Source organism: Ilumatobacter sp. (assembly GCF_046290335.1).
GTDB lineage: Bacteria > Actinomycetota > Acidimicrobiia > Acidimicrobiales > Ilumatobacteraceae > Ilumatobacter_A.
In genome coordinates this window covers 631394-746736 of record NZ_JBKAGH010000003.1, presented here as the reverse complement: position 1 = coordinate 746736, position 115343 = coordinate 631394, and the positions used below count along the sequence as shown (strand labels likewise).

Genomic DNA, 115343 nt, shown 5'->3' with positions numbered 1-115343 from the left:
TGCTGGCCTGACCTCCACCGATGACTACGTGCAGCAGTGGCGAACCTCGTCGCAGCCGATCGGAGACGGCGACGTCGCGGCCCAACTCGATCGCTGGTGCGCCGAGATCGAGCACGAGTACCCGCGAGATCGCCTCGAAGCACTCGTCGCCAACGGCGGACTCGAACCATCCTCAGGTGACGGCCGCGCCGTCACCACATCGGAACCGAACTCCGACCCGAACCCCGGACCGAACGTCGACCCGAACTCCGATCCGAACTCTGGCTCGTCGACGCCCAACGGTGCCGGCGACGCCAGCATCACCGCTCCAGTATCCGAAAGCGACACCCCATGACCGACACCGTCATCAGCAGCGCCACCCGCGAGGTCGTGATCGGCTTCGACCGACCCTTCGTCATGATCGGCGAGCGCATCAACCCCACCGGCCGCAAGTTGCTGGCGGCCGAGATGATCGAGGGCAACTTCGATCGAGTCGTCGCCGATGCGATCGCCCAGGTCGAGGCCGGGGCCCAGATGCTCGACGTCAACGCTGGCATCCCCCTCGCCGACGAACCGGCGCTGCTCGCGCAGGCGATCCAACTCGTGCAGGCGGTCACCGACGTCCCGTTGTCGATCGACTCCTCGATCGTCGAGGCGCTCGAAGCCGGATGCGCGGTCTATCAGGGCAAGCCGCTGATCAACTCCGTGACCGGCGAAGACGAACAGATGGAGCGCGTCCTCCCGTTGGTGAAGAAGTACGGCGCGGCGGTCGTCGCCATCTCCAACGACGAGACCGGCATCTCGGAGGACCCCGACGTCCGTTTCGAGGTTGCCCGCAAGATCGTCAACCGCGCCGCCGACCACGGCATCCCCTCCTCCGACATCGTCGTCGACCCGCTCGTCATGCCGATCGGCGCCGTCGGCCAGGCCGGCCAGCAGGTGTTCCGACTCCTTCGTCGCCTCCAGACCGAACTCGGGGTGAACACCACCTGCGGCGCGTCGAACGTGAGCTTCGGGCTCCCGAATCGACACGTCATCACCGGCACGTTCCTGGCGATGGCGATCTCCAACGGCATGACCTCCGCGATCATGAGCCCGCTGCATCCCGAGGTGAAAGCTGCGGTGAAGGCCGCTGACGTGCTCGCCGGACACGACCGCGATTGCGGCGCCTGGATCGGCGAGTACCGCGAGGGCGGCACCGCTGCCTCCGGCTCGTCCGGCGGCGACGGCGGCGCCCCGCGTCGCCGCGGTGGCCGTCGAGCCCGCGTCGAAGGCTCCTGATTCATGCTCCGCCTGCGCTCACCCCGGCGCTCCCACCGCACGTGCTGCCCCACCGACCCGCCGACACGGTCGCAGACGGGGGGTCGGCGATGACGTCCGGGTCGACGCATCGGGTGGTGTTCGCGCCGTCGGGGTTGAGCGTGACGGTCGACGACGGAACCACGTTGCTCGATGCCGCCCGCACGGCCGGAGCGGATCTCGACTCGACGTGCGGCGGACGCGGCCTGTGCGGACGCTGCCAGATCGTGCCGTCGGTCGGAGCGTTCTCGAAGTGGCAGATCGAGTCCACGCCCGACTCGATCACGTCGTGGACTTCGACCGAGGACGCCTACACCGGCCGGCGGCCGATCGCCGAGGGGCAACGGCTCGGGTGCGCTGCCCACGTGCTCGGCGACCTCGTCGTCGAGATTCCGGCCGCCAGTCAGGTGCATCGCCAGATCGTGCGCAAGTCGGTCGATGTCGGTGACATCTCCATCGACCCGATCGTCAAGCTCCACTACGTCGAACTCCCGACGACCGATCTCGACAGCGAACGAGGCGGGCTCCACCAGCAGATCGCCGAGGCACTCCAGCGCGACTTCGAGGTCTCGGCCACCTCGATCGACGCCAACGTGCTTCCCCAACTGGCGCCCGCCGCCAAACGCGGGAGCGGCGCCGTCACGGTCGCCGTTCGCGACGGGGCGCGGATCGTGGCCGTCTTCCCCGGCTACACCGACCGAGCGGTGGGGATCGCCGTCGACGTCGGGTCGACGACCATCGCCGCGCACCTCGTCGACCTCGCGACCGGCGAGGTGCTGGCGACGAACGGGGTGATGAACCCGCAGATCCGCTTCGGCGACGACCTGATGTCGCGCGTCTCGTACGTGATGATGAATCCCGGCGGGGAGGTCGAGCTGACGCGGACGGTTCGCCAGGCGCTCGACACGATGATCGGCGAACTCGTCGGCGACGCCGAGCTCACTCGCCGCGACGTGCTCGACATCACGCTGGTCGGCAATCCGATCATGCACCACGTGCTCCTCGGCATCGACCCGACGCCGCTCGGTCAAGCCCCGTTCCTGCTCGCCACCGATGCCGCCGTCGAGGCCCGCGCGACCGACCTCGACCTCGACGCTCCGAACGCGTCGGTGTATCTCCTCCCCTGCATCGCCGGTCATGTCGGTGCCGACACCGCTGCTGCGATCCTCGCCGAAGGGCCTCATCGCAGCGACGAGTTGCAGTTGCTCGTCGACGTCGGCACCAACGCCGAGATCGTGTTCGGCAACGCCGGGCATCTGCTCGCTGCCTCATCGCCGACCGGCCCGGCATTCGAAGGAGCGCAGATCTCCGCCGGGATGCGTGCGACCGCGGGCGCGATCGAACGGGTCCGCATCGACCGCGACACGCTCGAACCACGCGTCAAGGTCATCGGCGCCGACGTGTGGTCGGACGACCCGCTGTTCGACATGCAGACGCGCACGCTCGACATCGCCGGCATCTGCGGCTCCGGGATCATCGAGGTGATGGGCGAGCTGTTCCTCGCCGGGTTGATCGACACCGACGGCACGATTCGACCCGACGGCCCGACGAAGACCGACCGCGTGTTCGCCGACGGTCGGACGTTCTCCTACCGCCTGTTCGGCGACTCCGACGACCCGGCCGACAACGTCAACGTCACCCAGGACGACGTGCGCGCCATCCAACTCGCGAAGGCTGCGTTGCGTGCCGGCATCGACCTGCTGTGCGAACACGCCAGGATCGACGACCCGAGCCTGATCGGGTCGATCCGCCTCGCCGGAGCGTTCGGCGCCCACATCGACCCGCTCTACGCCAAGGTGCTCGGGCTCGTCCCCGACACCCCGGTCGACCGGGTCCGCTCGGTCGGCAACGCCGCCGGCGCCGGCGCGGTGAGAGCACTCGTGTCAGCGAGCCAGCGCGCCGAGATCGAAGCGGCCGTGCGACGCGTCGAGAAGATCGAGACGGCGATCGAACCGCGGTTCCAAGAGCTGTTCGTGGCCGCGATGGGGTTCCCGCACTCGGCCGTGCCGACGCCGCACCTGGCGGTCGAGACGACGCTGCCGGCTCCCCAGGAGAAGTCGAACGTCGCCGGCACGCGCCAGCGCACCGGTCGCCGTCGACGCCCCTGAACCGACGCGAGCTCACGCAACGCCCCGAGCGGCCAGCATCGCACCACCCCGGCCGGACCGTGTTCGAACCGGGCCGGCGGCGCTGCGTCGCGCACAATTCGGAGCCGACGCCGAGACGATCGCGCGACACTCTTCCCATGAGGGACGCCAGAACCGCCCGCCTCATCCTGTCGACCGTCGCACTGGTCGCCTCGCTCCTCACGGTCACGTCGGCACCCGCACCTCGTGCTGTCGCCGTGCTCGCTCCCGACGCGTCGGCCACGCTCGCCGGCGGGATCTTCCACCAGTGTGCGGTGCGCTCCGACCAGACGGTCGCGTGCTGGGGAGGCAACGAGGTCGGCCAACTCGGCGACACGACGCTGAACGACTCGAGCGTGCCCGTCGCCGTCGACGGTCTCACCGACGTGGTCGCGCTCGACGCTGCGACCGCCACCACCTGCGCGCTGCGCTCGAACGGAACGGTCGGGTGCTGGGGAAGCAACTCGAGCGGCCAGATCGGCGACGGCGCCGCCGTGCCGTTTCGCTCGGCACCCAGCTCCGGCAACGGCCTCATCGACGTCGTCGACATCGCCGTGGGAGACGGGCATGCCTGCGCGGTCATCGCCGACGGCACCGTCTCGTGCTGGGGGCGCAACAACGCCGGCCAGCTCGGCAACGGCTCGACCGTCGACTCGAACACCCCGGTGACCGTGACCGGTCTGACCGATGCGGTCGCCGTCAGCGCCGGCGGCAGCACGACCTGTGCGAGGAGCAACGACGGTGCACTGACCTGCTGGGGCAGCAACGCGAACGGCACCTTCGGCAACGGGACCACGACCGGTTCGACCACGCCCCTCGCGATCACCCCGACCGGCACCTCGACCGGCACCTCGCTCGGTGCGATCACCGACGTGTCCGTCGGTCTGGGCGCCACCTGCGTCATCACGATCGACGGACAGGGCTGGTGCACCGGTGCCGGGCCGTTGGGAGACGGCACGGACGAGTCGAGTTCGTCGTTCGTTCCGATCACGCTCCGCTCCGTGCTCGACATCGACGTGTCGAGTCGGGCCTGTGCGATCGCTCCCGATTCGACGACGTGGTGTTGGGGTGCAGGAGAGACACTGATTCCCTTTGCTGCGCTCGAATCCGAGAGCCTCGTTCCGACGTTGGTCCAGGGCAGCAGCGGCACCGTCGCGCTCGACACCAACGACGCTCACACGTGCATCGGGGTCGCGGGTGGATCGGTGCGGTGCTGGGGCACTGACATCGATGGACAGCTTCAACTCCCGGTCGGGGCCAGGACCGCCGACCCCGTGCCGGTCGACGGGATCCAAGCGAGCGCCGTCTCGACGGGGTATCGGACCTGCCTGGTGACGCTGACCAACTCGGTGTCGTGTGCCGGCGTCGACCTGACGTTCGAGAGTGTCGCATCGCCCGTCCCGTCTCCGTCGTTCCAGTCGGTGCCCGAACTCGACGGCACGAGCTCGCTGAGCGCCCGCTTCTTCCATTCGTGCGCCGTGCGTGTCGGCGGCACCGTGACCTGCTGGGGCGTCAACCTGGCGGGCGAGATCGGCGTCCCCCCGTCGAGCGAACTCGAAACGGTCTCGTTCACCGACGTAGCCGGCCTCAGCGGCGTCGTCGAGGTCGCGGCCGGAGGCAGCTTCTCGTGTGCGACGACCGGCGCAGGCGCTCGATGCTGGGGCATCGACGACAACGGCCAGCTCGGCAACGACGCCGCCCTCGTCGACTCGGCCTCGCCGGTCGCCGTCCAGGTCCCCGGCAGCACGACCGGTGTCGACCTCATCGGCGCCGGAGCGGGGCACGCGTGCGCGCGCATCACGAGTGGGATCGGCAGCTTCGTCGGCTGTTGGGGCCGCAACAGCGACGGCCAACTCGGCGATGGGACCACGAACGACCGCCCGACCCCCGCCTCGGCGGGTGTCATCTTTCCGAAGGCGCTGGCCGTCGGCAACCAGCACTCGTGTGCGATCGACAGCGTCGACGGCCTCTACTGCTGGGGGTACAACGACGACGGCCAGCTCGGGATCGGGTCGACCGTCGACCAGACGACGAAGCAGCAGGTGACCGGCTTGCCAGCGCTCCCGATCGACGTCGCTGCCGGAGCATCACACACCTGCGCGTTGCTCGCCGACGCCACGGTTGCCTGTTGGGGCGACAACTCGAGCCGACAGCTGGGCCAGGCTGGCGGTGACATGTCCACGAGCCCGCTGGTCGTCCCGGGGCTGTCCGGGGTCGCCCAGATCGAAGCTTCCGGCGCGACGACCTGCGCGATCCTGATCGACACCTCGGTTCGATGTTGGGGCGACAACCTGGTCGGGCAGCTGGGCTCGAACCCGCAACGGTTGGCTCCCGCCACCATGGCCTTGGGCGGCACGCTGCTGGCGCCGGCCACCGCAGCCACCGAAGCCACCGTGGTCCCGGTCGAGCCAGCACGGCTCCTGGAGACCCGCGACGGGCTCGACACGGTCGACGGCGCCTTCGAGGGCGGTGGGGCCATCCGACGCAACACGCAGATCGAGGTCGACGTCGTCGGCCGCGGCGGTGTCCCGGCCGATGCCGACGTCGTCGTCGTCAACATCACGGCAGTCCGACCCGAGACGAACGGGTTCATCACGGCGCATGGCTGCCTGCAACCACGACCCGTCGTCGCCCAACTCAACTTCACGAGTCGACCCGACGTCGGCTCGATCACGCTCGGCAACGAATCGATCGTCGAGTTGTCCGAGAGCGGATCACTGTGCATCTACACCTCGGCGACCACCGACATCACGGTCGACGTCACGGCCTACGGCACCACGGCCGGCGGCTATCGCCCCACCACCCCCGCTCGCATCCTCGAGACCCGAGACGCGGCGTCGACCGTCGACGGCGAGGCGCAACTCGGCGCGCCGATCACCGGGGGCACGGAAGTGACCCTCCCCGTGGCGGGCCGCGCCGGAGTGCCATCGACCGCCAGCGCCGCCGTGCTCTACATCGCCGCCGTGCAGCCGACCGGCGTCGGTTTCCTCACCGCGCATCCCTGCCTCGGCACGCCCCCGCAGGCCAGCAGCTTGAACTACGGGACGTTGCCGGGTGGTCAACGAATCAACCGAGGCAACGAGATCATCGCCCCGCTCGACGACGACGGCAACGTCTGTCTCTTCGTGTCGACCACGACCGACCTCACCGTCGACGTGATGGGCTCGATCGATGCATCCACCACCTACGAGGTGAAGACGCCAGCCCGCATCCTCGAGTCGCGCGTCGGGCTCGAGACCGTCGACGGCGAGTTCGAACTGGGTAGGCCGATCGATGGCGGCACCGAGGTCGCCGTGCAGGTCACGGGTCGGGCCGGGGTCGGGAGCGACGCGCGCGCCGCGGTGCTGAACATCACCGCCGTCCGGCCGTCCGGCGTCGGCTTCGTCACGGCGTACCCGTGCTCCCAGCAGCGTCCGACGGCGAGCAGCCTCAACTTCACCAGCTCGCCGTCGACCGGAGCGATCAACGGTGGCAACGAGGTGCTGGCACCACTCTCCTCGTCGGGATCGGTGTGCCTGTTCGTGTCGACGACGACGCACCTGACGGTCGATGTCGTCGGCTCGGCCTGAGCGACGTCTCACACACCCGATCCGCAACGGACCCGCACGCGGCTTCCCGGATCCGCAAGCGACTGGCCGCCACCGCCGGGATCCGACCCGCACGCGACTCGTCGGGAGCCGCACGGATCCGACCGCCGAGGCAGAGCGTGAGGCGACGACGGCACGCGGTTCGCTAGGTTCATGCAATGGCAGCGAACAATGACACCATCGTTCTCGGCGGCGGCCCGTTGGTCGACGCCGCCGCGCTGACGGACGCGCTGGGCTGGACGCTCAAACCCGAGGGTCTCTGCAAGGACGACACCTGCGTCATCGTCCCCGACCCGGCAGCGATCCGCAGCGGTGAGCACATCGATCTGCTCGCGGTCGCCGACCTGCTCGACCGCCCGGCGGTACACGACGAAGCGTCCGGTCTCGTCGCGATCGGGGCGCCTCGGGCGCAGCGGCGCGCCGCACTCGACGATCTGCAGGCGCCCGACTTCACGTTGCCCGACCTCGACGGCACGTCGCATTCGCTGTCCGACCATCGCTCGAAGAAGAAACTCCTCGTCGCCTTCTCCAGTTGGTGAGGGTGCATCTTCGACCTGCCAGGTTGGCAGGTACTCCAAGACGAACTGGCCGATCACGACTTCCAGGTCATCGCGGTCGCGATCGACGAAGCAACCGACAAGGTGCGTGAGTTCATGGCCGGCATCACCTACCCGGTCCTGATGGACGCCGACCACGTGCTCACCGAGCTGTACGCGATCTCGAACGTGCCGACGGTGCTGATGATCGACGAGGACGATCGGATCGTGCAGCCGAACTGGAACGCCTACTCGACCGACACGTTCAAGGAGTTCACCGGCGTCGATTCTGCCGAGCAGGTCGACGCGGTCCGGCGGTGGGTGCTGCACGGCGAGACGATGATGTCGCCCGAGGAAGCAAAGACCGCCGTCGGCGATCTCAGCCCGGACGAGGAACAGGCTCGGCTCCATTTCCGCATCGCCACGCGGTTGTTGCACGACGGCGACGTCGATGGTGCCGAACGCAACTTCGAACGGGCCGGGGCGCTCGCACCGAACGACTGGACGATCCGCCGAGCGGCGATGCCGCTTCGCGGGGACGACCCCTTCGGTGCCGGATTCATGACGTTGTACGAGGAGTTCTCCGCTGCCGGGCGCCCGTATCACGGCGTCCCCGCCAAGCGCTCCTGACCACCCGTAACGCCCAGGGTCAGGCACCCGCCGTTCGCGGCCGCCACCGAGCTCCGTCGCGTCGATTCGCGCTGGCCGAACGGCGTCCTCGGGACTGTCGAGACTCAGGCGGGTTCGACGAAACAGGTGAGCTCGTCGCCGAAGACGAGTTCGGTGCCGATCGGGATCACCATCGGGATGCCTGGCGCGAGCGCGCCCGACTCGCCGCCGGGCAGCATCACCTCGGTGCCGTTCGTCGAGTGCAGGTCTTCGACGACGAGGGAATCGCCGTCGATGCGGAACTCCGCGTGCGTTCGCGACAGTCCCTGGCCGGGTCCTTCGTAGCGCATGATTCGTGGCATGGGTCCGTCCACGACCTCGGTGACCTTCGGACGCCGCCCGATCAGGACCGAACGGTCGACCGGCACCCGCTCGCCGTTCCCGAACACGAGCACCGCGACGACCGGGCCGACCGACGGTTCCTCGACGAAGAGCGATTCCTCGTCGGCAAAGATCAACGTCGGCACGGCGTCGGGCTCCGCGACGAGCGGCGGCTCGCTGTCCGACATCGCATCGAACTCGACCGTCGACCCCGGCTCCGGCTCGGGCTCCGGCTCCGGCTCCGGCTCCGGCTCGGGCTCGGGTTCGGGCTCAGGTTCGGGTTCCAGCTCCGGTTCGGGTTCGGGTTCCGGCTCGGGTTCCGGCTCCGGCTCCGGCTCGGGTTCCGGCTCGGGCTCGGGCTCCGGCTCCAGCTCCGGCTCGGGTTCCGGGTCCGGTTCGGGTTCGGGCTCCGGCTCCGGTTCGGGTTCGGGTTCGGGTTCGGGCGGGGCCGAGCCGGTGAGGGGACTCTCGACGTCGAATCGGCGGATCAACGAAGCTGCGGGCACGGACCCCGCGAGCACGAAGAATCCGTCGCGGTCGCCGAGGGTCGCGACCTCGGCCCCGTCCATCGTCATCGCGAGCGACGCGACATCGGGCATGGCCTCTTCGATCCAGGTCCGGACCTCGGCAGGGTCGATGGTCCGGACCTCACCCGACGCCGCATGGGCATGGACGACGACACGTCCGCGTACGACCACCCGCACCAGCGACCCTTCGACCTGCGCCAGGCCGAAATCCGGCAGCGCCTTGATGCCATCACGAGCCAACTCGTCCAAGATGTCGTCGAGCGAGGCATCGGTCGCGACCAGCGCCCACAGTCGTTCGCGAGTCGACGCGTTGTCGCGTGCGACGAGACCGATCGTGTGGCGTGCCACGAGTCCGACGTCCGATCCGGGCACGAAGGACGTGGCACCCCATGCAAGCTCCGCTGTTCCCGTGGTCGACTCCGTTGTCATGGCCAGAACTCCTCGATGATGTCGATGATGTCGATACGCACGCTGCGCCCATGATGGCGCATCGACGGCGTCCGACACGGGAACCCGGTGGGATCTGCATGCCATGATGATCGTGATGCAACGGTCGCCTTGACCACACCGTGACCACACCGGGACCACACCGGGACCACACCAGCGGCTACGCCGAGACCACACCGGGACCACACCAGCGGCTGCGCCGACCACGAATGCGGGAGAACCACCTTGCACTGCCCACACTGCGAGACGTACAACGTCGACTCCGCCCGCTTCTGCGCCAACTGTGGACGCCCGCTGGTTCCGGCACCAAGTGACGGGTCTCCCCTCGACCGAACAGCGCTCGAGTCCACCATCGACCGATCCACGCTCGACCCCGCCGCACCCGACCCCGCCGCGCTCGAGTCCACGATCGACCGATCGACGCTCGGCGCGGCGTCGTCGCCGAGTTTCACCGGTCCGAGTTTCAGCGACCCGAGCTTCGAGAATCCGGCGCCGCCCAGCGATCCGACGCCCGGAGGTACGTCGAGGTCGGCCGCAACGGGCGGCGCGTCGTCATCGACCGGCAACGCCCTGTTCGATCAAGACGCCGTCTCGACGACGAATCGAGGCGCCCTCATCGCTGTGGCGATCGTCGTGGTCGCCGTCTTGACGGTCGCGGGCATCTTCATCACGACCTCGCGATCCGATTCCGACACGACCACGCCGTCCCTGCCCACCGTCAGCTCGGTCGGCGACGATGCCGCCGCGACCTCGAACCCGGTGACCCTTCCACCCGCGACCCTTCCGCCCGCGACCACCACACCCACAACCACCACACCCGCCACCACGACACCCCCAACCACCGCACCGGCCACCACGACGCCCGCCACGACGACGCCCCCGACGACCTCGCCTGCGACCACGACACCCGCCACCACCGCCGCACCGGCGCCGCCGACCACCGCGCCACCGCTCTGGGCGGTTCCGACCATCCCGCCACCGCCCCTTCCGACCAGCGGTCCCGGTAGCCCGCTGATCGCGGCCGAGGTGTTCCCCGGCGGTGTTCGTGCCGTCGACGCGCAACCGTTCTTCCTGCGCGTCCAGGCACTCGCCGACGCGCTCGCCGCCGGCAACTACGGCGAAGCTCGCTCCATCCAACTCGAGTCGCTCGGCGACGACTCGGCCTACGCGGCCCGCTATGGCCAACTCGATCGGTCGTCGCTGCTCCTCGTCGACGCAGGCGTCGCTGGCGGCAGCTACGAGTTGTTGACGATCGAGATGAATCTCGAGGAAAGCGCGTCGTTCACCCGGGTGCTCTGCACGCAGTTCGTCGCCGACGGTGCGCAAGGTCGCGTGACTCGGCGGGGCGGCTTCGAACTCGAGCGCTGGCCCGAGAACATCACGTCAGAACAACTCCGCAACAACGCCGCGCTGTTCGACGGCTTGCGCACGCGATGCACGTTCGGTTCGGTCCGTCCGTCGCTGGAGTCCTGAATGCCGAGTCCGGGCGCACGCCGAGGCGGGCTGTGCTGGACACTCGCCGCCCTCACATTCGCAACCGTCGCGTGCAGCACCGACGAGGCGACCACGACGGAACCGGCCGCGACCGGCCGCGCACCCGAACCGGCCACCGGCTCGATCGCCGACATCGACCCGCCGGCGGCCGCGACTCGACCCACCAGCACGACCACCAACGCCGTCAGCACCACGACGGCGACGAGCGCCACCACGAACTCCCCGACCAGCACGTCGAGCACGATGGCGCCATCCACAGCTCCGACCATCGACGCGACGGGATCGACGCCTGCAACGCCCGGCCGTTGCGTCGAGTCGTTGACACTTCGCGAGCAGATCGCGTTGACGGTCTGGCCGGCGGTGTATCCAGCGGACTGGGCGACGGCGATCGAGGTCGTGGGGACCACCGGTGTCGGCGGCGTGCTGTTGATGCGTCCGGCGTCATGGACGGCCGACCAACTCCGCGATGCTCTGCGCGACCTCGAAGACGTCAGCCGCCACGGCCTCATCGTCGCGACCGACGAAGAAGGCGGAGACGTGCAGCGACTGGCCCTCCTCGGACGGCTGCCATCCCAACGGGAGGTGTCGACGACGATGACTGCCGGCGAGGCCGCCGACCTGATCGCCGCCCACGGCGCCGCCGTGCGCGCCGCCGGCGTCGACATGGTGCTCGGTCCGGTCGTCGACGTGGAACCGAACGTGGGCGACGTGCCACTGCAGCCGTCGCGCTTCTTCTCCGGGCCTCCCGACACGGTGGCCGAGTTCGCGGCGGCGTATCTCGAGGGTTGGCAGCGGGCTGATCTGTTCGCGGTCCTCAAGCACTACCCCGGCCACGGTGCGGCATCGGGAGACACCCACATCACGGCCGGCGTCACCCCGTCGTTCGACGACATCGCGGAGTGGGATCTCGCGCCGTATCGCTCGCTCGCCGAGCGCTACGCCGCGTCGAACACGGCCGACGCAGACGCCGACCCCGCGGACGCGGCGCTGTCCGTGATGATCGGACACCTCACCGTTCCCGGGCTCACCGACGGCGTCCCGGCGACTCGGAGTGCCGCGGCCGTCGATCACCTCCGCGACGACCTCGGCTACGGCGACGCACTCCTGATCACGGACGCGCTCGGCATGGCAGCCGTCGGCCTCCCCGAGCCGGAAGCATCCGTCGCGGCGATGGCAGCAGGCATCGACGTCGTGCTCTTCACCCAGACGTCACAGACCGAGGCGGTCATCGACGCGCTCGTCGACGCCGTGGAGCGCGGCGAGGTCGCTCGGGAGCACGTCGACTCGGCCGCGAGCAAGGTGATGTCGAAGCTCGGACGCGACGGCCACACCTGCCATCCGCAACGGTGAGCATCATCCGGCCTCCGACGGATCTCGCTCATCGCGACGCGGGTGGCGACCCCAGCGGTGAGCATCATCCTGTCCCCGACGGATCTCGCTCATCGCGACGCGGGTGGGGTCTCAGTCGAGGAGGTCGGCGATGAGGTCGAGGTGGTCCAGATCGGCGAGATCGAGCACCTGGAGATGGAGCCGTTGCGCGCCGCCTTCTCGCCAGCGCTCGATCGTGGCCCGGAACTCGTCCGGCGTTCCGGCCGCGCCGTTCTCGCGCAGTTCGTCCGGCTCGCGTCCGATCGCGGCCGCACGCGCCTCGAACTCGGCCGCGTCGCTGCCGACACACGCCACGAGCGCAGCGGAGAACGTCATCGAGGCGGGATCGCGATCGATCGCACGGCACGCGCCGCGCACGCGCTCGGCCTGCTCCTGGAAGAACGACAGCGGGACGAAGGGAGTGTTGAACTCGGTCGCGTGCTTCGCCGCGAGGCGAGGTGTGCGCTTCGGGCCGCCACCGCCAACGACGATCGGCATCGGGTGCTGCACCGGCTTCGTCAGCGCCGGCGAGTCGGTGACCGTGTAGTTCGCGCCGTCGTAGCTGAACGTCTCGCCATCGGGCGTCGCCCACAGCCCGGTGATGATGTCGAACTGCTCCTCGAGGCGATCGAAGCGGTGACCCAACTCCGGGAACGGAATGCCGTACGCCTGATGCTCCTGCTCGAACCAGCCAGCCCCGAGACCGAGTTCGACGCGCCCGCCCGACATCTGATCGACCTGGGCGACGCTGATCGCGAACGGGCCGGGATGGCGGAACGTCGCGGACGAGACCAGGGTTCCGAGGCGGATCGTCGACGTGTCGCGAGCGAGTCCGGCGAGCGTGATCCACGCGTCGGTCGGACCCGGGCGGCCGTCGGCGTCGCCCATCGAGAGGTAGTGGTCGGAGCGGAAGAACGCCCCGAAGCCGAGCGCCTCGGCACGCAGCGCGACGGTGAGCAACTCGTCGTAGGTCGCCCCCTGCTGCGGTTCGGTGAAGATCGTGGTGTCGCTCGTGCTCATCTCGCAAAGCGTACGGACGGCGGCCGGGCGATCCCGCAACCTCGGCGAGATCGCTCGGCCGCCCATGCAAGACTCGATCCGTGCCGGCGTTCGAGACGATCACCACCGAGCGACTCGTGATCCGGCCGACGACGTTCGCCGACGCCGAAGCGCTCTGGGAGCGGCGCAACGACCCCGAGGCCGCCCGCTACCAGAACTGGACCCTGCCGTTTCCACGCGAGCGCGCCGACGCGATGTGTCGAGCCGCGGAATCCGTCGACGGCCCGGAGAACGACACGTGGTGGATGGCGGCGGTCTGCGATCGAGCGACCGGCGACGTGATCGGCGATCTCGCGCTGCAGCTCACCTTCGACGAGCGCTCGGCCGAGATCGGCTACACCTTCGCTCGGCGCGTCTGGGGCCGCGGCTCTGCCACCGAGGCCGCCGATGCCCTGGTGGGCTGGTTGTTCGACTCGGTCGGGGTGTCACGGGTCCATGCCCAGACCCATCCGGAGAACCTCGCGTCGGTCGTGGTGCTCGAGCGGATCGGTCTGCGCTTCGAAGGCCACACCCGCAACTCGTACTGGGTCGGCGACGAGATGTCCGACGATTGGATCTTCGGCATGACGGCCCACGATCGGTCGGTCTGGACGAGTCGGCCGCGGACTCCGCCAGCGAGGGTCGAACTCGTCGAGATCACGTCACAGATCAGCCGTGAGGTCGAACGGCTCGAGACCCACAAGTCACAGGAACGGCTGGTCGCGCCCATGTCCGGGTCGTTCGCGGACGCGTTGTTCCCCGGCCAGCACCACGGCGCCCAGGTGGTGCCGTGGCTACGAGCCGTCGTCGCCGACGATGCCGTCGTCGGTTTCGTGATGGTCGCGCGGACCGACGACACACACCACGCTCCGTACCTGTGGCGGCTGCTGATCGATCGGCTCCACCAGCGGCGCGGCATCGGGTCTCGAGTCCTCGACCTCGTCGCCGAGCAGGCTCGCGCCTGGGGCGCCGACCGCGTGGAGGTCAGCTGGGTGCCGGGTCCGGGCTCGCCCGCGCCGCTGTACCTGCGGCACGGTTTCGTGCCGACCGGCGAGGTGGAGGACGGTGAGGTGGTCGCGTCACTCGCCGTGTGACGTGTCGACCTCACATCTCGCCGAAGCCGCCGCCCGACGCCACTCGCACGTCGAGTCGCACGTCGAGTCGCACGGCGAGCAGCGTGCGCGCCGGGTCAGGAACCGACGATCGTCACGACCTTGCCGTGCGTCTTGCGGTCGGCGAGATCTTGCAGTGCGGTCGCGGCGTCCTCGAACCGGTACGGCGGATACAGGGGAGGGTCGACCGTGCCCGCGGCCGCCATGTCGAGCAGGGTTCGCATCTGCTCCCCCAGCGACTCGGGGAACTTGGCGAGCGACGCTCCCCAATGCACGCCGACGATGGAGTAGCTCTTGAGCAACGCATGGTTGGTCTTCACCTCGGGGATGCCGGCGACGAACCCGATCACCAACAGCCGTGAATCCCATCCCATGCATCGACGCACCTGGTGGAACGTGTCGCCGCCGACCGGGTCGTACGCGACGTCGACGCCCCCACCGCTGGCCTCGCGGACGGCGTCGACCCAGTCCGGGGTCGCCTGGTGATCGATCACCACGTCGGCACCGATCTCCTTCAGCAACTCGACCTTCGTGGAGCCGCCGGCGATCGCGATCGTGGTCGCTCCCATCGCCTTGGCGAGCTGGATGCACGCGGTGCCCGTGCCACCGGCCGCCCCGGTGATCAACACCGACTCGCCGGGCTGGAGCCGAGCGCGGTCGCGCAGGGCGTACAGCGTGGTGCAGTAGTTGATGGGGATCGCCGCAGCGGTCTCGGCCGACACGCCGTCGGGAACCGGGAACACCCCGGCCGCCGGATGCACGACCTGCTCGGCGAGTCCGCCGTTGCCCAAGAACGCGACGCGTTGGCCGACCTCCAGCCCCTCGACGCCGTCGCCGAGTTGGGCGACCCGACCGCAGCACTCGCCGCCGGGCGTGAAGCCCGGCCCGGTCTTGACCTGGTACATCCCGCGGCACTGGAGCACGTCGGGGAAGGCGAGGCCGACCGCCTCGACGTCGATCAGCACCTGTCCGGGCCCCGGCGACGGAGCGTCCTCCTCCACCAGCCGAAGCTGGTCAGCCGGGTCACCGAGTTCCTGCAAACGCCAGATACGCATCCCCCGAATCTAGAACGTGGCCCGCTCCCCCGATCAAGCGACAGAGTGGGTCAGACCCACTCTGTCGCTCTGCGAGGACGCGTTCGGGGAAACCATCGAGACGACGAAGTCGCCCCGGCCGTCAGGCCGGATGGTGGCAGGCGACCCAGTGGCCGGGCTCGGTCTCGACGAGGACCGGTTCTTCGACCGCGCAACGTTCGCTCGCCCGCGGGCAGCGCGTTCGGAACCGGCACCCCGACGGCGGGTCGAGCGGGGACGGGAGCTCACCGCTGATCAACTCGCTCGCCAGCGGGAGGTCGAGCGTGTGCCCCGGGATCGACGCCAACAGCGCCCGCGTGTACGGATGCGTCGGGCGGTCGTAGAGCTGATCCGTCTCGGCGATCTCACAGACCTTCCCGAGGTACATGACCATCACGCGGTCGCTGATGTTCTTCACCACGGCCAGGTCGTGGCTGATGAAGAGCATCGTCAGTCCGAACTTCGACTTCAGGTGTTCGAGCAGGTTGAGGATCTGGGCCTGCACCGAGACGTCGAGCGCCGACACCGGTTCGTCGAGGATGAGCACGTCAGGATCCATCACGAGCGCCCGGGCGATACAGATCCGCTGGCACTGCCCACCGGAGAACTCGTGCGGACGTCGGGCCCCGACCCCCGGGTCGCCGAGGCCGACCGACTCCATGATGTCGTCGACCCACCCCTCTCGGAACGCCCCCTGCGTGGTCCCCCAGATCTCGAGGCCTTCGCGCACGATGTCGCGGACGCGCCGGCTCGGGTTGAGCGACGACACCGGATCCTGGAAGATCATCTGCATCGCCCGACGGGCCTGTCGCAACTTCTCACCCTTGAGGTTCGCGAGGTCGGTGCCGTTCAGCTCGATCGATCCGGAGGTGACGTGTTCGAGTTGCATCACGGCGCGCCCCGTGGTGGTCTTGCCGCACCCCGACTCACCGACGATCCCGAGCGTTTCGCCGCGGTCGAGATCGAAGCTCACGCCCGACACGGCGTGAACGACCCGACGACGCGGTGCGGGGAACTCGACGACGAGATCGACCACACGCAACACCGCCTCGTCACGCAGGTGCCCGGTCCCCGTGCCTGCCATCAGTGCTCACTTCCCGTCTCGTTCTCCGACCGGACCGGCGCGGACACCGGCGTGGCGTCGGCCGGATGATGACACCGGAACCAATGCGTCTCGCCACCCGACCGTTCGGGCGACTCCGTTCGGCAGCGGTCGTCGGCGGCAGGACACCTCGGCGCGAAACGACAACCCAGGGGCGGGTCGATCAGCGACGGCGGAGACCCTTCGATCGTGGTCAACTCCGAATGGCTCGGCAGATCGAGGTTCGGCATCGACTGCGTCAACGCCACGGTGTAGCGATGACGAGGCGTCGCGAAGATGTCGACGGTCGGACCCGACTCGATGACCTCGCCGCCGTACACGATCGCCACGCGGTCGGTGAAGCCCTTCACCACGGCGAGGTCGTGCGTGACCAAGACCATCGCCATCTGACGGTCCCGTTGCAGTCCGGAGAGCAGGCGCAGGATCTGATCTTGCACGGTGACGTCGAGCGCGGTGGTCGGTTCGTCCGCGAGTAACACGTCGGGTTCGTTCGCCAACGCGATCGCAATGGTGACGCGTTGGCGCATTCCACCCGACAGCTGATGCGGATACTCGCGGAGACGTCGCTCGGGCGCCGGGATCCCGACCTGGCGCATCAGCTCCAGCGCTCGTGATCGAGCATCGGCTTTCGACATCTGTCGATGCACTCGCATCGGCTCCATGATCTGAGCGTCGATCCGCCGCACCGGGTTGAGCGCCGTCAGGGGATTCTGCGACACCATGCCGACCTTCGTACCGAGCGCCCGACGAACGACCTCGGGGTCGGAGCGCAACATGTCGATACCAGAGACGTCGACCGTGCCCGACCGCGTCACATCGGCGAGCGCGAACGCACCGACGATCGACCGCAGGATCATCGTCTTGCCCGACCCCGACTCGCCGACCACGCCGAGCGCTTCACCGGGAGCGACCGACAGCGAGACGCCATCGACGGCACGAACATCGCCCATCGGCGTGTGCAGCGTCGTGTGCAGATCCTCCACATGCAGTGCCGCACCCGACGGGCTCGGTGAGTGCTCCCCCTCCGTCTGCACCCGACGCTGCGTGGCGACTTCGCGCGGCGAGTAGAGCGACCGGATCCCGTCGCCGACGAGGTTGAACGCGAGGATCGTCAAGAACATGACCGTCGCCGGGATCAACGCCACGTGCGCATGCCGACTGATGTCTCCGGTACCTTCGGCGATCAGCTTGCCCCAGGTGATCTCGTCGAGCGACAGTTCGATGAACGCCAGACCTCCTTCGGCGACGATCACGACGGCGAAGCCGATGAAGGCGAACGACAGCACGGGAACCGCGATGTTCGGTGCGAGCTCTCGCCACAGTACGCGCCGCTTCGTCGCTCCCATCGCCGCGGCGGCATCGACGAATTCGCGTTCGGAGAGCGCAAACGACGCGCCACGCACGATGCGGGCGTACGCCGGAATGCTGGTCACGGAGAACAGCACGATGAAGACGAGCATCGAGTTGCCGTACGTCGCCCGTACCGCGATCAACAGCACGAGCCCGGGAAAGGCGAGGAAGATGTCGATCACGATCGTCGTGACCGTGTCGATGCGTCCCCGCAGGTACCCGGCCGTCACGCCGACGAGGCTGCCGAGGAACCCGCCCAGCAACGTGACACTGATGCCGAGGAGCAACGCCGGCCGTGCGCCCTGGATGACACGAGCGAAGATGTCACGACCTTGGCCGTCGGCTCCGAACCAGGCGTTGAAGCCGGGGCCTTCGAACTTTTCGACCTCGCGAGTTCGGATGCCGAGTGCCGCGGGGTCGCGCAGCGGCAGGAGGTCTCGGAAGATCGCTGCGAACACGAGCGCGGCGATCCACGCAACGGAGAGCCAGAACACGAGGCCGAGCCGACGCGACGACGCGTTGAGCGCAGCTCGGCCGATCGCGCGCTCGGCGTCCGACCCGCCGCCGCCTTCACCGAGTCCACCCGACGAGGCCGCCGAGGTGGCTTCCGATGCGGTCTTGATGCCGGTCGGGCCGGGTTCAGCGAGCGCCATGGCGGATCCTCGGGTCGAGCACGGAGTAGAGCAGGTCGACGACGAAGTTCAACGACACGTACGCCACCGTGAGGATGGCGACCGCTGCCGCGACGACGTTGAAGTCCTCGAGGATCACCGACTGGATGATCAAGCGACCCATCCCGTTGATCGCGAACAACACCTCGATGATCAGGGTGCCGCCGATGAGGCCGGCGATGTTCAAGCCGACCGCCGTCGTGAAGTTCACTGACGATGGCCGCAGCACATGACGCCACATCACCCGACGCTCGCTCAGCCCGCGCGCTTGCGCGAGCATCACGTAGTCCTCCTGCAACGTGTCGATCAGGTCGCTGCGCAGCAACCGGAGGTAGACGGCGACCAGGTTCAGCGCCAACGTCAACGAGGGCAGGAACATCTGACGGAGGTTCTCGATCGGGTCGTCGTTGAAGCCGGGCAGGTTGTCGACGATCGTCGGGAACCATCCGAGCTGCACGCCGAAGATGAACGACATGTAGATGCCGAGCACGAACGACGGCAACGCGAGCAGACCGAACGCCGTCGTCGAACTGAGCTTGTCGATCACGCCGCCCGGATGACGAGCGGATGCGATCGCCAGTGGCACGGCGATCGCGATGGCGATGATCTCGGCGAGCACCATGATCTCGAGCGTCTTGGGCAGCGACTCGCGAATGAGGTCCCATGCGCTGAACCCATCGATCACGATCGAGTCACCGAAGTCGAAGCGCAGCGCGTCACCGAGCCAGCGCAGGTACCTCTCGACGAGGCTGGCATCGAGCCCCAACTCGATGCGTTTCGCTTCGATCGTCTCCGGCGTCGCATTCAAGCCGGCGGCGCGCACCGCCGGATCCCCCGGCGACTGGTCGAGCAGGAAGAACGTGAAGAACGTGACGACGAAGAACACGAACACCAAGCGCCCGAACCGCTTGAGGTACACCATCGCCGAATGCTCGCCGGTTCCCGTTGTTCAGTCGCCCGTCGGGCGGGTCACTGCTCGAGCCAGACCAGCGGCCAGGCGAAGAAGCTGCCGTCGGTCATCGCCAGCGACGGCGAACCGTCGCGCAAACGGCCGGGCGTCCCGATGCCGTTCAGTTCGGGAATCGTCACCGCTGCCTCGACGCCGTTGAGGTGATCGATCCACAGCATCGGCACCTCCTCGCCGAGCGCTTCGAGGAACATCGCATAGCCCGCGCGACGAGTTTCCTCGTCGGCGTTCTGCCGCCCCAACGCGAGCCCCTCGTCGATCTTCTCGCTGACCAGGTTCGACCAGTTCAGCAGGCCACCGGTCGAGTGGAAGAACGTGTAGCTGCCATCGGGATCGGGCGAGCCGAACTGGAACCAGGAGAAGGCCTGGAAGTCGTCTTGGATCGCGGTGATCGCCGACTGACCCTGACCGATCTGCTTGATCGTGCCGTCGATGCCGACATCGGCGAGGAAGGACATCATCACCTCGGCAACCTCGATCACCGACGCGTTGGGTTCGATCGAGAGCTCGAACTCGATCGGTCCGACCTCGGCCTCGTACTCGTCGACGAGCGCCTGTGCGGCGGCCGGATCGAACTGCGGATAGTCGTTGGGTGAGTACCACTTGTCGGACGGGTTGAGCGGTCCGTTGGCCGGAACGGTGAGGCCCGATCGGAAGTTCTCGATGATGAACTCCTTGTCGAGCGCGTGGGCCATCGCTCGGCGCACCCGGATGTCGTCGAACGGCGCACGCGTCGTGTTGAGCAGCCAGAGATACTCGTTGGCTCCGGCGGTACCGATCCACACGTCGACGGCGTCGTCTTCGAGGAAGTCGACGATGTCCTCGTCGTCGGGGCTGACGTACCCCTCGACGTCGCCGGCCTCGAACGCCTGGCGCTTCACCGTCGCGTCGACGAGGAACTTGAAGTTGATGGCGTCGAGGTAGGGCAGCCCTTCGTCGGCACGCCAGTAGTTCGGATTGCGAACGACGCGGGCGCCGTCACCGGGCGTCCAGCTCTCGAGCATGAACGGGCCGGTCGACACGAACGTCTCGTTGGTGCCGATCGTCGACGGTGACACCATCCAGCCGAACTGCCCGACGAGTGAGAACGGGAACGTCGCCCACGGGCTGAGCATCTTCACCTCGACGGAGAGGTCGTCGATCGGCGTGATCGACTCGACGTTGGCCAAGCCGAACCCGACCGTCGGGCTCGCCTTCTGCGCTTCGATGTTGGCGGCGACGGCCGCCGCGTCGACCGGTTCGCCGTCGTGGAAGACGAGACCCGGTCGCATCGTGATCGTCCACGAGGTGAAGTCCTCGTTGGGCGTGAGGCTCTCGGCGAGGTTCGGTGCCCAATCTGCGTTGACGTCGAGTCCGACGAGTCCGTCGACCATGGCCGTGATCACGCGGATCGAGCCCGGAGCGATCGCGTTGGTCGTGTCGAAGCCGGTTCCGTCGTTGGTGAGGCCCCAGGTGATCTCACCGCCGGCGACGGGGTCGCCGAGCGCCGCGAGGTCGCCGCCTTCGCCGACGCTCGTCAACTGCTCGTCGTCTTCGAGCGGCGCAGCGGTCGTCTCCGGCGCCTCGTCGCCGGATGCGTCACCAGTGTCTCCGGTGTCGCCCGCATCTCCGGCGTCACCGTCGGTGCTCTCGGGCTCGTTGCCGGTGTCGTCCGGGGCTTCGGTGGCCGCCGGCTCGTCGGCCGGTTCGGTGTCGCCGTCGCCACCGCCGCATGCTGCGGCGATCAGCGAACCGGTGACCAAGATGGCGAGCAAGCCTCGACGGCGCTGGATCATGACGTTCCCCCGAATCGGTTGTTCGCCCGGAAACCCCCTTCCAAGCGATGTGACAAAACTTACACGAGCCGCGCCCGTCGGCCGATTCGTACGACGCGTCACGACGGTCGATCGACGGCTCAGCTCACGCCGTCGGCGACGGCCTCGCGCCGAAACGCACCGGTGCCGTCATACACCGGGCCACGGTCGGCGACGGCGTAGAGCCGGTTGTCCGACGCGACGAAGCCGCCAGAGGTACGCAGCACGTCGACCATCTGCGCGTAGTTGCGATGGTCGAAGTGCGCGGCGAGCCGGTCGGCGTCGTCCCAGAGTTCGTAGACCTGGACGTGCGTGGGCTCGACCGGGTCGGCGGCGAAGCAGTACGCCAGGCACCCGGGCTCCTCGTCACGCGTCGCCCGCTGGACGTCGGCGGTGGCCGCCACCGCACGGTCACGATCGGCTTGGGTCTCGAACGACAGCGTGGCGGTGATGATGATCATCGACGATTCCTACACCGACCACCCGACGAGCTTCGTGTCGAGGTACTCGTCGAGGCCGACGTGGCCGCCTTCGCGTCCGATCCCCGACTCCTTCACACCACCGAAGGGAGCGGCCGCCGAGGTCGGGTTGATGTCGTTGATGCCGATGATGCCGAACCGCAGCCCTTCGGCGACTCGCCAGGCTCGCGACACGTCGTTGGTGTACACGTACGCAGCGAGACCGTAGGTCGTGTCGTTGGCGAGTTCGACGATGTCGTCCTCGTCGTCGAACACGATCACCGGTGCGACGGGACCGAACGTCTCCTCGCAGTGGATCGCCATCTCGGGCGTCACGTCGGCGAGCACGGTCGGTGCGTAGAAGTGGCCGGCGTCGAGACCGTCGGCCGTCAACCGTTGCCCGCCGGTCAGCACCCTCGCTCCCTTGTCGCGGGCGTCGCTGACGTGACGGTCGACCTTGGCGACACTGGCTTCGTCGACGAGCGGACCGATCGACACGCCGTCGACGAACCCCGACCCGGCGCGCATCTTCGACACGCGATCGGCAAGGGTGGCGAGGAACTCGTCGGCGATCGCTCGCTGCACATAGATCCGATTCGGCGAGATGCAGGCTTGGCCGGTGTTCAAGAACTTCACCATCGCCGCGCCCTTGGCCGCATGGACCGGATCGGCGTCGTCGAACACGATGAAGGGAGCGTGACCACCGAGTTCCATCGACACGCGCTTGACGCTCGCGGCAGCGCCAGCCGCGAGGTGCTTGCCGACGTCGGTCGAACCCGTGAACGACAGCTTGCGGACGCGCTCGTCGGCGAGCCAGGCCGTGCCGACGGGTACCGGGTCGGCGGCGTTGACCAGATTGACGACCCCGGCTGGGAGTCCGACGTCATGGAAGATCTCGAACACGGCCCGTGCGCACAGCGGCGTCTGCTCGGCCGGTTTGAGCACAACGGTGCAGCCTGCAGCGAGCGCGGGCCCGAGCTTGCGGGTGAGCATCGAGATCGGGTAGTTCCACGGCGTGATCGCGGCGCACACCCCGACGGCTTGACGCATCACGACGAAGCGCTGATCGGAGCGCGCCGACGGGATCGTCTCGCCGTAGATGCGCTTGGCCTCCTCGGCGTACCAGAGCAGAAAATCGGAGGCGTACTTGACCTCGTTGCGGGCGGCGCGGATCGGCTTGCCCTGCTCGGTCGTCATCAGGTCGGCGAGATCGGAGGCGCGTTCGGTCATCGACCGCCAGGCCGTATAGAGCGCGTCGGCGCGTTCATAGGCGGTGGTGCTCGACCACGCCGCGAACGCCGCGTCGGCCGCATCGACGGCGGCTTCGGCTTCGGCGGCACCTCCGTCGGCGACCCGACCGATCTCGTCGCCCGTCGCCGGGTTCGTGACCGCGAACGTCCCAGCCCCGTCGAGCCACTCTCCGTTGATGTACTGCATCGTCGAAGTCTGCCCGGCCGACCCCGACTCATCGGAATCGTCGAAAGGCCACCCGACCGCGAGCAGCGTCGAGTCAGGCTCGGATGGGGTTCTTGTACTGGTCGAGGTAGGTGATCTTCGCGACGTCGTCGCGCCGGGCCGGCTTGAAGTCGGTGCCCTTCGTGTACGCCACCGGGATGAGGCCGGCCTGGGTCATGTGATCGGGGATGCCGAGCAGATCGGCAGCTTCTTGCTCCTTCGCGAGATGCAGGGTGGTCAGACAGCTCCCGAGTCCCCGACTGCGCAGGGCGAGCTGGAAGCTCCACATCGCCGGCATGATCGAGCCCATCAGGCCGGCCGCCGCATTGGCGCTGTTGTCGGGGAGCCGCCCGATGATCAGCGGGATGACGAGGACCGGGACCTCGCCGAGCTTCTGTGCCAGGAAGTTCGCCGAGTCGAGCACGCGGCCTTGCTGGCTCGCCTCGTCGACGCTTTCTGCTGCGGCGGCGAGGTAGTCGCCACCCGCCTCGCGGTACAACTCGGCCAACGCCTCCTTCTTCTCCGCGTCACGGATCACCATCCACCGCCACCCCTGCTGGTTCGATCCCGTCGGAGCTTGAACAGCGAGCTGGAGACACTCGAGCAGGACGCCGTCCGGCACGTCGCGATCGAAGTCGAGTCGCTTGCGCACGGCGCGCGTGGTCGAGAGAAGTGCGTCGGTCTGTTCGAGGTCGAAGTCCATCACCGCATCCTTGCCGATCCGGTTCGCGATCAACTCAGCCGTCGACTCGGGGGCCCGTGCTGCGGACCGTTCCATCGGGGAATCGCACGGTGAGTTCACGCCGGCTGCCGAGCTCGACCTTCCAATCGTCGTGGTGGATTCGAGCGTGATGCTCGACGCACACCGGCACCAGATTGTCGAGGTCGGTGAGACCGCCGTGTCGCCACCAGTCGATGTGATGCACCTTGCAGCGATCGAAACGAACGCCGCAACCCGGGATGGCGCACGAGCGATACATCGCGCGAAGCGCTCGCCGTTGGTCGCGGCTGGCCAGTCGGGTCGAACGACCGAGGTCGAGCATGCCGGGGGCGTACAGGACCACCCCGTTGCGAACGACCACGGCGTTGATCTCGGCCTCGACGGCCAGGTGAGCGAGCACCGAGGCAGGGACCTCGACCGGAATCGGCCATTCGGCGACCGGCCCCGGCTGATCGGCTGCGTCGGCGTCGATCACCACGACATACTCCGGGGAACCGACGCCACACCTTGCTGATGACCCGGCTGATGACCCCGCTGGCGAGTCGGCTGATGACCCGGCTGGCGAGTCGGCTGATGATCCGGTCGACGAGACGCTGGCTGCGCCACGGACGAGGCGGGCCAACGCGTGGCCGGCGAGGAATCGCTGCTTCTCGATCGCATCGCTGGGGCAGAGCTCGGGCGTCGTCTCGGAGAACAGTCGCTGCACGGTTCGATCGAGCGCCGCAGCCAGTTCGACACCGGTGATCGGATCGAATCGCCCGCGCAGGTTCCACATCCCCTCGGCGTCGGTCCAGCTGGAGGCTCGAACGCTGCGACGCTGTCGGGTGAGTCGGGCGTCGCCGTCGTCGGACTGCAGTTGTCGGATCTCCAACTTCACGCGCCGCTCGAACTGCTCGGCCGTGGCCGCAGCCGCCACGTCGACCAGATCGTCGAGCCGCTCGAACAACTCCTCGCGACGACGCTCATCATCGAGTTGCTTGGCGCCGCGGGTCACCGCGTCGACGTGCCGAGCCGTGATGTCACCATCGTCGAGCGCTCCGGCGAGCCCCGGCGTTCGCGACAGCGTCTCAGCTCGCTCCTTCGTGCGGTTCGCATCGTGCAACGAGCACTTGCCGGCATCGGCGATGGCACCAGCGGGGAACGACGACAGCTCCGTCAACCGGCACACCAGGGCAGCCTCCTGCGCATCGGCCCACGCCCGAACCCTGCGCACGGCGACCAACGCCGACTCGATCATCGGAGCCGCCGCCGACGCATCGCCGCGTATGGCGGTGATGTGCGCCACCTGCTGCGAGACGACCGGCGAAGTCATACGAACAAGTGTACGATTCCCCTGTCACAGAGTTGGGTGACGACCCCGCTCACCTCACCCCGACCGAGCTCGCCATCACTCGCGCCATCACCGCGCCATCACCCGCGCCTTCACCCGCGCCTTTGCGGTTGCGACCGGACTCTGGCAACCTCGCGCCCCCAGGGGGAATCATGCACAAACTTGCCGTCATCGTCGTTGTCGGGCTCGTCGTCGCTTCATGCAGCAGCGACGACGCCTCCACCGACACCACCGCCGCACCGGCCGCGTCGGACGTCGCCACGCCCACCGAACCAGCGCTGACCGAGCCGGCCACCACCGAGCCAGCCACCACCGAGCCCGACGACACCGAGCCCGACGACACCGAACCGGCACCGACCGAACCCGCCGAGTTCGAGTTCGCCGGCAGCATCGACCTGGCCGTCGACGACGCGGATCGGTGCGAGGTCGTGGGCGTGGAGTGCCTGCTCCCGTTTCCGTCCGACGCGCTGACCGTCGAGGATCCAGCTGCCGCAACCGGACGGCGCGTCGCGTTCGCGGTCGAGTCGATGCCGGTCAACGCCGACGGCGTCCCGATCGATCCGTCCCGCCAGAACCGCAACGACGGCTTCAGCCCCGGTAGCGCGGCGCTCGTGCTCGTGCCGGGCGTCGACATCGAGGCGTCCGCGCTCGCGCCGATCACCGACATCGCCCGGTCGCTCGACGACGCCTCGGGCAGCATCGTGCTCGACGCCACGACCGGCGAACGGTGGCCGCACTGGGCCGAACTCGACGCGAACGCCACCGACCCCGACCGCCAGGGACTCTTCATCCGGCCGGCGACGAACTACGCCGAAGGGCACCGAATCGTCGTCGCGCTCCGCAACCTGGTCGACGCCACCGGCGCCCCGATCGAACCCACCGATGCGTTCCGAGCCTTCCGCGATCGTCTCGAGACCGACGTTCCCGAAATCGAAGCGCGACGCCCAGCGATGGAACAGGTCTTCGCCGACCTCGAAGTGGCTGGCGTCGATCGTGACGACCTCACCATTGCGTGGGACTTCACCGTCATCTCGACCGAGAGCCTCACCGGTCCGCTGCTCCACATGCGCGACGACGCGTTCTCACGACTCGGCGACGCGGCCCCCACCTTCACGGTCGACACCGTGGAGGTCGAACCGGGCGACGGCGACAGTGCCAGCCGCACGGTCATCGACGGCACCTACGACATCCCGCTCTACCTCGAAGGTGACGGCTCCCCCGGCACGGGCCTGTCGCTCACCGACGACCCGGACCTCCCGAGCGTCAACGGTACGTTCACCGCGAGGTACCGCTGCCAGGTCACCGATGCGTCGAGCGGCGCCGATCCCGGCGCCGGGCTCGTGTACGGCCACGGCTTGCTCGGCAGCGAGCGACAGGTCACCTCCGCCGGCCCGACACTGCTCGCGCAGAACCACAACTACGTCGTGTGTGGCACCTCGCTGATCGGGATGTCGGAGGACGACACCGGCAACGCCGTCGACTCACTCGTCGACCCCGGCAACTTCTCGACCCTCGCCGACCGACTCCTGCAGGGCCACCTGAACACCCTGTTCCTCGGTCGGCTGATGAAGCATCCCGAAGGTCTCGTTTCGGACCCGAACTTCCAATCGGAAGCGGGCGAGCCGTTGATCGCCCTCGACGAGCTCTACTACTACGGCATCTCGCAGGGCGGGATCATGGGTCCGGTGTCGACGGCGATCTCGACCGATTGGGACCGCGGCGTGTTCGGCGTGCCGGGCGTCAACTACTCGACACTGCTGAACCGCAGCGTCGACTTCGACACGTTCCAGCTCATCCTCGACCCGGCGTTCCCCGACAAGCTCGACCAGGCGGTCACGTTGCTCCTGATCCAGATGTTGTGGGATCGCGGCGAAGGCAACGGCTACGTCAATCACTACGGCGACGATCCGCTCCCGGGGGTCGACCGCAAGGTCGGGCTGATCCAGGGCGCGCTCGGTGATTTCCAGGTCGCCAACGTGGCGATGGACGTCATGGCTCGTTCGATGGGCGCCTCGGTCGGTGGCGCCGCGGACGAGGTGCGTTCGACCGACGTCGAGCCGTTCTGGGGGATCCCACGGATCGAGTCGTACCCGTTCGACGGTTCGGCGACGATCACGTTCGACTCCGGCACCGCGTTGCCGCCGATCACGAACACGCCACCCCGAGACGGCATCGACCCGCATGAGGACGTGCGGCGGGCGGCGGCGGCCTACGACCAGATCGCCGCCTTCCTGGCACCCGACGGCATGGTGATCGACACCTGCGACGGCGGGCCCTGCATCATCGAACCGCGCGAGTGACGGCGAGTGACGGCGACCGCGTGGGTCTGCCCCACGCAGCCGTTCAGGCGGCGATCGACGGGTGGAGGAGTTCCTGCAAGGTGCGCAGCGTGCCGTTCAGGATGCATTCCGACTCCACCGAGTAGTGGTTGCCCACGATCCATCTCCCCAGCCAACCGAGCGACACGTCGTCGATCGCGGTCATCGCTCGAAGCGCGGTGATCCGGCTGGTCCACTCCGGAGTTCTCGCCTGCTCACTGCGATGGGAGTCATCGACGAGCAGCACCTGGACCACGAAGTCGCGCGACCCGGCGAGACCGGTGACCCGAACGACTTCGTCGAGCAACTCGATCGGTGACCAACCGGCGACCCAGAGCCGCAGGCTGCAGTCACGCAACGCCGCCTCGACCTCGAACAACTCGACCAGCATCCGACACCCCGGACACTCGAGATCGATGTCATGGTCCACGCGATCGATCTCATGACGGTGATGAACGCCAGGGCCGTCATGGCCGTCGGATGGCTCGGAAAGGTGATGTGGCATGTGATGCTCCGTCCTGGCGGTGCTGACGCAGGTTGCCGAAGCAACGATCCCGAACGACGCGTGCGTTCGTCTGATCAGTGGGTGCCGCCGAGCGAACGAGGAAACGCTCAGCCCACGGCGAATGCAGCGGTCTGTTCGGGGAGACACGAACGACTCGGTGGCGTCGAGGCCAGTTCGAGCAGCCAGGTATCGCGCGCCGACAGCGGGCCCGGCAGCAGCGAGCCGGACAGCTCGACGGTCCCTCGGTCGGTGAGTCGCACGATCCCATCGGCGACCGCGAACGTGCCATCGGGATGGTGCAACTCCCCGACGAAGCGATCGCTGTCCGACGTCGTGCGCCGCGTCAGCGTCACACCGTCGTGCAGCGTGAAGATCTCCGCGAGGGTCGAGGCCGGCTCGTCTGGGGCACGGCACGCGTCGACCAGACCGTAGGTTCGGAACTCGGCGGTCGAATCGACGACCAGCGCCGAACACAGCGTCGACGGCTCGGCCAACTCCCCGAGTTCGACTCGACGAACGAGCGCGCCGTTCGGGACGGTATAGATCCCGTCGCTCGGGGCCACCGAGAATTCGACCAACTCCGTGCGCCGCGGTCCGACGTCACCGCTCAGTTCGGCGACACCGATGGCGCCACCGACGTCGTAGCGCCATCGTTCGAGAGAGAGGCGGGCACCCGTCGCCGACTGCATCTGGTGCAGCGCCACGCGAATCCCGGCGTCACCGCTCCCGGTCACCGGGTTCGACACGGCAAACGCGAGGCACTGGTACGTCTCGATGAACGTCTCCCCGTCAACGCGAATCGAACCGGGCGCCAGTGGCTCGAGCACCGGTGGCACGGAGACAGCAGTAACCGAAACCGCAGCCACGGTGGTCGCCACCGCCGGCTCGTTCGAAGTGCTCGCGTCGCCCGACGGACTCGCGGTGGTGGTCACGACGGGGAGCACCGTGCCGGAGATCGACGTCTCCGTCGGGTCGGCGATCGAAGATGCATCGCCCTGCTGCATGATCCCCACCGCGAGCCCTGCTCCGACGAGAAGTGCGGCGAGTCCGACGACGAGCGGCGCCAACCAGGCGGGACGCCGACGGCGTGGTTCAGGAGGGGACATGCGTACCTTTCATCATGGCCGGTCGATCATGGCCGGTCGATCATGGCCGGTCGATCATGGCCGGTCGATCACGCGGGACGATCAACCGCCGACGGTGGCCATCGTGAGACATCGCAGCAACGACCGCAATGGGGAGGTTTCCCCCGCATCGCGTGCAGCCAGAACGGGCGGTCGCGTGCAGCAGGACCGAGCGAGCCGGATGGAATACGGTGAGCGGCGATGACCTTGAGTCTGGACTACTGCGGCGAGGCGATCGACATCGACCGGCTGCCCTTCACGATCGGGCGAGACGCCGACTTCGTCATCGACGACAACCCGTACCTGCATCGCCGATTCCTCGAACTGCTCACCGACGGCCACGGCGAGCCGATGCTCCGCAACGTCGGTTCGCAACTCGTGGCCACCATCGCCGATCCGGAGGGTCGCATGGAGGCGATGCTCGGCCCCGGCGCCGTGATGCCACTCGTGTACGGCGAAACGCTCGTGCGGTTCCAGGCCGGATCGACCACCTACGAGTTCATGATCGAGCGAGCATCGGCCGCGCCCGTTCCCGATCTCACCGCGCCCGACGACGACGGCACCGCAACGATGGGACGAATCGAACTGACCCGAGATCAGAAGCTGCTCGTCTTGTCGATCTCGGAGTCGGCGCTGCGCGTCGGCGGCAACGCAGCCGCCCACATTCCGACGACTGCCGAGGCTGCTCGGCGGATCGGTTGGAAGACCACCAAGTACAACCGCAAGCTCGACAACGTCTGCGAGAAACTCGCCAACCTCGGCATCCGCGGCCTGCACGGCGACGCCGGATCGCATGCGTCCAACCGCAAGGCGCGACTCGTCGAGTACGTCTTGTCGTCTCGCATCGTCACCAAAGACGACCTGTGGCTCCTCGATGACGAACTGGCCGCAGCGAACGGCGACCGGTGACACCGACTCGGGTCCACGGCGGCGCTCGACGGGGATCGAGCGGCCCATGAACGTCGTGGGGTTCGACGACCTCGTACGCGTCGGGAGCGGCGGGATCGGCGACGTGTACCGAGCGACGCGCGCGTCGACCGGCACGGTCGTCGCCATCAAGGAGCTGCGCGCCGACGGCAACGCCGACGCCCGCCTCCGACGAGCCAACCGCGAACTCACGGCACTGGCGAGCCTGCGCGGGCATCCGTATGTCGTCAATCTGGAAGAGGTCGTGCGAACACCGGCAGGCGCGGTGTTGCTGGTGATGGAGTACTCGCCCGGCGGGTCGCTCGACGATCGCAGCGCTGCCGTCGGTGGCATGCTGCCGTTCGCCGAGGTGCTCCTCGTGGGGTCGCACGCATCCGACGCGCTCGCCGCTGCGCACGAGGCCGGCATCGTGCATCGCGACATCAAGCCACAGAATCTGCTCGTCGGCACGTTCGGCCAGGTCAAGGTGTGCGATTTCGGTATCGCCTCGATCGCTTCGTCCGACGACTTCGCCACCAAGACCAATGCGGTCTCGTACCGCTACGCGAGCCCGGAGGAACTACGCGGCGACGCCACCGTCACCCCGACGACCGACGTGTACTCGCTCGGCGTCACGCTGGCCAAGCTGCTGACCAACCGCCACTTCAACCACGAGACGGCGATCCATCTCGCCGATGTCGACGCGACCCCCGGACTCGCTGGCGACGCGACCACCGAGGCCGAACGCGAGCTGCGACGCCTGCTCCAACGGTGTCTGGCCCATCGAGCGACGGCGCGGCCGACGGCCAACGAACTGCAGAGCGCGATCGACGACCTCGCGGCATCGCTCGGTAGCGAACGTCTTCAGCGCCTCGACTCGGTCGAGCGGCCCGCAGCAACGCACGTCGCAGCCGGGCCGCCCACTCGCGACGAGGCCGGCCACCAGCCCGGACAGGGAGCCGGGCGCGCTGGCGACGATCGCTCGTCGTCGGCGCGTACTCGCTCGACGGCGTGGATGTGGTCACTTGCGATCGTGATGTGGCTGGTCGTCGCCGTGCTCGCCGTGATCTACCTCAGCGGATCCGCCGACGCTGCCGGCGAGCCGATCGGCGCACCGCCGCACGCGACCGTCGACCTCCGTCACGGGGTACAGCCTTCGTCTGTGTGACCGCCAAGGATCGCCCATGGATCGGCCATGGATCGGCCATGGATCGGCCGTCGTCCGGTCGTCGGCGGTCCGTCAGCAATCCCGGAGGAGGGCGTCCGAGATCGTGATCTCGAGGGTCCGCGTCATTCCGGCGTAGCTGCCGGCCGGATTGCCGACCGCCGTCGCATCGATCCGCAGGCCGGCGTCGACCTCGGAGGGTTGCGCCTCGGGGTCCGAGCCGCCGAACGACGCGTCGGGAGCGGAGTAGGCCACCGCGAGTGACGCACCGGCGTTGGGGAGGGCCGTGACGATGCCGAACTCGGCGGTCACCGCGCGATAGCCGACCGACTCGCGCATCTCACCGTTCTCATCGGGTGCGAAGACGGTGCCGAAACACACGTCGAGCAGGGCGCGTTCGGTCGGAAAGTCGGGGTTCGCCGGGTCGGTCTCGACGATCGTCCCTGCGCACGGCCCCGACTCGGTCCCGGTGGGGTTGACCGAGACCGGGAAACCGCCGTCGCCCTGGAACACGATCGCGCCGAACCCGTCGGCGCCGAAGTCGACGAGTTCATCGGCCTCGCCGTCGAAGAATTCGACTCCGCTGACCCCACCCTCGTCGAACCAGCGCTCGATGAAGCTCGGCAATCCACCCTCCTCGTAGACGTAACTCGTCACCGAGTACCCGACAAACGGCGTCGACTGGCACACCCGAACGATCGGGTACTCCACGTCGAAGACTCGGACGGTGCCCGGCGATGCGGCCGCGATGCCGTCGGGGCTGGTGGTCGGCGGCGGCTCGGTGGTGGCGGGCTCGGTGGTGGCGGGCTCGGTGGTCGCGGGCTCGGTCGGCGGCACCGTGGCGCTACCGGGATCGATCGTGGTCTCGGTCGGCGAGATCGTGGTCGTGGCGAGCGGCTCGCCGAGCGTCGTGGCGACGCCGGGCACCGTCGACTCCACCAGCAGGGTCGACGGCACGAGCACGTCGTCGGCGGACGGTTCGTCATCACCACCGAAGGCGAACACGGCGACCAGCGCGATCACGAGACCGGCGACGAGGCCGACACCGGCGGGCAGGAGCCAGGCGGGGCGGCCCGGTGTATCGCCACCCGGGCCACCGAACTGGCCGGGCCCCGTGGGGCCGCCTGGCGGAATCGAGCCGGGCGGCAGCGACCCCGAGCCGGTCGCTGTCGCGAGCGGGAGCAGTGTGGCATCGCCGTGAGGGTTCGGGAGCGTGTCGTCGTCGCGTCCCGATCCGCTGGCCACCGGGGGCACCGGTGGGAGATCGGAGCCACCGTTGCCCGTCGCAGATGCTCCACCAGCGGCGTCGTCATTCGAAGTCATGGTCGGATTCTCGCAGGCGGCTCGTCGTCGCAGCGTCGATGCTCCAGCGCGATGCGGGTCGGTCTCGTCGTACATGTCATCTCCTGTGCTGCTCGGCCAGCGCTCGGGCCGGCCGTCTGGCCGCTCGTCGGGCCGCTCGTCGGGCCGCTCGTGGGGACCGCGAGCGGTCGCTCGGGTCGTGATCGATCCTCCACGGAACCGGCAGTCGACGACATGGGGAGAATTCCCCGGTCGAGACGCCCGGTTGCGTGCCCGTATGTCCGGAGATCCGTCTCGGCCGACCTCATCGGAGCACCCGACGGGATCTACGCTCCCGCTCATGCGTTCCATCCTCGCTCTCGCCGCCGTCGCAGCTCTCACGCTCGCAGCGTGCGGTTCCGACTCCGAATCGAGTTCCGGCGCCGACACCACGGCGCCCGCCGCCGAGACCACCGACGCGCCCGCCACCACCGAGGCACCTGAGACCACCGAGGCACCGGCGCCCGAGACGACCGAGGCTCCCGCCACCACTGCGGCGCCTGAGACGACGACCACGGAGGCACCCGCGACCACGGTGGCCGAAACACCCGCAGTGACTGCCGCCGACCTGGCGGCGACCGGACCGTATGCCGTCGGTGTCACCACCCGAGCGCTCCCCGAGGGGAACCCGGTCGAGGTCTGGTATCCGGCGACCGACGCCGCCCGAGGCGGGGTCGATGCCTATCGCGTCCGAGACTTCCTGCCGCCGGCGATCGCCGACCTCATCCCCGCCGACGTGAACGACAGCCGCTCGATCGACGCCACCCGCGACGCCGCCGTATCGACCGACGGCCCGTTCCCGGTGGTGCTGTTCAGCCACGGCGCCAGTTCGTTCCGCCTGCAGTCGAGTGTGCTCGCGCAACACCTTGCGTCATGGGGCATGGTCGTGGCGTCGACCGACCATCCGTCGCGAGATCTCCTCAACCAGTTCGGCGGCACGAGCGAGGGCCAGCCGCCGTCGGTCGACGACTTCCGTTCGATGCGCACGTACCTCACGACGCTCGATGACGACCCGATCGTCGGCGGCGCGCTCGACAACGACCGCGTCGCCCTCGGCGGCCACTCGGCGGGCGGCGGCACCGTCGTCCAGATGGCCGGCGACGACGGAATCCTCGGCTACGTGTCGTACGCGTCGGGACTCGGCGACGAGGCCCCCGGCGTCCCGTCGCTGTTCATGGCCGGTGAGCTCGACGCGATCGTCTCGCCGACGGAACGGACCGTCCCGGCGTTCGAGCGGGCCCCGGCGCCGTCGTGGTTGTGGTCGTTCGCCGACTCCGGCCATCTCGCCTTCTCCGACCTGTGCGCGGTCGGTGACGGCAACGCCACGCTGATCGACCTGGCCGAAGCCGCCGGTCTCGGTGCCGTGATCGACGATCGCCTTCGCACGCTCGGCACCGACGGCTGCGAAGATCCGAACCGCCCGGTGGAAGAGGTCTGGCCCGGCATCCACCAGGCGACCACCGGCTTCTACCGCTGGGTGTTCGGGATCGACGAGGCCCCGATCGGCCTCGACGCCTCGGTGGTCACCGATGGTGTGACCGTCACCGAGAAGCTCGCCGCCGCCGAGTGACCTGAACGTCTTCGTCGACGACCGGGGTGGCGACGCTGCGCTGGCATTCGTCCCGGATGTCGTCACTCGTGTCGTCACTCATGTCGTCGCGGGCATCCGGCGCGCGTCGGCTGCGGATCTTCCCGGAGCGAGCCGTCGTGCTGGGCTACGTTCTCACCCAGCCGCGAGCGTGCGGCGACGAGCGGAGGGAACCCGATGAGAAGTCGAGCAGCAGCAATCCTCGCGATGATCGCAGCAGGAGTCGGATTCGTCGGCGTCGCCGACACGGTCGAGGCGGGCGAGCCGACCGAGGCGAGCATCGACTTGATCGTCGAAGTGAGCCCGTTCCGAGTCGACCCGGACTCGGCCGCTGCCGGAGACGCACTCACGCTGCAGCTGACCGATGAGGGGACACCAGTCGCCGGATGTATTCCGTCGGGCGCTGGCGCCGAACGTCGCCTGACATGCGGCGAGAACACCGCCAGCCTGCAAGACGGCGGCACGTACTCCCTCGAGGTCCTCGGCATCTCTCCCGGCTACTACGTCAGCACCGTCGAGTGTCTTGCCAACGAGACACCCATCGTGACCCCCGATGAACTGCCGATCGACGTGACGTTCCAATCAGGGGCCGATGTCACCTGCTTCGTCGAGATCGAACGCGGACCCGTGCTCTACATCGACAAGGTCGTCAGCGGCGGGCCGCTCGGGTCGAGCGACTTCCCGCTCGAGATCTACGACGCCGACGGCGCCCTCGTCGAGACCGGCGCGATCACGGACCCGTCCAACGACGTGTGCTCCTTCGAACCACTGATCCAACTTCCGCCAGGGCTGATCGACACCGATCTCTGCGCGGGGGTGCGGTTGGCTCCGGGCACCTACACGCTCGGCGAGGTCCTGCCCGACTACGGCTACGAGGCGGTCTTCGTGACCTGCGAGATCGACTCGCAGGGCGGACGCGAGGTCCTTCCGTCTCCGGCGTTCGACGTCACGCACGGCGAGATCCCGTTCGCCGACACCCTCTGCACGCTGCGCAACGAATACGTCACGGAACTCGTCCGAGCCGACATCGAGATCGTCAACGATTCGGGCGGCTCGGCAACCGGCGCGGACTTCACGATCGAGGTGTACGACTCGGCCGGCACGATCGTTGCGTCCGGCGTAGATCCCGCACCAGGCGTCGGCAACGCATCGTTCGAAGCCGTCCTTCCCATCGGGGCGTACACCTTCGGTGTGGCGGGCCCCGAGGGCTACGAGGCGAGCGCGACCGTCACCCCCGTCGTCGACGACGACCAGACCGAGGTGATCGACGACGCGTCGGCCCAGTTCTCGCTGAGCCGCGACCTGGGTGTCGCCGGCGTGATCGTCGTCGACGACCAGGTCGCTCCGACCACGACGACGACCACGACGACGACCACGACGGTTGCGCCGACCACCGCTGCCCCGACCACCGCGGCGCCGACCACGACCATCGTGATGTTGCTTCCAGAGACCGGCCAATCCGATTCGATGCTGCCGCTGATGCTGGTCGCGTTGCTCCTCATCGGCTTCGGAGGCGCTGCGATCGCATCGACCCGGCGCACCTGATCGCACGGCTCGCCGCCACCACCCCAGCCACCCGATGAGAACCCACGCGACCTGGTCGCACCGGTCCTCATCGCTCCGTGGGTCAGACGGTGAGGCGTTTGCGACTCGCGGCGGAGGGGGCGAACAGGAACGCTCCGGCGGCCATCACGACGAACATCACGATCACCGTCATGTTGCTGCCAGCCGGGGCTCCCTCGTCCTGCTCGAACACGACGGCGCGCACCTCGCTGATGGTCTCGCCGTCGCAGCGCACCTCGATGACGTGGTCGCCGAGTCCGAGCGCTGACGGCTCGATCTGATCGACCCGCTGCTGAGGCACCCCATTGACGAGGATCATCACCTCGCCGTCGCAGTCGATCTCCACCGGGATCGGATCGCCGATGTCGACGAAGACGTCATCGGGACCGTCGGTGGTGATCATCGCCGACGGTGGCTCGTCGTTCGTGCCGGGCTCGCCAGGCGGCTGACTGCTGGGTGGCGCATCGCTTGGCGGATCGCCAGCGGGCGGATCCTCCGACGGCGGCAGCGTGGTCGGCACCTCGCCGTCCGGAGTGGTGTCCGGCGTCGTGTCACTCGTCGGCACTGTCGTCGGCGTCCCACTCGGCGGGGCGAACGGGGCCGGCGGCAGCGCCGTCGTCGGCGATGGCACGGTGAGGATCGGCGTCACGCCGGGCGTCGTGGTCGCCGGCGTATCGCCGGGTGTCGTGGGCGGCACCGGACCGGGGAGGGAGCCACCCGGCATCGTCGTCGGTGTCGTGGTGGGCGGTGTCGTGGTGGGCGTGGTGGATGGCGTTGTGGTGGATGGTGTCGTGGTGGATGGTGTCGTGGTGGGCGTGGTCGTCGGGGTCGGCGGGGACGTCGTGGCGTAGGTGCTGACGAAGGTGCAGGTCACCGACGAGCCACCGCCGAGCGTCACGCTCTGCGAGGTGTCGAACAGCGCGGCGAGCAACGGTCGATGGTGCAAACCGACCGAGCCACCAGGCGTCAACCCTCCCGCCGGTCGCGGTGTGGTGATCGGACCGCACGAACTGTCCACCGTCGCGGCGCCCAGCGTGCTCGTCTGCGTCATCGTCACGAGCGAGTCGACCGCGACCGCTACCGTCACCGATCCGGTGCGTCCGAGCGAGGGGGTCGACGGCCCCGCGACGACGTTCGAGATGGAGAACGGCCACGCCGTCACCGTCGTCGGGCCGACCACCGAGTTACGCAGGGTCAGGTTTGCCGCCGTGTTCGTCATCAGGCAGGTCACGCTGGCGGACACGCCGGAGAGCGTGACCGACCCGTCAGCATTCGTCGCGCCACCGGGGCACGAGATCGACGTCGCGAAGGCTTCGGACCCACCTCGAGCAGCGATCGTGACATCGCCGCCTCCGGTGACCAGCACCGATGCCGATCCGTTCGTCGGCACGGTCACGGTTTCGATCAGGTTCGACACCGGTCCGACGACCGGCGGCCGGGCACCCAACGCCCCACCGGTGGCCACCGACGGACGGGGACGTTCCAGGATCGGGCCCCCGTCGCCGCCGCGGGCGAGATCTCCGTCGAACTCCACGTCGATGCCGGGGAACTGCGCCGGGATCTGGACTTCGCCGAGATCGAGTTCGCTCTCCACCACGACCTCGTAGCTCGACACGAACGTCGCGCTGTTGACGATGAGGCACTCATAGCTGGTGCGGTCGCCGGGCAGGGTCACCGACGCTCCGGCGAACGGTCCGGTCGGCGGGACCACCGCCGCGCCGCCCGCGTCGAGGCGCGTACACACGGTCGTGGCGTCGTAGGGACCCGTATCGAGTTCGGTCACATCGACCGTCTGGGCAGGGGGAATCACGAACGTCTCGCGGTCGCCGTCTTGCAACGAGACCCCGTCGGTGCCGCCGACCGTTGCGTCGACCTCGATGTCGAACGTGTCGAAGCCACCGATCACGGCCGGCTCCACGGACTTCTCGACCGTGACCGTGCGAGCTTCGAAGCTCAAGGAACAGTCGGTGTCGGCGCTCGGCGTGAACGTGAGCGGCTGGTTCACCTCCGACAGCGCACCACAGGTGATCCGGTACTCGAAGCCATCGAAGCCGGAGAACCCGTCGATCCGCTCGATCGTGATCTCCGGTGTCGCCTGTTCCACGCGGAACTCGGGACGGTCACCATCGCTGACCCAGATGCGCTGCTCTGCTCCGATTCCATTCGGGCTCTGCAGGCCGTCTCCGGACACTCGCATGAAGAACTCGTACTGGTCCGACAGGTCGACCGGACCGGTCGACACGTCGACGTCGACCGAGACCGTGTGACTCGGGCCGGCCGGAACGTTGCGGAAGCTGCAGACGATCTCGTCCCCCGGGTTCGGCTGGGGCGTCGCGACGTTGCCGGACTCCCACACGGTGGTCGGGTCGCCGATCGTCGTGTCGAGGCACGAAGTGAACGTGAGGAAGCCGGGAACGGGCGTCTGCGTGATCGTCGGATCGGCGACCAACGGATCGAGTTCGAGCTCGGTCAGATTGCCATGTGACTGAGCGAAGGCGTCCGGCCCCACGGTCACCGACCCCGCCGGGTCGACGGTGTAGTCGAACACCTGGGGCAGTCCGGCCGGCACCGTCTCGGTGAACACCGTGATGCTCGGGGGCGTGTTCCCGTTGAGGAACGAGCAACTCACCACGCCTCCAGCCGCCGGGGTGGTGAACGTCTGGCTGAGCGAGGTCGTGTCCGGATCGAAGCCGCACGACGACTGCGTCCGGAAACCGGTGAGCGTTGATTGCGTGACCGTGACGTCGGCGTCGTTGTCGAGGATGAAGCTGACGCTTCCGCTGCCGCCGGTGATCGTCCGCACCGACGGGCCGGACGTGACCGCGGATGCCGGTTCGACCGTGATCGTCACCGACTCGGTCCCGTCGGACGGGTCGATGTCGACGTAGACGTCGAGCGCCGTCGGCGGTTCGACCAACTCGTTCGTCAGCGAGCAGGACACGGCGGCGCCGTCGGCGATGGTGACGGTGACCTGGTTGCGCCAGAAGTAGTTGCCGTCGACACCGAACGGGGTCCGGGTGATCGTCGAGGTGGCAGCCGGACCGCAGTCGATGCCGGTGAGCTGCGTGTCGAACGGCGTCGTCTCGATGACGACGTGCTCGCCGACAGCGAGGTCGTTCACCGTAACGGGACCGCCGTCGACGCTCAGTTCGAACTCGGCGATCGGGTACGCACCGAGCAACACCTCGACGTCGTAGTCGTAGAACTGGTCCGGGCTGGTCGCCTTCGTGAGGGTGAGCGAGCCGGAGCCGGTCGCCGGATTCTCGTCGGCCAGCGCCTGGCAGCTGATTCCCTCGCCGAGCAGCAGGTCGAACGTGGTCGTGTTGCCGATCTGGGTACCGCAGCTCCATGTGATGTCGAGACCCTGATCGTCGACGACGGTGAGCGAGTACTGCCCGCGGTCGGGCAGCGTGATCCCGACACCACTCGGATCGCTGGCCGTGGTGAAGTCGATGGTGTCGAGCAGCGCGTTGGTCGTGGCGTCGCGAAGCTCGACGGAGAGATCCGCATACAGCGCCGGGTCGACGACGAGGAGCCGCTGCGACACGGTAACGGTCGGGGGCCCGGCGGGCACCGACGTGAAGGTGCACACCACGTCGATGCCGGGGTTTGCCGCGACACGAACGAACGACGTGCCGGACGCACTCACCGACGACGCGATGATCGATGCCGGCTCGGTGCCGCCGCCGTCGAGAAGTCGGACACAGTCGAGCGACTCGAGCACGTACTCCGGCACCGCTGCGCGCTCGACCAGCACCGACTGGTTGAACGCCACGCCGAGCGTCTGTGTCTGTCCGTCGGCGAGCGAGAACGCCGACGGCCCGGTCGAGATGCTCGATGTCGGCGATGCCGTGTAGTCGGCCGGCGGTGCGCCGGCTCCGTCGGGGTCGACGTCTTCGACGATCGTGACGGTGCCGAGCGTGTCGTAGACGAACTGGCAGGTGGTGGTCTCGCCCGCCCGCATCCGGAAGTTGGAGATGGTGGCGTCGGCCCGGAAGGGATTCCAATCGAGGAAGAAGCCCGATGCGACGGCGTTGCTGCAATCGACGTCGACGAGCCATCCACCGACCACCGACGCCCCGGTGATGAACAGCGACTGCCCCTGCCACGTCGTCAACGTCGTCGACTGGCCATGCGACAACGTGCCGCCCGCCCCCGGGGTCATCGTGGTCGGGTTCTGTCGGGTGCCGTACACGATGTCGTAGGTCGCGGTCGCGGCCGGCATCTTCGGGAACACGTGCTCGATGACCAACGTCGACGGGGTGGGATTCGTCAACGTCAGCGTGCAGTCCATCCGAGTGTCGTCGGGCGTGACGAACACCTGGAGAAGCGAAGCGGTCGAAGTCTGTGGCACCGTCGAGTCATCGCCGACGCACGACCAGAACGTGTCGAGACCGAAGGGCGTGACCTGCACGATGTAGTCACCATCGTCGGGGCGGATGACGTCGGGCGAACGTTCACCATCTCGCAGCTGGAACGTGTCTCGTGTCAGGACGGTCTCGCTGATCGTGAGGGACCACGGCACGTCGTATCCGAACGTGTCGGTGACCTCGAGCCCCACCGTCCACGCCGTCGGCTGACCGGCCGCGTTGGCGACCGGCAGCCCCGGAGCGCTGTTACGACCTGGCGCAACCGTCGTAGCGGGCGCCGTCGTGGCCGCCGGCACCGACGTCGTCGTCTCGACCGTCGTGGCCGCGGGCACCGTCGTCGTCGTCTCGATCATCGTGATCGCCGGCACCGTCGTGGTCGTCTCGGGAACCGTCGTCTCCGGGATGGTCGTGGTCGTCGCCTCGGGCACCGACGTGGTCGTCTCGACCATCGTGATCGCCGGCACCGTCGTGGTCGTCTCGGGAACCGTCGTCTCCGGGATGGTCGTCGCCTCGGGAACCGTCGAGCTCGTCTCCGGGACGCTCGTCGTCTCGGGGGCCGTCGTGGTCGTCATCTCCGCAGCGCTCGTGGTGGTGGTCGTGACGGGGGTCGTGGTCGTGACGGGGATCGTGGTCGTCGTGGTCGTCGTCGAGTCGCCGCTGGCAACGGCGAAGCCGACAGGGCCGAGACCGACGGGGAGCACGGCGGCAGCAGCCAACAGCCGCGCGAGGCGACGATGCGCTGCCCCGCTGCGATGTGGAGTGCTCGACATGGACGACATGCTACGAAGTCGCCGTCAACACGCCGTGAACGTGCAACGCAAATGCTCCGTCGAACAGCGACAGAGTGGGTCAGACCCACTCTGTCGCCGACCGTCGCCGCCACCCCAAACCCTCGATCTTCACATGAGGTTCGCGCGGAACGACGTCGTGCCGGGTCCACGTCACGCCTGGTTGACGTGGGTTGGGTACGTTGACGGTCGTGAGCGGAACACCAACGGGCGACCAGCCTGACCGAACAGCGGGCGATTTCGCGGCGCTCGACGCACTCCTCCCCGAATATCGCATCGAACGCGAACTCGGTCGGGGCGCGATGGGGGTCGTGTACCTCGCCCGACACCGCAGCCTCGATCGGCTCGTCGCCGTGAAGGAGCTGCAGGGCTCGCTCGCCGCCGACCGAGCGACCCGCGATCGCTTCTCCGTCGAAGCCCGGGTGCTCGCCACGCTGAATCACCCACACGTGGTCCCCGTCTACGACTTCATCGAGCGCGACGACCACTGCGTCCTGATCATGGAGCAACTCCCGGGCGGCACGGTGTGGGACCAGTTCGTCGCGACCGGTCTCACGATGCCGCAGGCGACGGCGATCACCCTGGCGACCTGCTCGGCGATGCAGCACGCACACGACCAACAGGTGCTGCACCGAGACATCAAGCCCGAGAACCTGATGTTCGACGCCGACGGCGTCTTGAAGGTCACCGATTTCGGGATCGCGCGCATGGTGAACGGCACCAGCACCAAGGCGACGATCGCCGGATCGGTGCTCGGCACCCCGGCCTACATGGCCCCCGAACAGGCCGAGGGCAACCACGTCGGCCCGCCCGCCGACGTCTACGCCACCGCCACGATGTACTACGAGATGCTCTCGGGTCGGCTCCCGTTCGACCGCGCCGACTCCCTCGTCGCCATGCTCACCCAGCGGATCACCTCCGAGCCGCTCCCACTCCGCGACGTTGCACCCCGCGTCCCAACGCAACTGGCCGAGGTGACCATGCGCGGACTGGCCCGTTCGACGTCGGAGCGCTTCGGACAGGCCGAGGAGTTCGGCACGCGGCTCGCCGAGGCCGCCGTCGACGCGTGGGGGCCGGGATGGCTCGACGCGAGCGGGTTGGTCGTTCGCGGATCGGAACGAATCGGCCGGGCGGCCCGCACGCTTCGACCCGACGAGGCGCGCCGTCCCGAGATGCCGACGACCGACGGTGCGCGAAGCACCGTCGTCCGCGGATCCACCACTACGGCCGATGGCGCAGTCGATGGCGCGTCGTCGACGGTCATCGGGTCACCCGCAGACCGCGATCATGACCACCGCGATCGCGACGGCCGCGATCGTGACGGCCGGGCGGCGGGCGAGTCCTCGCCGCAGCCGCACGATCAGCAGCCGGAACCGACGCCACCGGAAGCGTCGACCGACCCGACGCCTGCAACCCCGTCGCCCCAACCGCCGCTGTCGGACGCGCCGGTCAAGCCGTTGCCGTCGGACCGCGACGTCGGCCGAGCCAAGGCGGCCGACGTCGATCGACTCATCGACATCTCCGAGGTGTTGGCTGCACCATCACGGCCGATCGCGCAATACGCCATCGCCGCCGCGCTGTTCGTCGCCGGGCTGGTCTGGGCGCTGGTCGGAGGCGGCACCGAGGAACCGGAATCGACCGGGTCCGGAGCACTCGCTGCGATTCTCGTCGAGGGAACACCCGTCGCGAACCTCGACGATCCCATCGAACTCGACCTCTCCGACACCATCACGGTCGACCGGGTGCTGCCCGGGCTTCGTGTATCGATGGCCTTCACCCAACTCGGCGTCGCGGTCGGATCGACCGACAGCATCGACGTCCAGGCCGGTGAAGCGGTCGAGCTCGATCCCGGATTCCTCGGCAACGTCACGTCGGGCGCATTGACGGCCTCGATCGATCTGACCGACACGGCGACGGGAGCCGCGCTCGGCTCGTCGACGTTCGCGGTGACCGCCACGAACCCGTGGTTCCTCACCGCAGCGGGCGTGATCTCGATCCTGCTCGCGCTGTTCGCCGTCGCCGGCATCGAGTCGAACCTGCGAGCGTTCCGTCGGGGTCGCAACGGCGTGACGTCGTTCGTCGGCCTCGCACTGACCGGCGCGCTGTTCGGCGCTGCGGCATCGGCCGGGCTCACCATCATCGCCGGCACCGCTCGCGGTCAGGCCGCCGTCATCGGGCCGGCGGCGCTGTGCGGGATCGGCGCGATCGCCCTCGGGCTCGCCGCCCGCGCCAACCGGCGCCGCCGCCGAGCAGCGAAGCAAGCACTCCGTCACACCGCGATCAAGGCGCTCGCCTCCCGCTGAGCACGAGGCGTAACGGTTTGTGTCTGACACAAACCGATACGGGGATCAGCGGTGGCGGGCCCAGTCCATCGGGTAGACGACCGCGTCGCCGATGCCCTTGAGATGCGCCTCGCGGCCCGGTTCGAAAACGACGTCGCCGCGAGAGGCGATGATCTCCTTGGTCAGCGACGACACGAGGATCTCACCACCCGCTGCGAGGTTCGCCACGCGAGCCGCGACCACGACGTGCTGACCGAAGAGGTCACCATCAGCGTCGGCCAACACCTCGCCGGTGTGCATGCCGATCCGGATCCGAACCGCTCGTTGTGGGTGCTTGCTCGAATGCTCGGTCAGATCGCGCTGCACGGCCATCATGCAGTCGAGCGCCCGACGAGCACCGGGGAACGACAGCATGAAGCCGTCGCCTTGGTTCTTGATGATCGTCCCGCCGAACTCGGTGACCCGCTTCGCAACGATCCGATTGTGGATGGCGAGCACCTCGAACCACGCCTGGTCGCCGAGCGCGACGTTACGTTCGGTCGACGACTCGATGTCGCTGAACACGATCGTGAGCGTTCCCTGGTCGGCGGGGAGCGACGCCAGGTCGAAGCCGTCGTCGACAGCGCTGGCTGCGACCATGTCGATCGAGGTGCGACGCATCTCGTCGTCGACCGAGACCGGGCGCTGCGGCGCCCAGATCGAGTCGTCAGATGGCGCAGATGGCGCAGGCGGCGCAGATGCTTCCGGCGGCGCCGGGACCGCGCCAGATGACTGGGGGGTGGCGACCATCGTGCGGGTCGGCTCGTCGGCCGGTCCGGCGACCACGGTGCCTTTCCCGTGACCACTTGGCGCCACCGATGCGGGGACGGGCGCATCGAGCCGAATCGTCGTCTCGCCGCACCGGACGACTTGGCCGGGTCCGAGCAGCGTCGGCGCCCGCAACGGCACCCCGTCGATCGTCGAGCCGTTGGTGCTCCCGAGATCGGCCACCGACACCGCGCCGTCCGCCGTATCGATCACCAGGTGCCGACGAGACACCTGCGGGTCGGCGAGGAGGACTCCTCGGCACTCGCGTCCGATCTCGAGTGGTCCGCGAACCGACACGAAGAGCGGCGGCTGATCGGGTTGGCGGATCTCGACGACGGGGTGCACATCCCGCAGCGTAGAACGCCGAGACCCGCCCACGTCGGACGCCGCCCGCGCAGGGGCTCCGTTCAGATGGGCCGACGATTCACGCATCGCTGACGTCGATGCGTCATGCTGGTGACAGACTCGGTGCTCCCGCACGACAACCGAGTGCCAGCGACCCGAACCTCACCATCTGGAACCGACCTCGACGATCGCCATGCAGCCGACCATCTCCTCTTCTCACCCGCGAGGCGGACACCCCGGCGCCACGCACCGACGCGCCTCGCGAACCGCTCGGCGTCGGTCGGTGCGCGCCGCTGGCATCGGTGTCATCGCGATGCTCACGTTCTCGGCGTGCGGCGAGAGCAACGAGCAGGTGATCGAGATCGAAGCAACGATCGACGAGATCGACCTCCGCGACGCCGACGCTGCCGATCCGCTCCCGCTGTCGATCGTGGAGTCCGAACTCAACATGACGATGGTCAACACGAGCGACGTGCCACAAGCGGTGCGGTACCTGCGCCTCGAGGGCGAGATGCTCGGGCTGACGTTCTTGACGTACACGACTCGGATCGCCGTCGAACTCGATCCTGGCGAGACCCGAGAGGTCACGGTTCCGCTCGACTTCTTCGACATCGACAGCCAGGCCCACGGCTACCTGCGAGCGAAACTCGCATTGTACGCACCGGGCGCCGACCGGGAGTTGCTCGCCACCGAGGACTTCGCCGTCGACGTTCGGGGGTCGGTCACCTCGACGATGGCGCTGTTCGCGTTGTTGCTGTTCGCAGCCACCGCCGGGTCGATCTACCTCAACCTGCAAGGGCTCGCGCGCCGCACGCTGCCGCCCAATCGATTTCGGCGAGCGCTGCGCTTCGCGGCGTCCGGGCTCGGGGTCGGCATGCTGCTCACCGTCGCGTTCTCGGTACTGCGGATCTTCCCGCTCCCATCGGTTGCCTGGTGGCCGCTGGTGATCGTTCCGACGGTGCTCGCCTTCGCGGCCGGCTACGCCGCCCCTGGCGCGACCGACGAGATCGATGTCGACGAACTCGACGACCTTCGCGAACTCGACGACACACTCACCGCTGTGGCAGCGGCCACCGCCGAGACCGAACTCGCCACGCCGAGCGAGCACGCCGACGAATCTGACGGTTCTGGCGATTCCGGTCGCTGAGCGCCTCGACTGTGCGTCACGACAACACGCGACCGTGACGCCGCGCTGCAGCGTGATCATGCACACGCCGCCACCCGATCGTGACCGAGGTGTTCATCGGGATGCCGCCAGACGACTGGTCAGATGGCTACACGGCGTGCATCTCGACGAAACATGGTCGACACGTCGGGCGGACAGCATCACGGTATGGAAATGATGTCAGCACTCGGACGGGTGACCGTTCCTGAACCGATCGTCGTGGCGATCGACCATCCGAGCCTGTTCGGCCTCGTGCAGCCCTTCCTCGATGCCCTCGAGGGTGGCGTCGACGGTACCGACACCGATGTCGTCGCCGACCTGTTGGGCCCGGCCGCAGCACGCTTCGGGATGATGCTCGACGGCACGCTGGTTGCGATGGCCACCGTGACCGCCGACGCACGGATCGCGATGGTCGCGCTGGCCGAGCACCGCGGTCGCGGCTTCGGAAGTCGACTGCTCGCGCACCTCGCCGAATGGGCTCGTCAGGAAGACGTCGGGCGACTCGTCATGCCGGCGAGCCGCCGCAGCCGTCGCGTCCGGATGCTTGCTCGACGCCACGGATGGACCGCCGTCGACATGGGCTCGGGCCGCATCGACCTCTTCTTCGACCGCCCTGCCCGACGTACCGGTTGACGCACCGAGTGACGTGACTGCTGGCTCGCTTGCGTCGACAACCGACGATGCAGGCGGTTCGCCCCTAACCTGGAATGGCTTCGAAACCACGGGGCACCAAAACCCCAGGGATCGAAGCGATGCACCAAGACGACACACTCGAACACACGGGCCATGACGCGTCCGACGACCTGGATGCCACGCCGGCGTCCTTGCCTGCACCCACCGCCGGCGAGCATTCCGTGCTCGATCGACTGCTGCTCGACGAGTCGCTCGACGACCCCGAACACGACGTCACGCACATCGAAGTCGACACGGACGAGATCGACACGGCGAGCGACGCAGACGCAACCGACGCAGACGCGATCGATGACGAACTCCTCGACGATGAAGTGATCGACGACGACGAACTCCTCGACGATGGCGTGATCCGGTTCGCGGACCTGGGTCTGTCGGAGGAATTGCTCGGCACGCTGGTCGCACTCGGGTACGACACTCCGACGCCGATCCAGGCCGAGTCGATCCCGCCGCTCCTCGACGGTTTCGATCTGCTGGGTCAAGCGGCGACCGGCACCGGCAAGACCGCCGCGTTTGCGTTGCCGATGCTCGACCGCGTCATCGGCGCGGGCAAGTCGAAGACGCCGTTCGGGCTGGTGCTCGTCCCCACGCGTGAACTCGCCAACCAGGTCGCCGAGGCGATGAAGCAGTACGGCGCTCAGCGCGGCGTGCGGATCGCGGCACTGTTCGGCGGTGCCAGCATCGGACCACAGTTCAGCCTGCTCAACGCTGGCGTCGACATCGTCATCGGCACGCCGGGACGCGTCCTCGACCATCTCAAGCGGGGTTCGCTCGACCTGGGTCGATGCGGCATGGTCGTGCTCGACGAAGCCGACGAGATGCTTGACATGGGGTTTGCCGAAGACCTGGAGGCGATTCTCGACGCTGCGCCACCGGAGCGTCAGACCGTGCTCTTTTCGGCCACGATGCCGAACCGCATCGACTCGATCGCCTCTCGTCAACTCAGCAACCCCGTTCGCATCAGCATCAAGCGTGCGACCGAGACGGCGGGCACGATCCCGAAGGTTCGCCAGACCGCGTACCTCAGCCACCGCGCCCACCGCGCTGCAGCGCTCGGCCGCATCCTCGACATGGAGTCGCCGGAAGCAGCGATCGTGTTCTGCCGCACTCGTGGCGACGTCGACGAACTCGTCGACGTGATGAACGCCCGCGGGTACCGGGCCGAAGCGCTCCATGGCGGCATGAGCCAGGATCAGCGCGACCGGGCGATGGGCCGCCTCAAGAGCGGGATCGCCACGCTGCTGATCGCCACCGACGTCGCGGCGCGCGGCATCGACGTCGACCACCTCAGCCACGTCGTCAACTTCGACATCCCTCAGACCACCGAGGCCTACACGCACCGCATCGGCCGAGTCGGCCGTGCCGGACGCGAAGGCATCGCCATCACGCTGGGCGGCCCGAAGGATCACCGCAAGATCAACAACATCGCACGACAGACCGGCCAGTCGATCTCGATCGAGAAGGTGCCGACGGTCAACGACCTCACGGCCAAGCGCATGGAGATCACGCGCGACGAAGTCGCGGCGAAGATCGGCGACCAGGATTCGATCGAGCTCTACCGCTCGATCGTGGAGACGCTGAGCGCCGAGCACGATCCGATCGACGTCGCGATCGCCGCCGTGCGCCTCGCTCACGAGGCGTCCGGGCGAACGAGCACGGAGCAGGACATTCCCGAGGTCAACGCTCGTTCGGAGAAGGGCGACCGGTACGGCGACCGTGACGACCGAGGCGATCGGAAGGGCCACCGAGGACAGCGCAACGACGGGCCGCGGGCAGATCGCGGACCGCGCGGTGACCGCGGTGAGCAGCGAGCGCTCCGCAATCCTGATGGCTCGCACCACGTCGAGGCGGGCTTCGTCAGCCTGCAGTTCAACCTCGGTCGATCCGCAGGTGTGCGACCCGGCGACCTGGTCGGCGCGATCGCCAACGAGGCGAGCATCAGCGGCAGCGACATCGGTGCGATCAAGATCAACGACAAATCGGCCTTCGTCCAGGTTCCCGAGCAGCACGCCGGCAAGGTGTTGCGCAGCATGGACGGCGCCAAGATCCGCAACAAGTCGGTCCGCGTCCGCCGAGCCAACAGCTGACCGTCACGCTTCGCCGCCGACGAGGTCCCGGACGAGCCGGAGGCCGAACGAGCTAGAGTCGTCGCCATGTTCGGCGGCAACATGGGGAATCCCAACCCGCTGAGGCAGCGATATCGGTGCCAGACCTGTGGCGAGCCGCGCCCTCCGTATCAGTTCTACTGCGACCGTCATCTCGACGACGGAGAGAAGCGGGACAAGCCGTTGCTGATCGATCGCCTCATGCGGCGGATGTTCGGCCGTTCCTAGCCAGGCGACTGCATCACCTGGTCGGGATCGATGCAGCGGCCGGCTCGCCAGCATCCATCACCGTCGACCGGCCCGCCGTTCGAAACGGGCGAACCGCACGACCTACGCTGCCGCGATGACCGATGCTGCAGCGACACCCGACTGGACCCTCGTGATCGACGGGATCGATTTCGGCGAGGGACCGCGGTGGCACGACGGCCGACTGTGGTTCAGCGACTTCTTCCAGCAGACGATCTCCTCGGTCGAGATCCACGCCGACGGGAGCGGCACTCGCCATGTCGAACTGGAGCATCACGAGCGTCCTTCCGGGCTCGGTTGGCTGCCAGACGGTCGGCTGGTGTTCGTCTCGATGATCGAGCGCAAGGTCCTGCGCCGCGAGCCCGACGGATCGGTCGTGGTCCACGCGGAGCTCGCCGACGCTGCCACCGGCAACTGCAACGACATGGTGGTCGGCGTGGATGGAACCATCTACGTAGGCAACTTCGGGTTCGACTTCGAAGCCGGCGATGAACCGCGCCCGACCCGGCTGTCGGTCGTGCGCCCCGACGGTTCGGTCGACGTGCACGACCACCTCGTGTTCTTCCCGAACGGAGCGGTGATCACACCCGATGACACGACGCTCATCGTCGGCGAGACCATGGGCGCGAAATACACCGCGTTCGCGATCGACGCCGACGGGAACCTCGGCGCGGGCAGCACGTGGGCGGAGGTGCCGGGGATGTTCCCCGACGGCTGCACGCTCGACGCAGCGGGCGGCATCTGGTTCTCCGACGCGCTCGGCAAGCAGGTCGTGCGAGTGATCGAGGGCGGCGAGATCACCCACCGCCTGGCGACGCCCGACAACACCTATGCGTGCATGCTCGGCGGCGATGACGGCGCAACGCTGTTCGTCCTCACCGGCGCCGCCGCCGACCCCGAACTCGCTCGAGGCACCGCGACCGGCACGATCGTGTCGACCCGCGTCGAGCACCCCCGCGCTGGCCGCCCCTGAACCTCCCACGCCAGACCGGCAGCGCCTGGATCAGGGTGCGGGGTGACGGTGCCGGGTTCACGGTGCTGGATTACGGCGCCGGATTGCGCGTCAGAGCACGGTCATGCCGTACATCTCGCCGAGCGGATCGGAGATGATCTCGATGCGTTCGCCGTCGGGGCCGGCGAAGTAGATCGACGTGTCTCCCGCCTCGAAGGTGGGGATACCGGCATCGGCGAGGCGCTGCTTCAGCACCAGCCAGTTGTCACGCGGTACGGAGATGGCGAGGTGATGATGCCCCCCGAGCACCTCGGCGTACTCGGTGAGGCCGAGGCCGGGGAAGTCGAAGAACGCGAGCGCGTTGCCGTTGCCGATGTCGAAGAAGAAGTGCGTCGACCCTTCGTAGTCGCGATTCTGGAACAGCTTGGTCAACGGGAACCCGAGCAAGCCTTGATAGAACTCGATCGTCTGCTCGACGTCGGAGGAGATCAGCGCCTGATGATGCACGCCGCGCGCGGTCGACGCCGGGCGTTGATCGGCGGGCAACAGGTACGTCGACCGCAGGCGCTCCCACTCGTCGGTGCGGTCGGGGTGGTCGCCGTCGTGGTCCGATCCGAAGTGCGGGGTCGCGGTCTCGGAACTCGCTTCATTTGTTGCCATCGCAACATTCTGCCACGTGATGGCCGAGTTGCAGCGTCGAGCCGGGACAGGCTCACGCAGCTTCGACGTGGCTGATGAGCGCGTCGAGCGCGAGCCGGTAGCTCGTCGCGCCGAAGCCGCCGATCACGCCGAGACACACCGCCGACAGCATCGACGTGTGCCGGAACTCCTCGCGAGCGTGCACGTTGGACAGGTGCGTCTCGACGACCGGCAACATGACCCCCGAGATCGCGTCGCGCAGCGCGATCGACGTGTGCGTGTAGGCGCCCGGATTGAACACGACCCCGACGCAGGTCGTTCGCGCTGCGTGCAGCGCGTCGACCAGTTCGCCTTCGACGTTCGATTGCACGGCCCGCAGGGTGTATCCCCGAGCCGCCGCCAGGTCGGTCAACTCGAGGACGATGTCGTCGAGGGTCGTGGTGCCGTACACCTCGGGCTCCCGTGTTCCGAGCAGGTTGAGGTTCGGCCCGTTGAGCACCAGGATCTCGCGCGACATGCGCCGAGCGTAGGCCCCCGTCGCCGCCCAGACCGTCAATCGAGAAAGTGCTGTCGCAGGAACTCCCAGCCATCGACCGTCGCGTCGACATCGGACGTGTGGAAGTCACCGCCGGGCAGCCCGTCGGCCGTCGGCGAGTTCGGCCACGTGTGGCCGCTCCCCGGGAGTTCGTAGAACGTCATCGGCACGCCGTCGGCACAGTCGAGATAGTCGTAGCGGATCGCCTCGGCGGTCTCTTCGACGCGTGAGGGTTCGACGGCGCAACCGTTGGTCGCGGCGAACTGTGCGAACTCGGCGGCAATGTCGTTGCTGAAGAACTCGTCGCTCACGATCCCGACGAGCGGGGAACGCCCGTTGCCGTCGAAGGGGACGATGTCGTCGTCGGTGCCGTGGAACGCGAGGAACGGCACCGGCCGGGTGGGCGTGCAACCGTCCGGGTGAGCGAGGCCACCGACCGCCACCGCCGCCGCGATGCGGTCCGCGAGGTGGCACACCAGCGACGCGGTGAAGAACCCTCCGTTCGACATCCCGGTCGAGTACACGCGTGCCGGATCTCCGCACCAGTCGGCGACGACCGAGTCGATCAACGCATCGACGAAGGCGATGTCGTCACGATCCGGGTCGTCGAACCCGTCGAACTCCCACGACGTTCCGGGACTGTTTCCACCCGCGACACCGGTGGCGTGGACGACGACGAAGCCCGCCTCTTCCGCCAGCGCCTCGTAGCCGCTGTAGACGGCCTGCGACGCACCGTCGGCACCGAGGCCGTGCCAGTTCAACACGACCGGCGCAGGCTCGACCGACAGCGAGTTCGGTACCACGATCCGCACGTCGCGAACCGCTCCTCCGGCATCGAGTTCGAAGGTGTCGAGGCCGCGCGGGACCTCCGCGCACGGCTGGCTCAGCTGACTGGTGGACGTCTCCTGCACCGGCTCTCGTCCCACCGTGCTCTCGACGGTCGCTGGTCCGGTGATCACGAACGGTGGCCTCGTCGTCGTCGATACCGTCGCGCCGTCGGTGCTCGCCGGGTCGATGGCGCCGGGATCGGCGACGGTGCCGACCGGATCGTCACCGTCGAGCTCGCCGATGACGGCGGTCGTCGCCGCAGAGTCCAGGGTCACCACCGCAGAGCTCGGCGTCGTGGTCGAGGGGGTATCCGGCACGGTGTCGCCACCCGAGGAGCTGCACGACGCAACGGTCAGGACGGCGAGCACGACCAGGAAGCGACGCATCATCGGGGGAGTCTGCCAGTTCCCCCGTTCACCCGGCCCGACACAGCGATCGACACCCACGCCGACGCAGACGCGAGCTCAGAGCACTGCGACGAGCAGCGCGATCGTCGCGGCAGCCGCTGCACCGGCGCCGGCGACCAACGCCGCCACGTGCCAGCGCACACCTGACTCGCCATCATCCGCTCGCACATCGAGCGGGGACGAATCGATGGTCGTCCCGATCGGCGGATCGATGGTGCCGACACGCTCGATCGTGTCGGGAAGGGGGTCCTCGAGCCGCAGCGGCCACGCCGTCTCCACCGAATTCGCCGGTGTCGTTCGAGAGAACGAACCGTCTGCGACGCGAGCGTCGAGACTCGGCGGGGGCAGCGGAGTCATCACCGCTACGACCGGACCGGACGGACGGGTCGGCTGAGCGAGGATCGAGTCAGGATGGGCCGCCAAGGCCCGCAGCGCGGCGAGTGCACGGTCGACATCAGGCGAACGAGCCGGAAGCGACAGCGTCGGCGGGGGAAGCACTGCCGGCGGAGCCGCCATCCAGGCGATGCGCGCCGTGGCCCGGGGGGCGGGCCACGGCGACAACGACATCGATGCGATCGGCTGACCGCGCGGTGGCGCCCACGGATCGAGCACGATCGCTCGCGGATCGGGCGCCGACCACATCTCCGTCCGGGAGCGACGCATCGGCGACGCGACCGCCATGCCCGCGGGCATGGGGAGGTGGTGGACTGCGGTGTTCATGCGCCAGACAGTTTCTCAGCCCACCTGACGCAACTGGTGGATGGTCGGCGCCGGTGGACGGTGCGCGTGATCGCGGTTGCGGGTTGCAAGACTGACCGAGTGCGACCCCGACTGCTCTCCACCCTCCTGATCGTCGGCGCGCTCGGACTCACGTCGTGCGGTGATCCCGATGCACCGGGATCCGGCCCCGCTCGCGACGTCGACCTCGAGGCGATCGAGTACGCGTTCCGATCCGATGACGTCATCACGATCGTCGCCGGCGACACGATCTCGTTCAACGTGCGCAACGCCGGACAGATCGATCATCAGCTCGAAGTATGGACCGCCGAGAACAAGGTGCTCGGTCGCACCGAACGGATACCACCCGGAGCGACTCGAAGCGTGACCGTGACCTTCGAGGAGGCAGGCACCTATCGCGTCATCTGCGACATCGACGACCACTTCAGCCGAGGTCAACAAGCTCGCTTCGACGTAGCCGACGCCTGAACCGCCGCAAGGCTGAGCGGGCCAACGATCCGATCACTCGTCGTGGAAGTGCAGTGCGTCGTCGGGGAGTTTGCGCACCCTCGCTCGACGCTTACGACGAGCCGGGATCATGTCGCGCATCTCGTCGAGCTTGCCGAAACACAGCAGACGGTCGTTCGCCTCGAGCACTCGTGACATCCGCGGGTTGGGGATCACGGCACGATCTCGATGCAACGTCAGCACCGTGATGTCACGCTCGCGAAGCCCGGAATCACCCAGCGTCGTGCCGACGAGTTCGGCACCTTCACGCACGAGCAGCTCGGCGACGCCGTACCCGGTGCTGACCGTCAGCCGCTGTCGCACGTCGAGTTCGGGGAAGGCCACCTGGTTCGCGATGTAGTCGACGATGGCACCCGCGATGTCGAGATCGGTCGCCCGTTCGATGCCTTCGAGTCCGGGCGACGAGTTGACCTCCATCACCAGCGGGCCATCGTTGCCTTCGAGCATGTCGACACCCGCCACTCGCAGCCCCATGATCTGCGCCGCCCGAACGGCCGTCTCTTCATACTCGGCTGTCAACTGGACCGCCTCGACCGATCCACCGCGGTGGACGTTGCTGCGAAACTCGTCGCCCTGCGCCGTTCGCCGCATCGCACCGACGACACGGTCACCGACGACCAGCGCGCGGATGTCGCGGCCCTTGCTCTCGGTGATGAACTGCTGGATCAGCACGTTCTGCTTCGTCGACTGCAGCGTCTCGATGATCGCCTCGGCGACCTTCTTGTCGGGGGCGAGGATCACACCGATGCCCTGCGTGCCTTCGAGCAACTTGATCACGACCGGCGCCCCGCCGACCAGTTCGATCGCGGGCAACACATCGGCTTTGTCGCGCACGAACGACGTCGCCGGGATCCCGATGTCGTGACGACTGAGGATCTGCGTCGCGCGCAGCTTGTCGCGCGAGTTCGCGATTCCGTTCGCCGTATTGGGCGTGTAGACGTCCATCTGCTCGAACTGGCGGACGACCGCGGTGCCGAAGTAGGTGATCGAGGCGCCGATGCGCGGCAGCACAGCGTCATAGTCCGACAGCCGCTTGCCCCGGAACTGGAGGTCCGGTTCGCCGCCGGCCAGGTCGATCGCGAAGCGAAGCGTGTTCAGCACTTTGCATGTGTGCCCGCGTTCGAGCGCGGCCGACTTCAACCGGTGCGTGCTGTAGGAGTTCGGGGAGCGAGAGAGCAGTGCGAGTTTCATTCGGGGTTCGTTGCCTCGGGGATGCGACGGCCGACGTCGGCGATGTGGATCAGAGCGTCCCCCTGGTTGACCAGAGGTTGCTGAATGTGACCGATCACGGTGCCGCTTCGCGGAGCACGTGCGGAACTGAGACGTCGACCGACGGAGTCGCGAATGGTAGCGATCGTCTGCCCGCGTTCAACGTGGTCACCGAGTTCCACATCGAGGAGCGCGATGCCGCTGCGTCGCGCCCTCACCCAACCGCTCGAGCGCGACTCGGCCGGCACCACCCCGCCGACGAACTCGTCGGGCAACGACGAGAGCAGTCCGAGTCGCCGCAGCACACGACCGATGCCGGTGACACCGACTTCGATCGCCTGCTTGTCGAATCGCCATGCCTCGCCACCTTCGTACAACAACACCGTCGACCCGGTCGCCGTCGCCGCCTCACGCAACGAGCCGTCTCGCAGCCGAGCGTGCATCATCAACGGAGCCCCGAAGGCGATCGCGAGATCGCGCGTCTGCGCGTCGTCGAGGTCGGCGCGGATGTGAGGGAGGTTCGTCCGATGATCGGAACCGGTGTGCAAGTCGATGCCGACGTCGCTGCGCGACACGATCTCGGTCATGAACAAGTGCGCGATCCTGGCCGCCAACGACCCCGTTGGCGAACCCGGGAACGACCGGTTGAGATCGCGGCGATCGGGCAGGTAGCGATCGCCGTTGAGGAATCCATGCACGTTGACGATCGGAACGGCGACGATGGTGCCCGCCAGCGTCGAGGGCTCGATCGCCGCCAGGGTGCGGCGAATGATCTCGACACCGCCGATCTCGTCACCGTGCACCGCGGCGCTCAGCCACACGACCGGACCATCGTGTCGACCGTGCACCACGCTGATCGGCAGCGAGATCTGTGTGCCGGTGACGAGGCGCGAGATGGGAAGTTCACCGATCTCGCGACGGCCGGCGCGCACCTCGAGTCCGCCGATCGAAAACGACGGGCGTCGAAGGATCCGGCGAGACCGTGGTGGCGCGTCGATCGGCTCGGGGGCCGGAGCGTCGGTCATGGCCGATCTCGGTTCTTTCGTCGAAGCTCTTTCGACGGTCTCCCGGTGAGGTACGAGCGTTCCGGATCGACCACGAAGTGGCCGCGCAACGCTTCTCGACCGATCAGCATTCGAAAGCCCATGTCGTCGCGGCGGGTCAGGGTGACTTCGATCAAGCGAGGGACGTTGTCGAGTTGGATCGTCGCCGCGACCACAGTGCGCAGCGACGTGGTTCCCGACGAACTCGTCACCTCGCGCTCATCGACGACCGGCGCCTCGACCCTGGTGGCGTCGTCGTCGGTGGCCTGCCAGGGATGGACCACGAAACTCGTCCACGCTGCGCCGTCTCGTTCGAAGTGTTCGAGGTCGGTCGCGTGCAGCGCCGACGTGCGTGCGCCGGTGTCGATCTTCGCCTTCATCGCGGGCACACCCCACTCGGGGAACGCGACCCACTCTCGCCAGCCGACGGTGACCACCGCCCGCAGCGTTGGGCCACTCGGCGGCTTCCAAGGACGTTGCACGGTCACAAACTACTCGGGCACCGTCGACCACCGGCATGGCTCACGACCGCGCACCCCGACGCGCCCACGGCCATCGACACGACCATCGACACGGCCCTGACCGGGTTGCCGCCGGGCCGGCGAAGGGTCGCCGATGGACGGCAAGGTAGGCCGGACGTGCTGGAATGGCGACCATGACGGCAAGCACGAGCGACACGACGGCCCCCGATCCCCTCGCACCGAACGACGCCTCGGAGTCCACGCGCCGACGCAACTCTGCCGCGGTGGTCGACTTCGACGACGAGGTCGACTTCGAGGCGGCGAGCCGCGGACTCATCGCTCAGCACGACACCGGCCGCATCGAGAAGAACGGCCGACCGGTGTGGGACACCGCACACCACGATTTCCTGCGCACCGACGAGGCCGCCCCCGACACCGTCCATCCCGGCCTGTGGCGTCAGGGGAGGCTCAACGCGATCCACGGCCTGTTCGAGGTCGCTCCGAACGTCTGGCAGGCGCGCGGCTACGACATCTCCAACATCACGTTCATGGCGGCCGACAACGGGTGGCTGATCATCGACCCGCTCACGTCCGAGGAATGCGCACGTGCCTGCCTCGACCTCGCCAACACCCATCTCGGTGAGCGTCCGGTCACTGCGGTGATCTACACCCACAGCCACCTCGATCACTTCGGTGGCATGCTCGGGGTGACGACCAGAGAGGCCGTCGACCGTGGCGACGTGCGCGTCATCGCTCCCGAGGGATTCATGCGCGAAGCGGTCGCCGAGAACGTGTTGGCAGGCCCGATCATGGGTCGCCGCTCGATGTATCAGTTCGGGCCGCTCCTCCCGTTCGGACCCCGCGGCCAGGTCGATGCCGGACTCGGCAAGACGGTACCGATGGGCACGTCCGGGCTGGTCGCTCCGACCGAAGTCATCACCGAAACCGGAACCGAACTCGACGTCGACGGCATCCGCATCGTGTTCCAGAACACGCCCGACGCCGAAGCGCCCTCGGAGATGAACTTCTTCTTCCCTGACCACCGACTGCTGTGCATGGCCGAGAACTGCACACACACGCTCCACAACCTGTATCCGATCCGGGGTGCGCAGGTTCGTGATCCGCTCGCCTGGAGCAAGTACATCCATGAAGCGATGCAGCTGTGGGGTGACCACACCGACACGATGTTCGCCAGCCACCATTGGCCGCGCTTCGGGACCGACGACGTGCGTGGGTTCCTCACCTTGCAGCGAGACGTGTACCGCTGGATGCACGACCAGACGTTGCGGCTCGCGAACCACGGCTACACGCCCGACGAGATCGCGGCCGAGCTGACCGAGCTGCCGGATGACTTCACCAAGCAGTCACACGTGCAGGGGTACTACGGCACCGTGTCGCACAACGTGCGCTCGGTCTACAACCGATACCTCGGGTGGTACGACGGCAACCCGGCCAACCTGCATCCGCATCCGCCGGTCGACGCGGCGCACCGCTACGTCGACATGATGGGCGGCCCGGACGGGGTGATGCGTGGAGCGCGCTCGGCATTCGACCAAGGTGATTACCGGTGGGCGGTCGAGGTGCTGAAGCATCTGATCTTCCACGATCCCTCGCACCGCGAGGCGCGGCAGCTCTCGGCCGACGCGATGGAGCAGCTCGCCTATCAGGCGGAGTCGTCGACGTGGCGCAACGCCTACCTCATGGGGGCGCACGAGCTCCGCCACGGCACGATCCAGTTCGGACGGAGCGGCCCGCCCGCGATGGCCAACGGCTTGACGGGCGAGCAACTGATCGAACTGATGGGCGTGCGTTTCGATCCGGCCCGCTTCCCGCAGTCGGCATCGATCGTGTGGCACGTCACCGACTTGGGAGACGGTGGCGAACTGCATCGCCTCGGCATCGAGAACTCGACCGTGCATCACGACGACCTGAGCCGAAACGCGGACGTCGACGATGCTGGTGTCGCCGATGCCGGTGTCGCCGATGCGGTGGTGCGCCTCGATCGACCGACGCTCGTCGAGGTCGTTGCGTACGCCGAGCGCTGGAACGACCTCGTCACCGCCGGCCGGATCGAGATCGTGGCTGGTGATGCCTCGGTCGTCACGTCGTTCCTCGCCGCGCTCGACAACTTCAACAGCGCCAACCTCGTCGAACCCTGACAACAGCTGGGGTCAGACCCCAGGCGTTCAACACCTGGGGTCAGACCCCAGGCGTTCGACAGCTGGGGTCAGACCCCAGGTGTTGTCAACGGTGGGCGAGTTCGCGTTCGACGGCGCGGCGTTCGTAGGCACGGAGCGCGTCGTGGCCCGTGCCCAGGCGACGCTTGGAGCGGACCACCGACGAGTCGACGGATCGGTAGCCCCAGGCAACGGCCGGCGCGATGAAGACAGCGACGAGCACGGTTCCGAGGCCAGCAGGGCCGCCGAGTCCGACGCCGAGGATGATCCAACTCAACTCGATGACCGGGCGAACCCTCGACTCGGGTCGACGAATCCGGTCGGACGCCGCGCCGGCGAACAACTCACCGGATCCGGCACCGAGTCCTGACACGATCAGAGCGCCGGCGCCGACGCCGATTCCGGCGATCGCCACCAGATGCAGACCGACACGCACGAGCAGCGACGACGGGACGTCGAACGAATCGAGCACTGCCAGCGCGGCCTGCAGCATCGGACCGATCAGGAACGGCGACACGATCGTGCCGAAGCCAGGCCGTCGTCCGAGCATCCACGCCGCAGCGATCAGCGACCCGACGGTCAGCCACACGGCGAGCGACATCGGGAGACCGGTGTGGACTCGAACTGCTCCGATGAACACGTCCAGCGGACCGGGACCCAGCTGATTCCAGATGGTGACCGAGACCGAGACCGAGATCAGCGCCGAACCTGCGACGAGTAACAGCAAGCGGCTCGACATGCCGAGCACCCGACGCGGCACCCCGGAGCGCACCACGGCAGCGACAGCGCCCGCGCGAGACCACGCCCGACGGGCGAAGCGCGTCCAGAGGGCACGCATCGCTCCCGACAGTCGGTTGCGGGTCGTTCCGCGGTCGTCACGAGAAAAAGGCACACGTGAGTATCGACGCAACCAGCGCCGAGGTAACCGCGAGATTCGGTGTCATCGGGCACGCCAGCGTTCCACATCTGGTTCGACCCACAGAGACGCTGATCAGGTGAAGATGATCAGGTGAAGATGATCTGACCTCCTGCGGCCATGTCGTAGAACTCGCCGACGGTGATGATGTCGTCGAGTTCGTCGATGAGGTCGTCGCGTTCCATCCCGAACAGTTCCACCGAGGCGAGGCAGGCATACAAGCCAGCACCCGTGTCGTGGATCATCTCGACGAACTCGGCGATACCCGGGAAGTCGAGCTTTTCGATCTGGCGTTCCATGTACTTCGTCATCAACGCCGAGGCGCCGGGAATCACGCCGGCGAGCGTCGGAAGGTGCAGACCCGGGTTGCCGACCGTCGCGACCTTGATGTGATCGTGGCGTTCCTTGTGGACGGCGTCCATGCCGAAGAAGGTGAAGAACAAGTTGGCCTCGATGCCCTCGTTGCGGGCACCGTTCGCCATGATCAGGGCGGGGTAGATGCCCTCCAGGGACCCCTTCGACACGATGATCGACACCTTCTCGATCGGAGCCGCGACGGGAGCCGTCGGGAGCGGGTGGGAGTCGGTCATGTCAGATGCATCCCTTCGGCTTCGGTATGCCAGCAACGAGCGCAGCGAGCTTCGCCGGGCCTTTCGGGAACAGCACGAAGAGTTCTTTGGTACTCACGTCGGAGAGCTTGCTGATCTTGCGCACCGTGGGTCCGGTTCCCTTGTCGAAGTACTCCGAGCGCATCAGGTCGATCACCGTCCAGTGACGATCGGTGAGTGGCGTCGGCACCCCGATCTCGGCGGCGATCTCCGGTGCCATCTCCTTGGTCCACTGATTCGCGTCGACGAAGAACCCCTCGTCGTTCACTTCCACAGGGGTCGAGGCGAGTGTCTTGGTGGGCATGTACGTGGTTCCTTTCGCTTCAGCCCGCGATGGGCTGCTTCTTTCCGAGCGTGGGCATGTCGGGGCCGATGCCGGGGATGTCTCGACCCGGGAGCAAGCCATGCCAATAGAACGACTGGAACATCAACTTGCCGAGATGGTTCGCTCTCGACTCCTTGAGCAGCGGCAGCCCGACCGGGCCGGGATAGTGGCCGCCGACCGGTTCGTTCTCGTAGTTGAAGTCGATCAGCAACGCTTTCGAGAACCCGGTCTCGATGAAACAGTTGGCGTGACCGTCATAGGTGTGTTCGATCGGGCGGCCGACGAGGAACGCCTCGATGTTCTCCACCAGCACCTCCCCTTCGAAGTGGGTGACCGATCCGGCCTTCGACGTCGGAACGTCGGCGGCGTCGCCGATCACGAAGATGTTGTCCTTGACGGTCGATTGCAGCGTCGCGTTGTCGGTGGGGATGAAACCGAGCTCGTCGCCCAGCCCCGGTGAGTTCTCCACGTACGACGCTCCGCCGTGCAGCGGGATCACGACCGCCAGGTCGAACTCGACCTCGCGACCGTCGAAACTGACGAGCGTGCCAGCCTCACCGTCGACCTCACCGGTGTTGAACTCGGTGACGATCTCGACGTGCTTGTCGTCGAGCAACGACCCGAGCGCCGCCGACGCTGTCGGCTTCGTGAACGCCCCGTCGAGCGGTGTGACGTAGGTGATGCGAACGTCGTCCCGAATGCCCCGGTCGGTGAAGTACCAGTCCGCGAGAAACGCGAACTCGAGCGGGGCCACCGGACACTTGATCGGCAGATCGATCACGTTGATCACCAGATGGCCACCCTCGAAGTCGTCGAGCGCGCCGGCGAGCGCCGTTGCACCCTCCATGTCGTAGAAGGTGTGCACGTTCTGGCGCCAGCCCGGACCGGTGAGCCCCTCGGTCTCGTCGGGAAGCAGCACCGCACCTGTGGCGACGAGCAGGACGTCGTAGTCGAGCACCGTGCCATCGGCGAGCGCCACGGCGTTCGCCTCGATGTCGACCGTGTCGATCGGACTCTGGTGGTAGTGGATGCCCTTCTTCAGCTGGCGATCGCGCCCGCGCACGATCTCGTCGGGTTCGGCCAACCCGAACGGCACGAACAGCAGGCCCGGCTGATAGACGTGACGATTGTCCTGATCGACGATGTCGATCCGCAGCCGATCCTCCTTGAACTTCTTGCGAAGCCGGTTCGCGGCCAGCGTGCCTCCGGTACCGGCACCGAGGATCACGAGCCGTTGTGGTGCGGTGGTCATCTCTGAACACTCCGATCGTGGTGGCCGCAACCGCTGCGGCCCATGAACTCGACGGTACGTACGAAACGATCGGGCGAACACGGCCTTTCGTCCCAATCTCGGGCAGGAACCACGCGGCCCCGGGTGATCGTCGATGCGCGCCTCGCGTGGATGCACGTCTCTTGCGAGTCGATCGTCGACGTGGCAATCTGCCTTCCCGCGTCTCGAAGGACCGAACGTCATGGCCAAGCGCTCACCATCCAGATCGACGGCCAGACCGACGGCCAGACCGACGGCCGAGCCGCCGGTCGGATCTCCTGCTGCACACGGCGAGGTGACACTGTTGTCGGGCGGGAACCCACAGATCGCGAAAGGCGATGGCGACGAACCGGTGCAGGCCTACATCGCGGCGATGCCCGACTGGAAAGCGGCGATCGGCCGCCATCTCGACGGGTTGGTCGCCGACACCGTGCCGCACGCACATCGGGCGGTCCGGTGGAACTCGCCGTTCTACGGAATCGAGGGAAGCGGCTGGTTCCTCAGCTTCCACTGCTTCACCAAGTACGTGAAGGTCACCTGGCTCAACGGCGCGTTCCTGAAGCCTCCGCCACCCGTGGAGTCGAAGCAGCCCGAAGTCCGGTACTTCCACATCGGCGAAGGCGACGACGTCGACGACGCACAGTTCGTCGACTGGATTCACCAGGCGGCTTCGATCCCGGGTGAGCAGTTGTTCTGACCGTGAACCCGATGAGAGGCAGCGCCGCCACATCGTGGGCCCCCGATCTCTTGCCCCGGGAGCCGGTCAATCGAGCCGGGTCGCATCGAGCCGGGTCGCATCGAGCCGGGTCGCCGCGATGATGTACCGGTTCGACGCCGAACTCTGGGAGTGGGAGGCGAAGGCGTCGTGGTTCTTCATCAGCGTGCCGCACGAGGTCGCCGACGAGATCGAGGAGCGGTTCGGACGCGTGGCGGGCGGCTTCGGGTCGGTTCGCGTCGAGGTGACCGTCGGAGCCAGCACGTGGCGGACGTCGATCTTTCCGTCGAAGGTGGAGGCGACCTACGTGCTCCCGATCAAGAAGGCGGTGCGCGTCGCCGAACGACTCGAGCCGGGCTCGAACGTCGCCACGGTCCTGACCGTCATCATCGAGTGAGCTGCCACGGGTGAACGTCCTCCACTGGGCATCCTCGACTGGGCGCGAGTCGGGGACTTCCACCGAGGCGGTCGGCTCTGCGATGCTGTGGGGATGACGACGCTCGAGGACGCTCCCACGACCGGCACGACCGATCCCGAACTCGCCCGGGTGAACGCTGCGCTCGATGCGCTGCTCGCCGAACACGACCCGGCGACGATGGACAACGTGGAGTTCCGCGGCGCTCGCTTCGACGCCGGGCTCGCGTGGGTCCACTTTGCCGAGGGCGACGGCGGCCTCGGCGTGCGACCCGAACTCAACCGGGTCGTCGAACGCCGCCTGAAAGAGGCGGGCGCGCAGCCGACCGATCCCCGTACGTTCTTCATGCAACTGGCGGGTCCGACGATCGCGACGCACGGCGACACGGCGGTGAAGGCACGGTTCCTGCGGCCGATGTTCACCGGCGAGGAGAAATGGTGTCAGCTGTTCTCCGAGCCCGGCGCCGGCTCCGACTTCGCCGGACTCGGCACACGCGCCGAACGCGACGGCGACGAGTGGATCGTCAACGGCCAGAAGGTATGGAACACGCTGGCCCATCTCGCCGACTTCGGCATGCTCGTCACCCGCACCGACCCCGACGCCCCGAAGCACAAGGGCATGACGTACTTCGCGCTCGATATGCGAGCACCCGGCGTGGAGGTGCGCCCGCTGCGTCAGATCACCGGCGAGGCCGAGTTCAACGAGGTGTACATGACCGACGTCCGTATCCCCGACGCCTACCGGGTCGGCGACGTCGGCGAAGGCTGGCGTGCCAGCCTCACCACGCTCATGAACGAGCGCAACGCGATCGGTGGAGGTGGTGGCGGTGTGGTGCGGCGCGGTGGTGCGGCCAACGACGCCGTCGAGGTCTGGAAGGCGATGGACCCGTCGAAGCAGACCGCGGCCGACAAGGACACGCTGATGAAGTGGTGGGTGCAGGCCGAAGCGGGTCGACTCACGAACATGCGCGCCGCGCAGAATGCCAAGGCCGGCAACCCGGGCCCGGAGATGTCGATCGCCAAGCTGGCCTACTCCGAGCTGAACAAGGGGCTGTACGAGTTCTGCATCGACTTGATGGGCGCCGACGCGCTCGTCGACTACGACTACACGTTCCGTCGCCCCGAAGACCTCGACGTGTCCGGAACGGCCCACGGGCTTCGCTACGCGTTCTTGCGGGTGCGGGCGAACTCGATCGAGGGCGGCACGTCGGAGATCATGCGCAACATCCTCGGCGAGCAGGTGCTCGGACTTCCCGGCGAACCTCGCGTCGACAAGAACGTCGCCTGGAACGAAGTCCCCCGCAACTGACGCGTCGCGCCGAGTTGCCGACGCGCTCGACGAGATCCCGGGCTCAGCGCATCACAGCATCACAGCGCGCGGCGAATCATGGTGACGCCGTCGCCGACCGGCAGCATCACCTGGCGGACGCGTGCGTCAGTGGCGACATGATCGTTGAACTCGCGAAGTGCCACCGTGTCGGTGGAGGTGTCGGCGTCGTCGACGACCGCACCGCTCCACAACGTGTTGTCGACGAGGATCACGCCGTTCGGTGCGAGCCGACTCAGGATCTCCTCGTAGTAGTCGCGGTAACCGGCCTTGTCGGCGTCGATGAACGCCAGGTCGATCACCGTGTCGGTCGGCAGCGCTCGCAGCGTGTCGATCGCCGGTGCGATCCGCAGCTCGATCCGATCGGCGACTCCGGCCTCCTCCCAGTGGCGGCGAGCGATCGAGGTCCACTCCTCGCTGACGTCACAGCACAGCAAGCGGCCCGATGGTCCGAGTCCCTTCGCGATCGCCAACGCCGAGTAGCCGGTGAACGTGCCGACCTCGACGACGAAGCTCGGCTGGAGCAACGACGTCAGGATCGTGAAGAACTCCCCCTGGTCCGCGGAGATCTGCATCCCGCCCGACGACATCGCCTGCGTGGTGTCGATCAGCTGCTGCTGGACGGTGTCGGGCGTCGTGGTGTGCTCGACGACGTACTGGTTCAAGGCGTCAGACAACCCGATGGTGCGTGGAGACATGCCACCATGCAATCACGTCACGCGTTCGGCGCGCCGGCGCGCGTGTCAGGATGTGCGCCATGACCGAACTCTGGCAGCGCTCCGCGCTCGAACTCGCCGAACTGATCCGTTCTGGAAAATCGACCAGCCGCGCCGTCGTCGAGGCGCACTACGCCCGCATCGACGCCGTGAACGGTGACCTCAACGCCATCGTGCGGCGGCTCGACGAGTCCGCCCTCGCAGCCGCGGATGCAGCCGACGCGGCCGTCGCCGCCGGGGCCGAACTCGGCCCGCTCCACGGTGTGCCCATCACGGTGAAGGAGAACATCGACCTGGGGGGCAGCCCGACGACGCAGGCGGTCGTGGCATTCGCCGACGCGCTGCCGTCGCTCGACGCGCCGGTGACCGAACGGATGAAAGCCGCCGGCGCGATTCCGATCGCGCGGACGAACCTGCCCGATCTCGGTCTGCGGGTGTCGACCGATTCGTCGCTGCACGGACTCACCCGCAATCCGCATCATCCCGGTCGCACCGCGGGCGGATCGAGCGGTGGCGAAGCCTCCGCGATCGCGAGCGGGATGAGCCCCCTCGGACTCGGCAACGACATCGGTGGTTCCCTGCGCAACCCGGCCCACTGTTGCGGCATCGCGTCGATCAAGCCGACGGTCGGCGTCGTTCCGGCGGCGTCGTCGCTGCCACCCGAAGACAGCGGTCTGTCGTCGCAACAGATGCTGGTCGAGGGTCCGATGGCGAGACGCGTCGCCGATGTTCGGGCGGCGCTTCAGATCCTTGCCGGGCCTCATGTCCGTGATCCGCTCAGCCTTCCGGTCTCGTTGACGTCGTTGGGAGATGGCGAGCGGTTGCGAGTCGCCGTGTGCGCGGACCCTCCCGGCGGAGCGACGCACCCGGAGATCGCCGCGGCGATCCGATCGGCGGGCGATGTCCTCGCTGACGCAGGCCACGATGTCGTCGAGGCGACACCGCCGTCGTACGAGCAGGCGATCGACATGTGGGCGGCATTGCTGAAGCAGGATCTCGTCGTCATGCGACCGCTGCTCGACCTGGTCATCGGCGCCGACGGCCAGACGGTGCTGGACGGATTGTTCGCCACCTCGGCCGACGTGACGCTCGAGTCGGCGGTCGTACTCCAGGGGGAACGGCATCGAGTGCTGCGCGAGTGGCGCGCGTTCTTCGCCGAGCATCCGATCGTGCTCAGCCCGACGTGGGGGATGCCCGCGTTCGAGCACGGTGCGGATCTCGGCACGGGAACGACCGGATTCGAGTCGCTGATCCGTGACACGCTGCGCCCGGTCACCCCGATCAACCTGCTCGGGCTTCCCGCCGCCGTGGTCCCGCACGGCCGCGCCGACGGCCTGCCGGTCGGCGTGCAGGTGATCGGCGACCACTTCACCGACCTGCGCTGCCTCGACGTCGCCGCGCAGATCGAAGCGGCGAGCGACCCGCTGCTCCCGATCGACCCCGTCACCGCCTGACCGAAACGGACCGGCGTAACGGTTTGTGTCTGACACAAACCGATACGGGTGGGTGTCGTAGCGTTCGGGCATGGCAGATCTCATCATCCGGAACGGCACGGTGGTCGACGGGACCGGTGCGCCTCGACGACAGGCCGACATCGCGATCGACGGCGACCGCATCGTCGCGGTCGGCGACGTCTCGGCGCACGAGCCAGCGGTGCGAGAGATCGACGCCAGTGGAACGATCGTCACCCCGGGTTGGGTCGACATCCACACGCACTACGACGGCCAGGTCACCTGGGATCCCGACCTCGCGCCCTCGTCGATCAACGGCGTGACCTCGATCGTGATGGGCAACTGCGGCGTCGGGTTCGCACCGGCACGACCCGACAAGCACGACTGGCTGATCCGGTTGCTGGAAGGCGTCGAAGACATCCCCGGCACGGCACTCGCCGAGGGGATGACGTGGGGATGGGAGAGCTTCGACGAGTACCTCGACGTGCTCGACCAACTCGAGTGGACGGTCGACGTCGGCGCGCAAGTTCCCCACGCTGCGTTGCGCACGTACGTGATGGGCGAGCGCGGCGCCGACCATCAGTCGGTGGCGACCCCCGAGGAGATCGAGGAGATGTGCCGCCTCACCGAGTCGGCGCTGCGCAACGGCGCGCTCGGCTTCACCACCTCTCGCACATGGGCGCACCGCACCTCCACCGGTGAGTCGATCGGCACGTTGAAGGCAACGGCAGACGAAGTGGTCGGGGTCGCGCAGGCGCTCAACCGCGCCGGCACCGGGGTCATCCAGTTGATCTCCGATGCGTACCAGTCGAGCGACGACGAGTTGGTCGCACGAGAGCTGGAACTGCTGGGCCGGATCGTCACCGAAGTCGGACGACCGATGAGCTTCACCGTGCAGCAGAACGACGAGACCCCGCAACGTTGGCGCGAGCTGGTCAGCCGCATCGAGGCGTGGAGTGCCCAAGGTGCCGACGTGCGAGCCCAGGTCGCCGTCCGCCCGATCGGCGTCTTGCTCGGGCTGTCGGCGACGGCCAATCCGCTGCGCCGCTGCCCGACGTATGCTCGCCTGCACGATCTGCCCGTCGCCGAGCGCGTCGCGCACCTGAGCGATCCGGCGGTGCGAGCCGACATCATCGCCGAGCATCGCGAGGTGCGAGTACGCGACTTCCCCGCGCTCATCCACGGCGCTTTCGATCGCATGTACCCGCTGTCCGATCCGCCGAACTACGAGCCGACCCCCGACGACAGCGTCGCCGGACTCGCTGCGGCCGAGGGCGTCGAGCCGATCGAGAAGATGTACGACCTGATGCTCGCCGAAGACGGCCAGCAACTGTTGTACATGCCGCTGATGAACTACGCCCACGGCAACCTCGACGACGTGCGCGAGATGATCCTGTCGGAGCACTCGATGTTCGGGCTCTCCGATGCGGGCGCCCACTGCAACGTCATCTCCGACGGCACGTTCCCCACGACCGCGATCACGCACTGGACACGCGACCGTGACCGTGGCGAACAGATCGATCTCGAGTACATCGTCCATCAGCAGACGCAGCGGACGGCCGCCCACGTCGGATGGCACGACCGCGGCGTGATCGGCCCCGGATATCTCGCGGATCTCAACGTGATCGATCATGATCGTCTCGCACTCAAGCCACCACGCCTGGTCGACGACCTTCCGGCCGGCGGCACACGCCTGATGCAGCCGGCCGAGGGATACGTCGCGACGATCAAGCGTGGCCGGGTGGTCGCCGAGGAGGGTCGCCTGACCGGTGAACGACCGGGTCGACTCCAGCGCGGCACGCACAGCGCTCCCACGCTGGTTCGCTGAACGGGCATCGCATGACATTGTCGATGGGTGTCCACGTCGGACAGCAGAACACGACCATGCTCGACCTCATCGAACTGTGGCAGCGGCTCGATACCACGGTCGACTGGATCTCCGTGTGGGATCACCTCTACGAAGCGCCACCCGCTGGCGGGACCACGCCGCACTTCGAGGCGGTCGCGACGCTCGGTGCGCTCGCGTCGGTCACGTCCCGGGCTCGACTCGGATGCCTCGTGTTCTGTGTGCCGTATCGGAATCCGGCGTTGCTCGCGAAGTCGATCATCGCCATCGACCACCTGTCGGGTGGCCGCTTCGAGCCCGGCTTCGGTGCGGGCTGGCACGAGCCCGAGTTCCGCGCGCACGGCTACGACTTCGATCCGATCGACGTGCGGTTCGACCAGCTCACCGAAGGTCTCGAGATCATCTCCGGGATGCTGTCCGACGCGCCGACGACCACGTTCCGCGGCGACTACTGGCATGTCGACGAGGTGACCTGCGTGCCCGGTCCGATCGACGGGCCGATCCGGCTGTGGACCGGCGGCCGTGGCCCCACCCGCACGCCCGACAACGCTGCTCGCTACTGCTCCGGTTGGAACGTGCCCTACGTCGGCCCGGCCGAGTACCGCCGGCTCAACGATCGTCTCGACGCCGCCTGCGAGGCGATCGGCCGTGACCCGGCCACGTTGGAGCGCTCGGTCAACCTCGCGTTCCACATCGGTGCCGACGACGCCACCGCCACTGCCGAACGACAGCGCATCGTCGATCAGTGGGGCCCCGAGATGGCCGAGCGCGTGACCGAAGGGGCGTTGACCGGCACACCGGACCAAGCCATCGAGCGGATCGCGGAGTACCGCGATGCCGGCGCCGACCTGGTGAACATCGCGCTTCGGTTTCCTGTCGACGGCGACGCGCTCGAGGCCTATCTCACCGATGTCGTCCCCGCCGCCCGACGCCTCTGACCCCGGCATCGCTGACGCCGCTCAGCCCGACGCCGCTCAGCCCGACGCCGCCGAGGCCGACGCCGCTGATCGTGTCCGCTCGACGGACACCGGCAGCGCGGGTGTGGGCCCCCACCGGCTCCCCTGGCCCGTCGACGATCGCCTCGACCCCGAACTGTTGGCGGCAGGCGACCACCGCAACGTCGCCGACCGCTACCGCTACTGGAGCGTCGACGCCATCGTCGCAGATCTCGACACACGGCGCCGGCCCGTCCACGTGGCGATCGAGAACTGGGAACACGATTTCAACATCGGCACCGTGATCCGCAACGCGAACGCGTTCAACGTCGCTGGCGTGCACGTCGTCGGCGGCAAGCGATGGGATCGGCGCGGCGCGATGTCGACGCACCGCTACCTTCACCTGCACCATCATCCCGACATCTCGGGCTTCGCCGCCTGGTCTGCTGCGGCGGGCGTGCCGATCGTCGCGATCGAGAACTCGGTCGACGCCGCGCCGATCGAGACCGCCTCGCTGCCGTCGGCGTGTGCGCTGCTGTTCGGACAGGAAGGTCCTGGGCTGTCGACAGCGGCGTTGGAGGCCGCGGCGATGGTCTGCGAGATCACGCAGTACGGGTCGACCCGCTCGCTGAACGCCGGCGTCGCCTCGGGCATCGCGCTGTTCGCCTGGTCACAGCAGCACCCGCTCGGCACCTGATCGACCGGCGGGTCGCGCGTGATGACGTCGAGTCGGCCGTGTTGGAAACAGCTCGATGGAGATCGTGTTCCGCCAATCCGCCGGCGAACCTCGCCACCTCGATGCTCGGCCTCACCGAAACCGAACGCACCTGCAACCTCGAACGCCACGGCGCACGAACCGAACCCGGCGTCTGCGCTCGCGTCCTGCAACGACTCCTCGCGCTCACCGCCGCCATCTGGCACAACGACACCACCAATCGGCGCGGGTTCCCGCGGCGCAAGCGAATTTCCGGGTGGGTGTTATCGAGTGTCGTCGACCGGACATCGGCACTGGGGTTGAGCTGTGTAGGTGCACCCTTGTCTCGGGCGGGTGATCAGTGCTCGAGGGTGTGGAGCCGTTCGGTGACAAGTGAGGCGACCCTGTCGTCGCAACAGTCCGCTACTGCTGCGACGAGTCGGGTGGTGACGTCGTCAATGAGTCGTTCTGCACCAGCCCGCGCGAACCCCCACCGGTGGGCTTCGGCCACGAAGTCGTCGCGCGTCACGTCTTCGTGCTTGCCGTTGACCGACATTGCGGCCGTTGGACGTAGCGTCGGCCACAACGCGGTCGGGACGGTGTCGTACAACGGTGCGAGATCGACATGGCCGGTGCCGATGTCGATCAGCAGCGACACGTTCTTGCCGTGAGCGTCACCGTTACCGATCACCCAGGTGAAGACCGCATTGGCGAGCAGGTCCGGGAATGCCGTCGTTGGGTCGCCGTAGCGGTCACACAGTTCTGCGATCTGGGCGAACGTCGGCCCACCGAACCGTTCGTACTTGCCCCGGCCATGTTGATCGTCGATGTTCACGCCGAGTGCTTGGCAGCTGTCCTCTTGATGGATGCGCTCGATGACGCCGTCGTCCGTTCGACGGCGGTCGTACCGCTCGACGACGAGCACGTCGAGCCCGTCCACGTTGATCAGGTTGCTGTGCGCGGCACGCAGCCCGGCATCGCTGGCGAGACGAAGGCAGGCGTGTTCAGCGGCGAGCAGTTCGTCGTAGCGGCCGTCGTCGAGTTTCATGATGTGCGATGACGGTTGACCGTTCACCGGTCGACCCCACTGGCCGTCGTCGCGTGCACAGACGAGCAGCTTGTTCTGCAGGCCAGCGATCGAAAGTTCGCTGTCGTCACGTATTGCGAACCCCGGCGCATCGGCGACGGAGCGGAGCTCCGCGGCAAGTTGCTGGTCGTCATACGGCTCGACCGCCCATCGTCGTTCGTCGGGCTCGTCGACACTGATGGTGAACGCACCTGCGATATCTCGGCCGTATCGGGCGAGGAGGTCGGCGTAGTAGTTGGTGGGCACGCCGGCGGTCGTCGCTACCGCAAGTAGATGCTCACCTTCAGGCAGCAGGCCCCTCACCCACGGTGTCGCCCGCTCCTTCTGACGGGTGACCGGTAGCGAACACGACAGGAGCGGGCGGTTGGCGTCACCGGCCTCGATCGCAGCGGCCGAGTACCGGCAGCGCAGATCCCACGGTCGCTTCGCTTGGAGTTCAGCAACGAGTACGTCGTCGTGCCAGACGCCGAGGTGCGTCACGGCCAACGGAACCCACCCCCATCTTCATCTCGACGATCATGGTCGCGATCATCTTCATCTCGGTCTTCTTGCTCCCCTTCCCCTTCCCCTTCCGCTTCCCCTTCTTCAGTGTCAGCGCGGTCATCGAGGTGGGTGCGCTCATGGTCGTTCGGATGGGCGGGTTCGGGAACCGTTGCATACACCTCGATCCCGAGTCGTCGCAGCACCGAAAGCGCACGGTCGAGCGACTGAAATCCTTCGCCAGCCTCGATTCGGGCCAGACGAGTCCGGTCGAAGCCGAGCTCGAGCTGGTCCACCAGCTGCTGTTGGGTGAGCCCTTGTACGGTGCGTGCGTCACGTAGCGCTCGGCCGAGATCTTCACCAGAACGAACCCGATAGTTCCGTGTGCTCATATCAACACATAGTACATGAATGCGTAGATGTGTCAATAGTCGCACAATCACGCCCGTGCGGTAAGTGTGTGGATATCGGCACACCCTTGATGATCACTGAGCCGCATGCACCCTGCCCGGGGCTCGCCGACAGCGCACGACTTCAGCCCAAGTCGCCGCCACGAATGCCGACTGCGACTGTCCCAACGCCTGGCTGTGGGACGAGATGACCGGGGCCCCGCAAGTGCCCACGAGGACGGGGATGGCGTACGTGTGCTTCATCGTCGACGCGTTCTCCCGCCGCATCGTCGGGTCGCGTCGCACAAGCGCACCGACATGGTCCTCGACGCGCTCGAGATGGCCCGCCGCTCCTGCGGCGGCCGACGGTTCGTCGGGCTCGTGCCACACGCCGATGCCGGGTCGCAGTTCACATCGGTTCGTTTCACCGAGCGGCTCGACGAGATCGGCGCCCGACCCTCGATCGGAACGGTCGCCGATTGCCTGACAATGCCCCCGCTGAGACGACCAACGGGTTGTTCAAGGCCGAGTGCGTACGAGGGCCGGATGCGCCAGCGGTGTGGGCCGACGTCGACGAGCTCGAGCTCGCGACATTGTCGTGGGTGCACTGGTTCAACGAGGATCGCCTCCACAGCCACTGCGGCGATGTTCCACCAGCAGAGTTCGAGTCAGCGTTCTACGCTGCCCAACAGACCGACCCCGCCGGGGTTGGAAACCAATAGCCCGAGCCTCCAACGAAGCCAGGGCGGCTCACACAGCAGCTTTGCAAGGGGCAGACTCGTCGCCCTCGACCAGTAACGCAACAGCCTCACCCGCTGCAGCAACGGTCGACGCCGCAGCCGCCGGCGCGGCGCACGCTCCACTAACCCCAGCCGTGAACACGAGAGCCGCAGCACACGCACCAGCGATCACACCGCTCACATTCGCTACCACGCCCAGCACCGTCGATACCTTCGGCACGCCTGCGATCGGCATCTCGTAGCGCGGGCCGCGCGCCAAGCGCTGGTAGTAGAGCCGGTCGTGCGAGGTCCAACTCTTGGCCCCCAACAACTCCTGGCGCTGCTCCATACCCGCAGCCACCTGCGCGTTGTACTCGCGCTGACGAACAGCCGTCGCACCCGGCGGGTCCTGCCCAGTGAGCTCACGCACCACCGGACCCAAGAACTCCCAACACCCAGGATCCGGACACAACCCCGACGGATCCGACAACGTCACCGGGTTCGCTGCCCCATAGATGTACGGCTGCATCGTCTTGGAGACGAGCGGATCGACGGACACGAACACACCTGTGGTTGGGTCGTAGTGGCGGTTGTTGAGGTAGACGAGGTGTTGGTTGGGGTCGTGACGTTGGTCCAGGAAACCGTGATCGTTGACGGTGGAACCTTCACGAATGTCGCCGTACGGCTCGTATCGAACGCGGTTGTAGGTTCCGTTCGATGTGTCGAGGTGAGCGGCGATCGTGCCTTGGTGGTTGACCGCGTTCAACGTCACGGTTCCGTTGGGCAGGCGGGTTGCTCCACCGACGTAGGTCCGCGTTGCCGCCAAGGTTCCCGCTGACTTGTCGAACACGATCGTGGCGTCTGGGAAGTACGCAGTCCGGTCTCCGTTGGGTTCGACGCGCACGATGCGGCGGCCGTTGGCGTCGTAGATGTTGCGTGATGGGGCGGTCGTGCCGACCTTGACTTCGGCGAGTCGGTTGCGCTCATCCCAGCTGTATGTCGTGGTTACTCCGGCGGCGGTGCGGGTCTTGATCGAACCGTTGCAGTCGTAGGGATAACTCCGCGCCGCGCTCACCGCCGAACTCCCCGGCTCCCACCGCAACTCCGTCGCACCCAGATACAAGGTCTTGGAACCGTCCGGATCGATCCGCATGACCCGCTGCCCCGCATGGTCATACACGTTACGCGACACCTCACTACCACCCGTCGAAACCGTCACGTTGTTGATGCTCGAACCAGCGAGCATGAACGATGTATCAACCCGAGAGCTCCCCGACCAGTCCCATCGCCCGACAGGCAGCCGCGGTCAACACCGGAGCGTTCATCTCGAATTCACTCAATTATCATTACTTCAATTCACATTGAGTGATTGAGTGGGGCCGTGATCCACGGCGACGACGACCTGCACCAGCGAGCGGCGAAGCATGCCGCGCTCGGCGAGCCCAGTCGGCTGGCGATCGTCGACGAACTCGCGGCCAGCGATCGCTCCCCCAGCGAGCTGAGCCGACGCCTCGACATCCCCGGCAACCTGCTCGCGCATCACCTCGACGTGCTCGGTGACGCCGGCCTGATCGAGCGGTTCACCTCCAGCGGCGACGGGCGGCGCAAATACGTCCGTCTCGTCCCCGACGCACTGCCGGTCACGTGTGTGCCCGCCGGCCGACTCGCTCCGGTCCTGTTCGTGTGCACCCACAACTCGGCCCGATCACAGCTCGCCGCCGCACTCTGGCGACGGTGGGCGACGACGCCCGCCGACTCCGCCGGTACGCATCCCGCCGAGCGGGTCCACCCCGGCGCCGTCGCCGCGGCGCAGCGTCATGACCTCGATCTGTCCGGAGCCACCCCAGTACTCGTCGCCGTCGACGACTTGGAGCCAGCGCTCGACCGATTGATCATCACGGTCTGCGACCAAGCACACGAGGAACTCTCGCCGGCCACCGACTGGCTCCACTGGTCGATCGCCGACCCGGTGCGCACCGCGTCGGACAGCGCCTTCGACGACGTCGTCGACCAGATCGAAGACCGCATCCGTCGCCTCATCGCGACCGGCTCACTTCCGCAGCACCAACCATCACAGGAGATCACCTGATGACCATCCGTATCGGGATCAACGGGTTCGGCCGCATCGGCCGCCTCGTCGTCCGCGGCCTACAAGGACGAGAGGACGTGCAACTCGTCCACGTCAACGAACTCGGTGGCGACGTCGCAACGGCTGCGCACCTGCTCGAGTTCGACTCGGTGCACGGCCGCTACGCCGGCGAGGTCGGCGTCGCCGATGCCGGGATGGTCGTCGACGGGCAGCCTGTCGCCTACACCTCGGAGGCGACGCCCGGCGCCGTGCCCTGGAACGCGAGCGACGTCGACATCGTCCTCGAGTGCAGCGGCGTCTTCAAGACCACCGAGGTGCTCGAGCCGTACTTCGATCGCGGTGTTCGCAAGGTGATCGTCGCCGCACCGGTCAAGTCCGAGGGAGTCCTCAACATCGTGATGGGCTGCAACGACGACCTCTACGACCCGTCGACGAACCACATCGTGACCGCCGCCTCGTGCACCACCAACTGCCTCGCTCCGGTGGTGAAGGTGCTGCACGAACAGATCGGCATCGAGCGCGGCGCCATTACCACCATCCACGACGTCACCAACACCCAGGTCATCGTCGATGCTCCACACAAGGATCTCCGTCGCGCCCGGTCGGCGCTGATGTCGCTGATCCCGACCACGACCGGCTCCGCGACCGCGATCACGATGATCTACCCGGAGCTCACCGGCAAACTCAACGGCACCGCGGTGCGGGTGCCGCTGCTCAACGCGTCGCTCACCGACGCCGTGTTCACGATGCAACGAGACGTCACCGTCGAGGAGGTCAACGACCTGTTCCGACACGCCGCGGCCAACGAACTCGCCGGCATCCTCGGCTTCGAGGACCGGCCGTTGGTGTCGTGCGACTACACCAACGACACGCGTTCGAGCATCGTCGACGGCCCCTCGACGATGGTGATCGACGGCCGCATGCTCAAGGTGCTCGCCTGGTACGACAACGAGTACGGCTACGCGTTCCGCATGGCCGACCTCGCATCGAAGGTCGCGGCGGCGCTCTGACATGCGCCTGAAGAACTACGCCCTGGTGACCGCCGGCTACTGGGCGTACACCATCACCGACGGCGCGCTGCGAATGCTCGTGCTGCTGTACTTCCACGACCTCGGCTACTCGCCGGTGTCGATCGCCTTCTTGTTCCTCGCGTATGAGTTCATGGGGATCGTCACGAACCTGATCGGCGGATGGGTCGGCGCTCGCACCGGGCTCAATCGCACGTTGATCGCCGGCCTCGGCCTCCAGATCGTGGCGCTCGTCGCACTCACGCTGCAGCAGGTCGACTGGCGCGAGTGGGTCACCGTCGTCTACGTGATGGCGGCGCAAGCCCTGTCCGGCGTCGCGAAGGATCTCACGAAGATGAGTTCCAAGAGTGCCGTCAAGTTCGTGGCAGGCGACCAGGAAGGTGCCCTGTTCCGCATGGTGGCCATTCTGACCGGCTCGAAGAACGCGCTCAAGGGCGTCGGCTTCTTCATCGGCGCGGCGCTGCTGGCCTGGCTCGGCTATGACGCTGCGCTCTGGACGCTCGCCGCCTTGATCGCCGTGACGCTCGGCGTCGTCGCCGTCATGCTCGACGAAGACATCGGCAAGTCGAAGAAGAAGCCGCCGCTGCGCTCGATCCTGTCGAAGTCGGACGCCATCAACCGACTGTCGTTCGCGCGGTTCTTCCTGTTCTCCTCGCGCGACATCTGGTTCGTGGTGGCGTTGCCGATCTTCCTCGACGAGCGGTTCGGCTGGTCGTTCTACGGCATCGGCGGATTCCTCGCCGCGTGGATCGTCGGCTACGGCATCGTGCAGTCCGCGGCGCCGAAGTGGCTGCATCGCGGCCAGGCCCGCGGACGGCCGCGAGCCGACGAGATCAAAGCGGCTCGAACGTGGGCCCTCGCGCTCGGGATCATCTCCGCGGCGATCGCGACGGCGGTCGGCCTCGACATCGCGATCACGTTCGCCGTCGTCGGTGGCCTGATCGTGTTCGGCGTGGCGTTCGCTCTCAACTCGTCGCTGCACTCGTACCTGATCCTGGCGTATGCCGACGACGACGACGTCTCACTGGACGTCGGGTTCTACTACTCGGCCAACGCCGCCGGGCGCCTGGTCGGGACGATGCTGTCGGGCGTGCTGTACCTGTGGGGCGGCCTCGAGTTGGCGTTGTGGGGATCGACGGCCTTCTTGGCGATCACGTGGCTGCTGACGTTGCGACTGCCGGCGATCGAGGTCCGCCGACCGGCGCTGGTCTGATCGGTCGCCCACGGCGTGGCCGTCAGCGGCCACACTGAACGGTGATGAACCGCCCGGCCGCTGCGCTCCACGTCGCGCTCGGCGCCATCGTCGGAGCAGCACTTCGGTGGGTCGTCATCGAGACGTTCGAGACGAATGACGGCTGGCCGTGGGCGATCCTCGGCGTCAACCTCGTCGGTTCGTTCGCGCTCGGCGTCGTGCTGGCAGCGACACACCTGACGACCGATGCGCACGTCGACGTCGCATCCGGATCAGATCCACTGCCTCGATCGGCCCGCCTGCGACTCGGTGTGGGGACGGGGTTCTGCGGTGCGCTGACGACGTTCAGCACGTTCGCCGTCGACGCCGCAGAGATACTGCGCGACGGCGACACCACGTCGAGCATCGGCTACGTCGGAGTGTCGCTGGGTGCCGGCATCGTCGCGTTCGTCCTCGGTCGCACGTCGGGCCCACTCGTCTCAGCGACATCGAACGTGGCGTCGGCACGAGCAGGGGACGCTCGATGACGATCTTCACGGTGCTGCTGTTCGCCACCGCCGCAGCGCTCGGCGGGGTGACCCGATGGCAGATGACACGCCTCAACTCCGGCGGCTGGCCGATCGGAACGCTGGCCGCGAATCTGCTCACGGCGTTCGCGGCGGGGGTCGCATCGAACGTCTCGGCGACGGTCGCCGTGGTCGTCGTCACAGCGCTCGCGGGCTCGACGTCGACGTTCTCCACCGTCACCGGCGAGTTGGTCGACCTCTGGACGAGCGGACGGCGTCTCGCGTCGCTGACCTACGGAGTGCTCACGGTCACCGGAGGCATCGGTGTCGCACTGTGCGGCCTCGCGATCGCTGCGTGACCGGCTCCGTTGACGATCGAGACAGCCCAGCTGACTACGTTGCCGGTGTGACCGAGAACACTCCCACCACCTGGTTCGGCGATTCCGAGATCGGCGAACGATTCCCAGCGTGGACGCGCGGCAACGCCGCCGACGTCTTTCCCGACCCGTTCAGCCCGCTCGGCCAAGACCTCGTGCTCAAGCAGGCGATGTGTCACGGCCTCCGCGACGCGTACATCGACATCGGGGTGCTGGACTGGGACGAGTTCGAGAACCCGGAAGCTCCCGATCTGTTCAAGATGTTCGGCGGCTACGTCTACAACCCGCTGTCGTTGACTCGACTCCTCGGTGCTCGCATGCCGGGCGTGACCCCCGAGGCGATCGACCTCGCCTTCTTCGACGATCGCGACGACGTCCCGGCCTACGAAGCGCAACCGTGGCACGAGTCGGAGCGACACGAAGCGAAGCTCGCCGGGTCGATGGGCTGGGCGATGTCGACCGACGCGCTCCCCGAACTCGACGCCGACAAGGCGTTCGCCGAGAAACTCCGCCACTCGCGCCCCGACCTCGGCGAACTCACCGACTCGGCGCTGCTGGCTCGGGCGCGGTCGCTCGTCCCGGTGATCCAAGGCTTCTTCGAGAACGCGATGCGGATCTCGTCGCTCGCCTCGCTCGGCCCGGGTGCGCTCGGCGCACTCTGCGAGGCCGTCGGCGATCCGAGCCTGTCGATCCGTCTGCTCGCCGGCATCGACGTCGACTCCGCTGCGCCATCACACGCCATGTGGGATCTCGGGCGCGTCGCTGCCGCCTCCGACGTGATCCGTGCGGCCTTCGACGCCGGCCCCGACGAGGTACTCGACCGCCTCGCCGCATCCGACAGCGACGACGCTCGCGACTTCCTCGCGCGATTCGACCAGTTCTTGCTCGCCTACGGCGCACGCGCGCAGAACGAGTACGACGTCATCTCCGCGTCGTGGGAGGTCAAGCCGCGGATCGCGCTCGCCGCCATCGACCTGATGCGTCGCTCCGACGAATCGCAAACACCGCAGGTGCGCCACGAGGCCTCGGTTGCCGAGCGCGACCGCGTCGCTGCGATCATGCGCGAGAAGTTGGCGGGCGACGCCGAAGCGATCGGCACGTTCGAGGCGGCGATGCAGTCGTCGCGTCTGTTCCTGAGCGGCCGTGAACGCGCCAAGACCAACGTCGTCATCGCGATCAACGAGCTGCGCGTGACGCTGCGCGAGTTCGGACGTCGCCTCGTCGAGCGCGGCGTCATCGACCAGATCGAGAAGGTGTTCATGGCGACGAACGACGAGCTGTCGCTGCTCCGCCACGATCCCGAACCGCTCACCATGGTCTTGGATCAGCGGTGGACGCAGTTCCGGTCGTTGTTCGACCGCGAACCGGTGTTCATCGTCAACCACCGAGTGCCCGGTCTCGACGAGATGACGCAACGCAATGGTCTCAGCGTGACCCAGGCGGCGGTCGGCGACGTGCTCACCGGCGCGGCCGGTTCAGGCGGGGTCGCCACCGGCCGAGCTCGCGTGATCCTCGACGCCGCCGACCCGATGGCGCTCGAGCCCGGTGACGTGCTGATCGCGCCGCAGACCGATCCGTCATGGGTGCCGCTGTTCGTGCCGGCCGTTGCGGTGGTCGTCAACGTGGGTGCGCTCGGCAGCCATGCGATGATCGTGTCGCGCGAACTCGGCATCCCGTGCGTCGCCTCGGTGGCCGATGCGACACGGCTGATTCCCGACGGCGCGACCGTCGAAGTCGACGGGTCGGCCGGCACCGTCCGCATCGTGGCACTCTGAACGGCGCTGGGCGCGCTCCGTCATCCGGGCACGGGCCGAGCGTCAGTGATTCACGAGCTTGGCGAGGCGTGGCAACACGCACGGGCGACCCGAGCAGGCGTCCCACGTCTGCAAGCCGCCGCCGAGCACGCGGTGTCCGCGAACGGCGTTCAGGTCGCGAGCGAGCATCAAGTCGGCCGCGAGTTCTTCGGTCGTGTACGCCATCCAGAGGTCCTCACGGTCTGCCTCGGCATCGTTGATGCCTGCACCGTCCGCACAGTTCCAGCCGTTGTCGAGTTTGTTGCGCGAGCGCAGGATCTTGATCTGTCCCGTCCGACTGACGAGGATCGTGCCCGGCTCGATCTTGCGCGCGGGCACCTCGGTGTCGATGTCCGCATGGTCGATACTCATGCCTGACCCTTCGGCATCGCACTCGCACGACTTGAGGATTCGCAGAATCGCGCCGCGACGTCGACGAACCCGGCGACATCGGTGAAACCGGCACGACGCTTCGCCGGCAACCGTGTCGGGTCGCTCCGAGGAGTATCTTCGGCGAGGTGAAGCGGGTCCGATGGTGAGCTCGAAGGCCGGATTCCCCGACGGCGGTCGGCGACGTGGCACGGTTGCGATCGCGGTGATCGCCGTGATCACGACAGGGCTGCTGTTGTCGATGCAGCTACCGGTCGTCGCACAGTCGGACGAGGCCACCGCGGACGAGGCGACTGCGGCCGAGGCGTCTGCGGCCGAGGCGTCTGCGCAGATGCAGGAACTGGCCGAGCGGTACGCGCCGATCATGATGCTCAAGGCGCAAGATGCGCCGTGCGACGACGACGGTGAGCCCTACGGCCCGACGGCGGTCGACATCGTGCTCGACAATCCCGAGGTGCTGCTTCGCCAGGTCGGCAACGGCGATCCGGTCGTGCGGGCGGCGCCGTCTGCGTCCGATCTGTTCGGCCTCGGCGAAGGCTTCTTCCTCGACTTCCCGGGCACGTCGCTGGCACCCGGATGCGTCTACGAGACCGACTTCGACAAATACCGAGGCGACGACGGCGCCGTCGTCTACGCGCACATCGTGCAGCAGCCCGACGTACCCGACCGCGTCGCACTCCAGTACTGGTTCTACTGGTACTTCAACGACTGGAACAACACCCACGAGAGCGACTGGGAAGGCATCCAGTTGCTGTTCGACGCCTCGACCGTGGCGGAGGCGCTGCGCACCGACCCGATCAGCGTCGGCTACGCCCAACACGAAGGGGGCGAACGAGCCGATTGGGAATCGTCGAAGCTCGAACGCGACGGCTCGCGCCCCGTCGTGTATTCATCGGCCGGGTCGCACGCCAGCTACTTCTCGTCGGCGGTGTATCTCGGTCGCGGTCCGAGCGAAGGGTTCGGCTGCGACACGACCGACGGCCCCTCGCAACGAGTCGACCCGAGCGTCGTCGTCCTGCCCTCGTCGGTCGACACCCCCGATCACCCGCTCGCCTGGCTCGCGTACGACGGCCGATGGGGAGAACGCCAACCCGGCCCGTTCAACGGCCCCACCGGACCGACGTCGAAGGAGCGCTGGACCGAGCCGGTCGACTGGCACGACGACCTGCGTGACGCGTCGGTCGTGATCCCAGCCGGCGACGGGGGCGCCGCCGGCGTGATCGGATTGTTCTGCGACGTGGTCGAATCCGGATCGGGCGCGCTGATCCTCTTCACCACGTCGCCGACGCGAGTGCTGATCGCGCTCAGCCTCCTCGCACTCGCGGCGCGCTGGCTGATCGGACGCACGTCGTGGGGCGCCGTGCCGCTGCTGCCGATCGTGCGACGGCGGCGCGCCGGACAGATCCTGCGATCCGGTTGGCGACTCTTGCGACGATCGCCGGCCCTCTGGCTCGTCGGTCTGCTGTTCATCCCCGCGGCGGTACTCGTCGCCGCGGTCGCCCGCATGCTCTCGGCACTTCCGCTGATCGGCGACGTCTTGAACCTGGTGGGTTCGGCGAGCGGGACCGGCGTACTCTTTGCCACCTTCCTCGGCGGTGTCGTCAACCTCGCCGCGTTCGTCGCGGTCAACGCGATGGTGGCGGCCCACTTTGCCGACGTCACCGCCCCCGATCAGCAACCGTCACCAGCGATCGCGTTGCGGACGGTGCGGGCACGATGGCGCGATCTCGTCAGCGGGTTCCTTCCCGCCTACGCGATCGTGCTCGGTCTCGCGATCACGGTCGTGGGCATCCCGTTCGCGATTCGACAGGCCGTTCGGTACCAGTTCATTCCGCACGCGGTGATGCTCGACGGGCTCGGCGGAGCGGCCGCTCGACGGCGCAGCAGCGAACTCGTCCGCGGGCGCTGGTGGCACACGGCGACGATGACGGGGGTCATCAACGTCTCGGTCGCAGCGATCGGCATCGTCCTCAGCCTGCTCGCACTGGTGGCGTTCCCGGGACTGCCGCTGTGGGCATTCTCCGCGCTGATCACCGCGATGTACGCCGTCATCGCGCCGGTCACCGCGATCATGCTCACGTTGCTCTACGGCGACGAGCGCGAGCGACTCGACGACGCGCTCGACGAAGCTACGGATGACGTGCTGGACGTCGCGGGAGCAAGCTCCACATGACGACGTCGGGTTGCTGGTCGCCTTTCGTCGGTTGCCACGAGCGCAGCACACCTTCGCGTTCGAACCCGCACCGCTGAGCGACCCGATGCGACGCCTCGTTGTCGAGGTGCGTGACGAGTTGGATCCGCCGGATCCGGTCGTCGTTCGAGATCCAGTCGACGACGAGTTGCAGTCCCTCGGTCACGAGCCCGCGACCTCGGACCCGCGCGTCGAGCCAGTAGAAGACCTCGGCTCGTCGATGCTGCGGGTCGATGTGCGCGCCGATCTGGCCGACACAGCGATCCGACGACGGCGTCACGACCGCGAACCGGGCGAGGCCGCGCGGCCACCACTCGATCGAGCGCTCGATCCACGCGTGAGCGAGGTCGAGCGTCATGTCGTCGGGCATCATCGTGTACCGCATGATGTCGCCCGAGCGGCACGACTCGACGATCGCCGCAGCGTCATCGGGACGGAAGGGACGCAAGCGAACCCGCTGTCCGGTCAGCGGCGGATCGGGTGGGAGCAGGTCGTCCACCGCCCGAGTGTCGCGCAACGCCACCGACCGAAGCTTGTCATCCGGAGCGGTCATCCGGCGCGGGTTATCCGGCCGCGTCGTCCGGCGCGCACGGAGTCGTTCATGGCCTGATGGCCAGGTCAACCCTCGACGAACTCGTACATGCGGGCCATCTCCGCGACACCGTCGGCGACGATCGCCTCGAGGACGGCGAGGTCGACGTCGACGAGCTTGTTGATGTAGAGGCAACTCTTCGACGAACGGTGTTTGCCGAGCTCGGCGAGTTGCGCCTCCAGACGCTCGAGTCCAGACATCACGTAGACGACCTGATGCGCCTTGCGCGGCGAGAATCCGGTGACGAAGTACTCGCCGCGATGACCGGAGTCGTACTGGTACCGGTAGTGGCCGAACCCGATCATCGTCGGACCCCACATCGTCGGTGTCCAACCGGTCACCCGCGCCATCAGCTCGACGAGCGCAAGCGCGTCGGCGCGTCGCGTCGGGTGCTCGATGCCCGCGATGAACTCGTACGGGTCGACGTCCGTCGCGGTGGTGAGGTTCTCGGCCATAGGTGTCGCCCAGGGTAGTGCGACCCGAAAACGCCAGCGGCCCCCTCCCGAATCGGGAGGGGGCCGCCGGAGTGTGGATCTCGGAGAGATCTCGTGGAATGGGTCAGACCATCTGCTTCTCGATCACCGGCTCGGTGTGGAAGGCATCCGGCACCGTGTCGGGGATCGTGACCTCGTTCTCGTCCTTGCCCTTGGCGGCCCAGACCATTCCACCGCCGGTCATCATGAAGATCAGACCGAGGCCGGCGAGGAGTGCGGCGAGTCCGAGTCCCATCTGCAGCGTGGAGTGGGTGACGGTTCCGACGCCCAGTTCTCCGACGAGGCCGTGCACCGTGCCGGTCCACGCCATCTCACGTGCGGGACCTTCCAGCGGGTGCTGGCGATCGAAGCCGGTCCAGTACTTGCCGTCGACGGCGACCTCATAGGTGCCGGCGGCGAAGGTCTCACCGTTGTACTCGACGTCTTCGGCGAGCGTCACCTCGTGGGTGCCGGCGAGGACGTGATGGACGACGGTCGCCATCTGGTACATGTACTCGGTGCCGGTGTTGACGAGCGGGTCGCTCGGGTCGAGGTCGCCCTCGACGACCGGGTACTGCCAGTCGTCCTTCAGCATCTGCAGGATCGCATCGGCGCCTTCGGTCGTGCCACGGTCGATCAGCTGACCGTCTTCGTTGTAGCTGAGTTCGACGTTCTGCGCTTCGCTGAATGCCTGCAGTGAGTCGTACCCGGCCTGCACCTTCGTGTAGGCGACGCCACCGGCGACGACGAACACCAATCCGATCACGGCGAGTACGTAGCCGAGCTTGATCAGTCGCTTTCTCATGATGAGCCCTTTCGCTCCCTGGACCGCTCCCTGCGATCTCTGAGGTTCATGATCACGAATCGAGCCCGAGCCCGTCAGGGCCCAAGGTCCCTTCGCGCGAACCCCGCAACCCGGGCGTATCGGTTTGTCTCTGGAGGTCGCGCGGATAGGTGACCATCCACCGGTCGGTGGGTTGGCTCGGTTTTCATACCGAGTGCGACCCAACTAACCGACCGGGGAGGTCACCCATATGATGCGCGCGCTCGATTCTGAAGTCCACGATGCGGTGTTCGAAACGATCCGAGGCTTGCTCCCGGACCGGCCCGAACATCCGTTGGGTTGTCATCGGCCCCGTATCGACGACCTGGTCTGTTTGCGGGGTCTGTTGATTCGTCTCGTGACGGGCGCATCGTGGGAGACCGTCGAGTTCTTGATGGGCTACACCGTGTCCGACACCACCCTGCGGTCCCGTCGCGACGAGTGGATCGACGCCGGGGTGTTCGATCAACTGCTCGAGCAAGCACTGGCCGCGTACGACCGAATCATCGGTCTGGACCCGACCCATGTCACCATCGACGGCAGCGAACACTTTGCCCCGTGCGGGGGTGAAGGAACCGCTGCAGGCCCGAAAACCCACGGTCGTCTGGGCTGGAAGTGGTGCGCCGGCGTCGACGCCGACGGCATCCCGATCGGCTGGGTCATCGACGGCGCAAACCGCCAGGACTACCGACTGTTGCAACCCACCCTCAACGCGATCACCGCACATCCCGTCACCGCACGGATCGGCACCCTGCACCTCGACCGAGGATTCGGCTACAAATCACTCCCCGACAGACTCGCCGACTACACGATCGGCGACGTGAACGTGATCCCACGAAACCAGCCAGGTCAGGGCCGCATCCAACTCGTCGGATTCGGGCGCCGCTGGGTCGCTGAACGCACCCACTCCTGGTTCACCAACTACGGCCAAATCCAACGCAACACCGACCGCCGAGCAACACACCGCCACGCCGCCCTCTGCCTCGCAACCGTGTTCCTCATCACCGCACGACTCATCGACCACCGCAACACCAACTACCGCCCTATCCGCTGACGCTCCTGAGACAAACCGATACGCCTTGCGGATCAGATGACGGTGACGTCGGGGAGACCGGCGGCGCGCACGATCTCGGCGAGTCGGGCCAACTGCTCGGCTGACGGCTCGGCGAGATCGGCCGCTTCCGGCCGGGTGCCGTGGCGACGGAAGCCGATGACCTTCACCGGCGTCCGCGGAGCGACCTCGGCCAGCCATGCTCCGGTTCGGGCGATCGTCTCGGTGTCGTCGTTGAAGCCGGGCACGATCAACAGTCGGACCTCGTGCAGGAGTCCGATCGACGCGAGATGCCGGATCGACTCGAGTACCGCCTCGTTACCGACCCCCGTCATCTGCAGATGTGTCACGGGGTCGAGCGCCTTCAGGTCGACCATGACGCCGTCGGTGACCGGAGCCAGTTCGTCCCAGACGGAGCGAGGCGCCGAGCCGTTGGTGTCGACGAACGTCGTCAGGTGCGCGAGTTCGGCGTCCGATCTGATCGCTTCGAAGAGCGCCCGCACGAACGCCGGCTGCTGGGTCGACTCGCCACCCGACACCGTGACGCCGGAGAGGAACGGCGCGACCGTCCGGATCTGCTCGATCACCTGCTCGACGGACACGTACGTGCTCAGTGGGGTGCTGCTCTCGACGCACACGTCGATGCACGCGTCGCAGTCGGTGCACCGCGCCGGATCGAGACGGGGCGGCGCGCCGGCGTTGACCAGCAGTGCGCCGGTCGGGCACGCGTCGACGCACAACCCACACCCCGAGCACGAGTTGATCGTGTACGGGTTGTGACACGCGATGCAGTCGAAGTTGCAGCCCTGCAGGAACAGCACGAACCGGTTGCCCGGACCATCGACCATGCTGAACGGGAGACACTCGTTCAGATGTCCGAGCGTGGCGTCGCGCACCCGGGCGCGCACAGTGGCGGACACAGGGGCAGACACGGGGACGCGGGCGGGCACGGCGACCAACTCGACGGGACCGCCGTCGTCAGCGGGACGGCGATCGCTCACGCACACCGACTCTCTTGATCGCTCGCTTCGTCACATCGCCGTGGTGCATCGAACCGGCCGCGAAGGTCGTGCTGCCGTGACGCGCCCCCGACTCCGCGAAGCACTCGAGATCGGACACTCGCACGAGGTATCCGGTGATCCGCACGAATCCGTTCGTGGTGAGGTTGAACGTGAAGTCACGCATCCCGCGACGAAAGGCGCCGCGAATGATGTCGACCAGGGCCTCGGGGTTCCGTCGTGCCGTGTCCTCGACGTGAAAGATGTCGGACACGCCCGACGCGAAGTAGCGATGGTGCGGGGCGACCGCATCGATGTGCTCCCACATCGGCGGCTCCGTCCCGATCGCCACGCGGGTGCCAGCGGTCGTTCCCGAGTCGGTGTCGATGCCCGACTGGGAATGCAACCAGCACCGCCCTCCGTTGGCGTTCGAGTACGGCATCGGGCGTGCTGCGACGAGCTCGGCGACCGCCTGGATGATCCGGTACGAGAGTTCGTTGGCCTCGGTGTCGCGGCCGTACACGCCGTGCGTGTCGCCGGTGTCGGTGCCGTCGCTTCGCCCGGCGTGATGGTCGAGCCCGGCGTGATGGTCGAGGAGGGTGGCGACCGCCTCGGCGAGGCCGAACACCCCGAACATCGGAGCGAACTCGTCGAGCGTGATCAGGCCGTCGACGGCGAGCGGTTCGTGCTCGAAGAAGCGCGCCTCCTCGACGAGGAACCGGACGCGCGACTCGATCAGCTCCGCGGTCAGCTCGACGTAGTACGGCAGCGTCTCGTCGAGGAACCGATCGAGCGGCCCGGCGTGCTGCAGCGCGGCCGCGTGGAGATCGAGCCGGTTCAACGTGTGGGCACCGCCACCCACTCGGAGCGAGTTGTAGCAACTCACCACGCCGTATCGATCGCCGAGATCGCCGACCATCATCGGATGGTTGACGAAGTGCGGCTTGCCGCACTCGAACACCGTCCGGACGGCGTCGAGGACGAGGTCGTCGGGTGTGACGTCCGGATCGACCTTCAGGGTCAGGTTCGGAACGACCTGGAGTAGTTCTCGTTCGAGATCGAGAATCGTACGCGCCACCCGGTTGTCGGTCGGACCGATGTTCGCGTGCACGAACGCGTCGGGCAGCATCCGGTCGAGGGCGATCCAGAACCGACGCAACGAGCTCCGCATGTGGTCGTCGCTGACATCGTCGACGTAAGGCGACAACAGCGCGTCGAGGTCGCCGAGATACACCGGATACCCGGTGATCGACGGAACGTGCTGATACAGGATCAGCAAGAAGTTCAACGCGTCGTCGAAGTCGGTCGGAGGTTCGAGTTCGAGCGAGGGCGATCCCTCGGCGAGTGCCTTCGCATAGTCGGGCAGGATGTAGCGAGCACGGTAGGGCGCGTTGCCCTCGAACATGTTGCAGATGATCCGCTTCTCCAGCGCGTCGCGACACGCGTCGCTGACGGCGGGAGGGTCGAGCACCGACTCGGCCGCTGCCGCGAGGTGGTGGCGTCGCTGATGGAACGTGAGCGTCGGATCGCCGATGATCCGTCGGACCATCTCGCTGAGTTCGTCGTGTCGCATGTCGTGTGCTCCGAGAGTGTGATGGTCGTTCCCCCAACACCTGGGGTCTGACCCCAGGTGTTCAACACCTGGGGTCTGACCCCAGGTGTTGGGGGTCAGTTGCGGAGGGAGATCGGCGAGCGGCCGAGGAAGTTGCTGGTGTAGCTGGCGAGGTTGCCGATGTAGTTCGCTCGTTCGTAGGCCGACGGGTCGGCAGACGACGCACGTGACACCGCACCGCGCATCTGCGTGACCGACTCGTACTCGTGCTCCGACATCCAGTCGCGCAGTTGCGCCTCGATCGTCGCGAGGTGCGCAGCGCCGTTTCGCAGCAGCGCCGAGGTCGTCATGGCGACGTCGGCACCGACCAAGATCAACTTGGCAACGTCGTACCCGCTGTGCACACCCGTCGATGCAGCGATCGACATCGACAGATGCTCGCGAAGAATTCCGGTCCAACGCAGCGGCAGCCGCAGCTCCTCCGGCGTGCTCAAGGCGATACGCGGCATGATGTCGAGCGTCTCCAGGTCGAGGTCGGGGAGGTAGAAGCGGTTGAACATCACCACCCCTGCGGCGCCCGCCTCTTGCAACCCGACGACAAACGACGACAGCGACGAGTAGTTCGGGGAGATCTTGACCGCAAGCGGAATCGTGAGCTCGTCGGCGAGCAGCGCCACCAGCCCGAAGTGCTCCGACTCGAGCGCCGCCCCCGAGACGATCGGATCGGCCGCCACGGCGTACAGGTTCAGTTCGATGGCATCCGCACCTGCGTCCTGCAGCAGTTGCGCGTACCGCAACCATCCACCGATGTTGGTGCCGTTGAGACTGGCGATGATCGGGATGTCGACCGCCGACTTCGCCGCCTCCACGAGGTCGAGATAGCAGTCGACACCGCTGTTGTAGTCGTCGATCTCGGGCAGCATCGACGTCGCCTCACCAAAGCTGTCGTGGTGCAGTGAGAACAGCCGGTCGATCTCGTTGGTCTCGTGTTCGATCTGCTCCTCGAACAACGACGGCAGCACGATCGCCGAAGCGCCGTGCAGTTCGAGGTCCTTCATCCGGTCGGCGTCGCCCGTGAGCGGCCCCGCCGACGCGACGATCGGCGAATCGAGCTCGAGGCCGAGGTAGGTGGTGCGTAGATCCGTCATCGTTCGTTCCTCCGTTCGGTGTCACTCCCGGTGTCGCTCCCCGGGTCGTTCGTTCGCTCGATCGGGCGCTGGATACCGACCGCGACGACCTCGCCAGGGTCGGGCACGGTCGGGACCGCCCGTTCCATCGAACCGAGCTGCTCGTAGTAGTGCCAGCGTTCGTCGATGCTGGCTTGCGCCATGTCGAGCAAGTACGCCGAACGCTCCGGATCGGATCTGGCGAGCATGGCGTACCGCGCTTCGGCGAGCGCGAACTCGCGCACGGGGATGCTCGGCGCCGCAGAATCGAGCTGGAACGGATGCTCGTGCTCCTCGACGGTCGGCCGGTAACGGTAGAGCGGCCAGTAGCCCGACTTCACGGCGTTCTTCTGGTGCGACATCGACGTCGACATGTCGATCCCGTGGGCGATGCACGTCGAGTAGGCGATGATCAGCGACGGCCCGTCCCAGGCGTCGGCCTCCTGCAATGCCTTCACCGTCTGGACCTCACTCCCGCCGATCGCGATCTGCGCGACGTACACGTTGCCGTAGCGTCGGGCGATCGCGCCGAGGTCCTTCTTTCCTGTCGCCTTGCCAGCCGACGCGAACTTCGCGACCGCTCCGATGGGGGTCGCCTTCGACGCTTGCCCGCCCGTGTTCGAATACACCTCGGTGTCGAGCACGAGCAGATTGACGTTGCGGCCACTCGCGAGCACGTGGTCGACACCACCGAACCCGATGTCGTACGCCCAGCCGTCGCCGCCGACGATCCACGTGCTCGAACGGACGAGCTCGTCGGCGATCGCGTCGAGCGCGCGAGCGCGCGTGTCGTCGATGACGGCGAGCCGCTGACGCAGATCGGCGACGCACTCGCGCTGTACGCCGATGTCGGCTTCGGTCGGCTGCGAGTTCGCGAGGAGCGACACCACGAGGTCGGCACCGACATCGCCGGCGAGTCCGTCGAGCAAGCGCCGCGCCTCGCGTTGATGGTGCTCGACACCGAGGCGCATGCCGAGACCGAACTCGGCGTTGTCCTCGAACAGCGAGTTCGACCACGCTGGGCCGAGGCCGTTCGCGTTCGTCGACCACGGTGTCGTCGGGAGGTTGCCGCCGTAGATCGACGAACAGCCCGTCGCGTTGGCGATCACGAGGCGGTCGCCGAAGAGTTGCGTGAGCAGCTTCAGGTACGGCGTCTCGCCACAACCGGCACACGCTCCCGAGAACTCGAAAAGCGGCTCGAGCAACTGCGAGTTCTTGACCGAGTCGTGCGAGATCGCGGTGCGATCCAGTTCGGGGATCGACGTGAAGAAGTCCCAGTGCTCGCGCTCGAGGTCGCGGTGGTCGAGCGCATCGGCCATGTTGATCGACTTGCGCTTCACCTGGGTCTTGTCCTTCGCCGGGCACACGTCGACGCACACACCACAGCCGGTGCAGTCGTCGGGCGCGACCTGCACCGTGAGCTGGAAGCCGTCGAGTTCACGCGAGCGGAACGACTTGGTCTTGAACCCGTCGGGCGCGTCGCCGAGCGCCGACGGCTGGTACGCCTTCATCCGGATCGCAGCGTGCGGACACACGACCGCGCACTTTCCGCAGTCGATGCAGAGGTCGGGCTCCCAGATCGGGATCTCGGTCGCCAGCTTGCGCTTCTCGAGCTTGGTCGTACCCGTCGGGAACGTTCCGTCGATCGGCATGGCCGATACCGGCAACAGATCCCCACGACCGGCGATCAACTGCATCGTGACACGATCGATGAAGCTCGCCGCCGACCCGTCGAGCCCCGGATCGAGCACCGCGTCGAGCCCGGCGCCAGCGCTGACGACGTACGACGTGGGGACGACGACCTCGACGAGTTCGCCGACGGCACGGTCGACGGCCGCGTGGTTCTTCTCGACGATCGTGCGCCCTCGACGTCCGTAAGACTTCGTGATCGACTCCTTCATCGCGTCGATCGCCGCCCCCTGGTCCATCACGTCGGACAGCGCGAAGAAGCACGGCTGCATCACGGTGTTGATCCGGCCCGGCATGCCGAGTTCGGCGGCGATTCGCGCTGCGTCGATCGTGAACACCCGCAGGTTCCGCTCGACGATCTCGCGGCGGATCGGCTCCGGCAGATGCGACCACACGTCGTCGGCCGGATACGGCGCATTGAGCAGGAACGTTCCACCGGGCTTGGCGTGTTCGAGGACATCGAACCGGTCGAGCAGGCCGAACTGATGGCAGGCGACCAGATCGGCGTCTTGCACCAGGTAGGTCGAGCGGATCGGCGCGTCACCGAATCGCAGATGCGACACGGTCATCGATCCCGACTTCTTGGAGTCGTAGACGAAGTACCCCTGGGCGTACAGGTCGGGCTGCGAGCCGATGATCTTCACCGTTGCCTTGTTGGCGCCCACGGTGCCATCGGAGCCGAGCGCGTAGAACACCGCCGAGCGTCCGCCGGCTTCGACGCGGAAGGAGTCGTCGACGTCGAGGCTGGTTCCGGTGACGTCGTCGACGATGCCGACCGTGAACCGACGCTTCGGCGCGTCCTTCGCGAGTTCGTCGAACGCCGCCTTGGCCATCGCCGGGGTGAACTCCTTCGAGCCGAGGCCGTACCGGCCGCCGATCACCCGGACGGGATCGCGATCCGCCTCGGCGAGCGCGGTGACGACGTCTTGGAACAGGGGTTCGCCGACCGAGCCGGGCTCCTTCGTGCGATCGAGCACGGCGACGGAGCGAACCGAGTCGGGCAGCGCGGCGAGGAACGCCTCCACCGGAAAGGGCCGGAAGAGCCGAATCGTCGCGACGCCCACGCGCGCTCCGTCGGCGACGAGCGCATCGACCGCTTCCGCAACCGCGCCAGTCCCCGATCCCATCAACACGATCACGCGTTCCGCATCGGGATCGCCGTGGTAGTCGACGAGGCCGTAGCGACGCCCGGTCACCGCTTCGAGTTCGTCGAACACGTCCGCAACCGCTGCAGGAACCGCATCGTGGAACCGGTTCGCTGCTTCACGCGCCTGGAAGAACACGTCGGGGTTCTGCGCCGTGCCGCGCACGCTCGGAGCGGTCGGTCGAAGCCGGCGCAGCTTGTGCGCGGTGATGTCGTCTTCGCGGACCAACAGACGGAGCGAGTCGTCGTCGAGCAGATCGATCCGGTTGATCTCGTGGGAGGTCCGGAATCCGTCGAAGAAGTGCAGGAACGGCACCCGCGTCCGCAGCGATGCAGCGTGCGACACGGCTGCGAAGTCGTGCGCTTCTTGTACCGACGACGCGCAGAGCATCGCGAAGCCAGTGGTACGAGCGGCCATCACGTCGCTGTGATCACCGAAGATCGACAACGCGTGCGTCGCGAGCGAACGCGCCGCGACGTGGACGACGGTCGGCGTCAGCTCGCCCGCGATCTTGAACATGTTCGGCAGCATCAGGAGCAGGCCCTGTGACGCCGTGAACGTCGTCGCCAGCGCACCGGTCTGCAGCGCTCCGTGGAGCGTTCCGGCCGCGCCGCCTTCCGACTGCATCTCGACGACCTCGGGCACCGCTCCCCAGAGGTTGGGCTGCTCTGCGGCCGACCACGCATCGGCATGCTCCCCCATCGGCGACGCCGGAGTGATCGGATAGATCGCCACCACCTCCGACAACGCATACGCAACTCGCGCTGCCGCCTCGTTTCCATCCAGACAATCCGATCGCATGTCTCGATCTTGCGCCTCGCGTCGTGCCACTGATCAGGGCCAAAGTCCCCAGATCCACACATCTCGGATCCCGATCCGCTGCGACGGGCCAGCACCGCCCCGCTCGATGCACAGGGCCAGTGCACTGGGCCAGCGCGCCGGTCGAGCGGTGCAGTGACCATCGACTCTGTTCGCGCCGGGCCGAAGCGTGGACGCTGACCCCATGGATCTCGTCGAACAGCCTCCACCTGCCTTGATCATGTCGCCGGTGGCGGCGCGACAGTTCAGCTACCACGTACGCCTCGCCGCGTCGACCGCCGTCGCCGGCAACGTCGAGGAGAGCGCGGCCGAAGCGGTCCTGGCCTGGTCGATGTTGTGCTCGTGCTGCCCGACGGCGATGGAAGGCGCCCGCGGTGTCGCCGCAGAACTCGTCGATCCGGATCGGATCACTGCGACCGATGCCGATCACCGACGAGCGCACGCTCGGGCTCACGACCTGGCGCTGTCGCTCGAAGCACACTTCGTCAGCGTCGGCCAGCACGAGGCCGCCGACCTCTACGAGCAGGTCGCCGACGACCTCGACCAAGCCATCGACGCGCTCGCGCAGCGCTGATCGAGCGCTCGCGCTGTCGACGGGTCAACGAATCGTCGAGGCGGTGACGACCGGGCTGCCGCGGCCGAGGAAGAAGATGCCGGGGAAGCCGGGCGTGCCGAACCGTTCACCGGTGTTGCGGCGCAGCTCCGATCCGGTGATCCGAAGCTCACCGGATCGATCGTTCGAGACGAAGAAGATGGCGGGGCCACCCTCGCTCGCCGTGTTGTCGCTGATCGAACTGTCGACGAGATCGAGCGTGAAGCGATTGCCGTCGAGGTAGATCGCGCCACCGTTGCCCCCACCGGGGGTGCCGGGTCGGGCCGGGTTGGCTCCCGAGCCGCTCGCTCGGTTGTGGCTGAACTCCGAGTCGTAGATCTCCCACGACACCCCGATGCTCGAGATCGCGCCGCCGTTCGAACAGACGTTGCCGGAGGCCGGCGATCCGCCGAACGTGCTCCCGGCCACGATGACCGGACCGCCCTCGAACTGGCTGAGGATCCGAAGCGCGGCGCCGCCGACGTCGGGTCCGGTCGGGTCGCATCGGTTCGAGGTGAACACGCTGTCGAGAATTCGGACCTGCCCGCCGCGGACGTAGACGGCTCCGCCACTTCCCCCGCCACCGCCGCCGTCGATCGTGAGCTGTCCGGTCGCGTTGCCGCGCGTGAACGTCAGGTTCTGGATCGTGAGCCGAGGGTGGTCCTGGTTCTGGCAGTGCGGCGTGGTCCAGATCTGCGCGGGATCGCACGTGTTCATGTAGAGAATCCGGCGCGTGTCACGTCCGCTCAACGTGACGAGACCGCCCCCGTCGAGGACGACCGTGGGAGAGGTGTTGACCACCTTCGCGGTCTCGTGCATCTCGATCACGACCGGGTTCGGCCCACAGTCGAACGTGATGATCCCGCCCGCTGCGACCGCGGCGACGACCCCCGTCGACGTGCAACTGGCCGCGGTTCCGGTTCCGATGATCCGATCGGGCCGAGAGGTGTCGACCGGCTGGGCCGACGGAGGCAGTGCCGGGGTGATCTGGCGCCGACCGAGGCGGTCCGCCGTTTCGGACGCCGACGCGCCGCGCTCGATTCCGTGGCCGGTCGCCGTCACCGAGGCCGTCACGAGCGGAGCCACCGCCACGATCAGCGCGAGCGCGGCGATCGGTCGCAACGTTGACCAACGCGGGCCGCGCACGGAACCGGGCCGGTCGAGCAGCATTGCGGTGTTCGACGCGACGCAACCCTTCACACTCCCAGTATCGACCGCCCACCACCTCCGCTGGAGTCAAGGTCGTCTCAGCGGTGGCGCCGACGGACGCGGTACGAAGAGCCGGGGCCGATACGGAACCAACGCCCTCGGTGCGATAGAGAAGAGTCCATGGGTTCCATCGATGCCGACGAGCTCGCCACAGCGATCGACACAGCGGGCGACTACCGCGTGTTGCTGATGTCGCTCGTCCATCTCACCGGCGACACGACCTGGCTGGACCCACCGTTCACACCGGTGCGCGACGTCAACCTCGTCGCCGATCCCCACGCTGGCCTCGACGATTCGACGAGAGCCCGGATCCGAGAAGCGCTGATCGCCGAGCTGACCGGCGATCGGTTCGAACCCGCGATGGCCGATCCAGGCAACGAGCTGATGCTGCAGATGATGAACACGTGCCTCGGCGAGCAGGTCGCCGAGGAGTACGCGCTGATGATGCGCGAAGACCTCGGATTCGTCGGGCGTGACGTCGAGATGCCGCCGATGCCCGATGAGCTCGACGGCCCGATGGTCGCGATCGTTGGCGCAGGCGTGTCCGGCTTGGCACTCGGCGCCGTGCTCACCCGGCTCGACGTCCCGTACGTGATCCTCGAACAGAGTGACGACGTCGGCGGAACCTGGTGGGACAACCGCTACCCCGGCTGCGGAGTCGACACCCCCAACCACGCGTACTCGTTCTCACACGGCAGCCGCTACGACTGGTCGCGCTACTTCTCCCCTCGCGACGAGATCGCCGACTATCTGCACCGCTGCGCCGACGAGTTCGGTGTACGCGATCGCATCCGGTTCCGCAGCGAGGTCGTCGGGGCGACGTGGGACGAGGACCGTCGCCGCTGGGACGTCGCCGTACGCCGTGACGGCAACGTCGACACCGTCAGCGTGCCGGTGTTCGTGAGCGCGATCGGCGTGCTCAACGTCCCGAAGCCACCCGCGATCGACGGCTTCGGCGATTACGCCGGCACGACCTTCCACACCGCTCGCTGGCCTGACGACACCGACCTCGCCGGCAGGAACGTCGCCGTGATCGGCACTGGCGCTTCCGCGATGCAGCTCGTGCCGTCGATCGCCGAGGAGGTCGGCCACCTCACCGTCTATCAGCGCAGCCCGCAGTGGGCTCGTCCGGTCGACGGGTACGGCAGCGAGATCCCCGAGTCGGGCCGCTGGCTGCTCCAGCACGTGCCGTTCTATGCGGAATGGTTCCGCTTCTCCATGTTCTGGCGCTACGGCGACGGGCTGCTGCCGTTCTTGCGTCGCGATCCGGAGTGGAAGCATCCGGAACGGTCGATGAACCGGATCAACGATCGGCACCGTGGCGAGATGACGCAGCATCTGCTCGACGAACTCGAGGGTCGACCCGACCTCGTCGAACGTTGCCTTCCGACATACCCACCGTTCGGCAAACGCATCCTGCTCGACAACGGATGGTTCACGACCATGCGGCGTCCCGATGTCGACCTGGTCACCGACCCGATCGAACGCATCGTTTCGGGCGGCGTGGTCACCGCCGACGGGACGACGCGGGCCCATGACGTCATCATCCAAGCGACGGGGTTCCAGACGACGCAGATGACGGCCCGGCTCGGTGTCGTCGGCCGCGACGGTGCCGATCTCGCCGACGTCTGGGCCGACGACGATCCGCGAGCGCATCTCGGGATCAACGTGCCCGGGTTCCCGAACATGTTCGTCATGCTCGGCCCCAACACCGGGCTGGGGCACGGCGGATCGACCATCTTCATGTCGGAGTGTCAGGCGCGCTACATCTCGGCGTGCATCGCGGAGATGCTGCGTGGCGACCTCGACGTGTTGGAGGTTCGCAGCGACGTCCACGACGAGTACAACCGACGCGTCGACGCCGAACACGCCGAGCTGATCTGGACGCACCCCGGCATGACCAACTGGTACCGCAACCAGCACGGCCGGATCACGGCGCTGCTCCCCTGGCGCCTGGTCGACTACTGGTCACTGACCCACGACGTCGACCTCGCGCACTTCGACGTCTGAACGACAGAGTGGGTCAGACCCACTCTGTCGCCGTTCACGATCGCCGGCACGCTCGAGCGACAGAGTGGGTCTGACCCACTCTGTCGTCAGGTGGAGCGGGGGGTGGGGGTGAAGCGGACGGGGAGTCGCTTGATGCCACCGACGAGCGGGAGCCCGGCGACGTCGAGGGGCACTGCGTCGCCGACGACTTCGATGTCGGGCAACCGCTCGAAGAGCTGGCGGAACACGACGGCGAGCTCGCGGCGAGCCAGGTTCGCGCCCAGGCAGAAGTGAGGACCGGGGCCACCGAAGCCGAGATGCGGGTTCGGAGTGCGGCGTACGTCGAACACTTCCGGGTCCTCGAAGGCCCGCGGGTCGCGGTTGGCGGCGCCATACAGCATCACGACCTTGTCACCGGTGACGAAGTCGTGCCCGGACAGTGTCAGGTCGGTCGTGAGCGTGCGACGCATGAACGTGACCGGCGATGCGTAGCGCACGATCTCCTCGACCGCCGAGGCGCTGACACCGTCGACATCGGCCTGCCAGATCGCTCGCTGCTCTGGGAACTGCGACAACAAGTTCATCCCGTGGCTGATGGCCGTGCGCGTCGTGTCGTTGCCGGCGACGGCGAGCAGGATGAAGAAGGGGGCGACCTCGCTCGGTGCCAACATCTCCCCGTCGAGATCATGGTGGACGAGCTTCGTCGTGAGGTCGTCGGTCGGGTTCTGACGGCGGGCCTCCGCGAGTTCGTTCATCAACTCGGTGAGTTCGATCCCGGCACCGAACATCGCGGTGAGCGGATCGCCGTCGCCGATGAACTCCTTGTCGCCGCCACTCAGGATGATGTTGGTCGCGTTGAGGACCGTGTCGAACTCGCTGCGCGGGATCCCCATCATGTCGCAGATGACGAGCAGGGGGAACGGCTGCGACAGTGCCTCGACCAGGTCGACCTCGCCCTGCTCGCAGAAGTCGTCGATCACTTCGGTGGCGATGGTCTCGACCGAATCGAGCACCTTGGCGAGGTCGGTCGGTGTGAACGTCTTGGCGACGATCGCGCGCTGGCGCTGATGACGAGGGTTGTCCATGTTGATGAACGACCCGAAGAACTCCAGCGCCTCAGGCGGCAGGTCGGCGATGGAGATGGCACCCTGTGCCGAGCTGAAATCCTTCGCGTTCTTGCTGATCGCGACGACATCGTCGTACCGGGTGGCGACGAAGAAGCGCTCGACCTGGCCGATCAGTTCGTTGTGAAACTCGACCTCGGCGAACGGCGCCGCCTCTCGGATGTCGATGATCTCGCGCATTCGAGTGTTGAGGGGCTGCTTCCAGAACGACGGTTCGATGAGGCGATTGATCATGTCTCCGATCGTACGGTTCGCGACCGGATGATCACAGCGCCGAGCCCGAGACCGAAGCGGCTTCGGTGCGCAGGGTGGCGCTGAGGGCCTCACCGGCAGCGAGTTGTTCGCGCAGTCGCAGGCACCGCTCCTCGGCCAGGTCGGCAAACATCGACAACCGTTCGACGAGCTCGCCTCGTTCGGAGTCGGGCGTCGCCTGGTCGGTCAACCGATCGCGGACCTCCAGCAACTGGCGCATCTCGTCGATGGTGAGATCGAGCGGCTTCATCTGCTTCACCAGCCGGAGCCGATCGACGTCGGCATCGGTATACAACCGAAAGCCACCTGCCGAACGGTCACTGGGTGGCACGAGCTGGGCTTCTTCGTAGTAGCGAATCGTGCGCAACGACAGCCCGACCGCTTCGGCGACGTCTCCGATCTGGAGCATCGGCGTACCGGGATCTGCGGTCGTCGAATCCGGCATGCTCGAGTCGGACATGCTCAGTGACCGGCGCCCAGATTGCCGCTCAGCTCGTGCCACTTCGCACTCGGTTCGTTCATGCCGATGATCTCGACGTGCTTGCCCTTGTTGTGATATTTCAACACGATCGCGTCGAGTGCGGCCACGGTCGACGAGTCGTAGATCTGCGCGTCGGAGAGATCGATGATCACGTTCTTCGGATCGTTCACGTAGTCGAACTGGTATACGAGGTCGTTGCTCGACGCGAAGAACAGCACGCCGCGCACCGCGTAGACGCAGGTGTCGGCGTCGGGGTGATCGATGCAGACGACCTGGGTGAAGTGGGACACGCGGCGTGCGAAGAAGACCATCGCCGTGAGCACACCGGTGATGACGCCGTAGGCCAGGTTGTGCGTGAGGACCGTGACCGCGACCGTGACGCCCATGATCGCCGTGGCACTGAACGGCATCTGTCGAATCGTCCGAGGGTCGACGCTGTGCCAGTCCATCGTGCCGACCGACACCATGATCATGACGGCCACGAGCGCCGCCATCGGGATGCGGGCGACGACGTCGCCGAGGCCGACGACGAGGATGAGGAGGAACAGTCCGGCGGTGAAGGTGGAGATCCGGGTGCGCGCACCCGAGGTCTTCACGTTGATCATCGTCTGACCGATCATGGCGCAGCCGCCCATGCCGCCGAACAGGCCGGTGACGACGTTGGCGACGCCTTGGCCCCAACCTTCACGGGTCTTGTCGGAGTGGGTGTCGGTGATGTCGTCGACGAGCTTGGCGGTCATCAGCGACTCGAGCAGGCCGACGATCGCGAGTCCGAACGCGTACGGGGCGATGATCCGGAGCGTCTCGAGATCGAACGGCACGTCGGGAATGAACCACGAGGGAAGGCTGCTCGGAAGTTCGCCTTGGTCGCCGACGGTCGGGACGTCGGAGCCGGACAGGACCGTGAAGATGGTGAGCAGGACGATGACGACGAGCGGTGCCGGCACCGCGTTCGAGAATCTCGGCAGGAACACCAGCACCGCGAGACCGACACCGACGAGGGGGTAGACGACGGCCGGAACGTCGATCAACTCGGGAATCTGCGCCATGAAGATCAAGATCGCCAGCGCGTTGACGAAACCGACCATGACCGAGCGCGGAACGAAACGCATCAGTTTGGCTGCGCCGGCGAGGCTCAGCGCGATCTGGATCACCCCTCCGAGGAGCACCGTTGCGATGAGGAAGTCGAGCCCGTGATCTTCGACGACCGGAGCGACGACCAACGCGATCGCGCCGGTGGCACCCGAGATCATCGCTCGACGACCGCCGACGATCGAGATCGTCACCGCCATGGTGAACGCGGCGAACAGCCCGACCTGCGGATCGACGCCCGCGAGGATCGAGAACGAGATCGCTTCCGGGATGAGCGCGAGCGCGACGACGAGCCCGGCGAGCAGTTCGACACGCAGCCGCTTCGGTGAGCGAAGTGCGCTCGCGACCGAGGATTCGTCGAGGAGCGACGGGGCGCCGGGCGCGAGGACGGGTGAATCGGATGACATGGGACTCCGTGACGTGGACTTCGGGACGTGGACTTCGGGACGTGGACTTCGGTTGGGGTCGACCTTGCAAAGGCACAGGGACCCGGCAACTCGTCAGACGTCGTGATGACGGCCCGGTGACCCTACCCTCACGTCACGGTAGGGATGCCGGACTCCGACGCGAGACATCGGTCACCCCCGCGATGGAGCGCCGCTGACATCACCGCGCAGATCTTCCCCTTCGGCCCGGCGCTGCCTCGCCGAAGCCATCGTTGATCGTCGAAGAACGATAGGTTGAGGGCGTGCAGCGCCCTCGGAGCAATCGACCAGGCGCTGTCCCACACATCGCGAGAGGCGAATCCATGAGCGACAACGACCGCGTCTCGGGCGCGACGAGCACCATCGACTCCGCCGACACGCAGACGGTCACGAAGCAACTGTCGACGCTCGACCGTTTCCTCCCGATCTGGATCGGCGTCGCGATGGTGGTCGGCGTCGTCCTCGGCAAGGTGTTCACCGGCCTCGACGACACCCTCGATCGCATCAAGATCGACACCGTGTCGCTCCCGATCGCCATCGGGCTCCTGGCGATGATGTATCCGGTCCTCGCCAAGGTGAAGTACCGATCGATCAATCAGGTGCTCGACCGACGATCGCTGGTCTTGTCACTCGTGCTCAACTGGCTGATCGGACCAGCGTTGATGTTCGCGCTGGCATGGACCCTGCTCCCCGATCTTCCCGAGTATCGGACCGGGCTGATCATCGTCGGCCTCGCCCGCTGCATCGCGATGGTCCTCATCTGGAACGACCTCGCCTGCGGCAGTCGCGAACTCGCCGCTGTCCTGGTGGCGATCAACTCGGTGTTCCAGATCGTCGCCTACTCGATCCTCGGCTATTTCTACCTCGAGTTGCTCCCCGATTGGCTGGGGCTCGACTCGGATGGGATCGACGTCACGGTCTGGGAGATCACCAAGTCGGTCCTCATCTTTCTGGGCATCCCGCTGCTCGCCGGATTCCTCACGCGACTCATCGGCGAGGGACGCAAGGGCACCGAGTGGTATGAGGCACGGTTCCTCCCTCGGATCGGCCCCGTCGCACTGTACGGCCTGCTGTTCACGATCGTCATTCTCTTCGCACTCCAGGGCGATGCGATCACCGACGAGCCCTTCGATGTCGCTCGCATCGCGATTCCGCTGCTGATCTACTTCGCGGTCATGTGGAGCAGTTCGTTCGCCATCGGGCTGAAGATGGGATTGCCTTACGAGCGCAACACGTCGATCGCGTTCACGGCGGCGGGCAACAACTTCGAACTCGCGATCGCGGTGGCGATCGGAGTGTTCGGTGTGTCGTCCGGGCAGGCGCTCGCGGGTGTGGTGGGTCCGCTCATCGAGGTGCCGGTGCTCGTCGGACTCGTCTACGTCGCGCTCTGGGCTCGGCGTCGCTATTACCCGTCGATGGATGAAGCGACTGCGGCCAGTCCGGCCAGTCCGGTCGCTCCGGTCACGGGAGTCGACGAATGACGTCGACGACCGACGACGGCACTTGCGTCACCCCGCCCGTCATCGACGGACCGGTCGAAGTTCCCGACGACGAGACCCTCGCGGGGCTCGCCAAGGCGATCGCTCATCCGGCGCGGATCGCGATCCTCCGGCTGCTCGCCAACCGAGCGACGTGCACGACTGGCAATGTCGTCGCCGAGTTGCCGATCCCGTTGGCCCAGTCGACCGTGTCGGAGCACCTGCGGATCCTGCGCGAAGCGGGTCTCGTCGTGGGCGAGATCGAAGGGCCGCGCACGCGCTACTGCGTGAATGCCACCGGGCTCGAAGCGCTCCACGCCGGCGTCGCCACCCTCTGACCGCGAGACCCGAGACGACCCAGGGTGCGACCGCCGCGGGAAACGCCTCCCGACCCGTCAGTTCGGTCACTCGGTGGAGCTTGCGTGCACTCGTGACAAGTCAGCTTGTCACGACGACAAGGCATCTTGTCACGCGCACCAACGGGGCCCTCCGAGAAGGAGGCTCGACCGACGATGCACCGTCGAACTGCACCGCGTCCCACCTGACGATCGGTTGCCGACTCAGCCGGTCAGGATCAGCTCGACGATACGAGCGACGGCAGGCCCACCCGTTGCCACTCGGGGAATCCGTCGACGAGGCGTCGGGCGGCGCGTCCCCGACGCCGTAGTTCGCGGACGGCGTCGTCGGCAAAGACGCAATAGGGCCCGCGGCAGTAGGCGACCACCTCGACGTCGGGAGGCAACGAGTCGATGCTCGCGGCGAGTCGATCGATCGGGATCGATCGTGCGCCGACGATGTGCCCGGCTGCGTACTCGACGGTCGGCCTGACGTCGACGACGACCACCTGTCCGGTTGCGATTCGTGCGGCGAGTTCGTCGCGATCGATCTCTTCGAGTTGAGTTCGGTCGCCGAGATAGGCGGCGGCGAGGTCATCCAGGTTGGCGTGGTGGGCAGCGGTGACGTCGCGCAACGCCGCCCACAACTCGGCGACGCGCGGCGACGTGAGGCGGTAGTAGATGCGCGTGCCCTCACGGCGCGTGATCACCAACCCCGTGGTGGCCAGCACGCGGAGATGGAACGACGTGTTCGCGACGCTCTGGCCGATCTCGGAGGCGAGTTCGTCGACATGGCGTTCGCCTTGCACGAGCACGTCGATCAGTTCGGAGCGGCGACCGTTCGCCAACGCCTTGGCCACCTCGCCGAACGCGTCGAACAACGCATCCTTCGCGTGCCGATCACCCATCTGTGCTCCTTCTCTGTGGCACTCTCCGCGCCCGTTATCAAAGACCTGCTTGAATTTATCGCCGTTGGTCGGCCTACTCTTCAAGTATGTCTTTGAAGAGCCGTCGTTCGAGCGCTGCCGAGGCCTCAGCGTCCGAGCGCGGGCCCGTCCGGCTCGGATTGCGCGAGAACCTCGCGTAGTTCAGCCTGCTCGTCGGCGTCAACGCGCTCGTCGGCGGCATGATCGGCCAGGAGCGGACCGTCCTGCCGCTGCTGGCGACCGACGAGTTCGGGCTCAGCAAGTTCACCGCGACGCTCACGTTCATCGCCGCGTTCGGCATCGTGAAGGCGGCCACCAACTTCTTCGCCGGAACGCTGTCGGACACGTACGGCCGCAAACCGGTGTTGATCGCGGGCTGGATCATCGGCGTGCCGGTGCCGCTCCTACTGATGTGGGCTCCGACCTGGGAGTGGGTCGTGTTCGCGAACGTACTGCTCGGCGTCAACCAGGGGTTGACCTGGTCGACGACGGTGATCATGAAGATCGACCTCGTCGGCCCGGAGCGACGCGGGTATGCGATGGGCCTCAACGAAGCCGCCGGGTACGGCGCGGTGGCCATCACAGCGCTCGCCACCGGATGGATCGCGGCCGAGTGGGGACTGCGTCCCGCACCGTTCTACCTCGGCATCGCCTACGCAGCGCTCGGTCTCGGCCTCTCCACGCTCGTGGTGAAGGAGACGATCGGTCACGCTCACCACGAAGCCGCCAACCACGTCACGACCGACGAACGTCATCAGCGGGATCTCACCAACGGTCAGATCTTCCGCCTCACCTCGTTTCGCGACAGGGCGCTGTCGTCGTGCTCGCAGGCCGGCATGGTCAACAACCTGAACGACGGCCTGGCCTGGGGTCTGTTCCCGATCTTCTTCGCCGCTGCCGGCGTGTCGGTCGGACGCATCGGCATCCTCGCCGCCCTCTATCCCGCCGCCTGGGGGCTCGGCCAGCTCTACACCGGCGGGCTCTCGGACCGGATCGGCCGCAAGCCACTCATCGCCGGCGGCATGCTCACCCAAGCGGGCGCACTCGCGTGGATGGGCACGGTCAGCGGCTTCTGGTGGTGGGCGGCCGGTGCGGTCGCGCTCGGCATCGGCACCGCCATGGTCTACCCGACGCTGCTCGCCGCGATCGGCGACATCGCCCACCCGACCTGGCGAGCCCGCTCCGTGGGCGTCTACCGGCTCTGGCGCGACGGCGGCTTCGCCGTGGGCGCGCTGCTCGCCGGCCTGCTCGCCGACCTCGTGTCGATCGAGGCGGCCATCTACGCCGTCGCCACACTCACCGCCGCATCCGGCGTGGTCGTCATCGTCCGCATGAACGAAACGCATCCTTCGCGCTGACACCTCGCGTCGCCACGTTGGAGTTCTATACCCATTAGGGTATATTGTCCGTACTTGCGGACAAGGCGTCCGCCACGACGAAAGAGGTACCGACATGGGACTCCATCTGGGCGACACCGCCCCCGACTTCACCGCCATGACCACCGACGGCGAGCTCTCCTTCCACGACTGGAAGCAGGGCGCGTGGGCCGTCTTCTTCAGTCACCCCGCCGACTTCACACCGGTCTGCACCACCGAGCTCGGCCGCACCGCTGCGCTCAGCAGTGAGTTCGCCAAGCGCAATACGAAGGCGATGGCGCTCTCGATCGATCCGATCGAAGACCACCACGAGTGGGCGCCCGACATCGGCGAGGTGACCGGCACGGCGCTCAACTTCCCGATCGTGGCCGATCCCGATCATCGCATCGCCGAGCTGTACGACATGATCCATCCGGGCGAGGGCGACACGTCGACCGTGCGCTCGGTCTTCATCGTCGACCCCGACGACAAGCTGCGCCTGATGCTGACCTACCCCAAGTCGGTCGGGCGCAACTTCGACGAGATCGTCCGAGTCATCGATGCCCTCCAAGCAACCGACAAGGATCCGATCGCCACTCCCGCCGACTGGCGCCCCGGCGATCGCGTGATCGTGTCGTTGGCGGTCTCGACCGACGACGCCAAGGAGCGCTTCGACAACGTGGAGGAGTTCAAGCCGTACCTCCGCTACGCCGACGCCCCGAAGTGAGTCGATGACGCAGTGCCCCGTAGGTCACGCGGACCCGCACGTCACGCGGAGCCGGCAGCCGACCGTTCCTCGAGCGCGTCGGACAGGCCGGCCCGCGTGCGAAGCGGGCGCTCGGGGAGCACGAGCGCTACCACGAAGGCCACCGCCATCACCCCCGCACACACGAGATAGATCCGACCGACGCCGATCGCGAGGCTGTCGATCACGGCTTGGCGTTCGATCAACGGAAGCGCCTGGATCTCCTCGGGCGACCGGATGAGATCGCTCGCCTCGTTCGGCGCGACGTCGAGACGCGACGGAATCTCACTACGGATCGTCGAGTTGAGGATCGTGCCGAACACGGCGAGCCCGAGCGAGCCGCCCAGCGATCGGAAGAACATGATCGTCGACGTGACCACGCCGAGATCGCGGAACTCGACGGCATTCTGCGCCACGATCGACGAGGTCGTGAACACCGACGCCATGCCGAAGCCCATGGCGACCATCGGGACGACCAGGGTCGCGTAGCTCGTCGATCCCGAGATCTGCGAGATGACGAGCAGTCCCGCGACCGCGATCAGGCTGCCGATGATCGGCCACGGTCTGCACCGACCGGTCCTGGCGATGAGGCGGCCGATCCCGAACGTCCCCGCGGTGACGCCGATCATCTGCGGCAGCATCCGAAGGCCGGATTCGGTCGGCGAGACGAACAGCGAATCCTGGAAGTACAGCGGGAGGAACTGGCCGGCACCGAACGCGATGGTGCCGGCACACATGCCGATCACGGTCGCCGTGACGACCGCTCGATCGGAGAAGAGGCGCAACGGAATGATCGGCTCGTCGGCGCGACGCTCGACCGCCAGGAACATCGTCGTCACGCATCCCGCCACGGCGAACAAGACGAGCACGTGCCGTTGCGTCCAGCCTTCCTGTCCCTCCTCGAGGCCGATCATCAGCGCAGCGATGCCGATCGACAACAACGCGGCGCCAGCCCAGTCGATGCGCGCGCGGCGACGACTGAACGGCAACGTCAGCGCCACGTGGGTCACGCCCATCGCGATCAACCCGAGCGGCACGTTGATGAAGAAGATCCACGGCCAGGTGAAGTGATCGATGATCACCCCACCGACGAGCGGGCCGAGCAACGCGGCACCGACGAACGCCAGCGTGAAGTAGCCGATGTAGCGCCCACGCTCGCGCGGCGGAAGAATGTCGCCGAGCATCGCGAACGCCAATGCCTGGATCGCGCCGCCCCCCAGACCCTGCACCGCCCGGAACGCGATGAGTTGTCCCATCGACTGCGCCAACCCGCACAGCAGCGAACCGACGATGAACAGCGCCAACGTCGACTGGAACACGAGTTTGCGACCGAAGAGGTCGGAGAGCTTGCCCATGATGGGGGTGCCGATCGCCGAGGTGACGATGTACGCCGTGCCGACCCAGGCGAAGCTCTCGAACGACTGGAACTCACCGACGATCGTCGGCAAGGCGGTGGAGATGATCGAGATCTCCATCGAGGCCAGCAACACCGACAACATCAGCGTGCCGAGCACCAACCAGAGCTGGCGGTTCGAAAAGCCCGGCACGGTCGACGCGGTCATCGGCGAAACCGTATGCCCACCACCTCGACGGCCCGGTATCGAACCGTCCACCGCGATCGAACCGATCTCGCGATCGGACCGGCGACACGGTCGGGCCGACGAGGTGGGCGCTCGATGTCACCCCGAGATCACGGCCGTGTCGGGCTCGGCGAACTCGACCGGCGGGCCGACGTAGCGCGAGGACGGGCGGATGAGCTTGCCAGCCGCCGCCTGCTCGACGACGTGGGCGCACCAGCCGACCGTGCGGCTGACTGCGAAGGTCGGCGTGAACATGGAACGAGGCAGGCCGGCGGTCTCCATCACCACCCCCGCGTAGAACTCGACGTTGCTCGGCAGCGGGCGGCCGGGCTTCAGTTCGGCGAGCGTGACGAGGATCTCCGCTTCGACGGCCGCAGCGAACTCGACGAGATCACCGCCCAAGCCGTCCGCGACCTCGCGCAACAACGCCGAGCGCGGGTCGGGTGCTCGGTAGACGGCGTGCCCGAATCCCATGATCCGCCGACCCGCGGCGACCTCGCGACGCACCCACGCGGCTGCGGCGTCGACCGAGCCGATCTCGTCGAGTGCATCGAGTGCTCGGCTCGGAGCGCCACCGTGCAACGGACCGGCGAGCGCGCCGAGCGCCGCACAGACAGCGTCGATCGGATCGGCGCCGGTCGATGCGACCACGCGTGCAGTGAACGTCGACGCGTTGAAGCCGTGGTCGATCGTCAGGATCATGTACTGCTCGACCGCACGGGCGGCCTCGAGTGTCGGCACGACACCGGTCGTCTGGTGGAGGTAGGACGCAGCATGGCCGAGCGACGGGTCGGGGTCGACCGGCCGCTCGCCCGAACCGACTCGATGCAGCGCGGCCAGGATCGACGGGACGAGGGCCGCGAGCCGCAGTGTCTGCGCGCGTCGATCGACGTGGTCGACATCGATCACCGGGTCGAGTCGGAGTGGACCCGACGCGACCGAGAGCACCGAGCGCAGCTTGGACAACATGGACGCGTCCGTCCGACCGACCGTGTCGATCACGGAGTGAAGCGCGGTCGGAATGTGCCGCAACGATGCGGTCCGCTCGCGAAAGGCTGCGACCTCGACCGCGTCGGGGAGTCGACCGTTGTGGACGAGGAACCAGACGTCTTCGAACGAGTGGCGTCGGGCCAGTTCCGTCGCATCGTGGGCGCCGTAGTGGAAGAAGCCGCGGTCGCCGTCGACGGCGCCGATCGCGGTGTCTGCGGCGACGACACCATTGAGTCCGGCTGGTACTTCGATCCGTTGAGTCATGTGAGCCAGTGTTCGCCGTCGGTCGCACGCGATCAACGTTGATCGAATCAACGTTGACTCGATCAATCCGATCGAGCATCTTGGCGGTATGAGCACACTGATCCGCTCGACGGAGGCCGCCGAGATCCTCGGGATCTCCAAGCCGACCCTCTACGCCTACGTCAGCCGGGGGCGGCTGGGTCGCACGACGGCGGCGGACGGTCGGACCTCGCTGTTCGCCCTCGAGGAGGTGGAGCGCCTGAGCGCGAAGCGGCGTCGAGCGCTCCCCGGACCACGCCCGACGATCGACGTGCAGATCCGCTCCGACGTGACGACCATGCACGAAACGCACCTCGAGTTCCGAGGCATCGACGTGACCGAGTTGATCGGGCGTCACCACTTCGAGGACATTGCGGAGCTGCTCTGGACCGCCGAACTCGCGAGCGGGTCGTCGTGGCCACCTGCCGCCACCGACGACCTCGACGCCATCGCCCGTCTCGCGACGATCGACGCGACGCCGATCGGCCGCCTCGCGATCGCCGCCCACGTGCTCGATGCCGTCCACACCGACGACCCGCCGACCGCCGCCCGCCGGCTCCTCCTCGTGACGCCCGCACTCCTCGGATCTCGACGACGCACAGGCGGCTACGCCCATCGCCTGGCCGCCGCGTGGCGTGCTCGCCCGTCATCGGAATTGGTCACCGCCGTCGACACAGCGCTGGCGCTCCTCGCGGACCACGAACTCGCCACCAGCACCTTGGCCGTTCGCGTCGCGGCGTCCACCCGAACGACCCCCTACGCAGCGTTCGCTTCCGGTCTCGCCTCGATCGAGGGAACCCTGCACGGCTCGGCATCGGCGATGACACATCGCTTTCTCGACCGGTGCGCCGCGCACGGCCCGGCGGCGGCGATCGCCGAGCTGCGATCATCTCGCCAACGTGTTCCGGGTTTCGGTCATCAGGTGTACCGGGGCATCGATCCTCGCTTCGCCCCGTTGATGAACGCCGTCCGATCGCTGGACCCCGAGGCGGTGACGCTGGTCGACTCGCTCATCGGGGAGGTCGGTCGAACCCTGCCCCACCTGCCGAACGTCGACCTGGCACTCGGTGCGCTCACCTGGGCCGCGGGCCTGGATGCCGACACTCCGCTCTTCGCGGTCGCTCGAATCGCGGGCTGGGCCGCTCACTACGGGGAGGAACTCGACGAGGCGCCGTTGCGCTTCCGCGGCGTCACCCGACCTCGGTGACGACGCGCGAACGACATCTGGTCGACCGCCCGGCCTCGGCCGACCGACCAGATGTCACCCGACGGGCGTCCTCAGCCGCGGGCGGCGAGGACGCTGGCGACCACAGCGACCGAGGCCTCGTTGGCGCTGTCGAACACGACCGTCTGCCATGGCGACTCGCCGACGAGCTCGGCGGTGACGCCAGCGGCCTCGAAGCCGGCGGCGAGCGCTGCCACCTCGGCATCGCGGGCGGCGATCTGTTCGTCGCTGAATCCACGGTCGATCGGAGCGGGCTCGATGGTCAGTTCCTCCGCCGGGTCGACCGCGACCTCCTCGACCGCGACCTCCTCGACGGCGACCTCCTCGACGGCGACTTCCTCGACGGCGACTTCCTCGACGAGAGGATCCACGGCGATGCAGTCGATGATCGGGTCGACGCTGATCGGCGGGTACAGCTCGTCGAACACCGCCGCGACCTGTTCGCCGATGGCCGGATCCTCGTAGTCCCACTCGACCCAGGCCCACCCGAGCTCGTCTTGGACCAACTGGTACTGGATGCCAGCAGCATCGAAGGCTGCCATCAGCTCCGTGTTGTACTCGTCCTGCTGCGCCAGTACCTCGGGGCTGGGCGGCTCCGGTGGGTAGATGACGAGCCAGGCGGCGTCGACCGCGGCCTGCGCTGCGGGATCTTCGTAGTCGTACTCGATCGACTCCCAACCGCTGTCGTCGGTGGTCCGCGTGTAGGCCACTCCGGCGTCGTCGAGTGCGGCGGCGATCACGTCGTTGTTGGCTCGCACCGCATCGAGTTCCTCCTGCGGGATCGGCTCGGCGGGATAGCGAACGCTCCAATAGCTGTCGACGACCGATTGCGCCACGACGTCCTCGTAGTCGTAGGTGATCATCACGTATCCGAAGTCGTCGGTCGAGCGTTCGTAGACGATGCCGAACCGATCGAGTTCGGCGGCCAGTGCCTCCGACTCGGCGTTGGCCGCGTCGATGTCCTCCTGCGTGGGCTCGTAGACCCCACACTCGTCGGCGACCATCGTCGAGTCCGCCGACGCGGCTTCGGCACCGACCCGGCCGTCCGACACCGCACCGAACTGGGCCTGACGGCCGCGGGCGGCGACGCCTTCCTCCGCCGAGACGACCCGAGGCTCGACACCGGACTCCTCTCCATCCTCGCCCGCGCCGGTCTCGTCGCCGTCCTCGCCAGCCCCGGTCTCATCGCTCGCCTCGTCGACCGTCGACGTCACCGCCGAGTCGACCGGGTCGGCACCCGGTTCGTCCGAACCGCACGCCGTCATCCCGACACCCGCAAGGACCAGCGCCACCGAGAGTGCCGAGATCCGCTGAGAATTCCTACGCGACTTCATCTCGAGTTGTCTCCTGTTCACATCTGCCGCAACCGTTGCGGCGAGGTGTGGATGAGACGTCGGCCGTGCCCCGTCGGTTCCCGGACCGAGCGAAATTTTCCGGCGAGCCCGACGGCGGCTGACTCAGAGCGGGCAGGTCACCGTCGCGGTGAGATCGATCGGGTCCCCGACGACCTTGAGCGGGCTGTCGTGCATCCCGACCGTGATCGTCAACGTGGACCCGTCGGAGACGGCCGATGCCTCGATGGCGACGTAGAACTTGCCCGCCGCGTCGTCGACCAGATCCCCGACGATCACCGTGCCGTCGTCGGCGGGATCGGGGGGATTGGCTTCGAACAGCGTGAGCTGGCCATCGGGATCCAACGTCGCCGAAGCCGCCCAGAGCTGCGCGAACGGTCCAGTCTCGTCGGGGGTGTAGCTGCAGCTGAACACCTCGGTCGTCCACGACTCTCCGAGGTCGGTGGAGATGGTCATCACGCGGCTTGCGGCGTCGGCAGGCTCCTCGTCCGGCGGCTGCGCTGCGGCGTCGTCGAGGGAGGCCTCCCCGACGCCGGGGTCGACAACATCGTCTGCGGGCTCAGCCGGCTCGCCGACCGGCTCGGGAGCGGCAGCGGTGTCGCCGGCGGATTCGTCGCTCGACGAACACCCGACGAACAGCGCTGCTGCGGCCACCGCGACGACGAACGCCCTCGGCATGCCACCACGACCGACGGACGGATGATCGCACTGGCGGACGAGACGACGGAGCGAGCGCATCGCTCCAGGTTCCTCCTCTCGCCTCGGGCATGCCATACGTCGATCGACGTAAGGTGACACGTCGATCGACGTAGGGTGACGGGAGTGAGCCTCGACGCGGCCGACCTCCATGCCGTGCTCGTGCTGGCCGAGCAACTCGCTGCCGATCCCCCACCGTCGTTCGCCACCGTCTGCGATCTCCTGCGCGAGGTCGTGCCCAGCCAGAGCGCGTCGTTCAACGACATGGCGCTGGCCTCGGGCGACTTCCGGTACGTGATCGCTCCGCCACAGGACGAGGCGCTCGCGGAACGACTCAAACCGGCGTACGACCGCTGGTTTCACCAGCACCCGCTGATCACACATGCGCAGATGACGCCGCTGGGAGGTGCCCTCCGCTTCTGCGATGTCCCCGCCGCCGACGGCTTCGCCGAGACCGAGTTGTACCGTTCCTTCTACGAGCCGTTCGGGCTGCGGTACCAGATGGTGATCCAACTCCCTGCGCCACCTGCCGTCATCGTCGGTTACGCGCTCAACCGCACGCCGGCTCAGGGCGAGTTCTCCGATCGGGACCGAGCGGTCGTCAACGCACTGGCAGCGCACCTCGCGATGCACCATCGCGTGGTCCACGACAGCGAACGAGCCAAGGCAATGGAAACCGAAGCCGACCGGTCCGGTTGGTCGGTCGTGACGGTTCGCTCCGATGGGGTCGTCGTCGGATCCTCGACTCCCGGCGGGGCGGCCGGACTCCACGAGGGGGACACCGTTCCTGCCGCCATCGCCGACCTCATCGCCCCCGACGCCGGCTCGGTGACCACCGGAGCGGACCGGTTCACCCGGCACGCTCCTCACGACCAACACGACGTGGTGATCGGATCGGACCGTTGGCGCTGCGTCGTGTACCCGGTACCGATCGGGCCGGCCGTGCTCCTCGTGCGACCACTGAGCGCAGAACCCACCGACACGACGCCACTCATCGACGCCGGACTCACCCCACGTCAGGCCGAGATCGGCCTGCAACTCGCCCGGACCGGCGCCTCCAACGGCGCCCTGGCCCGCTCTCTCGGGATCTCCGAAGGCACCGTGAAGAAGCACCTCGAAGCGATCTTCCGAGTTCTCGGCGTCGACAACCGTGCCGCCGCCGCCGTCGCGGTCAGCGAGCGGATCGCCGCGGCGAGCCGGCCGAACGATGCCGCTGCTCGCGCGTGACCAGCACGACCATCCGCACCGCCGCAACCACGAACGCCGCCATCGTCGCGAGCTTCGGGGTCACGGGGCGACGGGGTGCGCGGCGGCGATCACGCGGTCGAGGAAACGCAGCGCAGCATCGGAGAACTCCGATCGCCAGAGCAGCACGGCGTCGCCGGGCTCGTCGTCGACCTGCGCTGCGATCACGTTCGACAGCTCGGCGATGTGGTCGCGCTGCGCGACGAGCATCGCCGTGATGTCGATGCGGCACACGTCGGCGACGATCATCTTGAGCAACAGCTCGCTGCGGAGATCGCGGAGGTGCTCCACGGGCGTCGCCAGCCATCGCCGAAGCTGTGCCCGCCCCGAGCGGGTCGCCGCCAGGATCGTGCGGTTGCCGCCGGCGATCCCGGGTTCTTCGCCCACCGGTTCCACGTACCCGCGGACGGTGAGCTGTTCGATCGAGCGGTACGTCAGCGCCCGCGACAGCGACCAGACACGCCCGACGTCGCCGCTCGGCTTGAGTCGCCCGGCGATCGCGAAGCCATGACTCGGCGCCGGGTACAAGATGCCGAGACACGCCCACTCGCCGAGCAACAGGTCGTCGTCGCGGGTTCGTGCCACGTCCCCATCGTCGCAGCTCTCACTCGGCCGACCGGCACTCGTCGAGCCGCGACGCGTCTCCCTAGGCCGGGTACACCTCGATGTCGGTGGCTTTGGCGGTCGCGTGGATCTCGTCGCCCGGCCGAAGCTCGAGCGCGGCGAGCGCATCGACGGTGATCTCGGCCGTCAGCGGCAACGGGCCGTCGATCCCGACACGCACCCGATCACCGAGTCGATCGACGTCGACGATGGTGCCATGCCACGCGTTGCGCGCGCTCGTGCCGCGCGGCAGGTCGCGGACGAGGGAGATCGACCGCGGTCGGATCACTGCGAACGACGGCCCCGGCGCAGCATCGGCGACGACGACCTTCGCGTTCGCGTCGGTGACGAGGACGCCATCGTCCACCCGTCCGGTGACGAGGTTGACGCCGACGAGATCGGCGACATATCGCGAGCGGGGGTGGGCGGTGACCTCGGCGAGCGTGCCCGACTGCACGATGCGGCCGGCATCGAGTATCGCGACGCGATCGGCGAGGGCGTACGCGTCGACCGGGTCGTGCGTGACGAGGATCCGAATCCCCTCGAACGACTCGAGGTGGTGACGAAGATCGCGCCGCACGCTGGCCCGCGTGCCGACGTCGAGCGCAGCCAGCGGTTCGTCGAGCAGGAGCAGCCGAGGGTCGGTGGCCAACGCGCGAGCGAGCGCGACCCGCTGCGCCTGGCCACCCGACAGCGCCGGCGGACGAGCGGCGGCGTACTCGCTCAGCCCGACGCGGTCGAGCCACTCGGCGGCGCGGCGACGAGCGTCGGCTTTGGCCACCTTGCGGGAGCGCAGCCCGTAGGCGACGTTCTCCAGCACGCTCATGTGCTCGAACAGCAGGTAGTCCTGGAAGACGACCCCGATCGGGCGGTCCTCGGGCTCGACGAAGATGTCGCTGGCGACATGCTCCAGCTCGCTGTCGCCCGCGACCTGGTCGAGCACGATTCCGTCGAGCGCGATGCGACCGTCGTCGATCGACGCCAACCCGGCGAGACAGCGCAGCACCGTGCTCTTGCCCGCACCGTTGGGGCCGAGCAGCGCGAGCAACTCGCCCGGCTGCACCTCGAGGTCGGCGCGCAGGTCGAGCGTGCCGAGGCGCAACGCGAGGCGAGCGGACAGGCTCATGGCGCAGCGACCGCGGGCACGGGAGTGGACCGGAGGGAGCCTCCGAACCAGCGGTCGCGAAGCCCGACGAGCACGGCGAAGGAGATCGCGATGAGCACCAGCGCGAGCACGATCGCCTCCTCCGGGTTCGTCTCGAGCGAGAGGTAGACCGACAGCGGCATCGTCTGTGTCGTCCCGGGGAAGTTGCCGGCGAACGTGATCGTCGCGCCGAACTCTCCCAACGCTCGCGCCCAGGCGAGCACCGCGCCGGCGACCAACGCCGGGCGGATCGCCGGCAGCGTCACCCGCCGGAACGTGTACCAACGCGATGCGCCGAGCGTGCGCGACGCGTCCTCGAACCGAAGGTCGAGCTGACGCAGCGATGCCTCGACGGTGATCACGAGGAACGGCATCGCGACGAAGGTCTGCGCGACGACGACACCGGCGGTGGTGAACGGCAGCGTGATGTCGAACCACCGATCGAGGTACTGCCCGACGATGCCGCGCCGACCCAATGCGAAGAACAGCGCGACGCCGCCGACGACGGGAGGAAGCACCATCGACAGTGTCGTCAACGCCCGCACCGCGGATCTCCCCGGGAAGTCGACGCGGGCGAGCATCCAGGCCAGCGGCACCCCGAACACGACCGACAGGGCGGTCGCCCACAGCGAGCAGATCATCGACAACCGCAGGGCGGTGAGCGCGTCGTCGTCGGTCAGGTATCCCCACGCGTTCGACCACGGTGCCCGCCACACCAGCCCGAGCAGTGGCAGCGCGAAGAACAGCACGGCCACGATCGCCAGGACGAGCACCGGCCACGGCAGGCTCGTACGCCTGCCTCGTCGACGACGCTCGCTCACGGGCCGACGAACCCGTGGCTTGCGAGGATCGCCTGCCCCTGCTCACCGAGGACGAACTCGACGAACGCCTGCGCGCCGTCGGGATTCGGCGCGTCGGCCGTGACGGCGATCGGGTACTGCGCGATCACATTGACGTCGCCACGGATCTCCACGCCGTCGACGGCGTCGCCCGCTGCGATCACGTCGGTCACGTAGACGATCCCGGCGTCGGCCTCCCCGAGCGACACCTTCGTCACCACGCCCTTCACGTTCTCCTCGAACGATCGAGGCGTCACCGCGACCCTGGCGTTGGCGACGACCTGCTCGGCGTAGTTGCCGCAAGGGACCTCGGGAGCGCACTGCACGACGATCACATCATCGTCGGCCAGGTCGGCGACCTCGGTGATCCTCAGCGGGTTCCCACCGTCCACGACGATCTGGGCGAGGTTGGTCGTGAACACGACCGGCTCGGTGGCGTTGTCGCCCGCTTCGACCAGTTTCGACATGTTGCTCTGGTCTGCGGACGCGAACACGTCGGCCGGCGCGCCTTCGCGGATCTGGGTGACGAGTGCTGACGAGCCGGCGAAGTTGACGACCACGTTCACATCGGGGTTGTCGGCCATGAACGCGTCGCCGATCTCGGTGAACGCAGCAGTCAACGAGGCGGCTGCGAAGACGGTGACGTCGACGCTGTCGGTCGACGCGGCATCGTCGGAGCCGCACGACGACGCGACGATGCCGAGGACCGCGAGCGCCGTGATGCACATCGAAGACCGCGCCCGCATGAACCCACACTATAGTCATCGGTAAACTATTGAAGCGAGATCGACGGGCTCTCCGGATCGACTGGCTCGACGTCGGTACGGTCACCGCCCGGCTACGGTGCCGACGTGTTCGAACTCAGCGGATCCGAACTCGTCGGCTATCTGGCCTCGGCGCTGGTGGTCACCTCGCTCACGATGACCTCGGTCGTGCGGTTGCGGATCATCTCGCTCGTCGGGTCCGTCACGTTCGTGGTGTACGGGGTCCTCATCGACTCGGTGCCGATCATCGTCACCAATGCACTGATCGCGTGCATCAACGTCTGGTTCCTCCGCAAGGAGTTCGCGCCCGACAGCGACCGCGGCGTCGGACTCGGCGCCTCCCGCATCCGCATCGACTCGCCGTTCCTGCGCGACTTCGTGGCGTTCCACCTCGACGACATCCACCGCTTCCAACCCGACTTCACACTCCCTGCTGACCGCGACGCTTCCGGTGACCGCGACCCCGCCGGTGCCGGTGCCGGGGATCACGGTGATCACGTCGCCGGTTCCGCCGACCGCGCGCCGTTCGCGGAGTCGTGGCTGTTGACGCGTGACGGGTTGCCGGCCGGTTTGCTGATCGGTCGGCGCGTCGGTACGACACTCACCGTCGACCTCGACTACGTCCTC

The 115343-nt window shown here is 67.5% G+C and carries 96 protein-coding genes and 2 pseudogenes (2 of these 98 running past the window's edge); 47 read left to right on the top strand and 51 right to left on the bottom strand.

Annotated features, from left to right (window positions below):
* From ACE37B_RS15960 to ACE37B_RS15940, 5 genes are all read left to right on the top strand, one after another.
* Positions 1 to 334, top strand: partial view of a virulence factor gene (locus ACE37B_RS15960; RefSeq protein WP_409924314.1) — the 3' portion only. Its footprint begins 245 nt before the window's first position; the window shows 334 of its 579 coding nt (coding positions 246-579); the start codon falls outside the window, past its left edge; its stop codon occupies positions 332 to 334.
* Complete coding sequence (locus ACE37B_RS15955) at positions 331 to 1260, top strand: dihydropteroate synthase (protein ID WP_409924313.1); 930 nt, start codon at positions 331 to 333, stop codon at positions 1258 to 1260. The genes ACE37B_RS15960 and ACE37B_RS15955 overlap by 4 nt, the downstream gene beginning before the upstream one ends.
* 89 nt (positions 1261 to 1349) lie before the next feature.
* Positions 1350 to 3386, top strand: a complete 2037-nt coding sequence (locus ACE37B_RS15950; protein WP_409924312.1) for an ASKHA domain-containing protein — start codon at positions 1350 to 1352, stop codon at positions 3384 to 3386.
* Positions 3387 to 3523: 137 nt separating this feature from the next.
* Positions 3524 to 6973 (top strand): RCC1 domain-containing protein, encoded by a 3450-nt coding sequence (locus tag ACE37B_RS15945; protein ID WP_409924311.1) that lies wholly within the window; start codon positions 3524 to 3526, stop codon positions 6971 to 6973.
* A gap of 176 nt (positions 6974 to 7149) precedes the next feature.
* The gene (locus ACE37B_RS15940; RefSeq protein ID WP_409924310.1) at positions 7150 to 8157 is read left to right on the top strand and encodes a peroxiredoxin family protein; all 1008 of its coding nucleotides are present in this window, start codon (positions 7150 to 7152) and stop codon (positions 8155 to 8157) included.
* Between the two features lie 104 nt (positions 8158 to 8261).
* Here the strand turns inward: ACE37B_RS15940 and ACE37B_RS15935 are convergent, their stop codons facing one another.
* On the bottom strand, positions 8262 to 9473 hold the full coding sequence (locus ACE37B_RS15935; RefSeq protein WP_409924309.1) for an FHA domain-containing protein: 1212 nt from the start codon (positions 9471 to 9473) through the stop codon (positions 8262 to 8264).
* A gap of 243 nt (positions 9474 to 9716) precedes the next feature.
* Between ACE37B_RS15935 and ACE37B_RS15930 the strand changes: the two genes are divergently transcribed.
* Both ACE37B_RS15930 and ACE37B_RS15925 read left to right on the top strand, forming a co-directional pair.
* Positions 9717 to 10964 carry a zinc ribbon domain-containing protein gene (locus ACE37B_RS15930; protein WP_409924308.1) on the top strand — a complete coding sequence of 416 codons (1248 nt, stop codon included), beginning with the start codon at positions 9717 to 9719 and terminating at the stop codon, positions 10962 to 10964.
* A complete protein-coding gene (locus ACE37B_RS15925; protein WP_409924307.1) occupies positions 10965 to 12335 on the top strand; it encodes a glycoside hydrolase family 3 N-terminal domain-containing protein in 1371 nt (456 codons plus the stop codon). It begins immediately after the preceding gene.
* Between the two features lie 111 nt (positions 12336 to 12446).
* Here ACE37B_RS15925 and ACE37B_RS15920 read toward each other — a convergent pair whose 3' ends face one another.
* Complete coding sequence (locus tag ACE37B_RS15920) at positions 12447 to 13373, bottom strand: LLM class F420-dependent oxidoreductase (protein ID WP_409924306.1); 927 nt, start codon at positions 13371 to 13373, stop codon at positions 12447 to 12449.
* A gap of 80 nt (positions 13374 to 13453) precedes the next feature.
* Here ACE37B_RS15920 and ACE37B_RS15915 point away from each other — a divergent pair, with 80 nt between their 5' ends.
* The gene (locus ACE37B_RS15915; protein ID WP_409924305.1) at positions 13454 to 14485 is read left to right on the top strand and encodes a GNAT family N-acetyltransferase; all 1032 of its coding nucleotides are present in this window, start codon (positions 13454 to 13456) and stop codon (positions 14483 to 14485) included.
* 95 nt (positions 14486 to 14580) lie between these two features.
* Here the strand turns inward: ACE37B_RS15915 and ACE37B_RS15910 are convergent, their stop codons facing one another.
* The 9 genes from ACE37B_RS15910 to ACE37B_RS15870 all read right to left on the bottom strand — a co-directional run bounded on the left by ACE37B_RS15910 (position 14581) and on the right by ACE37B_RS15870 (position 25405).
* Positions 14581 to 15558 carry an NADPH:quinone oxidoreductase family protein gene (locus ACE37B_RS15910; RefSeq protein ID WP_409924304.1) on the bottom strand — a complete coding sequence of 326 codons (978 nt, stop codon included), beginning with the start codon at positions 15556 to 15558 and terminating at the stop codon, positions 14581 to 14583.
* A gap of 121 nt (positions 15559 to 15679) precedes the next feature.
* Positions 15680 to 16660 (bottom strand): ABC transporter ATP-binding protein, encoded by a 981-nt coding sequence (locus ACE37B_RS15905; RefSeq protein WP_409924303.1) that lies wholly within the window; start codon positions 16658 to 16660, stop codon positions 15680 to 15682.
* Positions 16660 to 18681, bottom strand: a complete 2022-nt coding sequence (locus ACE37B_RS15900; protein ID WP_409924302.1) for a dipeptide/oligopeptide/nickel ABC transporter permease/ATP-binding protein — start codon at positions 18679 to 18681, stop codon at positions 16660 to 16662. Before ACE37B_RS15900 ends, ACE37B_RS15905 begins: the two co-directional genes overlap by 1 nt.
* On the bottom strand, positions 18668 to 19621 hold the full coding sequence (locus ACE37B_RS15895; protein ID WP_409924301.1) for an ABC transporter permease: 954 nt from the start codon (positions 19619 to 19621) through the stop codon (positions 18668 to 18670). Before ACE37B_RS15895 ends, ACE37B_RS15900 begins: the two co-directional genes overlap by 14 nt.
* 47 nt (positions 19622 to 19668) lie before the next feature.
* Positions 19669 to 21441, bottom strand: coding sequence for an ABC transporter substrate-binding protein (locus ACE37B_RS15890; RefSeq protein WP_409924300.1), 1773 nt, complete (start codon positions 21439 to 21441; stop codon positions 19669 to 19671).
* Positions 21442 to 21560: 119 nt separating this feature from the next.
* Entirely contained in the window at positions 21561 to 21920 is a 360-nt protein-coding gene (locus ACE37B_RS15885; protein WP_409924299.1) for a putative quinol monooxygenase, read from the bottom strand.
* A gap of 9 nt (positions 21921 to 21929) precedes the next feature.
* On the bottom strand, positions 21930 to 23354 hold the full coding sequence (locus ACE37B_RS15880; protein ID WP_409924298.1) for an NAD-dependent succinate-semialdehyde dehydrogenase: 1425 nt from the start codon (positions 23352 to 23354) through the stop codon (positions 21930 to 21932).
* Positions 23355 to 23427: 73 nt separating this feature from the next.
* Positions 23428 to 24075 (bottom strand): nitroreductase family protein, encoded by a 648-nt coding sequence (locus ACE37B_RS15875; RefSeq protein ID WP_409924348.1) that lies wholly within the window; start codon positions 24073 to 24075, stop codon positions 23428 to 23430.
* Positions 24076 to 24109: 34 nt separating this feature from the next.
* Positions 24110 to 25405, bottom strand: a complete 1296-nt coding sequence (locus ACE37B_RS15870) for a DUF222 domain-containing protein (protein ID WP_409924297.1) — start codon at positions 25403 to 25405, stop codon at positions 24110 to 24112.
* A gap of 170 nt (positions 25406 to 25575) precedes the next feature.
* Here ACE37B_RS15870 and ACE37B_RS15865 point away from each other — a divergent pair, with 170 nt between their 5' ends.
* Complete coding sequence (locus tag ACE37B_RS15865; RefSeq protein WP_409924296.1) at positions 25576 to 27723, top strand: hypothetical protein; 2148 nt, start codon at positions 25576 to 25578, stop codon at positions 27721 to 27723.
* 43 nt (positions 27724 to 27766) lie between these two features.
* Here ACE37B_RS15865 and ACE37B_RS15860 read toward each other — a convergent pair whose 3' ends face one another.
* Both ACE37B_RS15860 and ACE37B_RS15855 read right to left on the bottom strand, forming a co-directional pair.
* On the bottom strand, positions 27767 to 28171 hold the full coding sequence (locus ACE37B_RS15860) for a hypothetical protein (protein ID WP_409924295.1): 405 nt from the start codon (positions 28169 to 28171) through the stop codon (positions 27767 to 27769).
* Between the two features lie 182 nt (positions 28172 to 28353).
* Complete coding sequence (locus tag ACE37B_RS15855) at positions 28354 to 29352, bottom strand: hypothetical protein (RefSeq protein WP_409924294.1); 999 nt, start codon at positions 29350 to 29352, stop codon at positions 28354 to 28356.
* A gap of 219 nt (positions 29353 to 29571) precedes the next feature.
* On the opposite strand from ACE37B_RS15855, the gene ACE37B_RS15850 reads away from it, so the two are divergent.
* Together ACE37B_RS15850 and ACE37B_RS15845 are read left to right on the top strand one after the other, a co-directional pair.
* Positions 29572 to 30279: a hypothetical protein gene (locus tag ACE37B_RS15850; protein ID WP_409924293.1), complete on the top strand. Its 708-nt coding sequence runs from the start codon at positions 29572 to 29574 to the stop codon at positions 30277 to 30279.
* 46 nt (positions 30280 to 30325) lie between these two features.
* Entirely contained in the window at positions 30326 to 31444 is a 1119-nt protein-coding gene (locus ACE37B_RS15845) for a serine/threonine-protein kinase (RefSeq protein ID WP_409924292.1), read from the top strand.
* A 72-nt stretch (positions 31445 to 31516) separates the two neighbouring features.
* Here the strand turns inward: ACE37B_RS15845 and ACE37B_RS15840 are convergent, their stop codons facing one another.
* Positions 31517 to 32764 (bottom strand): hypothetical protein, encoded by a 1248-nt coding sequence (locus ACE37B_RS15840; protein WP_409924291.1) that lies wholly within the window; start codon positions 32762 to 32764, stop codon positions 31517 to 31519.
* 319 nt (positions 32765 to 33083) lie between these two features.
* On the opposite strand from ACE37B_RS15840, the gene ACE37B_RS15835 reads away from it, so the two are divergent.
* Both ACE37B_RS15835 and ACE37B_RS15830 read left to right on the top strand, forming a co-directional pair.
* Complete coding sequence (locus tag ACE37B_RS15835; RefSeq protein WP_409924290.1) at positions 33084 to 34352, top strand: alpha/beta hydrolase family protein; 1269 nt, start codon at positions 33084 to 33086, stop codon at positions 34350 to 34352.
* A 195-nt stretch (positions 34353 to 34547) separates the two neighbouring features.
* Positions 34548 to 35915 carry a hypothetical protein gene (locus ACE37B_RS15830; protein ID WP_409924289.1) on the top strand — a complete coding sequence of 456 codons (1368 nt, stop codon included), beginning with the start codon at positions 34548 to 34550 and terminating at the stop codon, positions 35913 to 35915.
* 82 nt (positions 35916 to 35997) lie between these two features.
* On the opposite strand, the gene ACE37B_RS15825 is transcribed toward ACE37B_RS15830, so the two are convergent.
* Entirely contained in the window at positions 35998 to 41073 is a 5076-nt protein-coding gene (locus tag ACE37B_RS15825; RefSeq protein WP_409924288.1) for a hypothetical protein, read from the bottom strand.
* A 209-nt stretch (positions 41074 to 41282) separates the two neighbouring features.
* On the opposite strand from ACE37B_RS15825, the gene ACE37B_RS15820 reads away from it, so the two are divergent.
* Positions 41283 to 43394, top strand: a complete 2112-nt coding sequence (locus ACE37B_RS15820) for a protein kinase domain-containing protein (protein ID WP_409924287.1) — start codon at positions 41283 to 41285, stop codon at positions 43392 to 43394.
* A 45-nt stretch (positions 43395 to 43439) separates the two neighbouring features.
* Here the strand turns inward: ACE37B_RS15820 and ACE37B_RS15815 are convergent, their stop codons facing one another.
* Positions 43440 to 44525: an adenylate/guanylate cyclase domain-containing protein gene (locus tag ACE37B_RS15815; protein ID WP_409924286.1), complete on the bottom strand. Its 1086-nt coding sequence runs from the start codon at positions 44523 to 44525 to the stop codon at positions 43440 to 43442.
* Between the two features lie 283 nt (positions 44526 to 44808).
* Between ACE37B_RS15815 and ACE37B_RS15810 the strand changes: the two genes are divergently transcribed.
* The 4 genes from ACE37B_RS15810 (at position 44809) to ACE37B_RS15795 (ending at position 49704) form a co-directional block, all read left to right on the top strand.
* A complete protein-coding gene (locus ACE37B_RS15810; protein ID WP_409924285.1) occupies positions 44809 to 45672 on the top strand; it encodes a hypothetical protein in 864 nt (287 codons plus the stop codon).
* 192 nt (positions 45673 to 45864) lie between these two features.
* Positions 45865 to 46323 carry a GNAT family N-acetyltransferase gene (locus tag ACE37B_RS15805; protein ID WP_409924284.1) on the top strand — a complete coding sequence of 153 codons (459 nt, stop codon included), beginning with the start codon at positions 45865 to 45867 and terminating at the stop codon, positions 46321 to 46323.
* A 119-nt stretch (positions 46324 to 46442) separates the two neighbouring features.
* Entirely contained in the window at positions 46443 to 48467 is a 2025-nt protein-coding gene (locus tag ACE37B_RS15800) for a DEAD/DEAH box helicase (protein ID WP_409924283.1), read from the top strand.
* A 361-nt stretch (positions 48468 to 48828) separates the two neighbouring features.
* On the top strand, positions 48829 to 49704 hold the full coding sequence (locus ACE37B_RS15795; protein WP_409924282.1) for an SMP-30/gluconolactonase/LRE family protein: 876 nt from the start codon (positions 48829 to 48831) through the stop codon (positions 49702 to 49704).
* Between the two features lie 90 nt (positions 49705 to 49794).
* Here ACE37B_RS15795 and ACE37B_RS15790 read toward each other — a convergent pair whose 3' ends face one another.
* From ACE37B_RS15790 to ACE37B_RS15775, 4 genes are all read right to left on the bottom strand, one after another.
* On the bottom strand, positions 49795 to 50343 hold the full coding sequence (locus ACE37B_RS15790; RefSeq protein WP_409924281.1) for a VOC family protein: 549 nt from the start codon (positions 50341 to 50343) through the stop codon (positions 49795 to 49797).
* 52 nt (positions 50344 to 50395) lie between these two features.
* Positions 50396 to 50839, bottom strand: coding sequence for a type II 3-dehydroquinate dehydratase (aroQ, locus tag ACE37B_RS15785; RefSeq protein WP_409924280.1), 444 nt, complete (start codon positions 50837 to 50839; stop codon positions 50396 to 50398).
* A 35-nt stretch (positions 50840 to 50874) separates the two neighbouring features.
* Entirely contained in the window at positions 50875 to 52074 is a 1200-nt protein-coding gene (locus ACE37B_RS15780; protein WP_409924279.1) for a prolyl oligopeptidase family serine peptidase, read from the bottom strand.
* A gap of 75 nt (positions 52075 to 52149) precedes the next feature.
* On the bottom strand, positions 52150 to 52812 hold the full coding sequence (locus ACE37B_RS15775) for a hypothetical protein (RefSeq protein WP_409924278.1): 663 nt from the start codon (positions 52810 to 52812) through the stop codon (positions 52150 to 52152).
* Between the two features lie 99 nt (positions 52813 to 52911).
* Here ACE37B_RS15775 and ACE37B_RS15770 point away from each other — a divergent pair, with 99 nt between their 5' ends.
* Positions 52912 to 53298 carry a cupredoxin domain-containing protein gene (locus tag ACE37B_RS15770; protein WP_409924277.1) on the top strand — a complete coding sequence of 129 codons (387 nt, stop codon included), beginning with the start codon at positions 52912 to 52914 and terminating at the stop codon, positions 53296 to 53298.
* A gap of 33 nt (positions 53299 to 53331) precedes the next feature.
* Here the strand turns inward: ACE37B_RS15770 and ACE37B_RS15765 are convergent, their stop codons facing one another.
* The 3 genes from ACE37B_RS15765 to ACE37B_RS15755 are packed head-to-tail and all read right to left on the bottom strand — an operon-like array spanning position 53332 to position 56071.
* Positions 53332 to 54528, bottom strand: a complete 1197-nt coding sequence (locus ACE37B_RS15765; protein WP_409924276.1) for a RimK family alpha-L-glutamate ligase — start codon at positions 54526 to 54528, stop codon at positions 53332 to 53334.
* A complete protein-coding gene (locus tag ACE37B_RS15760) occupies positions 54525 to 55571 on the bottom strand; it encodes a succinylglutamate desuccinylase/aspartoacylase family protein (protein ID WP_409924275.1) in 1047 nt (348 codons plus the stop codon). The genes ACE37B_RS15765 and ACE37B_RS15760 overlap by 4 nt, the downstream gene beginning before the upstream one ends.
* Positions 55568 to 56071 carry an ATP-dependent zinc protease gene (locus ACE37B_RS15755; RefSeq protein WP_409924274.1) on the bottom strand — a complete coding sequence of 168 codons (504 nt, stop codon included), beginning with the start codon at positions 56069 to 56071 and terminating at the stop codon, positions 55568 to 55570. Before ACE37B_RS15755 ends, ACE37B_RS15760 begins: the two co-directional genes overlap by 4 nt.
* Before the next feature lie 173 nt (positions 56072 to 56244).
* Between ACE37B_RS15755 and ACE37B_RS15750 the strand changes: the two genes are divergently transcribed.
* Entirely contained in the window at positions 56245 to 58209 is a 1965-nt protein-coding gene (locus ACE37B_RS15750; protein ID WP_409924273.1) for an alkyl/aryl-sulfatase, read from the top strand.
* 85 nt (positions 58210 to 58294) lie between these two features.
* Here the strand turns inward: ACE37B_RS15750 and ACE37B_RS15745 are convergent, their stop codons facing one another.
* The 4 genes from ACE37B_RS15745 to ACE37B_RS15730 all read right to left on the bottom strand — a co-directional run bounded on the left by ACE37B_RS15745 (position 58295) and on the right by ACE37B_RS15730 (position 61328).
* Complete coding sequence (locus ACE37B_RS15745) at positions 58295 to 59065, bottom strand: YczE/YyaS/YitT family protein (RefSeq protein ID WP_409924272.1); 771 nt, start codon at positions 59063 to 59065, stop codon at positions 58295 to 58297.
* 167 nt (positions 59066 to 59232) lie between these two features.
* Positions 59233 to 59733, bottom strand: a complete 501-nt coding sequence (locus tag ACE37B_RS15740) for a DsrE/DsrF/DrsH-like family protein (protein ID WP_409924271.1) — start codon at positions 59731 to 59733, stop codon at positions 59233 to 59235.
* A gap of 1 nt (position 59734) precedes the next feature.
* The gene (locus ACE37B_RS15735) at positions 59735 to 60055 is read right to left on the bottom strand and encodes a TusE/DsrC/DsvC family sulfur relay protein (protein WP_409924270.1); all 321 of its coding nucleotides are present in this window, start codon (positions 60053 to 60055) and stop codon (positions 59735 to 59737) included.
* 19 nt (positions 60056 to 60074) lie between these two features.
* On the bottom strand, positions 60075 to 61328 hold the full coding sequence (locus ACE37B_RS15730; RefSeq protein WP_409924269.1) for an NAD(P)/FAD-dependent oxidoreductase: 1254 nt from the start codon (positions 61326 to 61328) through the stop codon (positions 60075 to 60077).
* A 220-nt stretch (positions 61329 to 61548) separates the two neighbouring features.
* On the opposite strand from ACE37B_RS15730, the gene ACE37B_RS15725 reads away from it, so the two are divergent.
* The 3 genes from ACE37B_RS15725 (at position 61549) to ACE37B_RS15715 (ending at position 63784) form a co-directional block, all read left to right on the top strand.
* A complete protein-coding gene (locus ACE37B_RS15725; RefSeq protein WP_409924268.1) occupies positions 61549 to 62043 on the top strand; it encodes a DUF1801 domain-containing protein in 495 nt (164 codons plus the stop codon).
* Positions 62044 to 62161: 118 nt separating this feature from the next.
* Positions 62162 to 62458 carry a DUF1905 domain-containing protein gene (locus tag ACE37B_RS15720; protein ID WP_409924267.1) on the top strand — a complete coding sequence of 99 codons (297 nt, stop codon included), beginning with the start codon at positions 62162 to 62164 and terminating at the stop codon, positions 62456 to 62458.
* Positions 62459 to 62551: 93 nt separating this feature from the next.
* Positions 62552 to 63784: an acyl-CoA dehydrogenase family protein gene (locus ACE37B_RS15715; RefSeq protein ID WP_409924266.1), complete on the top strand. Its 1233-nt coding sequence runs from the start codon at positions 62552 to 62554 to the stop codon at positions 63782 to 63784.
* 59 nt (positions 63785 to 63843) lie between these two features.
* Here the strand turns inward: ACE37B_RS15715 and ACE37B_RS15710 are convergent, their stop codons facing one another.
* A complete protein-coding gene (locus ACE37B_RS15710) occupies positions 63844 to 64500 on the bottom strand; it encodes an O-methyltransferase (RefSeq protein ID WP_409924265.1) in 657 nt (218 codons plus the stop codon).
* Positions 64501 to 64559: 59 nt separating this feature from the next.
* Between ACE37B_RS15710 and ACE37B_RS15705 the strand changes: the two genes are divergently transcribed.
* The 5 genes and pseudogenes from ACE37B_RS15705 to ACE37B_RS15685 form a co-directional block, all read left to right on the top strand.
* The gene (locus tag ACE37B_RS15705; RefSeq protein WP_409924264.1) at positions 64560 to 65972 is read left to right on the top strand and encodes an amidase; all 1413 of its coding nucleotides are present in this window, start codon (positions 64560 to 64562) and stop codon (positions 65970 to 65972) included.
* Positions 65973 to 66042: 70 nt separating this feature from the next.
* The gene (locus ACE37B_RS15700) at positions 66043 to 67797 is read left to right on the top strand and encodes an N-acyl-D-amino-acid deacylase family protein (protein WP_409924263.1); all 1755 of its coding nucleotides are present in this window, start codon (positions 66043 to 66045) and stop codon (positions 67795 to 67797) included.
* A gap of 11 nt (positions 67798 to 67808) precedes the next feature.
* On the top strand, positions 67809 to 68753 hold the full coding sequence (locus tag ACE37B_RS15695) for an LLM class flavin-dependent oxidoreductase (protein ID WP_409924262.1): 945 nt from the start codon (positions 67809 to 67811) through the stop codon (positions 68751 to 68753).
* Positions 68725 to 69447, top strand: coding sequence for a TrmH family RNA methyltransferase (locus tag ACE37B_RS15690; protein ID WP_409924261.1), 723 nt, complete (start codon positions 68725 to 68727; stop codon positions 69445 to 69447). The genes ACE37B_RS15695 and ACE37B_RS15690 overlap by 29 nt, the downstream gene beginning before the upstream one ends.
* Positions 69448 to 69581: 134 nt before the next feature.
* Positions 69582 to 69689: pseudogene (locus tag ACE37B_RS15685) on the top strand (IS982 family transposase); the annotation flags it as partial.
* 113 nt (positions 69690 to 69802) lie between these two features.
* On the opposite strand, the gene ACE37B_RS15680 reads toward ACE37B_RS15685, so the two are convergent.
* Positions 69803 to 71011, bottom strand: a complete 1209-nt coding sequence (locus ACE37B_RS15680) for a HipA domain-containing protein (protein ID WP_409924347.1) — start codon at positions 71009 to 71011, stop codon at positions 69803 to 69805.
* 38 nt (positions 71012 to 71049) lie between these two features.
* Between ACE37B_RS15680 and ACE37B_RS15675 the strand changes: the two genes are divergently transcribed.
* The gene (locus ACE37B_RS15675; RefSeq protein ID WP_409924260.1) at positions 71050 to 71352 is read left to right on the top strand and encodes a hypothetical protein; all 303 of its coding nucleotides are present in this window, start codon (positions 71050 to 71052) and stop codon (positions 71350 to 71352) included.
* 244 nt (positions 71353 to 71596) lie between these two features.
* Positions 71597 to 72122, top strand: a pseudogene (locus ACE37B_RS15670) (transposase); the annotation flags it as partial.
* A gap of 28 nt (positions 72123 to 72150) precedes the next feature.
* Here ACE37B_RS15670 and ACE37B_RS15665 read toward each other — a convergent pair.
* On the bottom strand, positions 72151 to 73272 hold the full coding sequence (locus ACE37B_RS15665; RefSeq protein WP_409924259.1) for an RHS repeat-associated core domain-containing protein: 1122 nt from the start codon (positions 73270 to 73272) through the stop codon (positions 72151 to 72153).
* Positions 73273 to 73488: 216 nt separating this feature from the next.
* Here ACE37B_RS15665 and ACE37B_RS15660 point away from each other — a divergent pair, with 216 nt between their 5' ends.
* The 6 genes from ACE37B_RS15660 to ACE37B_RS15635 are packed head-to-tail and all read left to right on the top strand — an operon-like array spanning position 73489 to position 79086.
* Positions 73489 to 74208 (top strand): helix-turn-helix domain-containing protein, encoded by a 720-nt coding sequence (locus ACE37B_RS15660; protein ID WP_409924258.1) that lies wholly within the window; start codon positions 73489 to 73491, stop codon positions 74206 to 74208.
* Positions 74208 to 75218: an ArsJ-associated glyceraldehyde-3-phosphate dehydrogenase gene (locus ACE37B_RS15655; protein WP_409924257.1), complete on the top strand. Its 1011-nt coding sequence runs from the start codon at positions 74208 to 74210 to the stop codon at positions 75216 to 75218. The genes ACE37B_RS15660 and ACE37B_RS15655 overlap by 1 nt, the downstream gene beginning before the upstream one ends.
* 1 nt (position 75219) lies before the next feature.
* Positions 75220 to 76449, top strand: a complete 1230-nt coding sequence (gene arsJ, locus ACE37B_RS15650) for an organoarsenical effux MFS transporter ArsJ (protein WP_409924256.1) — start codon at positions 75220 to 75222, stop codon at positions 76447 to 76449.
* Positions 76450 to 76493: 44 nt separating this feature from the next.
* Positions 76494 to 76955, top strand: coding sequence for a fluoride efflux transporter FluC (locus ACE37B_RS15645; protein ID WP_409924255.1), 462 nt, complete (start codon positions 76494 to 76496; stop codon positions 76953 to 76955).
* Positions 76952 to 77293 (top strand): FluC/FEX family fluoride channel, encoded by a 342-nt coding sequence (locus tag ACE37B_RS15640; protein WP_409924254.1) that lies wholly within the window; start codon positions 76952 to 76954, stop codon positions 77291 to 77293. Before ACE37B_RS15645 ends, ACE37B_RS15640 begins: the two co-directional genes overlap by 4 nt.
* Positions 77294 to 77340: 47 nt before the next feature.
* Positions 77341 to 79086 carry a PEP-utilizing enzyme gene (locus tag ACE37B_RS15635; protein ID WP_409924253.1) on the top strand — a complete coding sequence of 582 codons (1746 nt, stop codon included), beginning with the start codon at positions 77341 to 77343 and terminating at the stop codon, positions 79084 to 79086.
* 42 nt (positions 79087 to 79128) lie between these two features.
* On the opposite strand, the gene ACE37B_RS15630 is transcribed toward ACE37B_RS15635, so the two are convergent.
* Complete coding sequence (locus ACE37B_RS15630; protein ID WP_409924252.1) at positions 79129 to 79476, bottom strand: hypothetical protein; 348 nt, start codon at positions 79474 to 79476, stop codon at positions 79129 to 79131.
* Between the two features lie 160 nt (positions 79477 to 79636).
* Between ACE37B_RS15630 and ACE37B_RS15625 the strand changes: the two genes are divergently transcribed.
* Positions 79637 to 81667 carry a hypothetical protein gene (locus ACE37B_RS15625; RefSeq protein ID WP_409924251.1) on the top strand — a complete coding sequence of 677 codons (2031 nt, stop codon included), beginning with the start codon at positions 79637 to 79639 and terminating at the stop codon, positions 81665 to 81667.
* Here ACE37B_RS15625 and ACE37B_RS15620 read toward each other — a convergent pair.
* The 3 genes from ACE37B_RS15620 to ACE37B_RS15610 all read right to left on the bottom strand — a co-directional run bounded on the left by ACE37B_RS15620 (position 81624) and on the right by ACE37B_RS15610 (position 83555).
* Complete coding sequence (locus ACE37B_RS15620; protein WP_409924250.1) at positions 81624 to 82238, bottom strand: GNAT family N-acetyltransferase; 615 nt, start codon at positions 82236 to 82238, stop codon at positions 81624 to 81626. The two genes, ACE37B_RS15625 and ACE37B_RS15620, sit on opposite strands and share 44 nt — an antisense overlap.
* Positions 82239 to 82303: 65 nt before the next feature.
* The gene (locus ACE37B_RS15615; protein ID WP_409924249.1) at positions 82304 to 82732 is read right to left on the bottom strand and encodes a DUF1801 domain-containing protein; all 429 of its coding nucleotides are present in this window, start codon (positions 82730 to 82732) and stop codon (positions 82304 to 82306) included.
* 103 nt (positions 82733 to 82835) lie between these two features.
* A complete protein-coding gene (locus ACE37B_RS15610) occupies positions 82836 to 83555 on the bottom strand; it encodes a hypothetical protein (RefSeq protein ID WP_409924248.1) in 720 nt (239 codons plus the stop codon).
* 229 nt (positions 83556 to 83784) lie between these two features.
* Here ACE37B_RS15610 and ACE37B_RS15605 point away from each other — a divergent pair, with 229 nt between their 5' ends.
* On the top strand, positions 83785 to 84627 hold the full coding sequence (locus ACE37B_RS15605; protein ID WP_409921328.1) for an IS5 family transposase: 843 nt from the start codon (positions 83785 to 83787) through the stop codon (positions 84625 to 84627).
* Between the two features lie 32 nt (positions 84628 to 84659).
* On the opposite strand, the gene ACE37B_RS15600 is transcribed toward ACE37B_RS15605, so the two are convergent.
* The 4 genes from ACE37B_RS15600 to nifJ form a co-directional block, all read right to left on the bottom strand.
* The gene (locus tag ACE37B_RS15600; protein ID WP_409924247.1) at positions 84660 to 85625 is read right to left on the bottom strand and encodes a YjjW family glycine radical enzyme activase; all 966 of its coding nucleotides are present in this window, start codon (positions 85623 to 85625) and stop codon (positions 84660 to 84662) included.
* Positions 85603 to 87195 carry a YjjI family glycine radical enzyme gene (locus ACE37B_RS15595; protein WP_409924246.1) on the bottom strand — a complete coding sequence of 531 codons (1593 nt, stop codon included), beginning with the start codon at positions 87193 to 87195 and terminating at the stop codon, positions 85603 to 85605. Before ACE37B_RS15595 ends, ACE37B_RS15600 begins: the two co-directional genes overlap by 23 nt.
* A gap of 95 nt (positions 87196 to 87290) precedes the next feature.
* Positions 87291 to 88322 (bottom strand): dihydroorotate dehydrogenase-like protein, encoded by a 1032-nt coding sequence (locus ACE37B_RS15590; protein WP_409924245.1) that lies wholly within the window; start codon positions 88320 to 88322, stop codon positions 87291 to 87293.
* Positions 88319 to 91975 (bottom strand): pyruvate:ferredoxin (flavodoxin) oxidoreductase, encoded by a 3657-nt coding sequence (nifJ, locus tag ACE37B_RS15585; RefSeq protein ID WP_409924244.1) that lies wholly within the window; start codon positions 91973 to 91975, stop codon positions 88319 to 88321. The genes ACE37B_RS15590 and nifJ overlap by 4 nt, the downstream gene beginning before the upstream one ends.
* Before the next feature lie 202 nt (positions 91976 to 92177).
* On the opposite strand from nifJ, the gene ACE37B_RS15580 reads away from it, so the two are divergent.
* Complete coding sequence (locus ACE37B_RS15580) at positions 92178 to 92567, top strand: hypothetical protein (protein ID WP_409924243.1); 390 nt, start codon at positions 92178 to 92180, stop codon at positions 92565 to 92567.
* A 24-nt stretch (positions 92568 to 92591) separates the two neighbouring features.
* On the opposite strand, the gene ACE37B_RS15575 is transcribed toward ACE37B_RS15580, so the two are convergent.
* On the bottom strand, positions 92592 to 93785 hold the full coding sequence (locus ACE37B_RS15575; RefSeq protein ID WP_409924242.1) for a hypothetical protein: 1194 nt from the start codon (positions 93783 to 93785) through the stop codon (positions 92592 to 92594).
* A 129-nt stretch (positions 93786 to 93914) separates the two neighbouring features.
* Here ACE37B_RS15575 and ACE37B_RS15570 point away from each other — a divergent pair, with 129 nt between their 5' ends.
* The gene (locus tag ACE37B_RS15570) at positions 93915 to 95804 is read left to right on the top strand and encodes a flavin-containing monooxygenase (protein ID WP_409924241.1); all 1890 of its coding nucleotides are present in this window, start codon (positions 93915 to 93917) and stop codon (positions 95802 to 95804) included.
* An 86-nt stretch (positions 95805 to 95890) separates the two neighbouring features.
* Here the strand turns inward: ACE37B_RS15570 and ACE37B_RS15565 are convergent, their stop codons facing one another.
* The 3 genes from ACE37B_RS15565 to ACE37B_RS15555 are packed head-to-tail and all read right to left on the bottom strand — an operon-like array spanning position 95891 to position 99139.
* Positions 95891 to 97141 (bottom strand): cytochrome P450, encoded by a 1251-nt coding sequence (locus tag ACE37B_RS15565; protein WP_409924240.1) that lies wholly within the window; start codon positions 97139 to 97141, stop codon positions 95891 to 95893.
* A gap of 31 nt (positions 97142 to 97172) precedes the next feature.
* Entirely contained in the window at positions 97173 to 97619 is a 447-nt protein-coding gene (locus tag ACE37B_RS15560) for a MerR family transcriptional regulator (protein WP_409924239.1), read from the bottom strand.
* Positions 97620 to 97621: 2 nt separating this feature from the next.
* Positions 97622 to 99139 (bottom strand): SulP family inorganic anion transporter, encoded by a 1518-nt coding sequence (locus tag ACE37B_RS15555; RefSeq protein WP_409924238.1) that lies wholly within the window; start codon positions 99137 to 99139, stop codon positions 97622 to 97624.
* 341 nt (positions 99140 to 99480) lie between these two features.
* Here ACE37B_RS15555 and arsB point away from each other — a divergent pair, with 341 nt between their 5' ends.
* Together arsB and ACE37B_RS15545 are read left to right on the top strand one after the other, a co-directional pair.
* On the top strand, positions 99481 to 100638 hold the full coding sequence (gene arsB, locus ACE37B_RS15550) for an ACR3 family arsenite efflux transporter (protein WP_409924237.1): 1158 nt from the start codon (positions 99481 to 99483) through the stop codon (positions 100636 to 100638).
* On the top strand, positions 100635 to 100973 hold the full coding sequence (locus ACE37B_RS15545) for an ArsR/SmtB family transcription factor (protein WP_409924236.1): 339 nt from the start codon (positions 100635 to 100637) through the stop codon (positions 100971 to 100973). The genes arsB and ACE37B_RS15545 overlap by 4 nt, the downstream gene beginning before the upstream one ends.
* A gap of 236 nt (positions 100974 to 101209) precedes the next feature.
* On the opposite strand, the gene ACE37B_RS15540 is transcribed toward ACE37B_RS15545, so the two are convergent.
* On the bottom strand, positions 101210 to 101878 hold the full coding sequence (locus ACE37B_RS15540; RefSeq protein ID WP_409924235.1) for an ArsR/SmtB family transcription factor: 669 nt from the start codon (positions 101876 to 101878) through the stop codon (positions 101210 to 101212).
* A gap of 218 nt (positions 101879 to 102096) precedes the next feature.
* Here ACE37B_RS15540 and ACE37B_RS15535 point away from each other — a divergent pair, with 218 nt between their 5' ends.
* Positions 102097 to 103254, top strand: a complete 1158-nt coding sequence (locus tag ACE37B_RS15535; RefSeq protein WP_409924234.1) for an MFS transporter — start codon at positions 102097 to 102099, stop codon at positions 103252 to 103254.
* A 94-nt stretch (positions 103255 to 103348) separates the two neighbouring features.
* Positions 103349 to 103978, top strand: coding sequence for a peroxiredoxin (locus ACE37B_RS15530; RefSeq protein WP_409924233.1), 630 nt, complete (start codon positions 103349 to 103351; stop codon positions 103976 to 103978).
* 41 nt (positions 103979 to 104019) lie between these two features.
* Here the strand turns inward: ACE37B_RS15530 and ACE37B_RS15525 are convergent, their stop codons facing one another.
* The gene (locus ACE37B_RS15525; RefSeq protein ID WP_409924232.1) at positions 104020 to 105558 is read right to left on the bottom strand and encodes an MDR family MFS transporter; all 1539 of its coding nucleotides are present in this window, start codon (positions 105556 to 105558) and stop codon (positions 104020 to 104022) included.
* Positions 105559 to 105675: 117 nt separating this feature from the next.
* A complete protein-coding gene (locus ACE37B_RS15520; RefSeq protein WP_409924231.1) occupies positions 105676 to 106830 on the bottom strand; it encodes a citrate/2-methylcitrate synthase in 1155 nt (384 codons plus the stop codon).
* Positions 106831 to 106918: 88 nt separating this feature from the next.
* Here ACE37B_RS15520 and ACE37B_RS15515 point away from each other — a divergent pair, with 88 nt between their 5' ends.
* Complete coding sequence (locus ACE37B_RS15515) at positions 106919 to 108055, top strand: citrate/2-methylcitrate synthase (RefSeq protein WP_409924230.1); 1137 nt, start codon at positions 106919 to 106921, stop codon at positions 108053 to 108055.
* 71 nt (positions 108056 to 108126) lie between these two features.
* Here the strand turns inward: ACE37B_RS15515 and ACE37B_RS15510 are convergent, their stop codons facing one another.
* Positions 108127 to 109407 carry a hypothetical protein gene (locus tag ACE37B_RS15510; RefSeq protein WP_409924229.1) on the bottom strand — a complete coding sequence of 427 codons (1281 nt, stop codon included), beginning with the start codon at positions 109405 to 109407 and terminating at the stop codon, positions 108127 to 108129.
* 123 nt (positions 109408 to 109530) lie between these two features.
* Positions 109531 to 110103, bottom strand: coding sequence for a hypothetical protein (locus ACE37B_RS15505; protein WP_409924228.1), 573 nt, complete (start codon positions 110101 to 110103; stop codon positions 109531 to 109533).
* A gap of 144 nt (positions 110104 to 110247) precedes the next feature.
* On the opposite strand from ACE37B_RS15505, the gene ACE37B_RS15500 reads away from it, so the two are divergent.
* On the top strand, positions 110248 to 111348 hold the full coding sequence (locus ACE37B_RS15500; RefSeq protein ID WP_409924227.1) for a response regulator transcription factor: 1101 nt from the start codon (positions 110248 to 110250) through the stop codon (positions 111346 to 111348).
* A 60-nt stretch (positions 111349 to 111408) separates the two neighbouring features.
* Here the strand turns inward: ACE37B_RS15500 and ACE37B_RS15495 are convergent, their stop codons facing one another.
* From ACE37B_RS15495 to modA, 4 genes are all read right to left on the bottom strand, one after another.
* Positions 111409 to 111951, bottom strand: a complete 543-nt coding sequence (locus ACE37B_RS15495; RefSeq protein ID WP_409924226.1) for a PadR family transcriptional regulator — start codon at positions 111949 to 111951, stop codon at positions 111409 to 111411.
* 61 nt (positions 111952 to 112012) lie between these two features.
* On the bottom strand, positions 112013 to 113095 hold the full coding sequence (locus ACE37B_RS15490) for a sulfate/molybdate ABC transporter ATP-binding protein (protein WP_409924225.1): 1083 nt from the start codon (positions 113093 to 113095) through the stop codon (positions 112013 to 112015).
* On the bottom strand, positions 113092 to 113934 hold the full coding sequence (locus tag ACE37B_RS15485) for an ABC transporter permease (protein ID WP_409924224.1): 843 nt from the start codon (positions 113932 to 113934) through the stop codon (positions 113092 to 113094). Before ACE37B_RS15485 ends, ACE37B_RS15490 begins: the two co-directional genes overlap by 4 nt.
* Positions 113931 to 114698, bottom strand: coding sequence for a molybdate ABC transporter substrate-binding protein (gene modA / locus ACE37B_RS15480; protein ID WP_409924223.1), 768 nt, complete (start codon positions 114696 to 114698; stop codon positions 113931 to 113933). The genes ACE37B_RS15485 and modA overlap by 4 nt, the downstream gene beginning before the upstream one ends.
* A gap of 105 nt (positions 114699 to 114803) precedes the next feature.
* On the opposite strand from modA, the gene ACE37B_RS15475 reads away from it, so the two are divergent.
* Positions 114804 to 115343 carry the 5' portion of a hypothetical protein gene (locus ACE37B_RS15475; protein WP_409924222.1) on the top strand. 177 nt of this gene lie beyond the right edge of the window, so only the first 540 of its 717 coding nucleotides appear in the window; it begins with the start codon at positions 114804 to 114806; the stop codon falls past the right edge of the window.

Bases quoted from the DNA above. Each gene is read 5' to 3' on its own strand.
- ACE37B_RS15955 (WP_409924313.1), top strand. From the start codon at position 331: ATGACCGACACCGTCATCAGCAGCGCCACCCGCGAGGTCGTGATCGGC.
- ACE37B_RS15950 (WP_409924312.1), top strand. From the start codon at position 1,350: ATGACGTCCGGGTCGACGCATCGGGTGGTGTTCGCGCCGTCGGGGTTG.
- ACE37B_RS15945 (WP_409924311.1), top strand. From the start codon at position 3,524: ATGAGGGACGCCAGAACCGCCCGCCTCATCCTGTCGACCGTCGCACTG.
- ACE37B_RS15935 (WP_409924309.1), bottom strand. From the start codon at position 9,473: ATGACAACGGAGTCGACCACGGGAACAGCGGAGCTTGCATGGGGTGCC.
- ACE37B_RS15925 (WP_409924307.1), top strand. From the start codon at position 10,965: ATGCCGAGTCCGGGCGCACGCCGAGGCGGGCTGTGCTGGACACTCGCC.
- ACE37B_RS15920 (WP_409924306.1), bottom strand. From the start codon at position 13,373: ATGAGCACGAGCGACACCACGATCTTCACCGAACCGCAGCAGGGGGCG.
- ACE37B_RS15910 (WP_409924304.1), bottom strand. From the start codon at position 15,558: ATGCGTATCTGGCGTTTGCAGGAACTCGGTGACCCGGCTGACCAGCTT.
- ACE37B_RS15905 (WP_409924303.1), bottom strand. From the start codon at position 16,660: ATGGCAGGCACGGGGACCGGGCACCTGCGTGACGAGGCGGTGTTGCGT.
- ACE37B_RS15900 (WP_409924302.1), bottom strand. From the start codon at position 18,681: ATGGCGCTCGCTGAACCCGGCCCGACCGGCATCAAGACCGCATCGGAA.
- ACE37B_RS15895 (WP_409924301.1), bottom strand. From the start codon at position 19,621: ATGGTGTACCTCAAGCGGTTCGGGCGCTTGGTGTTCGTGTTCTTCGTC.
- ACE37B_RS15890 (WP_409924300.1), bottom strand. From the start codon at position 21,441: ATGATCCAGCGCCGTCGAGGCTTGCTCGCCATCTTGGTCACCGGTTCG.
- ACE37B_RS15885 (WP_409924299.1), bottom strand. From the start codon at position 21,920: ATGATCATCATCACCGCCACGCTGTCGTTCGAGACCCAAGCCGATCGT.
- ACE37B_RS15880 (WP_409924298.1), bottom strand. From the start codon at position 23,354: ATGCAGTACATCAACGGAGAGTGGCTCGACGGGGCTGGGACGTTCGCG.
- ACE37B_RS15875 (WP_409924348.1), bottom strand. From the start codon at position 24,075: ATGGACTTCGACCTCGAACAGACCGACGCACTTCTCTCGACCACGCGC.
- ACE37B_RS15870 (WP_409924297.1), bottom strand. From the start codon at position 25,405: ATGACTTCGCCGGTCGTCTCGCAGCAGGTGGCGCACATCACCGCCATA.
- ACE37B_RS15865 (WP_409924296.1), top strand. From the start codon at position 25,576: ATGCACAAACTTGCCGTCATCGTCGTTGTCGGGCTCGTCGTCGCTTCA.
- ACE37B_RS15855 (WP_409924294.1), bottom strand. From the start codon at position 29,352: ATGTCCCCTCCTGAACCACGCCGTCGGCGTCCCGCCTGGTTGGCGCCG.
- ACE37B_RS15850 (WP_409924293.1), top strand. From the start codon at position 29,572: ATGACCTTGAGTCTGGACTACTGCGGCGAGGCGATCGACATCGACCGG.
- ACE37B_RS15845 (WP_409924292.1), top strand. From the start codon at position 30,326: ATGAACGTCGTGGGGTTCGACGACCTCGTACGCGTCGGGAGCGGCGGG.
- ACE37B_RS15840 (WP_409924291.1), bottom strand. From the start codon at position 32,764: ATGACTTCGAATGACGACGCCGCTGGTGGAGCATCTGCGACGGGCAAC.
- ACE37B_RS15835 (WP_409924290.1), top strand. From the start codon at position 33,084: ATGCGTTCCATCCTCGCTCTCGCCGCCGTCGCAGCTCTCACGCTCGCA.
- ACE37B_RS15830 (WP_409924289.1), top strand. From the start codon at position 34,548: ATGAGAAGTCGAGCAGCAGCAATCCTCGCGATGATCGCAGCAGGAGTC.
- ACE37B_RS15825 (WP_409924288.1), bottom strand. From the start codon at position 41,073: ATGTCGAGCACTCCACATCGCAGCGGGGCAGCGCATCGTCGCCTCGCG.
- ACE37B_RS15805 (WP_409924284.1), top strand. From the start codon at position 45,865: ATGATGTCAGCACTCGGACGGGTGACCGTTCCTGAACCGATCGTCGTG.
- ACE37B_RS15800 (WP_409924283.1), top strand. From the start codon at position 46,443: ATGCACCAAGACGACACACTCGAACACACGGGCCATGACGCGTCCGAC.
- ACE37B_RS15795 (WP_409924282.1), top strand. From the start codon at position 48,829: ATGACCGATGCTGCAGCGACACCCGACTGGACCCTCGTGATCGACGGG.
- ACE37B_RS15790 (WP_409924281.1), bottom strand. From the start codon at position 50,343: ATGGCAACAAATGAAGCGAGTTCCGAGACCGCGACCCCGCACTTCGGA.
- aroQ (WP_409924280.1), bottom strand. From the start codon at position 50,839: ATGTCGCGCGAGATCCTGGTGCTCAACGGGCCGAACCTCAACCTGCTC.
- ACE37B_RS15780 (WP_409924279.1), bottom strand. From the start codon at position 52,074: ATGATGCGTCGCTTCCTGGTCGTGCTCGCCGTCCTGACCGTTGCGTCG.
- ACE37B_RS15775 (WP_409924278.1), bottom strand. From the start codon at position 52,812: ATGAACACCGCAGTCCACCACCTCCCCATGCCCGCGGGCATGGCGGTC.
- ACE37B_RS15765 (WP_409924276.1), bottom strand. From the start codon at position 54,528: ATGAAACTCGCACTGCTCTCTCGCTCCCCGAACTCCTACAGCACGCAC.
- ACE37B_RS15760 (WP_409924275.1), bottom strand. From the start codon at position 55,571: ATGACCGACGCTCCGGCCCCCGAGCCGATCGACGCGCCACCACGGTCT.
- ACE37B_RS15750 (WP_409924273.1), top strand. From the start codon at position 56,245: ATGACGGCAAGCACGAGCGACACGACGGCCCCCGATCCCCTCGCACCG.
- ACE37B_RS15745 (WP_409924272.1), bottom strand. From the start codon at position 59,065: ATGCGTGCCCTCTGGACGCGCTTCGCCCGTCGGGCGTGGTCTCGCGCG.
- ACE37B_RS15740 (WP_409924271.1), bottom strand. From the start codon at position 59,733: ATGACCGACTCCCACCCGCTCCCGACGGCTCCCGTCGCGGCTCCGATC.
- ACE37B_RS15735 (WP_409924270.1), bottom strand. From the start codon at position 60,055: ATGCCCACCAAGACACTCGCCTCGACCCCTGTGGAAGTGAACGACGAG.
- ACE37B_RS15730 (WP_409924269.1), bottom strand. From the start codon at position 61,328: ATGACCACCGCACCACAACGGCTCGTGATCCTCGGTGCCGGTACCGGA.
- ACE37B_RS15725 (WP_409924268.1), top strand. From the start codon at position 61,549: ATGGCCAAGCGCTCACCATCCAGATCGACGGCCAGACCGACGGCCAGA.
- ACE37B_RS15720 (WP_409924267.1), top strand. From the start codon at position 62,162: ATGATGTACCGGTTCGACGCCGAACTCTGGGAGTGGGAGGCGAAGGCG.
- ACE37B_RS15715 (WP_409924266.1), top strand. From the start codon at position 62,552: ATGACGACGCTCGAGGACGCTCCCACGACCGGCACGACCGATCCCGAA.
- ACE37B_RS15710 (WP_409924265.1), bottom strand. From the start codon at position 64,500: ATGTCTCCACGCACCATCGGGTTGTCTGACGCCTTGAACCAGTACGTC.
- ACE37B_RS15705 (WP_409924264.1), top strand. From the start codon at position 64,560: ATGACCGAACTCTGGCAGCGCTCCGCGCTCGAACTCGCCGAACTGATC.
- ACE37B_RS15700 (WP_409924263.1), top strand. From the start codon at position 66,043: ATGGCAGATCTCATCATCCGGAACGGCACGGTGGTCGACGGGACCGGT.
- ACE37B_RS15695 (WP_409924262.1), top strand. From the start codon at position 67,809: ATGACATTGTCGATGGGTGTCCACGTCGGACAGCAGAACACGACCATG.
- ACE37B_RS15690 (WP_409924261.1), top strand. From the start codon at position 68,725: ATGTCGTCCCCGCCGCCCGACGCCTCTGACCCCGGCATCGCTGACGCC.
- ACE37B_RS15675 (WP_409924260.1), top strand. From the start codon at position 71,050: ATGGTCGCGATCATCTTCATCTCGGTCTTCTTGCTCCCCTTCCCCTTC.
- ACE37B_RS15665 (WP_409924259.1), bottom strand. From the start codon at position 73,272: ATGCGGATCGATCCGGACGGTTCCAAGACCTTGTATCTGGGTGCGACG.
- ACE37B_RS15655 (WP_409924257.1), top strand. From the start codon at position 74,208: ATGACCATCCGTATCGGGATCAACGGGTTCGGCCGCATCGGCCGCCTC.
- arsJ (WP_409924256.1), top strand. From the start codon at position 75,220: ATGCGCCTGAAGAACTACGCCCTGGTGACCGCCGGCTACTGGGCGTAC.
- ACE37B_RS15645 (WP_409924255.1), top strand. From the start codon at position 76,494: ATGAACCGCCCGGCCGCTGCGCTCCACGTCGCGCTCGGCGCCATCGTC.
- ACE37B_RS15640 (WP_409924254.1), top strand. From the start codon at position 76,952: ATGACGATCTTCACGGTGCTGCTGTTCGCCACCGCCGCAGCGCTCGGC.
- ACE37B_RS15630 (WP_409924252.1), bottom strand. From the start codon at position 79,476: ATGAGTATCGACCATGCGGACATCGACACCGAGGTGCCCGCGCGCAAG.
- ACE37B_RS15625 (WP_409924251.1), top strand. From the start codon at position 79,637: ATGGTGAGCTCGAAGGCCGGATTCCCCGACGGCGGTCGGCGACGTGGC.
- ACE37B_RS15620 (WP_409924250.1), bottom strand. From the start codon at position 82,238: ATGACCGCTCCGGATGACAAGCTTCGGTCGGTGGCGTTGCGCGACACT.
- ACE37B_RS15615 (WP_409924249.1), bottom strand. From the start codon at position 82,732: ATGGCCGAGAACCTCACCACCGCGACGGACGTCGACCCGTACGAGTTC.
- ACE37B_RS15610 (WP_409924248.1), bottom strand. From the start codon at position 83,555: ATGAGAAAGCGACTGATCAAGCTCGGCTACGTACTCGCCGTGATCGGA.
- ACE37B_RS15605 (WP_409921328.1), top strand. From the start codon at position 83,785: ATGATGCGCGCGCTCGATTCTGAAGTCCACGATGCGGTGTTCGAAACG.
- ACE37B_RS15595 (WP_409924246.1), bottom strand. From the start codon at position 87,195: ATGCGACACGACGAACTCAGCGAGATGGTCCGACGGATCATCGGCGAT.
- ACE37B_RS15590 (WP_409924245.1), bottom strand. From the start codon at position 88,322: ATGACGGATCTACGCACCACCTACCTCGGCCTCGAGCTCGATTCGCCG.
- nifJ (WP_409924244.1), bottom strand. From the start codon at position 91,975: ATGCGATCGGATTGTCTGGATGGAAACGAGGCGGCAGCGCGAGTTGCG.
- ACE37B_RS15580 (WP_409924243.1), top strand. From the start codon at position 92,178: ATGGATCTCGTCGAACAGCCTCCACCTGCCTTGATCATGTCGCCGGTG.
- ACE37B_RS15570 (WP_409924241.1), top strand. From the start codon at position 93,915: ATGGGTTCCATCGATGCCGACGAGCTCGCCACAGCGATCGACACAGCG.
- ACE37B_RS15565 (WP_409924240.1), bottom strand. From the start codon at position 97,141: ATGATCAATCGCCTCATCGAACCGTCGTTCTGGAAGCAGCCCCTCAAC.
- ACE37B_RS15560 (WP_409924239.1), bottom strand. From the start codon at position 97,619: ATGTCCGACTCGAGCATGCCGGATTCGACGACCGCAGATCCCGGTACG.
- ACE37B_RS15555 (WP_409924238.1), bottom strand. From the start codon at position 99,139: ATGTCATCCGATTCACCCGTCCTCGCGCCCGGCGCCCCGTCGCTCCTC.
- arsB (WP_409924237.1), top strand. From the start codon at position 99,481: ATGAGCGACAACGACCGCGTCTCGGGCGCGACGAGCACCATCGACTCC.
- ACE37B_RS15545 (WP_409924236.1), top strand. From the start codon at position 100,635: ATGACGTCGACGACCGACGACGGCACTTGCGTCACCCCGCCCGTCATC.
- ACE37B_RS15540 (WP_409924235.1), bottom strand. From the start codon at position 101,878: ATGGGTGATCGGCACGCGAAGGATGCGTTGTTCGACGCGTTCGGCGAG.
- ACE37B_RS15535 (WP_409924234.1), top strand. From the start codon at position 102,097: ATGATCGGCCAGGAGCGGACCGTCCTGCCGCTGCTGGCGACCGACGAG.
- ACE37B_RS15530 (WP_409924233.1), top strand. From the start codon at position 103,349: ATGGGACTCCATCTGGGCGACACCGCCCCCGACTTCACCGCCATGACC.
- ACE37B_RS15525 (WP_409924232.1), bottom strand. From the start codon at position 105,558: ATGACCGCGTCGACCGTGCCGGGCTTTTCGAACCGCCAGCTCTGGTTG.
- ACE37B_RS15520 (WP_409924231.1), bottom strand. From the start codon at position 106,830: ATGACTCAACGGATCGAAGTACCAGCCGGACTCAATGGTGTCGTCGCC.
- ACE37B_RS15515 (WP_409924230.1), top strand. From the start codon at position 106,919: ATGAGCACACTGATCCGCTCGACGGAGGCCGCCGAGATCCTCGGGATC.
- ACE37B_RS15510 (WP_409924229.1), bottom strand. From the start codon at position 109,407: ATGAAGTCGCGTAGGAATTCTCAGCGGATCTCGGCACTCTCGGTGGCG.
- ACE37B_RS15505 (WP_409924228.1), bottom strand. From the start codon at position 110,103: ATGCCGAGGGCGTTCGTCGTCGCGGTGGCCGCAGCAGCGCTGTTCGTC.
- ACE37B_RS15490 (WP_409924225.1), bottom strand. From the start codon at position 113,095: ATGAGCCTGTCCGCTCGCCTCGCGTTGCGCCTCGGCACGCTCGACCTG.
- modA (WP_409924223.1), bottom strand. From the start codon at position 114,698: ATGCGGGCGCGGTCTTCGATGTGCATCACGGCGCTCGCGGTCCTCGGC.